The organism is Flavobacterium sp. ACN6 (assembly GCF_002304005.1).
In the GTDB taxonomy this organism is placed as follows: domain Bacteria; phylum Bacteroidota; class Bacteroidia; order Flavobacteriales; family Flavobacteriaceae; genus Flavobacterium.
Genome location: NZ_MRCQ01000005.1, coordinates 1 through 115,343 on the forward strand (window position 1 = coordinate 1; position 115,343 = coordinate 115,343).

Here is a 115,343-nt window from a genome sequence, read left to right on the forward strand (position 1 = left end):
AAAACAAAACATACATTCCCAAGCTTTTAATCAACGGAGATTCCGTAAAACAGTTATTAGCCAGAAGCAGATATTTACTTTATAAATCTCGCGAAAAATGGACTCAAAGCCAAAATGAAAGAGCTCAACTTTTATTTGAGTTATATCCCGATCTAAAGAAAGCTTACAATTTAAGTCAACAACTCCGAGGAATTTATAACAATAACAACGATAAACATATTGCCATGACAAAACTGGCCCATTGGTATAGAAATGTAGAGGAATCAGGTTTTAAAAACTTCAATATCCTACTTAATACCATTTCTTTTAACTACCAGTCAATCTTAAATTATTTTGATAACAGAAGTACTAATGCTTCAGCAGAATCTTTCAATGCAAAAGTAAAAGCTTTTAGATCGCAATTTAGAGGAGTCAGAAAAATAGATTTCTTCTTATTCAGATTATCTAATCTTTTTGCTTAATCCCCAACTTTTGCACCTGATCCATTACTTCCTGAGATAATAGTAGATTATTTTGAACTTACCACTTATAAAAATAATTTGTTATATAAAAAAAACAAAATATTGTATATAAAAAACTAGAAATATTGTATTCAAAAGCAGTCTAAAACAACAAATTTCAGTTATAGCCTCTTAAAAAGAATAGCAATTTTATTCTTATTATTATGATAATTATTTTCTTTATTATAGTTATTGATAAAATAATTAACAATTTTGCATCAACAGTACCCACATTGCATAACATTAGAACCGCAGGTGGGTCATTTTATTTATATTGAATTAATTTTGACATTATTCAAAAAAAAAAAACATAAGGATTTTAGAAATAAAAAAGCGAGCCTTTGCTCGCTTTTTAAAATTTTAACAAACCTATATTAATCACATTCATAATTAATTCATAACATAATAAATACTGCTAAGTAGTTATTTCTATATTTAAATATCTCCAGAAAAAAACCTAGAAAGACTATTATAAGTTATTTTAATATTTTCAGAATTTGTATTGTCATTATGAAACATAATGGACGTATGCACTTTAAATGTGTCATCATCATCTAAGTCAATTTCAACAACATTATTAATTTTAGTAATATAATCCTTCATTGTACTATTAGAATACCATCTTTCAAAAGCATCAAACCTTACTTGTCCTTTATCATCATCATCATCACAAATATAAATAAGAGCATTCTCAACATTTTCAAAAAATGCTGTAACAATGGCTCTTATAGTTTCAGATACACAGGCGTCTAAACCAGAGGGTTTATCTGTAATTTTCTCAACAGTTATTTGAAAAACATTACCAATTTCAACATCAGGAGTTGTGCAAGATTCAAGCATATAATCTTGAAAAAATGCCACTTTATACTCAATGTTGTTTTTAGTCTGAAAAGTATAATAATTGGAATTAGGGTCGAAAGTGTAATTATATGGCTCTAACAAGTTTAATACCTTTTGAAGTTAAGGCTTCAACTGAACTATTACCTTTCAAAAAAGCACGTACAGCAATCTTATCTTCTCTCATCTTGATAATTGCCTTTCTTACTGCTTCTTTATTTACTGTAGTTTTCATAAAGGCAAAGTAACACCGATACTTCCTCATTTACAAGAAAGGTTAATACTCTTTGTTTATAGCAATACGGAAGCTAATAAATAATATTTATCAATATAACCGCCTGAAAATAAGACAAAAAACATCCTTTTCTATTTTTTCAAAGCTAAAAAAGCAGTGCAAGTTTTCCTCTAAATTCCGTTACACTTACTGTTTTCATAATAATCAATTTTTACAAAAGTACGCTTTTCTGTACGTTTGTGAATTTATTTATATAATTTATTCACAACTCCCCTCATGCAAAACCGGAAAATTGCAAGAGTTCGCAATAAAACACAATTGATTTGCTTTTGTATGAAGTTCTAAAGCCAATTCAATTTGATCCGGATTTGATATTTTTACTTTTGGAAATAATTTTGCCTCAACAAAACGCCCGCTCCCATCTGGATTTACTTCGAGTGTGGCTTCCGCATGGTCTGAATATTCGAGGACTTCTATTTCGTTTTGAGAACAAACATATAAGTAAGACATCATATGGCAGGAAACTAAACTACTCAATAATAAATCTTCGGGATTATATAATGACGGATCACCTTTAAAAGCTTTTGCTGCAGAAACATTTAAAACTGGTTTTCCTTCAATTTTAATTTGATGGTTTTTAGTTGATCTTGAAGTTGTTTCTTCTTGACTTTTGTTGGAACTCCAATTTAACGCTGCTTGAAATAGATGTTTCATTTTAGTTTTTTTGCTATTGCTAAGTTATGATTTTTACACATACTGGTGAATTAATCTCGCCAAGTCGCAAAGGCGCAAAGCTTATACACAAACCTAAAAAATTTTGCGCCTTCGCGACTTTGCGTGCAATTTCTCTTCAGTTTTCCCATAAAAAAACCTCAAAAGCATAACTTTCGAGGTTTTCTAGAGAATTGAACTAATTAACAAATTCTAAAAATTATTTTTGCACTGAAAACTTAAAAGTAGTTTTAGTTTTATAATTTTCTCCCGGGTTTAAAACCGTTGTTGGGAAGTTTTTCTGGTTTGGAGAATCTGGATAATGTTCTGTTTCTAAACAAAGCCCGGTTCTGTGAGCGTATGTTTTTCCATCACGCGTTGGCAATGTTCCATCAAGGAAATTTCCAGAGTAAAACTGAATTCCAGGTTCATCAGTTGTCATTTCCAAAACTCTTCCGCTGGCTGCGTGGTACACTTTTGCAATAATTGTTTTTCCTTTTTCAGGATTGTTCAATACCCAGCAGTGATCGTACCCTTTTCCTCTTTCTAACTGCTCATTTTTAGCTTCGATGTCTTTTCCAATTAATTTTGGTTTTCTGAAATCGAAAGGCGTATTGGCAACATCTTCTAATTTTCCTGTCGGAATTAAAGTTGCATCAACTGGAACTAATTTATCTGCATTTAAAGTCAGTTCGTGATCTAAGATTGTTTTAGAAAAATCTCCTGATAAATTGAAATAAGAATGCTGCGTTAAATTCACAACCGTTTTCTTATCAGTCGTTGCTTCGTATAAAACTTCTAGCTGATTGTCATTAGTCAATGTATAGGTTACAAAAACCTGAAGATTTCCAGGATACCCTTCTTCCATATCTTTACTTAAATAAGATAATTTTAAAGAAGCTGTTTCACCAGATTTTACCTCATCGGCTTTCCAAACGACATTAAAATATCCTTGCGGTCCGCCATGCAAAGCATTTGGAGCGTTATTGACTGCCAATTGATATTCTTTCTCATCTAAAGTGAATTTACCTTTAGCAATTCGGTTTCCGTATCTTCCGATCAAAGCTCCAAAAAATGGATTTTCTTTTTCGTATTGTGCCAAAGAAGTAAAACCGATAACTACATTTTCAGAAACTCTTTCTTTATTAGGTACTTTTAAATCTGTAATTCTGCCGCCAAAAGTGATGATGTCAACTTCCATCCCATTTTGGTTTTTCAATTTATAACTGTCAACTTGTTCTCCTTTAGCTGTTTTTCCGTAAGATGATTTTTCGATTGTAACCGAATCTTTTTTATCTGAAGCAACTGTTTCTGTATCTGCTTTTTTATCGCTTTTACATTGAACAGAAATCGCAGCCAAACTCAAAAGGCTTAGACCGAAAACGCAACGTTTTAATACATTCATAAGTGGTTATTTTTTAGTTAGTAAAGTCTTAAAGTCAAAAGTCATAAAGTCTTTTCTTCAAAGTAACTAAAACTTTATGACTTTATGACTTTCGACTTTTGACTAATTTATAGTCCGTGTTGAAACAAATGATAATAAGCTTCATTTGCATTAATCTTATCTTTAAAGTCTCTTACAGTTGTTTTTTCATCAATTACCAATAATTCGATTCCTGCGATATCTGCAAAATCTTCCATATATTCTGTTGTTATTGACTGGCTGTAAACTGTATGATGTGCTCCACCAGCTAAAATCCAAGCCGTTGCAGCGATATCAAGATTTGGTTTACAATCCCATAAAACTCTTGCAACCGGTAATTTTGGTAATTCAGCCATTGGTTTGATAGCTTCAACTTCGTTTACAATTAAACGGAAACGAGTTCCCATATCAACCAAAGAAACATTAATGGCATCTCCGGCAGGCGAATTAAATACCAAACGAGCTGGATCCTCTTTTCCTCCAATTCCTAAAGGATGCACTTCGCAAGAAGGTTTTCCATCAGCAATAGACGGACAAATTTCTAACATATGTGATCCTAAAACGTATGATTTTTGAGGTGTAAAATGGTACGTATAATCTTCCATGAAAGAAGTTCCGCCTTCAAGACCAATATTCATTACTTTTAAAGCTCTTACCATTGCGGCTGTTTTCCAATCTCCTTCTCCACCAAAACCATAACCGTCGGCCATTAATCTTTGTGTAGCAATTCCTGGTAATTGTTTCCAAGCACCTAGGTTTTCAAACGTATCTGTAAAAGCACCAAAACCTCCTTCTTCAAGGAAAGCTCTTAATCCTAATTCGATTTTTGCCGCTTCAACTAAGGAACTTCTTTGTGCGCCGCCTTCTTTTAAAGAATCGGTTAAAGTGTATGATTGTTCGTAAACTGCCAATAAATCGTTTAATTCTTTTTCTGTTACTTTTTCAATATGCTTAGTAACATCTGAAGAATCGTATCCGTTTACCGAAACTCCAAAACGAATTTGAGCCTCCACTTTATCGCCTTCTGTAACGGCAACTTCACGCATATTGTCTCCAATACGAGCAACTTTTAGGTTTTGAAGTTCATCCCATCCTAAAACGACTCTTGACCAGATTTCTAATTTTTTCTGAACTCTTTCGTCTTTCCAATGTCCTACAACAACTTTGCGTTTTTTGCGCATTCTTGACATTATGAAACCAAATTCACGATCTCCGTGAGCCGATTGGTTTAGGTTCATGAAATCCATATCGATAGATCCCCACGGAATTTCAGCATTGTATTGTGTATGTAAATGACATAATGGTTTTTTCAGAATACTCAATCCGCCAATCCACATTTTTGCTGGCGAGAAAGTGTGCATCCAAGCGATAATTCCGATACAGTTTTTAGCCGAATTTGCTGCTAAACAAACATCTAAAATCTGCGAAGGAGATTTTACCACATCTTTGTAAACCACTTTTACGGGAATATTAGATGATGCATCTAATCCTTTTGCTATAATCTCAGAATGTTCTGCTACTTTTCTTAGTGTTTCTTCACCGTATAATTCCTGGCTTCCTACTACAAACCATACTTCTTTTTGAGATATATCTATCATTTTGTTTAATCGTTTATTTGTTTAATCGTCAAATCGTTTTTCTTTATCTAAAAATTCACGATTACCGAAAATCTTTTCTCTTTGTTCTTTATTCTATTTTCTATAATCTAAAATCTACATTCTAAAATCTAAAATCATTACTGTCCGTAATACGAATCTTTTCCGTGTTTGCGGTTGTAATGTTTCTTTATTAGTGAATCTTTTAATCTTGGTGCATTTGGATTTATTTGTAAAGTCAGATATGCCATTTCTGCCACTACTTCTAAAACTTTACTATTGTAAACCGCTTTTGCAGCATTTTTTCCCCACGCAAACGGACCGTGATTTCCAATCAAAATCATCTCTACTTCTTCGTAAGAAAGATTTTTTTCTTTGAAACAATCCAAAATCTGAATTCCGGTATTGTGTTCGTAATTCCCTTCAATCAGCGAATCTGCCATTGGAGGCGCGCATGGAATATCTGCTGTTAAATGATCTGCATGCGTAGTTCCAAAAATTGGAATATCCTGCTGAGACTGCGCCCAAGCCACAGAATAGGTTGCATGCGTATGCGCAACGCCTCCAATATTTGGCCAATTTTTATATAAATAGGCATGAGTCTTCGTGTCAGATGACGGACGCATAGTTCCTTCTATTATATTGTTATCAAAATCGACAATTACAATATCTTCTGGTTTTAAATCTTCGTAAGGAACGCCGCTTGGTTTAATGGCAAAAACGCCATTTTTTCGGTCCACAGCACTTACATTCCCAAAAGTATACACTACCAAATTCAATGCATTTAACTGCATATTTGCTTCGTAGCATTCTTGTTTTAAATCTTTATAAAGAGAGCTCATGTTGCGATATTTTAATGTTCGGATCTACAAAGGCACTTAATTGTTCGTATGCCAAAAGCAGTTTATGATAAGCTTCTACTTTGTCTGTTTGAGGGAAATATTCTCCATCAAAATCACTTCCTATTTTTTGACTTGCTTCGATCACGTTTGGATAAATTCCAGCTGCAACAGCTGCGTAGATTGCTGCACCTAAAGCTGGAGTTTGGTCTGAAGCTGCGATTTTAATTGGTTTGTTTAAAACATTTGCCAAAGTCTGCATGATAAAAGGTGATTTACGAGCAACGCCGCCAATTCCGATTACGCTGTCGATTTTTACACCTTCTTCTTCAAAACGGTCTACAATTTTCTTCGCTCCAAAACAGATTGCATTTACTAACGCTTTAAAAATATGAGGTGCTTTTGTTCCTAAAGAAAGGTTTGAAATCGCACTTTTTAATTCTTGGTTTGCATCTGGAGTTCTACGTCCGTTAATCCAGTCTAAAGCAATTGGAAGACTTTCAGAAACTGGAATTTTCTCTGCTTCTTTCGTTAATTCAACAATTAATTTATCACTGAATTCTTCTCTTAATTTTTCTTTTTGTTCTTCATTTAATAAAGAAGAGGAACCTAATAAATGTTCTGTCGGCCACATTAATAATTCTTTGTACCAAGCCAATAAATCTCCAAAAGCAGATTGTCCAGCCTCTAAACCAATAAATCCTGGAATTACAGATCCATCAACTTGTCCGCAGATACCGCGAACGGTTTTTGTTCCAACTTCATCATAAGAACCTACCAAAATATCGCAGGTTGAAGTTCCCATAACGCGAACCAAAGTATTTTCTCCAATTTTTGCTCCAACCGCTCCAGAATGCGCGTCGAAAGTTCCAACAGCCACAATTGTTTCTGTTGAAAGTCCTAAACGATCTGCCCATTCTTGGCTTAAATTTCCAGCAGCTAAATCTGATGTATACGTTTCATCATATAAATTTCCACGAAGTGTTGCTAAATACGGATGAAGTTTTTCTAAGAATTCAACTGGCGGAAGTCCATTCCAGTCTTCGTGCCACATGGCTTTGTGACCCGCAGCGCAGCGGCTTCTTTTAAATGTTTTTAAATCTTTGTCTTCAATCAATAAATAAGTCATTAAATCGCAGTGCTCCATCCAAGTATGCGCTGCATTTTGAACAGCTTCATCTTCTCTGGCAATGTGCAGGATTTTTGCCCAAAACCATTCAGAAGAATAAATTCCTCCTACGTATTTTGTAACGTCTTCTCCGCCCCAGCTTACTGCCAATTCGTTGATTTCGTTTGCTTCATTTATTGAAGTATGATCTTTCCACAAAACCATCATTGCATTTGGGTTTTCTTCAAAACCTTTTGTCAAAGCCAAAGGAATTCCATCTTTAGTAACTGGAACTGGAGAAGATCCAGTGGTATCAATACAGATACCGCGAACCAATTTTGGATCTACTTTACTTTCTTTTATAACGGTTTGAATCGTAATTTCTAATCCTTCGATATGATCCAAAGGATGCTGACGAAATTGATTTATGGAAGCATCACAATATTGTTTGTTTTTCCATCTTTTGTAATGAGAAACATTCGATGCCAGCTCCTGTCCATTTTCAGTGTCAATTAGCACCGCGCGAACAGAATCTGTTCCGTAGTCCAATCCTATTACATAATTTTTCATTCTAATTTTATTTTTAAAATATTGACAAATATAGATATAATTATTTTATAAGTGTATAAAAAACACTTAATTGAAATTGCATAATTAATTTTTGCTAAAAATGCATTGAAACAGCATTTTAGCTTTCAAACAAAAAATAAATGTTAACAATACATTTACAGCGCTGCGATTATTTCAACTTTAAAATAAAAACTATAACTTTTTGAAAATGCATTTATATTAATTTCCTCTTATTTCCCTTCCAAAACTAAAACTGAAAAAGGAGGAATTGTAATTTCCAACTTTCCTTTTTTATTTTCAAAACCTTTAAAAGCAACAGGAACAATTTTATTCGGGTTTTCGAAAGAATTATAATCCTGCAGTTTTGAAGCCGTAATTATAGTTCCAGTAAAATTTTTCACGCCAAGATCTTTAACATCAATTTCGATTTTGTTTTTATTTACCGCATCAACATTTACAAGTGAAATATGCACAGCACCGCTTTGATCTTTTGAAACAGATGCAGATACAGCCGGAATTGTTTGTCCGTTATAAGTATATAAAGGAGATTTAAAATCTACTGGCAATAATTTTGCGTCTTGATGTACATTGTACATTTTCATCACATGATACGTTGGAGTTGTAATCATTTTGGCCTTGTCGGTTAGGATCACGGCTTGAAGTACATTAACACATTGTGCCAAGTTTGCCATACGAACACGATCTGCATGATTATTAAAAATATTTAAAGTTGCTCCAGCCAAAACAGCATCTCGCATTGTATTTTGCTGATATAAAAATCCTGGATTTGTTCCTTTTTGAACCTCGTACCAACCTCCCCATTCATCAACAATCATAGCCACTTTTTTCTCTGGATCATATTTGTCCATAATTGCAGCATGTTTGGTCACCAATTCTTCCATTTTCAAAGCAGACTGCATAGTCAGAAAATATTCTTTTTCTGTAAAATCAACATCTCCGCCTTTTTTATCCCAATTAATTACGGCATAATGATGAACACCTAATCCGCCTAACATTTTTAACGGAATATTTTTCATCAATACTTCTGTCCAATTATAATCAGAACTATTCGATCCAGAAGCAATTCTTGTTATACCGCCTGTGTTACCCCAATCTGACATAAAAGTGGCAAATTTTCGGTATTCATTAGCGTAATAATCGGCTGTCATATTACCGCCGCAACCCCAAGCTTCGTTACCAATTCCCCAATATTTTACTTTCCACGGCTGTGTTCTTCCGTTTTTCTTACGAAGATCACTCATCGGACTTTCTCCTGCAAAATTGGTATATTGAACCCAGTCTGCTAATTCTTGAACTGTTCCGCTTCCCACATTTCCAGACAAATAAGGTTCTGCTCCTAATAATTCACACATATTTAAAAAATCATGTGTCCCGAAACTATTGTCTTCTGTTACTCCTCCCCACCATTGGTTTACAATTGTCGGACGCTGTTCTTTTGGACCAATTCCATCTTTCCAATGATAAGTATCTGCAAAACAACCGCCTGGCCATCTTAAATTAGGAATTTTTAAATCTTTTAATGCTTTAATAATGTCATTTCGAACTCCATTTGTGTTTGGAATTTTTGAAGTGTCGCCAACAAAAAATCCACCATAAATACAGTGGCCTAAGTGTTCTGCAAAATGACCATAAATATCTCTATTGATAATTGGTGCAGATGCATCGTTTTTAATCGAAATAACAACAGATTCTTTTTGGGCAGAAATGGCTTGGATAAAAAATATCGCAAACAATACGAAAAATGGTTTCTTCATAAATTGTGGTTTTTTGATAATTAGAAAATATTGTGGTTATATATTTTCTAATAATCTTGGTTATTCAGTTTAATAAGTGTTTGTTTAACATTTGTAAATTTAAACAAAAAAAGTTCGCATAAAAAAATAAAAATCGCAGAACAACTGGTTGTAAAAAACAGATTTGATAATTTAGTTCGGAAAATCGTTAGAAATAAAGGCGTAACACAAGATTTTGAAACTCAAACAAAAAGTTAATAATCTGAAAAATCGACAAAAAAACTCAAAAATTGCTTATTTTATAACAACATTCCAATTTTTTAAATTCTGATTATCAAATAATATTCTTCCTTTTAATTCCCTTTTAAAAATGTTTCTACCTTTGGATCATTATTTTGATTTAAAATTGAGAAGATTGAGATAAAAAGATCTTTATTTTCAATAATAAACATCAAGTAATCCAGCTTCTTAATTTACTATTGTTTTAACATAAGTGTAAAATCAACATTAATAAATTATGATACGTTTTAAGAAGTTTATATCTTTACAACCAAAATATTATATATGCTAAATAGTTATAGCTCTGCTGATAAAGTTTTACTGGCGGTTGACTGCATCATTTTCGGATTCGATAATGAGGGTCTGAAAATACTTTTAATTCAAAGAGATTTTGAACCCGAAAAAGGAAAATGGTCTTTGATTGGAGGATTTTTAAAGCGTGACGAAGTTTTAGATGCTGCGGCTATTCGAATACTAAATACTTATACAGGTCTTAACGATATTTATATGGAGCAGTTATATGCTTACAGCGAAATCGATCGTGATCCTGTCGAAAGAACAATCTCAGTTTCTTATTTTGCATTGATTAATATCGAAAACCACAATGCTGAATTGATTAAAAATTATCACGCAGAATGGTTTCCTATTAATGATGCGCCAAACTTAATTTTTGACCACAACGAAATGGTTCAAAATGCCATTAAGAGACTTCGCTACAAAACTTCTGTTAAACCAATTGGTTTTGAATTACTTCCAGAAAAGTTCACCATGCGTCAGCTTTTAGAGTTATATGAAGCAATTTTGAGCAAAGAATTAGACAAAAGAAACTTCATTAGTAAAATCAATTCTTTGGAAATCTTAAATAAATTGGACGAAAAAGATATGCAGTCTTCTCGAAAAGGTTCTTATTTATATACCTTTAATAAAGAGAAATACGAAGAAAAATTACTTAATGATTTTGTGCTTAATTTGTAATTTAAAGAATTGAGTGAAAATTATTTCAAACACATAAAAGCATCGTTTTAGAACTTCAAAAAGGCGTTTCACTTGCTTAAATGCAAATAGCAAAACATCTTACAAAGAATGCCGTAATATAAGAGCAGATTTGTTTTCAATCTGCTCTTTTGTTCCTTTCAAAACCATATCGGCCAAAATTTTTCCCATCAATTCAAAATTGGTTGAAATGGTCGTAATTCCGTTTGCCGCAATCTTCTTTAGTGCTGTTTCATTATAAGAAATAATTCCAAAATCTTCTCCTAATTTTAGGTTTCTTCCCATTGCATTTTCTATAACTAAAAGCAAATCGCGGTCATGAGGAATAACATATAAGTCTCCCAATGCGATGGATTGATTGCTGAAATCAGAAATAATTTCATAATCATAATTATATTGCTGGCAGAAAGATTCAAAACCCAATTTCATTCCCGGCGGCTCTCTAAAACCAGGGAAAATTAAAATCAGTTTTTTATATTTTTCCAATCTTTTTTTACCTTTTAGTAATCCTTCAAAAATATCTTTTTTGTGATTTTGATAAATGGCAGGAAACATTTTTAAATCAGGATTGGTCTGATCCAAAATAATTACGTCGTTTACTGGTAGGGTTTTTATAGAATTGACGATATCGTTTAAGTTCGTCGGCATGATTATATATTTTGTATAATTTCCGTTGCTGTCGTTTATCAGTTTTTTGAAAACCTGAACATTAAAATGATGGAAGAAAATATCAACCTGAACATTCTTTCCAATATTTTTAAGAAACGAATTATAAATATCTTCTTTAAAAATATTAAGCTCGTCAAAAAGCAGGAAAACCTTCTGAGTAATAGTGATTTCAACACTTTTAACATAATATCCTTTTCCAGGAATAGCATAAATAATTCCTCTTTTCTTTAATTCGTCATACGCTAAAAGCACCGTATCGCGAGATAATGAAAAGCTCAAACACACTTTATTTACTGATGGAAGACGATCGCCTTTTTTCAAATTACCTTCTTCAATAGCTTTTTCTATTGAAAGAATAATCTGCTTATATTTTGGAAGGCCAATATTATTTTGAATTGAAATAATGTTCACAATAAAGTCATTTTGACTATTAATATTAAAAACTGGTAGGTACTGGTATGCAAAGATAAAGAATGTTTCTATTTTTGGATTTCATTTTTGGTAAAAATAATATGGAAATAAAACACATATCGCATTTAAAGGAGGTCCATAATTGTAAATTATTCGGTTTAATGCCCAATAAAGAAGAAATTTATTCTTTTGAATTGTCAAACAAAAACGGAATGAAAGTCCAGATCATCAATTATGGTGCAACGGTAACTTCCATCCAAATTCCTTTAAATGGAAAATTGACAGATGTTGTTTTAGGTTTCGATAATTTAGAGTCTTATTTAGAATCTTATAATTTACCAAGCGCTCCTTATTTTGGAACTACAGTTGGGCGTTATGCTGGACGTATTCATAATGGTACTTTTAGTATAGATGATAAAAAATTTCAGCTTGATGGAAATAATAATGGCAACACACTTCACGGCGGAAATATGGGATTTGGACGAAAAGTCTGGAGCGTAACCAATGCTGCAGCTGGAGAAAATCCTTCGATTACTTTTGGCCTTCTAAGTGAAGATTTAGATGAAAATTTCCCTGGCGAAATGACCGTTTATTTGACTTATACCTTAACGGAAGAAAACGAATTAAAATTAGAATACAAAGCTTCATCAACAGAAGATACGGTGATCAATTTGACACATCACAGTTATTTTAACCTTGACGGACATTATGGAAATGTTTTAGAACAGCAAATGTTTATCAAATCGGATAAAATGCTTGAAACCAATTCAGACAATATCCCGACAGGAAATTATACCGATTTAACGAATCATGATTTTGATTTCAGAAACACTAAAAACTGTCCGTTTCCAATTGACAATTCTTTTGTAGTGAATTCAAAAACTGAAATCGTGGCGCAGTTAATCAGCTTAAAAAATAAACTTAGAATGGATGTGTATACGGATCAGCCAAGTGTACATATATATGTAGGAGGCAATTGTTTTGGAAAACTAAAAGGAAAAGAAAACATCGCTTACAATGCCCAAAGCGGTATTTGTTTTGAAACCCAAAATTTTCCAGATGCTCCAAATCATTCCCATTTTCCAAATTCAGTTTTGAAAAAAGGCGACAAATACACGCAGAAAACACTTTATAAATTTGAAAGTTTAGATTAATATAATAACCGTTGGAAGAGATAAAATAAAATAGTTTCATCCAACAAATAAAATTTAATTGAATCTGCTGAAATCTTTTAAAATCTGCGTGAAATACTTTTACCAAGATTTTTTCACGCAGATTTATACAGATTAAAGCAGATTTAAATTTAAGCGAAAGAGTAAAATTTAAAAAAATTCACTCACAATAATAAATCTTAAAAAACCACAATACAACTAACTATATAATGAATGATATTTTAATACAAAACACCGTCGCTTTTTTTGAGAAATCTTTCGGGTCTTCTCCTCAAAAAACGGTACTTTCTCCAGGAAGAATTAATATTATTGGAGAACATATTGACTACAATGACGGTTATGTTCTGCCTGCTGCAATTGACAAAGTTATCTGTTTTGCTTTTGAAAAAAACAATACTAAAACTTCTAAAATAATTGCCATCGATTTAAATGAAGAATTTGAAATCGATTTGACGCAGGAAGTAACTTTGAGCGATGTTGTTTGGACAAATTATATTAGAGGCGTAATCAAACAATTGCAGGATAACGGATTTTCTTTCGACGGTTTCAATTGTGTTTTCAGCAGTAATATTCCAGTTGGTTCAGGATTATCTTCTTCTGCAGCTTTAGAATGCGGTATGATTTTCGGTATCAAATCGCTTTTTGATTTAAGAATTGAGAAAGTTGACATTTCTTTATTAGGCCAAAAAGCAGAACACTGGGTGGGTATTAACTGCGGCATAATGGATCAGTTTTCAAGCGTTCATGGTGTTGAAAATAAGGTAATCAAATTAGACTGCAACACTTTAGATTTTGAATATCACAATGCCGATTTCAAAGATTATTCCTTGATTTTATTGGATTCTAATGTAAAGCATTCACTTTTTACATCAGAATATAATACGAGAAGAATTGAATGTGAAGAAGGATTATCAATTATAAAAGCTCATTTTCCAGAAGTAAAAAGTTTTAGAGACGCTTCAGAAGAACAGGTTTTGAGTCTTAAAGATAAAATGACTGAAAAAGTTTTCAGCAGAGTTCATTTTGTAGTAAAAGAAATTAACCGCGTCATCAAAGCCTGCGAAGCTTTAGATCAAGGAAATATTGAACTTTTAGGAGAATTGCTTTTTGAAACACATTATGGCCTATCAAAAGAATATGAAGTAAGCTGCGAAGAATTAGATTTCCTTGTAGATACTGCAAAAGAAGACAATTCTATTATCGGTTCAAGGCTTATGGGGGGCGGTTTTGGAGGTTGTACAATTAATTTAGTTAAAAAAGGTCAGGAAAATGAGGTAAAACGTAAGTTTTCAAATCTTTATTTAGATAAATTTGGAATTGAATTAAAATTCTATGATGTAAAAATCTCAAACGGAACACAACTAGTTTAATACCACAACACACTGCAATGAAAAATTTTGACATTAACGAAGATCCGCACAGACGCTTCAACCCGCTAATTAACGAATGGGTCTTGGTTTCACCTCATCGTTCAAAACGCCCTTGGCAGGGACAAAACGAAACTATTTCAACAGAAGAACTTCCAAAATACGATCCAACTTGTTATTTGTGTCCGGGAAATGTTCGTGCTAATGGAGTAAACAATCCTGCGTATGAAAGCAGTTTTGTTTTTGAAAATGATTTTGCTGCAATGAAACAGGATGAAATTATTTTTGAAGATGATATTAAACATACTTTCTTTAAAGCAAAACCAGAACAGGGAATTTCGAGAGTAGTTTGCTTTTCGCCAAGACACGATCTTACTTTACCAGAAATGGAAATTGCGGATATTGAAAATATCATCAAAACCTGGCAGAAAGAATATACCGATTTAGGAAACATAAAATATATTAACCACGTTCAGATTTTTGAAAACAAAGGAAGTGTAATGGGCTGCAGCAACCCGCATCCGCATGGACAAATCTGGGCGCAGTCTTCGTTACCAACTCAGGTTGAAAAAACGCATCACAGCTTAAAATCCTATTACGATAAAAATAAAAGAACATTGTTGGAAGATTATGTTCAAGCCGAATTGAAAGTTGGAGAGCGAATTGTAATTGAGAACGATCACTTTGTAGCACTAGTTCCGTTTTGGGCAATCTGGCCTTACGAAACTATGATTGTAAGCAAAAGAGCCGTAAACAAAATCACAGATTTTACCGCTGAAGAAAGCACGGCATTTGCTAAAATTTTAAAGCAGTTAACGACGAAGTACGACAATTTATTTAATACTTCTTTCCCTTATTCTTCAGGAATCCATCAATCGCCAACAGACGGTTTTGATCATCCGGAATGGCATTTTCATATGCATTTTTATCCGCCTTTGTTAAGATCGGCAACTGTAAAGAAATTTATGGTTGGATATGAAATGCTGGGCGAATCGCAGCGTGATATAACACCTGAAAAAAGTGCCGAAATTTTGAGACAGCTTTCAGATGTGCATTATAAGAGTTTAGTAAAAGTGTAATAATTCTAGGTAGAGTTAAGTGCAAAATGAGAAAATTTAACACAAAAACCCCATTATAAATGTAAAAAACACATTTGCTGATGGTTCATTTATAAATTTTTATTCTACATTTGACTTTGGCTTTTATTTTCATAAAAAAACTACGGAAATAAAACACATCTTGCAATTTTAACAAGATTACACAACACAAAAACTAATTTAAAACTAAATAAAATTTAACCCTGTATAATAATTATTTAAAATACTACTAACAATGAACCAAAACCTCGCTTTCGCAGATTATGCGGTTTTTATTATCTATTTTATCGTAGTCTCTGTCTACGGTTACACCGTTTATCGCAAACGTAAACAAGACGAACAAGATGCTAAAGCTTACTTTTTGGCTGAAGGAAATTTAACTTGGTGGGCAATTGGAGCTTCTTTAATTGCTTCTAATATTTCTGCAGAACAATTCATCGGAATGAGTGGTGAAGGTTTCTTTTTAGGAATCGCTGTTGCTGCTTACGAATGGCTTGCTGCCGTTGCACTTATTATTGTGGCTGTATGGTTTATTCCGGTATATCTTAAAAACAAGATTTACACAATGCCGCAATTCTTAAAAACACGTTACAACGAATCGACTGCTTTGATTATGGCGGTTTTCTGGTTGTTTTTGTATGTTTTTGTAAACTTAACTTCTATTTTATATTTAGGAGCAGTCGCTATTAATGGTCTTGCTGGAGGAGAATATCTTCATGTAATCATGGTAGGATTGGCTGTATTTGCCTTGTTTATTTCTCTTGGAGGAATGAAAGTTGTGGCTTACACAGACGTTATTCAGGTTGCTGTATTGATTATTGGAGGTTTAGTAACCTCTTATATTGCATTGACAACTGTTGGACAAGCTTTTGGCGTAGGCGAAAATGCAATCGCAGGTTTCAAAGTTTTAATGAAAGAAGCGCCGGAGCATTTCAAAATGATTATTCCAAAACCAACTGCGACTTCATCTCAATTGGAAATCGATAAATATTTAACTTTCCCAGGTTTGATGTCTTACCTTGCGGGTATCTGGATTATCAATTTAAATTATTGGGGTTGTAACCAATACATTACGCAAAGAGCACTTGGAGCAGATTTACAAACCGCTCGTACAGGAATCTTATTTGCTGGTATGTTAAAATTATTAATGCCGCTTATCGTAATGTTACCAGGTATTGCTGCTTACGTTTTATATACAAACGGACAATTACCTCAATTAGTTGGAGGAAAAGATGGAGCTTATTCTGCTATTTTAACATTCCTTCCAACTGGATTAAAAGGGCTTTCTGTTGCCGCTTTAACGGCTGCGATTGTAGCTTCTTTAGCTGGAAAAGTAAACAGTATTTCTACAATTTATACATTAGATATTCATAAAAAATACATTCAAAAAGAAGCTGGCGAAAAACAACAGGTAAACATTGGTAGAATTGCCGTTTTTGCTGCAATGCTTTTAGCAGTATTATTTACATGGAATGATGTTTTAGGAATCGGCGGTGTTGGAGGATTTACATATATCCAAAAATACACTGGATTCATCAGCCCTGGAGTTTTTGCTATGTTCTTCCTTGGTATGTTCTGGAAAAGAACTACTGGAACTGCAGCGATCGTGGGTGTACTTTTAGGATTCTTATTATCTGTTTTATTCAACGAATACGCTCCTGCTTTATTCGGAAACGAAACACTTTTATACACGGCTTACCCTAACGGAAAAGGAGCTTTCGAAATTCCATTCCACATTTGTATGGGATTATCATTCTTCTTTACAATGTTAGCAATGATCGGAATTAGTTTTGCAGGACCTAAAGTAAATCCTAAAGCATTTGAAATTGATTCTGAAATGTTTAAAGTTAAACCGCAGACAACAGTCTTAATCGTAATTACGTTATTGATTATTGTTGCGCTTTATGTTAAGTTCTGGTAATAAATTATCAGTTCTATTCTCTCTATTTTTACAGCTGTTGTTTGTCATGAACAACAGCTGTAAATTTTTTAAAAAAGTTCTAAAACATAGAAATAAAAGCCACGAATTACACTAATTTCCACGAATTAATTTTGTCAATAAAAAATTCGAGAAAATTAGTGTAATTCGTGGCAAAAAAAAATCACAATAAATTATAATAAAAATCATGCAGTTATCATTAACCAAAAAAATCATTATCGTTACTGGAGGCGCAAAAGGAATTGGTTTAGGAATCGTTAAAGTCCTAGCCGAAGAAAATGCCATTCCGTTTATCGTTGGACGTAACGAAAATGATAACATCAAAGCCGTAGAAGAATTAAAAGCCATTGGAAAGGAAGCCTATCAAGTTGCTGCCGATCTAACAAAACCTGAAGACTGTAAAAAAGCTGTTGAAGCAGTAATCGCAAAATTTGGCAGAATTGACGGACTTGTAAACAATGCCGGCGTTAATGACGGCGTTGGATTAGAGAACGGAAATTATGAAGATTTTGCAGCTTCTCTTCACAAAAATTTGGTTCATTATTATTTAATGGCACAGCACGCTCTTCCATATTTGAAAGAATCAAAAGGTGCAATTGTAAACATTGGTTCTAAAACTGCCGAAACAGGTCAAGGCGGCACCTCTGCTTACGCTGCTTCAAACGGAGGCCGAAATGCCTTAACCAGAGAATGGGCGGTTGAATTATTAAAATACAGCATCCGTGTAAACGCCGTAATTGTGGCTGAATGTTACACACCGCTGTACGAAACCTGGATTAACACTTTTGAAAACAAAGAAGAAAAATTGGCTGCCATTACAAAAAATATTCCTTTAGAAAATAGAATGACGACTGCCGAAGAAATTGCTAATATGGTTGTTTTTCTTCTTTCGGAAAAATCAAGCCATACCACCGGACAGATTATTTATGTTGATGGTGGTTATACGCATTTAGATCGATCTATTTAATTTTTTTTTGCCACGAATTACACGAATTTTCTCGAATTTTATTTACAAAATTAATTAGTGGAAATTAGTGTAATTCGTGGCAACTTTTAAATATTAATTCACCTTCGCATTATTCTTAAAATCTGAAGGCGTTATTCCTTTAAATTTTTTGAAGAGTTTATTAAAATTGGATGCTGTTTTATAACCGCATTCATAAGCAATTTCAGACATGCTTTTATCCGTTTCCAACAATAATTTACAGGCGTTTGAAATTCGGATTTCGTGAAGATAATCGACAAAATTTTTCTTGGTTTTTACTTTAAACATTCTGCAGAAAGAAGTCCGAGTCATATTCGCGACAGCAGCAATTTCTTCCAATGAAATATTCTTTTTGTAGTTCTTATTTACATATTGAAAAACCTCCGAAAGACGATCTTCTTTCGAATCTTTCTGCATCAAAGAATAAATTTCGTCGTTAATGTAAATCTTATCCTGACTTTCGGAAAGAATAGACAAAATCTCAAAAAGTCCGACAATGACCTCAAAATCTTTTTTAGAAACTAACTTCTCCAGTTTCTTGGCAATCTGCTTATTTGTTTTTCCGATAATGGAAATTCCTTTTCCTGCCTGAAAAAAGAGTTCGTTTATTTTTTGAGTTTCTTTTAATTCATAAAAAGTAGGTCCGAAAATATCTTTATGAAAATATACGACAATTGAATTGGCTTTTAAATCTTCAATTTCCTGATAATATTTTTCGTCGTTCAGCCAGACATGCGGAATATCAGAACCTAAAAAAACCATATCTCCGGGCTCAAAAGGCATTACCGAATTTCCGATAATTCTCTTTCCAAAACTCTCTTTAACATAGACCAATTCTAATTCTGGATGCGAATGAAACGGCGCCTGAAAAAAAGGTTCAATGCGATTGAGCACCGAGACTTTTGTGTTGAGATAAGAGGCTATTTTAGTTTGTTCCAATTTCATTCTACAAAGATAATTAAAGATTATACACGGATAATATCAGACTACTAACAAAAGGCTAAAAAAACTAATTTTATTTTTCGTTTACTGCCCAATTTTTAGTGAAAATAAAGTGCTTAACTCATTTCCTAACAACAGCAGACGACAACACAAAAAAGAAAAAAAACAACAAAACAATGCTGGACAATACAACTAAAAAATTAGTCGTAAAACTGCATCCGGACGATAATGTCCTGGTTGCTTTAACCGACTTACAAAAAGGAGAAACTATTCTTTTTGAAAACGAAACTTATGTTTTACAAGACCTCATCAAAGCAAAACATAAATTCTACATGCAGGACATGAAGCAGGGAGAAGAAGTAAATATGTATGGCGTTTTGGTTGGAAAAGTACAGAACGACTTGACAAAAGGAAGTTTGATGACTACCGAAAACTTAAAACATGCCGCAGATCCTTATGCGTACAGAAATGCTTCTTACGAATGGAAAGCGCCTGATGTTTCTAAATTTGAAAACAGAACTTTTAAAGGTTACAAAAGAAAAGACGGACGCGTTGGAACGGCAAATTACTGGCTTTTTGTTCCGACGGTTTTTTGTGAAAATAGAAATCTTGACGTGATCAAAGAGGCGTTGCACAAGCAATTGGGCTATGCTGTAACAGACAAATACAATCAATTTACGCACGAATTACTAGAGGGTTATTTGAACGGAAATGACATTAACGATATTAATATTGAATTAAATCCGACTCCAAAAAACAAGCGTGTTTTTGAAAATGTGGACGGAATTAAATTCTTAAATCACCAAGGCGGTTGCGGCGGAACTCGTCAGGATGCTTCGACTTTGAGTGCTTTATTGGCTTCTTACGCCAATCATCCAAACGTTGGAGGTATCACACTTTTGAGTTTAGGATGCCAGCATTTACAAGTTCAGGATTTTGTAAATGATGTTAAAAGACAAAACCCAGAATTTGATAAACCATTGTTTATTTTTGAGCAGCAGCAAACAGAAAGCGAAGAAGTTCTGATTACAAATGCCATCAAAAAAACTTTTGAAGGTTTAATTGAAATCAACAAATACGAAAGAACCGACGCACCTTTAAGCGATTTATGTATTGGTGTAAAATGTGGCGGAAGTGACGGTTTCAGCGGAGTTTCTGCAAATCCTGCTGTTGGTTATACTTCTGACTTAGTAGTAGCTTTAGGCGGAAAAATTCTTTTGGCAGAATTTCCAGAATTATGCGGTGCTGAGCAGAATTTAATCGACAGATGCGTTACAGAAGAGAAAGCTAAAAAATTCATTAATTTAATGGAGTCTTACGATGAACTTGCTCACAAAGTAGGTTCAGGTTTTCATATGAATCCGTCACCGGGAAATATAAAAGACGGTTTAATTACAGACGCGATAAAAAGTGCTGGAGCAGCCAAAAAAGGCGGTACTTCTCCTGTAATTGATGTTTTAGATTATACCGAATTGGTTACAAAACCAGGGTTAAGTTTGGTTTGTACTCCAGGAAACGATGTCGAAGCTACAACTGGAAAAGCGGCTTCTGGAGCAACTTTAATTTTATTTACAACTGGGTTGGGAACTCCGACCGGAAACCCAGTTTGTCCAGTAATTAAAGTAGCAACCAATTCTGTTCTGGCAACAAGAATGAAAGATATTATCGATATTGACTGCGGACCAATCATTAGCGGTGAAAAATCTATTGAAGAAATGGGCGAAGAAATTTTAGAATATTGTATCAAAGCAGCAAGCGGCGAAATTATTCCAAAAGCAGTACAATTAAACCAAGATGATTTTATTCCGTGGAAACGCGGCGTATCTTTGTAAAAGACTATTAAAAACAACTCATAAAAATTTATATCAAATGTTTTCATTACAAAATAAAAAAGCAATTATCACTGGCGGTGGAAGCGGAATTGGAAGAGCGATTTCGGTTTTATTTGCTAAACAAGGAGCTGAAGTTCATATTTTAGAACTGACTGAAGAAAGTGCAAAAGAAACTATTGAAGAAATAAAATCAAACGGAGGCAATGTTTTTGCTCATGCCTGCGACGTTTCAAACCACGAACAAGTTAATTCGACTTTTGAAAAAATTGGAAATATTCACATTCTAGTAAACAATGCTGGAATTGCACACGTTGGAAAAGTTGATACAACATCTGAATCTGATTTTGACCGTATCATGAATGTAAACGTAAAAGGGGTTTACAACTGTCTTCACGCTTCGATTCCGGCGCTTAGAAGTTCTGGTGGAGGTGTAATTTTGAATTTAGCTTCTATTGCATGCTGGGTTGGTATTCCGGACCGTTTTGCTTATTCTACTGCAAAAGGTGCGGTTATGGCGATGACTTTATCTGTTGCAAAAGATTATTTAAATGATAAAATCAGATGTAATTCTATTTCTCCTGCGAGAGTTCATACGCCTTTTGTAGACGGATTTATTGCTAAAAATTATCCTGGAAAAGAAGAAGAAATTTTCGAAAAATTATCGCAGTCACAGCCAATCGGCCGTATGGGAAAACCAGAAGAAATCGCAACACTTGCTTTGTTTTTATGCAGCGACGAATCGTCTTTCATCACTGGTTCTGATTACCCAATTGACGGTGGTTTTATCAAATTAAACAACTAAAATATTATTTAGCCACAGATTAAAAGAATTAAAAGGATTAAAAAAAAATCTGCTCGATCTGCAAAATCTGCGTGCAAAAAAATTAGCCACGAATTCACGAATTAAAAAGATTAAAAAATTTGTGAAATCTGCGCGAATTAAAATAACCGCGAATTTCACAAATTATGATTTGTAAAAATTCGTGAATTCGTGGCTTAAAAAAATACACATTACTAAAAAAATTAAAATATGAAACTTATTAGATTCGGAGAAGAAGGAAAGGAAAAACCAGGTGTTTTACTAAATGATAAAAGATATGATGTTTCGTCTATCGTAACAGATTACAACGAAGCTTTTTTTGAAAATGACGGTTTAGCAAAATTAGAAGAAGCTTTAAAAAATAACACTTCTTTACCAGAAGTAAGTGATCCAGTTCGTTTGGGTTCGCCTGTTGCACGCCCTTCAAAAATTATCTGCATCGGATTAAATTATGTAGATCACTGCGAAGAAACTGGCGCTGCAATTCCAGAAGAACCAATTATTTTCTTTAAATCTACTACTTCTTTGTGCGGGCCAAATGACAATTTGATCATTCCAAAAAACAGTGAAAAAACAGACTGGGAAGTAGAATTGGCTTTTGTTGTAGGTAAAAAAGCAAGCTATGTTTCTGAAGAAGATGCACCAAATTATATTGCAGGATACTGCCTTTTGAATGATTACAGCGAAAGAGCATTTCAAATCGAACGCGGCGGACAATGGGCAAAAGGAAAAGGTTCTGATACCTTTGCTCCTCTTGGACCAATTATGGCAACTCCAGACGAAGTTGGTGATGTAAATAACTTAAAAATGTGGCTTACTGTAAATGGAAAAACATTCCAAAACAGTAACACTTCAAACTTGATATTTAAAATTCCATTTTTAGTTCATTATTTAAGTCAGTTTATGACATTGCTTCCTGGTGATGTAATCAGTACAGGAACGCCTCCGGGAGTTGGATTAGGAATCAAACCAGATCCAATTTACATTAAAGCAGGAGACGTAATCGAATTAGGAATCGAAGGTTTAGGCACAAGTAAACAAACTGCTGTAGCTTACCAACAAAAATAAAATTATGGCAGATCAAAAATTTTGTCTGGCATTAGACTTAAAAGATGATGCCAATTTAATTGCAGAATATAAACAGCTGCACGAAAATATCTGGCCAGAAATTAAAAAAAGTATTCAAGATGCTGGAATATTGGTATTAGATATTTATTGCACAGGAAATAGATTATTCATGATTATCGAAGGAGATGAAAATTTCTCTTTTGAGAAAAAAGACAAAGCCGACGCTGCCAACGAAAAAGTACAGGAATGGGAAACTTTAATGTGGAAATTCCAACAAGCTTTACCGTGGGCAAAACCTGGACAAAAGTGGATTTTAATGGATAAGATATTTGAACTGTAAAATTCTATTCTTAAAAGACAAAAAGAGGATTCCAATATGGAATCCTCTTTTTGTTTGGAGCATAGTTATATTTTAAAATGAAATAAATTATTTATTTAATCCTTTTAATTACTTTTAGCTGCAAAAAATAATCTCAATTAACCAAAAAAATGAAAAAACTAATTATTGCATGCTTCCTTATTTCAGGAGCTTTGTCTGCACAGGACATGAATGTTGTTCATGGAAACTTCGATTTTCTAAAAGATCAAAAAGAAATTAACACTGAATTTGATTATAGTAATTTTACTATGATGAAAGAAAACAAACCTGAATCACAATATGTTGAAGAGCATAAAGCTGATTTAGATAAAAAAGCAAAAGGAAACGGAAATCTTTGGGAGAAGAGATGGATTGTTGCCAAAGAACAAATTTGGACTCCTAAATTTTTAGAAATTGGAAACATTGTAATGACAAAAGCCCATAAAGAAGTGAATTTTCAGGAAGGCTTAAATACACCTTATACTTTGATTGTACAAACCGTTTGGATTTACCCAGGCTGGGATGCCGGAATTATGAAACAGCCTGCAAAAGTAACAACCAATTTGAAATTTGTTGAAACGGCAAATAAATCAAATGTATTACTGGAAATCACTAGTGTTGATGCACCCGGAGATCAGTGGGGAAGCAACTTTAACAATGAAACCAGAATAGGCGAAGGGTTTGCAAAAACAGCAAAATCGTTATCTAAGCTTCTATTAAAAAAAGCATTTAAATAATAATATTGAATATTCCGTAGGAATATCTCATAGGTAGAAAAAATATTGTCATTTTGCATTAATGTCCTGTAGGGACATCTGATTTACGGAAATAATATACCTAAATCAATTAATCAAACGTTCCTACGGAACGTTCAACCGTAACTCAAATTTAATTTCTACCGACGACACATTCCTACGGAATGAATCTAGAAAATGTGAATTATCTTTCTATAAAAAAGCCCTAATTATTAGGGCTTTGTTCTTTTTGCATATTCAGTAAATACGCCATATTGGCTATAACATGATCGTGTTTTTTGACAAACGGATTCTCTTCATTCCAAACATAGCCTGCCAGTACAGAACAAATTTTTTCTTTTACATCTGGATTTTCAGGCTGATGGAAAAACAAAGTCTGCAGATTTCCAGTGTACCATTCTTTCACGTAAGTGGTAAAAACAGCGATACCGCTTTTCATATATTGCGTAAATTCAACTTCCCAATCAACAGGAATTCCCTGCGATTCTTTCAAATATAATTTGGCTGCCAGCATTCCAGATTCGGTTGCAAAGGCAACTCCAGAAGAAAATACTGGATCTAGAAATTCAGAGCTGTTTCCCGTAAGGGCAAAACCATCTCCGTACATTCTTTTTACGGCTCTTGAATAATTTTCTAGTTTTACCGGTTCGAATAAAAACTCCGTTCCTTTAAATCGTTTAATATAATAATCTGATTTTTGAATAGCATTTTTCAAAGCCTCAGCATTATCTTTATTTTCAGAAAGCGAATTGATAAAATCTGTCGGACCTACAACTCCCAAACTCGTATTTCCATTTGAAAACGGAATTACCCAAAGCCAGACTTCCGTTTCCAGAATATCAAATGAAATTTGAGTTCCTTCTTCGCCTTCTGGTCTGTTAATATCTTTTACGTGTGTAAATATCGAAGAATGCGGATCTAATTGTGACGGCGTATCCAAATCTAAAAGTCTTGGCAGCACACGGCCGTATCCACTCGAATCGATAATAAATTTAGCGTGAATTTCTTTTAGATTTCCGGCTGCATCTTTTACGATTGTTTTTGAATTTTTCCCTTCAAAAGAAACTTCCAAAACCTCAGTTTCAAATTCTAAGTCAATTCCTTTTCGCACAATTTCCTGTGCCATTGTATTATCAAAATCTGCTCGGGGAACCTGCCAAGTCCAATCCCAGCCCTCGCCAAATTTTTTACTAAAATCAAAAACACACATTTCTTCGCCTCTAATAAAACGAGCCCCTAATTTTTTTTCAAAGTTCATTGCATCAAGTGCCTCAAACAATTCTGCTTCAGCAAAATGATCCATAACCCGAGGAATAAGGCTTTCACCCACCACCAGTCTCGGAAACTTTGTTTTTTCTACAACTTTAACCTTAACATTGTTTTTATAAAGATAGGATGCCGAAACACAACCAGATGGCCCTGCACCAATCACTAAAACATCAACAAACTCCTTTGTCATATTAGAATTATTATCATTAATTAGCCTACATTTGCCTACATCAAAATAACTACATTTATTTTGATAAATAAAATTAAATTAGCACAACCAAAAACGATTTAATGAATACAATTAATGAATATTTAAGTTTAACAGAATTCGAATCCATAATCTTTGGAAATCAAAAAGTTAAAATTAGCGATGTAGTTCTAAACCGAGTTAATGAAAGTTTTAATTTCTTGAAAGAGTTCTCAGGAAATAAAGTTATATACGGCGTAAATACAGGCTTTGGTCCAATGGCTCAATATAGAATTAAAGAGTCTGATCAAATTCAACTGCAATATAATTTAATTAGAAGCCACTCTTCTGGAACAGGAAAACCTTTAAATTCAGAGTGTGCAAAAGCAGCCATTTTAGCAAGATTAAATACGCTTTCTTTAGGAAACTCAGGAGTTCATCCTTCTGTAATTCATTTAATGGCAGAATTAATCAATCGAGATATTACGCCTTTAATTTTTGAGCACGGTGGTGTTGGTGCCAGCGGTGACTTGGTACAATTATCACATTTAGCTCTAGTTTTAATTGGCGAAGGCGAAGTTTTTTATAAAGGCGAAAGACGTCCGACTCCGGAAGTTTTCGAAATCGAAGGTTTAAAACCAATTCAGGTAGAAATTAGAGAAGGTCTGGCATTAATCAACGGAACTTCTGTAATGACAGGAATTGGAGTTGTGAATGTGCATTATGCTACAAAATTATTAGATTGGTCGTTAAAAGCTTCTTGTGCAATTAACGAATTAGTACAGGCGTATGATGATCATTTTTCAGAAGAATTAAATCAAACCAAACGTCACAAAGGACAACAGGAAGTAGCTCAAAGAATGAGACAAAATCTTTCTGACAGTACTTTGATCCGCAAAAGAGAAGACCATTTATATTCTGGTGAAAACACCGAAGAAATCTTCAAAGAAAAAGTTCAGGAATATTATTCATTAAGATGTGTACCTCAAATTTTGGGACCTGTTTTAGAAACAATCAATAATGTTGCTACTATTCTGGAAGACGAATTTAACTCGGCAAACGACAACCCAATTATAGACGTAAAAAACAAACACGTTTACCACGGAGGAAATTTCCACGGAGATTATATTTCCCTTGAAATGGATAAACTGAAAATCGTTATTACCAAATTAACGATGCTGGCAGAACGTCAATTGAATTATTTATTGAATTCAAAAATCAACGAAATTCTTCCTCCATTTGTAAACTTAGGAACATTAGGATTTAATTTCGGAATGCAGGGCGTTCAGTTCGTTGCCACTTCAACAACTGCCGAAAGCCAAATGTTATCAAATCCAATGTACGTTCACAGTATTCCAAACAACAATGATAATCAAGACATTGTAAGTATGGGAACAAATGCTGCCGTGATTACATCAAAAGTGATTGAGAATTCTTTTGAAGTTTTAGCTATCGAATTAATCACAATTGTTCAGGCAATTGACTATTTAGGACAAAAAGATAAAATTTCGTCTGTTACTAGAAAATGGTATGACGATGTTCGCAATATAATTCCAGAATTTAAAGAAGATCAGGTAATGTATCCTTTTGTTCAAAAAGTAAAAGATTATTTGATAAACAGTTAAATCTGTATTTCACATTATTAATATTGAATTTTAAATCATGAAAAAATCACTTATTTTTTTATTGCTGTGCTGCATTCAATTTGTTAATAGTCAAGAATTGGCATTAGTTAAAAAGAATTCTAAAATTGGATATCTTTCTAAAGATGGATCTTTTAAAATCGAGCCTCAATACAAATCTGCCAGAAGTTTTTCTGAGGGATTGGCTGCTGTAGAAAATGGCGGCAAATGGGGTTTTATCGATACAAAAGGAACTTGGGTAATTCCAGCCGATTTTAAAGATGCTAAAGATTTTAACAACGGAATAGCAGTTGTACAAAAAGATAAGGATTGGGTTTATATTAATACAAAAGGTGAAATCCAGAAAGCGCCCGCTTCAGACAAAGTATTTGATTTTAATGACGGCGTTGCTTTTATCAGACAAAACAATAAAGTGGGTTTGATCAATAATAAAATGGCGGTTGTTTTAGAACCAAAATACGATCAAATCAAACCTTTTGAAAATGGTTTTGCAAGAGTGGAACTCAACAAAAGTTGGGGAATTATAAATGCTGACGGAAAAGAATTGGTAGAACCGGTCTATGCTGAAATTGGTAATTATTTTAAAAACACAACTTGGGCGAGAAAAGACAAAACTTTCGGATTGGTAAGCAGCGGGAAATTTATTCCTGTTGATGGAGCTGAAAAGATCTGGGATTTTGAAACGCAAGATTTAACTTTTGCTAAAAAGAACGGAAAAATTGGATACATCGATTTAAAAGGAAATTGGGCTATTCTTCCTATTTATGATAAAGGAAAAGCTTTCTCCAAAAATCTAGCACCAGTTTTAGTTGGAAAAAAATGGGGATTCATTAATCCAGAAGGAAAATTTGTTATTGAACCAACTTACAGCGATGCAGAAGTTTTCAGTACAAATGGTTTGGCTCCGGTAAAAGAAAGTAATTGGGGATTCATCAACGAATCTGGAAAACTGGTAATTCCAACACAATACGGCATTACAACAAATGCAATTATTGCAATGTTTACGCAGCAAGATAAAGGATTTATTGATGGTGTTGCCCGAGTAAAAAACGAAGGAAAATGGGGGTTTCTAAAACCTGACGGAACAGTATTAGCGAACCAGTGGTTTGAAAATGCTGAACTGTTTTCTAAAAGTGCAGAAAAACCACAGGCAGTTGCAGCTCCTTCTGAAAAACCAAAACAAGAAACTAAGCCAGCGGCAAAACCTGCAGCAAAGCCAGCAGCGAAAAAAAAGAAATAATAATTATCTCCAATAAATTATAAAATTTGCATAAATAAAATTGCTCTTAGAAAAGCGATTTCATATATGGCGAATCAAAATAAAAACCTACATAAATGAAGTGTGTATTAGTAACAGGCGGTTCTAGAGGAATTGGAAGTGCGATTTGTAAAAAATTAGCCGTAGAATCCGATTATCATATTCTGATTAATTATCATTCGAATAAAACAGCTGCCGAAGAGACATTACAAGAAATACAAAAATTAGGTGCAACAGGAGAAATTTTAGGTTTCGATGTTTCTAATTTTGAACAAGTGCAAACTGTTCTTACGCAATGGCAGGAAGCAAATCCTGAAAAATTGGTTGAAGCAATTGTAAACAATGCCGGAATTACAAAAGACGGTCTTTTTATGTGGATGACTCCAGAAGACTGGAATGGTGTTTTGAATACAAGCGTAAATGGTTTTTTTAATGTTACGCAATTTTTCATTCAAAAAATGTTACGCAATAAATATGGCCGAATTGTAAATATGGTTTCGGTTTCTGGAGTAAAAGGAACTGCCGGACAAACCAATTATTCGGCTGCAAAAGGCGCAATTGTTGCGGCTACAAAAGCTTTGGCACAAGAAGTTGCAAAACGAAATATTACCGTAAATGCCGTTGCACCAGGTTTTATCAGAACAGATATGACGAGTGAATTGGACGAAAAAGAATTACTAAAGCTTATTCCAGTAAATCGCTTTGGCGAAGCCGAAGAAGTTGCAGATTTGGTAAGCTTTTTGATTTCTAAAAAATCAAGTTATATTACCGGAGAAATTATCAATATTAACGGTGGAATATATTCTTAAAGAATACTATGTTTGCGAGATTATTTTAAGTTTTTTAAACATAGAAATTGCTCGCAATCCCGATAGCTATCGGGAGCAAAGTCGTAAAGTTTTATTTTAAAACTTAAATAAAGAAAACTCTTTTGTGACTTTGTGAGATTAAAAAACTTTATGACTCCTATATTTGCGAGGTTATTTTAAGTTTTTTATTTAATGCTGAAAAATTGCTCGCAAAGACGCAAAGTCACAAAGTTTTATTTTAAAACTTAAATAAAGAAAACACTTTGCGACTTCGCGACTTTGCGAGATTAAAAAATAAAGAATAGATTAAAAAAACTTTACGACTCCTATATTTGCGAGGTTATTTAAGTTTTTTTATTTAATGCTGAAAAATTGCACGCAAAGTCGCAAAGTTTTATTTTAAAAACTTAAATAAGAAAACCCTTTGCGACTTCGCGACTTTGCGAGATTAAAAAATAAAGAATAGATTAAAAAAACTTTGTGACTCTGATTAAAATTATACCTAACGGATTAAAAAATTACTTTGAAAGACCATGAATAGAAGAGTTGTAATTACTGGAATGGGAATTTATTCTTGTATCGGAACTTCTTTAGACGAAGTAAAAGATTCGTTATACGAAGGAAAATCTGGTATTCAGTTCGATTCTGAACGTAAAGAATTTGGTTTCCAATCTGCTTTAACCGGAATGGTTCCAAAAGCTGATTTAAAAAATTTATTGACACGCAGACAGCGTATGAGCATTGGTGAAGAAACCGAATATGCTTATATGGCCACTATAGAAGCTTTGAAAAATGCTAATATCGACGATGCTTTTTTTGATGAGCATGAAGTAGGTATTATGTACGGAAACGATAGTGTTTCAAAAGCAATCATTGACGCAACAGATATTGTACGCGAGAAAAAAGACACAGCCTTAATTGGTTCTGGAGCTATTTTCAAATCGATGAATTCTACAGTAACAATGAATCTTTCGACGATTTTTAAACTTCGCGGTATTAATTTAACTGTTAGTGCTGCTTGTGCGAGTGGTTCTCATTCTATAGGATTGGCTTATTTTTTAATCAAAAGCGGTTTTCAAGACATTGTAATTACTGGCGGTGCTCAAGAAATTAATAAATATGCCATGAGCAGCTTTGATGGATTAGGTGTTTTTTCTAACCGAGAAAGCGATCCTCAAAAAGCTTCAAGACCTTTTGACAAAGATCGCGACGGATTAATTCCGAGTGGCGGTGGTGCTACTTTAATTCTAGAAAGTTACGAATCTGCTATTGCACGCGGCGCCACAATTATTGCAGAAATTGGCGGTTATGGGTTTTCTTCAAACGGAGGACATATTTCTACTCCAAATGTCGATGGACCAGCAACAGCTATGAAACGCGCACTCGATGATGCAAAAATAAAAGCTTCGGATGTTGAATATATAAATGCCCACGCAACCTCAACTCCAGTTGGTGATGCAAACGAAGCAAAAGCTATCTTCGAAGTTTTTGGTGAACGAAATCCGTATATAAGTTCAACAAAATCAATGACAGGCCACGAATGCTGGATGGCGGGAGCCAGCGAAATAATCTATTCTATCCTAATGATGCAGTACGATTTTATCGCTCCAAACATCAATTTGGAAAATCCAGATGAAGATGCATCAAAATTAAATTTAGTTAAAACTACGTTAAACAAAAAATTTGACATATTTTTGTCCAATTCTTTCGGTTTCGGAGGAACCAACTCTGCGTTGGTGGTTAAAAAGTTTAAATTGAACGATGAATAAAGAAGAGATTATAGCAAGAATAAATGGTTTTTTAGTTGATGAATTTGAAGTAGACAATGACGATATTGAACCAAATGCTAATTTAAAAGATACACTTGGGTTAGATAGTCTGGATTATGTAGACTTGGTTGTTTCAATTGAAGCAAACTTTGGTGTAAAACTGGTTGAAGCAGATTTTGTTGGAATTTCTGATTTTCAAAGTTTCTACGACCTTATTGAAACCAAAATAAAAGCCAAATCAGCTTAAATGAGTCAATGGGATGGTAAGTCCAAAGGAACTGTTTTAGGTTATAGGATATTCGTTTTTTTGATTCAAAAAGCGGGTGTTAAATCTGCGTATGTTTTACTTTATTTTGTCGCTTCGTATTATTTCTTATTTCTAAGAAAAAGCAACAAATCCATTTTCTATTATTTTAAAGAAAGGCTTCAATACTCCTATTTCAAATCTAAAAAAATGGTTTTCAAAAGTTATTACACTTTTGGGCAGACCATTATTGATAAAATTTCTATTTCTGCTGGTCTTCGAAATAAATTCACTTATGAATTTGACGGAATCGAAACGCTTAAAAAATTACTAGCCGAGAAAAAAGGCGGTGTTTTAATAAGCGCGCACGTGGGAAATTTTGAAATCGCCGAACATTTTCTTGGCGATATCGATCTTAATTTCCAGATTAATTTAGTTACTACAGATTTAGAACATTCTGCAATAAAAAATTATTTAGAAAGCGTTACTCAAAAACCAACCGTAAAATTTATTATTATCAAAGAAGATTTGTCTCATATTTTTGAGATCAATGCGGCGCTGGCCAATAACGAATTGGTTTGTTTTACTGGCGATCGTTATTTTGAAGGCACTAAATCTCTATCAGAAAATATATTGGGAAAAGAAGCAAACTTTCCTGCCGGACCATTTTTAATCGCTTCAAGATTAAAAGTTCCTGTTGTTTTTGTATATGTAATGAAAGAACCCAATCTTCATTATCATTTATACGCAAGAGAAGCCGAAGTAAAACACAGAGACGAAAAAGCACTTTTAAAAGAATACGTTAAAAGTGTAGAAAGCATTCTTAAGAAATACCCGCTTCAATGGTTTAATTATTTCGATTTTTGGAATGCCTTTAAGGGTTCATAGATGCAAAGGCTCAAAGGTTAAAAGGTTTTTTCGAAAAAATAGTCTGCGTTAATCATTTAATCTGTGGCAAAAAAAATCTTGCAATTTGCTGCGAAACCTAATTCGTTAAACAAGGAAATTCGTTTAAATAAATTTGCCTATTTTTGCTAACCACCAAAGCCAAAAACCTAAATGAAAAATGTTTTAATAATTTATTATTCTCAGTCGGGACAACTGGAATCTATTGCAAGAAACATTGCAAAACCATTTCTAAACTCAGAGGAAATAAATCTCACTTTTCACGAAATACAATTAGAAAAACCATTCCCTTTTCCATGGAATAAAGATTCTTTTTTTGATGCTTTTCCAGAATCTTTTTTACAGATTCCGACTGCATTAAAACCTGTTTCAGCAGAAATTTTAAATACAAAATTTGACTTGGTTCTTTTTCATTATCAAGTTTGGTATTTGTCTCCTTCCATTCCGATTAATTCATTTTTGAAAAGTGACGATGCGAAGAAAATTTTGAATAATACGCCTGTTGTAACCATAAGCGGTTCTAGAAACATGTGGATTATGGCGCAGGAAAAAATTAAAGTGCTTTTGAAAGAAGCAAACGCAGATTTGGTTGGAAACGTCGCTTTGGTAGACCGTGTTGGAAATTTAATCAGCGTTATAACAATTGTAGAATGGATGTTTTCTGGTGTGAAGAAAAAATACTTAGGTATTTTTCCGCTTCCGGGAGTTTCAGAAAAAGATATACAAGAATCGAGTAAGTTTGGAGAAATCATACTGGATTCCTTTAACAAGAATAATTTAGCTGCTTTACAGCCAAAATTAGTCGACGCTGGAGCTGTAAAAATAAGTTCGTATTTAGTAACTGTTGACAAAACGGCCAATAAAATTTTCAATAAATGGTCAAATATCATTTATAAAAATCAAAAAAACCGAAAACAGCTTCTTAAAGTATTTAATGTTTATTTATTCCTTGCGATATGGTTAATTTCACCAATAGTGTATATATTGCACCTTATTACCTACCCGCTTAAGTTTAAAAATATAAAAAAGCAAACTCAATATTATCAAGGAGTTTAGAAGACGAAATTTAGATTATGTTTGAAGTATATATTACAAAAGCTGCAAAGTATTTGCCAAATGAAGCTGTTTCTAACGATGAAATGGAAGCCTATTTAGGACTTATCAACGATACTGCCTCAAAAGCAAGACGTATTATTTTGCGCAATAATAAAATTACAAGCCGATATTACGCTGTTGACCAAACTGGAAAAAGCACACACAGCAATGCCGAATTAACGCGAAATGCTATTTTGCCGTTATTCGACGAGAATTTTACGCCTCAGGATTTAGAAGTACTTTCATGCGGAACCTCAACTCCAGATATTTTCCTGCCTTCGCACGCTGCGATGGTTCATGGTTTGCTAAAAAACAAATCGGTAGAATTAAACTCTTCAACTGGAGTTTGCTGTGCGGGAATGAACTCTCTTAAATTTGGTTTTCTTTCCGTACGCTCTGGAAATTCAAAAAATGCAATCTGCACAGGATCAGAAAAAGTTTCGACCTGGCTGAATGCCAAAAAATACAATCACGAAGCAGACAATTTAAAGGTTCTTGAAGAACAGCCGATTATTGCTTTCAAAAAAGATTTTTTACGCTGGATGCTTTCTGACGGTGCTGGAGCTTTTTTATTAGAAAACCAGCCAAGAGGACCAATCTCTCTTAAAATAGAATGGATGGAAGCTTTTTCGTATGCTTACGAATTAGAAACCTGTATGTATGCCGGCGGTGACAAATTAGAAAACGGAGAAATAAAATCATGGAGCGATTACGCACCTGAACAATGGTTAAACGAATCTGTTTTTTCTATCAAACAAGACGTAAAATTGTTGGATGAATTTATTCTTTCAAAAGGTGCCGAAAGCATGAAAGATGCGATGGACAAAAACAATGTTACATCAGACGATATTACTTATTTTATTCCTCACGTTTCTTCTAACTTTTTTGTGGAAGGATTGAAGAAAGGATTAACAGAAAAAGGAATCGGAATGAGCGATGATAAATGGTTTATGAATCTTTCTAGAGTAGGAAATGTTGGCTCTGCCTCTATTTATCTAGCTTTAGAAGAATTAATGAATTCAGGGAATTTGAAAAAAGGAGACAAAATTCTTTTATCAGTTCCAGAAAGCGGAAGATTCTCTTTCGCGTATGCGTACTTAACGGTTTGCTAATGGAAACAATGGCGCTTTTAGAAAAAGAAACTGTAGAAAATTTATTGCCGCAAAAGTTCCCTTTTGTAATGGTTGATGCTATGCATTCTTATACCGAAACTTCTTTGGTTTCTGGTTTAAAAATTCAGCCCGATAATATTTTTGTACAAAACAATACTTTTCTGGAAGCAGGTTTAATTGAGCACATGGCACAGTCTGTTGCGCTTCATACGGGTTACCAGTTTTTTTTAAAAAACGAAATTGCGCCAACTGGATACATTGGTTCAATTAAGGAAGTTGAAATAAAAAAACTGCCGGAATTAAACGACACTATTCAATCTGAAGTAACTATTCTGCAGGAATTTGCAGGAATAACTTTGGTGAATATCGTGACTACATTGAATAACGAAGAAATTGCAAACGGGCAAATGAAAACCGTTTTAGCTAAATAATATGATTTTGAAAACCGGCGTTGACATACAAAATTATTTACCGCACCGAGCACCAATGCTTATGGTCGATTTAATTTTGGATATTGATGCCAACTTCGTAGAAACCATTTTTTTGATCAAAGAAGACAATATTTTTGTACAGAACAATGTTTTTATTGAAGCAGGTTTAATTGAAAATACAGCACAGACCTGTTCTTCGATTGTTGGAAAAAAATATTTTTTTGACGAAAACGGAACAGAAAATGAGAACGTAAATGTAATTGGATTTATCAGTGCCTTAAAAAATGTAAAAATTCATGCGCTGCCAAAAGTTGGCGATACCATAATTACCAAATCAGATTTAGTTTCAAAATTTGCCGGCGACGATTACACTTTATGCACGATGAGCTGTCAAAGTTCTGTCGAAGACCAGATACTGTTAGAATGCGAAATTAATTTGTTCATTCAAAAAACAATCTCGGTTGGATAATCCAAAAAAAATCATTTTACATCTTGTAATTCGAATCGGAATTTTGATTCTTTTACTTGCCGTGGTTTTCTTATTTTGGTATTTTACCTTTGATCCTCACAAATTTTGTGATGAAAACGGACATAAACATGTCGATGGCGGTTTAGGAATGTTTATTGTTTTATTTCTAATAACCCAAATGTTTTATTTAGCATTACTGGTAGAAATGATTTATTTATTTGTGAAGAAAAACAGAATTTTAGCTTTCGCAAATCTTGGATTTTTAATGATTAGTTTATGTTTAGTGTTAGGCTTTATGCTTATAACAAATTAAATTAGCAATATGGAAAAAGATAAAGTACCTCAAGATAAAAGCAACTTAACAAAAAACAATGTCAAGGAACTTTTATATGCTACTGACGAAAACGGCAATTACACCACAACCTTAAGTACAGGCTGGGAACCCAAAACAATTGCATTATCGAATTCTATCGATGAAATAAACGAACGTATTGCCGATGCCAGACAACAGGTTTTAAATGGCGAAGTTAGTCCGATTGTTTATTTTATGGAAGTAAACAAAATGGATTTGACGATTTTAGCAAGTTATGTCGGACTTTGGAAATGGCGCGTAAAAAGACATTTTAAACCAGAAGTTTTTGCCAAACTAAACGACAAAATCCTAAAAAAATATGCCGATACTTTTGAAGTATCAGTCGAAGAATTAAAAAACAGCATCACCAAATAATGGAATTATCTTTCACACATCATCAGTCTGCTCACTGTGAGAATGGAGTAGCGTCGAATCTGCTAAAAAACAGCGGACTAAACATCAGCGAACCGATGGTTTTTGGTATTGGCTCTGGTCTTTTCTTTGTCTATCTTCCTTTTATAAAAGTCAATTATGCGCCAGCAATCAGCTATAGAACTTTGCCGGGACAGATTTTTAACAAAGTGGCAACCCGTTTAAATCTAAAAATAAAAAGACAAAAATTTTCTTCTGCTGCAAATGCAAACAAAGCTTTAGACGAAAATTTAAAAAATAATATTCCAACCGGATTACAAGTTGGGGTTTATAACTTAAGTTATTTTCCAGACGAATATCGTTTTCATTTCAATGCACATAATTTAGTCGTTTACGGAAAAACCGAAACCGACTATCTAGTAAGTGATCCTGTTATGGAAACCGTTACGACTTTAACACACGAAGAATTAGACAAAGTACGTTTTGCAAAAGGAGCATTCGCGCCACGCGGCCAAATGTATTATCCAATTCAAATTCCAAGTGAAGTCGATTTAAAAAGCGCGATCATTAAAGGAATCAAAAACACCTGTCGCGATATGCTTGCGCCAATGCCAATTGTGGGTGTTCGCGGGATTAAATTTGTTTCGAAGCAAATTAAAAAATGGCCCAAAAAACACGGTACCAAAAAAGCCAATCATTATTTGGCACAAATGGTTCGCATGCAGGAAGAAATTGGAACTGGAGGCGGTGGTTTCCGTTTTATTTATGCCGCATTTTTACAGGAAGCTTCGGTTATTTTAAATAATGACGAATTGAAAACACTTTCTCAGGAAATGACAAAAATTGGAGATTCATGGCGTGATTTTGCTGTTGAAGCTTCCAGAATTTACAAAAACAGAAGTGCCAAAGAAGACGCTTATAACTCTATTGCCGATGAACTTTTGGACATTGCCAATAGAGAAGAAATCTTTTTCAAAAAATTAAAAAAAGCCATCAGTTAAGATATTTTGCAGCCTATAATTAAAATAGAATCACTTTCGAAAAAGTACAAAGATGCCGACCAGTTTTCTTTGAACGACGTTTCGCTAAATATAAATGAAGGAGAAATTTTTGGTTTACTCGGTCCAAACGGTGCTGGAAAAACAACCTTAATTTCAATGCTCTGCGGATTGGTAAAACCAACTTCGGGACATTTTTCAATTGATGGTTTAGACTATCAGCATCATTCTTCAAAAATTAAAAAAATAATTGGCGTGGTTCCTCAGGAATATGCCTTATATCCTACTCTTACGGCAAGAGAAAACCTGCAGTATTTTGGAAGTATGTACGGCCTGAAAGGTTCTGATCTAAAAGATAAAGTAATCGAAACTTTAGATCTTTTAGGCTTATTGAAATTTGCAGACAAACCTGTTCAGACTTTTTCTGGCGGAATGAAACGCCGTGTCAATTTAATTGCAGGAATTCTGCATAAACCAAAAGTTTTATTTTTAGATGAACCAACCGTTGGCGTTGATGTCCAGTCAAAAAATGCTATTATCGATTATCTGAAAGTGCTGAACAAAAACGGAACTTCAATTATATATACGTCTCATCATTTGGCTGAAGCCGAAGATTTCTGTACTAATATTGCCATTTTAGACCGAGGCCGAATTTACGCCAAAGGAACGCCTTCAACCTTAATTAATTCTGTTGAGGAAGCCCGAAATCTCGAAGATGTTTTTATTTCATTAACTGGTAAAGACTTGAGAGATGATATATAAAATTTGGATGTCTGTCGTAAAAGAATTTTTACTGCTTAAACGCGATTTAGGCGGTTTGATTATTCTATTTATAATGCCTTTGGTTTTGGTAATTACCGTTACTTTAATTCAGGACAGTACTTTTAAAACCGTAAGCGATTCTAAAATTCCGATTTTATTGGTTGACAATGATAAAGGTTCTGTTTCTAAAACCGTTTTTGAAAATTTAGAAAAAAGCAATTTGTTTAGCGTTGTGACGCAGGTTGAAAATAAAACGATTACAGAGGATATTGCCAGAGAAAATGTTTACAAAGGGAAATTTCAATTGGCAATCGTAATTCCAGAAAATTTAAGTTCTGATTTACAGGCCAAAGTCGATCAAAATGTGGAGAAAATCGTTAGCAGTTTAGGCATGACTGATAGTACCGCAGCCAGTGAACCTCAAAAAATAATAAAAGAGAAAGAAGTAAAACTTTATTTTGATCCAGCAGTTCAAATGAGTTTCAAAAATGCGGTCATGAGTTCTATCGACAAAATGATTTCGCAAATTGAAACTAAATCCATTTACACCACTTTCCAAAATCAATTAGGAGAAGGAACAACCGATTTTGAACAAAAAAGTTTCATTTCCTTTAAAGAAATAATTCCGAAGATTAACAACAAAGAAGTTCGCCCGAATTCGGTACAGCACAATGTTCCGGCGTGGACGCTTTTTGCGATATTTTTTATCGTAATTCCGTTATCTATTAATATTGTAAAAGAAAAATCGCAGGGAACTTTTGTTCGTTTAAGAACCAATCCAGTTTCAAATTTAGTAGTGATTATTGGAAAAACCATCACCTACTCAATCATTTGTATGATTCAGTTTTATATGATGGTTGCCGTTGCAGTATTTTTATTTCCATCCATCGGACTTCCGTCTTTAAACATCGAAGGACATTTAGCAATGATGAGTCTTGTGGCTTTATTTTCGGGTTTTGCTGCAATCGGATTCGGAATTTTATTAGGAACTGTTGCCAGCACACAGGAACAATCGGCTCCTTTTGGCGCAACAAGTGTGATCATTTTAGCAGCAATTGGCGGGATCTGGGTTCCGGTTTTTGCCATGCCGAAAATCATGCAGATCATTGCCAAATCGTCTCCTATGAACTGGGGATTAGATGCTTTTTACGATGTTTTACTTCGTAACGTTTCTTTCCTGGAAATCATCCCAAAAATAAGTTTGTTATTTTTGTTTTTCATTCTTACAACCGCCATTGCCTTATTTTATGACAAAAAGAAAAGATCAGTATAACGAAGCCACAGATTTAACAGTTTCTCACGAAATCAGAATTCGTTTTAACGAAACTGATCCGCTTGGAATTGTTTGGCACGGCAATTATATTACCTATTTCGAAGACGGACGAGAAGCTTTTGGCCGTAAACATGGACTAACTTATCTGGATATTGGAAATACCGGTTATACAACACCGATTGTAAAATCAAAATGCGAACATAAATTGTCTTTACGTTACGGCGATGTTGTAACAATTGAAACAACGGTTGTGGACACGCCCGCTGCAAAAATGATTTACCGTTTTAAAATTATTGATGATAAAGGCGAAGTCGCCTGTACAGGAGAAACCGTTCAGGTTTTTCTAGATGGCGACGGAAATTTAATGTTGACGAATCCGCCTTTTTATGAGGAATGGAAACGTAAAGTGGGGTTGTTGAAATAGAACGCGAATTTACTTCGTCTCTTCGCTGTGCTCGAGTCACGAATTAGCAAGAATTCATTTTCGTCATCCTGCAAAGTTTCCGAAACCTTGTAGGTATAAATTCTAGACAAACCAATATAACGAATAAAAACATACCTAAAAGGTTTTGGAAACCTTGCAGGAAATAAAAAACAACATAAAATCTGCTTAAATCTGCAAAATCTGCGTGAAACCTTTTTTTCAGATAAAGCTTAAAATTAAAATACCCAGAAGGTTTTTAAAACCTTGCAGGAGAAATCGAGATCATAAAATGTTAAGAGAAATATACATTACCGAAACAAATTGTATCACGCCATTAGGTTTTGATGTTGAATCTAATATCAGCGCCATTCTTCGCGGTGATTCCGGCATTCAGCTTCATAATGATATTTCTTTAATGCCGAATTCATTTTATGCTTCAATTATTTCTGATGAAAAAATAAACAGTGCTTTTTCAAAAATCAGCGCTGAAACCAAATATTCCCGTTTAGAGAAAATGATGATTTTGGCTTTAGAGCCGATTATCAAAAATTCTGGAATTGAATTAAATTCAAAAACGGCATTTATCCTTTCTACTACAAAAGGAAATGTTACGGCTTTACAAAATAATTCTGACGAAAGTTTTAATAACGCACATTTAGATGTTTTAGCAAAAAATATTTCAGATTTCTTCGGATTCAAAACACAACCAATTGTAGTTTCAAATGCTTGCGTTTCAGGAATTTTAGCGGTTTCAATTGCCAAAAGAATGATTCAGTCTGAATTGTACGACAATGTTTTTGTGGTTGCCGGCGATGAAGTTTCAGAATTTGTTTTATCTGGTTTTAATGCTTTTCAAGCCATGAGTGATCTGCCCTGCAAACCGTATTCTAAAAACAGAACCGGAGTAAGTTTAGGCGAAGCAACGGCAGCTGTTTTAATTTCGGCGGAAGCCAAAAACTCAAAAATAAAAATAATCGGCGACAGTTCTATAAACGATGCGAATCACATTTCGGGTCCGTCAAGAACGGGTGAAGGTTTGTTTAGAAGTATTCAGAATGCTTTGAAGGAAGCGAAAATTGAAGCGCATAAGTTAGATTATATTTCTGCACACGGAACCGCAACTCCGTTTAATGACGAAATGGAATCCATTGCATTAAGTCGTTTAGGTTTACAAAACGTTCCTATAAATAGTTTAAAAGGTTTTTACGGTCATACCTTAGGTGCTTCGGGATTATTAGAAACGGTAATTGCGATTGAATCTGCCAATCAAAATATGCTTTTTGAATCGAAAGGTTTTGATGAAATTGGTGTGAGTGAAACTGTAAATGTTATTGAGAAAAATGAAGAAGCGACTATTGAATATTTCTTGAAGACGGCTTCTGGATTTGGAGGTTGTAATACGGCAGTGGTTTTTGAGAAAGTGAAACACGAATTTCACTAATTTTCACGAAATTCAACTGTTCGGAAATTCCAAACAGTTCAAATATCCAACTTGTAAAGAAATTTTACAAGTTCAAAAAATGTCAACTTGCAAGGAAATCTTGACAGTTCAAATTTGATTTAATACAATGAAACTATCAAAATTCATATTTATAACTCTAATCATTCTTTCCTCTTTTGGATGTAAAAAGAAAGAAGTATCTGAATCTGATTTTGAAAAAGACGTCATGAATACTGTCTTTATCGAAATTGTAGATTCTATTTATATGGATCGAAGAACTATGTATCCGCCACCAATGCCAAGGAGAGATTTCAAAACAAATAAAGAAGATACTATTGGATATCACGATAAATTAAAAAGATATCAGATTGAACAAGACAGTATTAAAAATGATAACCATAGAATTTTAATTGGTGTTCATGATTTTATAGTAAGCAACGGAATTAATGACAGCAAATTTGATTTAACTCCTTTTAAAAACAACAAAAAATTTGATTTTCAATATGCCTCAAAATATCCCGAAGAAATTTATTGGGACATAAATGACAAAAAAAGTAAAATGCCTGTTGGCACTATTACCGTTCATAAAATTCATTTCAATAAAAGTAAAACATTAGGAACTTTAGACGCAAGTGCTTCATGTGGAGGAGGAAAATGTGGGCAAGGATTTCAAATTACAATTGAAAACAAATCTGGAAAATGGCATATTACAAAAATTTTTGATACCTGGGTTTCGTAATAGAATTTTATAATAACAATGACTCAAAAAACTCACATACAATCCTACATCACCATCCAAAACAACGAAATTGTTTTGAACGGAACTTCTGTATTCAAAACTGAACCAACAGATTTTGCTGATTTCTCGAAACAAGCTTATCGTAATTTTGAAATACAATATCCAAAGTTTTTCAAAATGGATACTTTGAGCAAACTGGCTTTTTTAGGATCAGAATTGCTTTTGAGTCCGATAACTTCAGAAGAAAAAGAACATAATATCGCTTTGGTTTTGGCCAATAAATCGTCAAGTTTAGATACCGATGTAAAATATCAGGAATCGATTTCAGACAAAGAAAACTATTTTCCGAGTCCGGCGGTTTTCGTTTATACGCTGCCAAATATTTGTCTGGGTGAAATAAGTATCCGCCATCAGCTGAAAAGTGAAAATTCTTTCTTTATATTTGATGCTTTCAATTCAGAATTTTTGTGGAACTATTCGGGGATTTTGTTAAACACAAATAAAGCTGATTCTGTTTTGTGTGGCTGGGTAGAATTTTTTAATGACAATTATAAAGCTTTTCTTTGCCTTATTAGCAAGGAAGAAAACGAGAAATATACAAACGAAACTATCAATACATTATATAATAAATAATCATGGAAGCATTAAAAGAAGAATTAAAAAATAAAATCATTACTACTTTAAACCTTGAAGATATCACAATCGCAGACATTGCTGATAACGATCCTTTGTTTGGAGACGGTTTAGGTTTAGACTCAATTGATGCACTTGAATTGATCGTGATTTTAGATAAAGATTACGGAATTAAATTAGTAGATCCGAAAGAAGGAAAAACAATTTTCCAGTCTATCGAAACTATGGCTGCATATATCAGCGCAAATAGAACTAAATAAATTTTAGATTTTAGACTTTAGATTTTAGATTTCTTAGACAGAAATATTTAGAATCCATAGTCTAAAATCATAAATCTAAAATCTAAAATGGCAAAAGGTGTTGCAATAACGGGAATGGGAATTATTTCTTCGATCGGAAATTCGGTTGAAGAGAATTACCATTCGTTAATCGAAAATAAAATCGGGATTTCCCGAATCACAAATATTTCTACAGTTCATGCGGATGTTATTAAAGTTGGTGAAATCAAAAAAACCAATGATGATCTTATCAATGAACTGCAATTAAACAGCGATAATAATTTTTCGAGAACCGCTATGATTGGCACTTTGGCAGCAAAACAAGCTGTTGAAAATGCCGGCATTACTTCTATAAATGAGTTTAGAACCGGACTTATTTCTGCTACAAGTGTGGGCGGAATGGATATGACGGAAAAACATTATTACGATTATTTCGAACAACCAGAACTGGTTAAATATATTGCCTGTCACGACGGAGGCGATGTTGCCGAAAAAATTGCCGAAGAACTGGGTTTAAAAGGAATGGTTTCTACAATTAGTACCGCTTGTTCATCTGCTGCAAATGCAATTATGCTAGGAGCGCGATTGATTAAAACTGGAAAATTAGACCGCGTTATTGTGGGCGGTGCTGATGCGATGTCAAAATTTACCATCAACGGATTTAAGACTTTGATGATTTTATCTGACGATTATAATCAGCCTTTTGATAATAACAGAAAAGGATTAAATCTTGGCGAAGCTGCGGCTTTTTTAGTTTTAGAATCGGATGAAATTGTTGAAAAGCAAAACAAAAAAGTGTTAGCACGAGTTTCTGGTTACGGAAATGCCAATGATGCTTTTCACCAAACTGCTTCTTCAGAAAATGGAGACGGCGCTTATTTAGCCATGAAAAAAGCTTTTGAAGTTTCGGGTTTACAACCTTCTGAAATTGATTACATTAATGTTCACGGCACAGCAACGCCAAATAACGATTTATCTGAAGGACGAGCTTTACTCCGAATTTATGAAAATGAAACGGTTCCTGATTTTAGTTCTACAAAACCATTTACAGGTCACACTCTAGCGGCTGCAGCTGCGATTGAAGCGGTTTACAGCGTTTTGGCCATTCAGAATAATGTGGTTTATCCGAATTTGAATTTTAAAACGCCAATGGAAGAGTTTGATTTGAAACCACAAACCTCTTTAAAAAATAAAAACATCGAACACGTTCTTTCTAACTCTTTTGGTTTTGGAGGAAATTGTTCAACCCTTATATTTTCAAAAAGCTAAAATGAAAAAAACATATATAAATGGAGTAGGCTGTATTTCGACTCAAAAAACATTTGATACTGTTTTTTTGGAAGAAGCCGTTGTAAATCACGATGAAAATGTACTGGCTATTATTCCGCCGGCGTACAAAGAGTATATTTCGCCTGCTGCAAGCCGACGCATGGCAAAAGGTGTAAAAAATGGAATCGTAGCTTCGGCTTTGGCGATGAAAGATGCGAATGTCGAAAAAGTCGATGCAATCATTACTGGGACTGGTTTAGGATGCATTGAAGATTCTGAAAAATTCCTAAAAAGTATTTTAGATAATAAAGAAAAATTTTTAACACCAACTTCTTTTATTCAGTCAACACACAATACGGTTGGTGCGCAGATTGCTCTTTTACAGCAATGTAAAGGCTATAATTTTACGTATGTAAATGGTGCGGTTTCTTTTGAATCGGCGCTTATTGATGCTAAAATGCAGATTGAAGAAGAGGAAGCCCAATCTATTTTAGTGGGCGGTGTTGACGAAAACGGAGATTACACTACCGCTCTTTTTAAACTTTCTGGCCGAATTAAAGAAGATAATAAAGCGCCTTACGAGGTTTTGACTTCGAATACAAGCGGTGCAGTTTACGGCGAAGGTGCTAATTTTTTTGTTTTAGAAAATGAAAGAAAAGACAATACGTATGCTGAACTTCTGGATATTTTGATTGTAAATACACTAAAAGAAAACGAAATTGAAGCTGAAATTACTTCCTTTTTGAAATCTAATAATTTAGAAATTTCTGATGTTGATGCTCTGATTTTAGGTTTTGACGGAAATGCAAGTTTCGAAACTTATTATAAAAATCTGGCCGCAAATGCTTTTGCTCAAACTCCAGTTTTATACTATAAACATTTGAGCGGCGAATATGATACAGCCTCTGCTTTTGCTTTTTGGATGGCTGCTAAAATTTTAAAAACTCAGGAAATTCCAGAGATTGTAAAAGTAAATTCGGTTACAAAACCATCTTATAAAACCATTTTATTGTACAATCAATTAAACGGAAAAAATCATAGTTTTACGTTACTGTCAAAATGATAACGCATAAAAACATCTCGATATTTTTTATCTTTTTATTGCTTTTACTGCTTCTTTTGAATCTCTATACCGCAATAAATACTTGGTGTTTTTTTGCTGTAATTTTTATTTGGATTGGCATAAATGCTTTTGGTTCTTCGAGAATTTCTTCTAATTATCATGTAAAAGCTTTTTGTAATAATCCACTAGAAAAAGATAAAAAAATTGCACTTACTTTTGATGACGGTCCGAGCCCTTATACTTTGGAAGTTTTAGAACTTCTTAAAAAATACAATGCAAAAGCCACTTTTTTCTGCATTGGAACAAATATTGAAAAGCATCCAGAAATCGTAAAACAAATTATTGCCGAAGGTCATTTGGTTGGAAATCATTCCTATTCCCATTCGAAATTTTTTGACTTTTATACTGCAAAAAAAATAACTGAGGAAATTCAAAAGACAGATGCACTTCTGGAAAAATTCACTTCAAAAAAAATAACCTTTTTTCGTCCGCCTTACGGAGTTACAACGCCGTCGATTCGGAGAGCTTTAAAAGTTACTGGACATAAAACAATTGGCTGGAATATCCGTTCGCTTGACGGCGGCACAAAAAATCAGGAATTAATTTTCAACCGAATTATAAAACGTGTTTCTCCCGGCGGAATCGTACTTTTGCACGATACGGCTTCGCACTCTGTTTTGGTATTGGAACAATTTTTGCAATTTTTACAGCAAAACAATTTCGAAGTGATTTCAATTGAAGAGCTTTTGAATCTTAAAGCTTATGAAATTGAACGCTGATAAAACAAGAACTCAATCGTTTAGACCTAACAGGTTTTAAAAACCTGTTAGGTCTTGCTAAACAACTTTTAACAATCTATGAAAACTAAAATAGCAATACTAATTCTTTTTATATCAGGCAGTTTGTTTGCACAAGAGCAAAAAATGACAACTGCAGAAATAGCTCAATTTAAAGAAGATGTAAATGTAGTTTCTAAAAAAATAAAAACGCTGACAACTGATTTTATTCAATATAAACATTTGGATTTTTTATCTAAAGACATTGAAACTTCGGGAAAAATGGTTTTTAAAGAACCTGCACTTTTGCAATGGCAATACAAAAAACCGTACAATTACAGCATTACTTTTAAAAACGGAAAAATCCTGATTAACGACGAAGGAAAGAAAAGCGCTGTGGATATTGGAAATAGCAAAATTTTTGCCCGAATCAATAAATTAATTATCGGAAGCGTGAGCGGGAATATGTTTGACGACAAAGAATTTGCGATTTCCTATTTTAAATTAAAAGGTCAGAATTTGGCAAAATTTGTTCCGAAAGATGCAACGTTGAAAAAATACATCAAACAAATTGAACTTACTTTTGATAAAGAAGAAGCAACCGTTGTTCAGGTAAAACTGTTGGAATCATCTGAAGATTATACCCGAATTGTACTTAAAAATAAAGTGATCAATGCAAAAATCGACGATTCAGTTTTTACTAATTAATTGCCTTTTGGCTTTGGTTCTAGTTTCTTGTGGCTCAGTCACCAAAAACTATACGCCAAAAAAATTAGATAAGACGTCTTATGAGGTACCCTATTTTTCAGATTCAAAAACTGATTATGTTTATAAAACTAATATCTCTGTTTACGGAAATGAATTATCGGGAATTTTCATCGCCAAAAAAATAAATGACACTACACATCGAATTGTTTTTACAACGGAATTCGGCAACAAATTAATGGATTTTGAAATTTCTGAAACCGATTTTAAAGTCAATTCGATTGTATCAGAATTAGACCGAAAAATTTTAATCAATACTTTAAAAGAAGATTTTCGACTGCTCTTAAAAAAGCAATATTTGATTCAGGAACAATTTGAAAACGAATCAGCATCAATTTATAAATCGGCAGATGGGAAAAGGGATAATTATATTTTTATTTCCAAAAAGAATCAAAAATTAGAAAAGATCGTTCATTCCTCCAAAACAAAAGAAAAATTTACGCTGTTTTTCAATTCAGAAAACAATATTTTTGCTGAGAAGATTCAGATCATTCACCAAAATATTAAGCTGAAAATTGAGCTGAATTATTTTAAATCAGAATAGAAAATTAAACTAATCATAAAACTAAACTAATCCAAAGATGAAAAAAATAGCCTTAATTGCCTTCGTTTTATTTATCGGAATATCAACGCAAGCACAAGTAAAAGTTAGTCCAGGACTTCGTGGCGGTTTAAATGTATCAACTCTAACTAATATAGATTATAACAATTCTAAAACAGATTTCTATGTTGGTGGATTAGTAAATATTAAATTCAACAAGTTTTTTTCGTTACAGCCAGAGATAACGTACTCAAGACAAGGTGATGAAGGAAGAGAAGATATTGGAAACGGCAATAACTATCGTTATGTAAATTATGAATTAAATTATATAACGCTTGGAGCGGTTGCTAAATTTAACTTTAATGGCGGTGGTTTTCACATTTTAGCAGGACCGTCTTTAGATATAAAAATTGATGATAATTATATCAATACAAATCCTGAAGATTATGATCTTGCCATTGTTGGCGGTGTTGGATACACGCTACCAAACGGTTTGACTCTTGAAGCGAGAATCAAACAAGGATTGGTTGATATTTATGGTTACAACGGATTTTATAATGATAATGATTATTATTACGATGATGTAATTTTAAATCAGGTTTTCCAGATTGGGATTAGTTATACGTTCAAAACAAAATAAAAAAGCATGAAAAGAATTGTCTTTTTTACTGCTGTTTTTTTTGCGGTATTACATACACAAGCCCAAGTATCTGTTAAACCAGGTTTAAGAGCTGGATTTAGTTTTTCGACAATTTCTGAAATGCACGCCAATTATAAAACAGATTTTTATGCTGGTGGTTTTGCAGCAATTAATATAACGAAGCATTATGCGCTGCAGCCGGAAATTAATTACACCAGACAAGGTTCTAATGATGTTGCCAGAAAATATTTTGACGAAAATACGCAGACTAATAAAACCGAATATCTGGATCTTGAAATAAATTATTTATCACTTTCTGTAATAAATAAATTTACTTTTAGACCAGGAATTCAATTACAAGCCGGCCCAACTTTAGACTTATTGTTAAATGATAATCTTGCGGTTAGAAAAGCGCAGAATGATCTTGGTTTGGTTTTGGGTGTTGCTTATGCACTGCCGTCTGGTTTGACATTTGAAGCACGATTTAAAAAAGGGCTCCTTGACGTTTTGAGCAGTGATTATTATCAAAATGACTCCAATAATTATTATTTATTTGGAGATTATAATACGAATATTAATCTTCAATTAGGAATTTCCTATTCATTTGGAAAATAAAAAATATGATTTTAAAAGATTTTTACAAAATACAATCAGAAGAGAAAATCTCTGATTCAAAATATAGTATTACAATTTTAATCAATGAAAAACATGAGGTTTTTAAAGGGCATTTCCCTGGAAATCCTATTATGCCTGGTGTTTGCATGATTCAGATTATCAAGGAACTTACAGAATCTATTACAAAAAGTTCTTTGATGATTCAATCTTTGGCAAATGTAAAATTCATGGCGCTGATTAATCCTGAGGTAACTCCAGAATTACGTTTAGAGCTTGATATTACAACTACCGAAGACAATTTGGTAAAAGTGAAAAACACGACTTACTTTAACGACACGACTGCTCTAAAGCTGAGCAATGTGTATAAAAAAATATAATTATGAAACTATTATTGACATTACTTTTATGGGTAAATTTTGCGGGCACGCCAGACTTGGCTTCGATCCGCAAAATGTATACAGATGTTGCAAAATCTGAAAATAATGCTAAAGATTTTGTAGAAAAACTTTCGGGCGTTTCAAACAACGATGATAAAATTTTGGTGGCTTACAAAGCGGCTTCAATTCTATTAGATTCTAAATTTGAAAGTATATTGGGAAATAAAATTTCTCGTTTTAAAGAAGGTGCGAAACTGCTTGAATCTGTTATTGCAGCTGAACCGAACAATATAGAAATCAGATTGATTCGTCTTAGTATTCAGGAAAATGTTCCTGGAATAACAGGTTATAAGAAAAACATTAAAGAGGATAAAAAATACATCACGGCACATTATGCAGAGCAAAATGCAGCTTTGAAAGAGTATGTAAAAGACTTTGTTTTGCAATCTAAAAGTTTCTCTGCCAAAGAGAAACAATTCGTGAAGTAAGCAGATGAAACTACAGCAGGAATTGCTTAATTCGACTAACTTTTGTGTTATTGTACCCACATACAATAACCAAAAAACATTGAAAAAAGTACTGGATTCTATTTTAGATTTCACCTCAAATGTTATCATTGTTAATGATGGCTCAACCGATTCGACCAGCGAAATTTTAAAGCAATATTTGGAGCTGACACAAATCCATCACCCTAAAAATTTAGGAAAAGGCCGTGCGCTTCGAAATGGATTTAGAAAAGCACTCGAATTGAATTTTGAATATGCCATTACGATAGATTCTGACGGACAACATTTTGCTGCAGATATTCCGATTTTTATTGAAGCAATTCAAAATGAACCCAATTCTCTTTTTATCGGAAGCCGCAATATGACACAGGAAAATGTTCCGAAGAAAAGCAGTTTTGGTAACAAATTTTCTAATTTCTGGTTTAAGTTTGAAACTGGAATTAAACTGGACGACACACAGTCAGGTTTTAGATTATATCCGCTTCGATTATTACCAAAGCGATTTTATACCAATAAGTTTGAATTTGAAATCGAAGTGATAGTACGCGCAGCTTGGAAAGGTATTGTTGTAAAAAACATTCCAATTCAGGTTTTGTACGATCCTGCTGAAAGGGTTTCTCATTTTCGTCCGTTTCAAGATTTTACCCGAATCAGTATTCTAAATACGGTTTTGGTGACCAACGTTTTGTTGTATATCAAACCAAGAGATTTCTTTAGAAGAGCAAAAAAAAAAGGATTTAAAAAGTTCTTTCTCGAAGATATTTTAGAAAGTTCCGATTCTGATTTTAAAAAATCGGCTGCCATTGCTTTGGGAATTTTTATTGGACTTTCTCCTTTTTGGGGATTTCAAACTATACTGCTATTTACTTTTGCGGCCATTTTTCGGCTGAATAAAGTGATTGCTTATTTGACTTCTAATGTGAGTTTTCCGCCTTTTATCCCCCTTATTATTTATGGTTCTTTGAAAATTGGCAGTTTTTTCGTTACAAGTGATGCGCCGCTTATTTTAGATACATCGATGACGTTTGAGGATATTCAAAAAAATGCTGCACAATATATCGTGGGAAGTCTTATTTTAGCAACCGTTTCAGCGCTATCAGTTGGTTTTATAAGTTATTTACTTTTAACGGCTTTTAGTAAAAAGAAAACGAATATTTAAATTAAGTTTGCCAAATATTGCCCAAGATTAAAACGATCTTCTTGCCACAAATTTCACGAATTAGCACGAATTAATTTATTTAAATTTCTGAAATTCGCAGCATTGCAAATCAGTGTAAATCACATTAATCTCTAGCAAAAAGAATTAGCGGAAATTCGTGAAATTCGTGGCAAAAAACTTTAAACCATAATCATGCATCAATACTTCTACGCCATTCATTTATTTGTAAATCGAAGAAAATCTCTTTCGGTTTTTTTGGCTGTTCTGATGCTTTTGGTTTTTGGTTTTTTTGCTTCCAGATTAAAGTTTGAAGAAGATATTACCAAACTTATTCCAACAAACGATAAAACCGATGTTACCGCAAAAGTTTTAAAACAATTAAACTTTGCTGATAAAACTACCGTAATTTTCAAACTCGAAAAAAACGGATCTGCTGATGATTTAAAGGAAATGGCTTCTCAATTTTCAGACAGCGTTTCTAAATCCTGCAAACCTTTTATAACTGGAATTCAAGGAAAAATAGACGAAGAAAACATTCAGGAAACTATCGATTTTGTTTACAACAATCTGCCGCTTTTTCTGGATGATAAAGATTATCAAAACATTCAACAGAAACTGCAAAAAGACAGCATTGCAGCGACCGTTCAGGGAAATTACAAATCAATTATTTCTCCTTCAGGATTTGTTACAAAAGATTTTATCCTTCGGGATCCGTTTGGGATTTCTTTTATCGCTTTAAAAAAATTACAGCAGTTAAATATTGGCGACGATTTTACGCTTGACAATGGTTTTGTTATGACGAAAGACAAAAAGAAATTACTTCTTTTTATCACTTCAAATATTCCTTCGAGCGAAACAGACCAGAATACTATTTTTGCCGAAAAGCTCAGATCGATTCAAGAAAATTTGAATCAGAAATATAAAGGAAAAACTTCTATCAATTATTTTGGTTCTGCTTTAATTGCGGTTGCAAATGCCAATCAAATTAAGAGCGACATTATTTTAACGACATCAATTGCGATGTTTACTTTAATGCTCATTCTGATTTTATTCTATCGTAAAATTTTAATTCCGCTGATAATCTTCCTTCCAACTGTATTTGGAGGTTTGTTTGCGGTTGCCTTTTTATATTTTGTAAGAGAACAGATTTCTGCAATTTCTTTAGGAATTGGTTCTATTTTATTGGGAATTACGATCGACTACTCCATTCATATCCTCACGCATTACAAACACAACAGCGATGTAAAAACGTTGTACAAAGACATTACAATGCCGGTAATTATGAGCAGTTCTACAACTGCGGTTGCTTTTTTATGTCTGCTTTTTGTAAAATCTGATGCGTTGAATGATCTCGGAATTTTCGCCGCAGTAATTGTTATGGCAACTGGAGTTTTCTCGCTTTTAATTGTCCCGCATTTATACAAACCAAAAGAAAATCCGGCAGAACACAAAAAAAATGTGATCGATAAAATGGCGCATTTTTCTTTTCACAATAATAAAATCCTAATCGGATTGTGTGTCATTATTACCATAATCTGCTGTTTTACTTATAACGATGTTGGTTTTAATAACGATTTATCTCAGCTCAATTTTATTCCGAAAGACATTAAAAATGCCGAGAAAGAATTGGAAGAAAGTACCAGTTTAACTTCCAAAACGATTTATGTGGCTTCATACGGAAAAAGTATGGAAGAAGCTTTGCAGCACAATACGCAGCTTTTTGGAGATTTAACTGCAGACAAACAACACGATAAAATTTTAAACTTTAGTTCAATTGGCGGTATTGTACTTTCTCAAAAAGCACAGCTTCAGAAAATTGAGAAATGGAATTCATTTTGGACTTCGCAGAAAAAACAATTCGTACAATCAGAATTAATCAATGAAGGTTCGAAACTTGGCTTTAAACCCACAACATACAATCTGTTTTTTGATCATTTGAATTTTAATTTCAAACCGATTACAGCAGATGATTATTTAAAAATAAAAGCTTTACAATTACAAGAATTTATAACGGAGAAAAACGGTTTTTATACGATTTCAAGTTTGGTAAAAGTTGCGCCAGAACAGCGTGATGCATTTGTAAAATCGGCTTCTGTAAAAGAAAATGTAATTGCAATCGATCGCCAGCAAATGAACGAAACGTTTTTCAGTACTTTAAAAACCGATTTTAATTCGCTTGTAAATTATTCTTTTGTTGCCGTAATCTTGATTCTATTTTTCTTTTTCCGAAGAATCGAATTGGTCATTATCAGCTGTATTCCAATTGCTTTAACTGGAATTGTAACGGCAGGAATTATGGGAATTTTTGGCATTCAAATGAATATTTTCAGCATAATTGTCTGCACTTTGATTTTTGGTCACGGAGTTGATTTCAGTATTTTTATGACCAGCGCATTACAAAAAGAATATTCTACTGGAGTCAATGAAATTGCGGTTTACAGAACATCTATTATACTGGCAGTTATTACTACTATTTTAGGAATTGGCGCCATGATATTTGCCAAACATCCCGCATTGACTTCTATTTCAGCGGTTTCTTTAATTGGGGTTTTTGCCGCCTTGATTATTACGTTTATATTTTATCCTATTCTGTTTAAATTATTTCTGTCGAATCGTCCTAAAAAAGGAAATCCTCCTTTTCAATTGCGAACATTTACTCACGGTGTAATTTCGTTTGCTTATTATGGTCTTGGCGGTATTGTAATGTCGATTTTAAGTTTTACAATCATGCCGATTTTACCAATTAACAAAAAAGCAAAAATGAAAGGCTTTCGATATGTGATTTCAAAATTCATGAAATCAGTATTGTATTCGAATCCGTTTATACGTAAAAATGTCATTAATAATTTTAATGAAACCTTCGAAAAACCAGCTGTAATTATTGCCAATCATTCTTCGTTTATAGACATTCTGACCATCGGAATGCTGAGTCCGAAAATTATTTTTCTGGTAAGCGACTGGGTTTATAATTCTCCGATTTTTGGCGGTGTAGTTAGAAAAGCTGGATTTTATCCTGTTTCTGAAGGTTTAGAAGGCGGCGTGGAACATTTGCGTAAAAAAATAGAAGAAGGCTATTCTTTAATGATTTTCCCAGAAGGAACTCGTTCAGAGAATAATGCAATCAAGCGATTCCATAAAGGCGCTTTTTTCCTTGCCGATGAATTCAATTTAGATATAATTCCGATTGTTATCCATGGCGCTTCAGAATTAATTCCGAAAGGTGATTTTGTCATTCATCATGGAAAATTGACGGTTTCTATTTTAAAAAGAATTACTCCAGATGATCATTCATTCGGAACAAATTATGCAGAAAGAAGCAAACAAATAAGTTCGTTCTTTAAAGCAGAATATCGAAAAATACGCGAGCAGTTTGAAGGTCCCGATTACTTCAAAAAAATGCTGATTGCCAGTTACGATTACAAAGAAATTGAAATTGGCAACAGTGTTAAAAAAGATTTACAACAAAATCTAGAAACGTATTACAACTTAAATAAACACATTGAGCCAAAAGCAAAAATCCTGCATTTAGGAAACGATTATGGTCAGCTGGATGTTTTAATGGCTTTGCAGGAACCGCAGCGAAAGATATTTTCTTTTATTAATGAGGAAGAAAAGTTGCTGGTTGCAAAAACAAATTACATTGTAACAAAAAGAAAAATAGTATATCTCGATCAATTCGAATCGAATCTTGACAATCAATTTGATGTTTTATTAATTTCTGATGAAAGTTATAAGAATGAGATTGAAAAAGTAATTCAAAATGTTTCTTTTGTAATTTTAGTAAATTGTTCTCTTTTAAAAAATCAGTTTCCAAATTTCGATTTTGAAATTGTTTCTGAAGAAAATAATTTAGTTGTTTTAAAGAAAAAATAATGAAAAAGCAGTACGATGTAGTCATAATTGGCAGCGGTTTAGGCGGATTGGTTTCTGCCGTTATTCTGGCAAAAGAAGGCTACAGCGTTTGTGTGCTCGAAAAAAACAATCAATACGGCGGCAATCTCCAAACTTTTGTTAGAGATAAAACTATTTTTGACACGGGAATTCATTATATCGGAGGTTTAGGCGAGGGCCAAAATCTAAATCAATATTTTAAATATATTGGAATAATGGATCATTTAAATCTGAAAAAATTAGATGAAAATGGTTTTGATATTATTTCTTTTGAAGATGATAAAATCGAATATCCGCATGCGCAGGGCGTCGAAAATTTTATTGAACAATTAGCGAATTACTTTCCCGAAGAAAGAGAAAACCTTTTCAACTACTGTCAGAAAATAAAAGAAGTCTGCAAAGCTTTTCCTCTCTACAATTTAGAATCTGACGGAAAATATGATGCCGAAATTCTAACGCTTAACGCAAAAGAAACAATCGATTCTTTTACGCAAAATGAAAAATTAAAAGCCGTTTTGGCGGGATCCAATTTTCTTTACGCTGGGATTACCGAAAAATCACCTTTTTATGTACACGCTCTGATTGTCAATTCGTATATTGAAAGTTCTTGGCGCTGTATAAATGGAGGCAGTCAGATAACGAAGCAACTTCTGAAACAACTTAAAAAATACGGAGGCGAATTTTTTAAACATAAAGAAGTAACCAAATTTGAAGTTGAAAACCAAAAAGTCAATTCGGTAAAAATAAAAGACGGTTCTGAAGTTTCGGGAACGTATTTTATTTCTAACATCGAACCTAAAACGACTTTGAAAATGGCGGGTCAGGAAAACTTCCGAAAACCATTTTTCAATAGAATTCAAAACCTCGAAAGTGTACTTTCTGCATTTAGTCTTTATATCGTTTTTAAACCCAAAACTTTCAAATATATCAATCATAATTATTATCATTTTAAAAGTGCCAATGATGTTTGGACCGCTTATGATTATGACGAAAATTCATGGCCCAAAACTTTTATGGCTTCAATGAATCCGTCGCAAAAAGACGAAGAATGGGCAGACGGAATGACTTTTTTAACGTACATGAAATATGATGAAGTTAAAACTTGGGCAAATACTTTTAATACCACTTTTGAAGAAAACGATCGAGGTGAAAGTTACGAGGAATTCAAAGCCAAAAAAGCAGCTGCATTTTTAGCTGAAATAGAGAAAAAATTTCCGGAAATCAAAGACTGCATAAAATCGGTACATACTTCTACCCCGCTTTCGTATCGCGATTATATTGGCGGTGACGGCGGTAATATGTACGGTTATGTTAAAGATTCTAATAATCCGATGAAAACCTTAATTCCGTCTAAAACTAAACTTGAAAATCTGTATCTTACAGGCCAAAGTATTAACATGCACGGTGTCTTGGGTGTTACGGTTGGGGCGGTTGTAACTTGCTCTGAAATTGTAGGAAAAGAATATCTGCTGGAAAAAATTAAAAAAGCATCTGAATAATTGAATCATGAAAAGCCGAGTTACTTATTTCTTCCTTATCGGTTTTTTCAGTCTGTTGATTTCCTGCGGTACATCAAAATCAAAACATCATAAACCCGATATTGCGGCTTATAATTCGACAAAACCTGTTGTCGAGAAATTATCTGACAGCGCTTTTATCTCTGGAAAAAATTCGTTTTTAAAAAATAAACAAGGCCTTTGGGAATTATACGTCGAAGGCGATCCGCTTGAAATTGGTTTGACAACTGGAGCCTTAACCGACTCCCTTTTGAAAAAACAACAGCGCATTTTTTTCTCCAAAATAACCGATTTTATTCCGTCCAAATTTCAGCAGAAAATGCTTCGTCAGTTTTTAAAATGGTACAATCGAAAATTATATTTGAATGTTCCAAATGAATATCAGACGGAAATTTACGGTGTTTCGCAATATACTTCGAACGAATTTGATAATATCGCACCGCAATATCAGCGCAGTTTATATTTGCACGCCGCACACGATATTGGCCACGCACTGCAGGATTTAGCTTTAGTTGGCTGTTCTTCGTTTGCGGCTTGGAACGAAAAATCGGAAGATGGAAATTTAATTCTCGCTCGAAATTTTGATTTTTATGTGAATGACGCTTTCGCGGAAAATAAAATAGCGGCCTTTATAAAACCAAAAGAAGGTTATCCTTTTATGATGGTTACCTGGCCGGGAATGATCGGAGCGGTTTCTGGAATGAATTACGAAGGATTGACTGTAACTATAAATGCTTCAAAATCTAAAATTCCGTTGAGCGCGAAAACTCCGATTTCGATTTTGACGCGTGAAATTTTACAGCATGCCAAGAATTTAAACGAAGCCATAGCCATTGCAAAAAAGAGAAAAGTATTTGTTTCTGAATCTATTATGGTAGGAAGTGCCATTGACAACAAAGCCATTTTAATTGAAGTTTCGCCCAATAAAATGGATGTTTATGATGTTCAGAACAGCGATCAATTAATCTGTTCGAATCATTTTCAAGGAGAAGCTTTTGCAGCCGATAAACGAAATCAAGAGCAAATTTTGAATAGCCATTCTGAATATCGATTGGAAAGAATGCAAGAATTACTGTCTGAAAATCCGAAAGTAAATCCTGAAATTGCTTCCCAAATTCTTCGAAATAAAGACGGCTTACAAAACATTTCTTTAGGATACGGAAATGAAAAAGCACTCAATCAACTGCTCGCACATCACGGAATTATTTTTAAACCTAAAGAAAAATTAGTCTGGGTTTCTGCAAATCCATATCAATTGGGTGAATTTGTATGTTATGATTTGAATTCCATTTTTGGTGAAAATAAAAATGGCGCTGTATCTTTTCAAAAAGAAAATCTTAATATTGCCAAGGATCCATTTTTGGAAACTACTGCTTTTCAGAATTTTAAAAAGTTTAAAATTGAAGATCATAAAATAGATTCGCTTCTGGAAAAGAAAGAAACTATTTCTCCAGAATTCATTCCAAATTATCAATCGTTAAACCCCGATTATTGGGTTGTATATTATAAGGCAGGATTGTACTTTTACCAAAAAAAGGAATATCTGCAGGCCAAGCTTAATTTTGAAAAAGCTTTAAGCCATGAAATTACTACAGTTCCTGAAAAAGAAAAGATTGAAAAATATTTAAAAAAAGTCAAAAGAAAATTACAATGATTCCAGCAATAGAAAAAGATTCTTTAGAAGAAATTAAAATTTTTCAAGAACAAAAATTAGTCTCACTTTTAGAATATATCAGTCAAAATTCTCCTTTTTACAAAAGACTTTTTGCGGGACAAAATATTGATATTTCAAAAGTGAAAACGCTGGAAGATTTACAATTTCTACCTGTTACCACAAAAGAAGATTTACAGCAGTATAATGATGATTTTTTGTGTGTTCCGCAGCATCAAATTATAGATTATGCTTCGACTTCTGGAACTTTGGGCGATCCTGTAACTTTTGGTTTAACTGATTCAGATCTAGATCGATTGGCTTATAACGAAGCGATTTCTTTTGCATGCGCTGGAATTGCAGAAGGCGATGTGGTACAATTAATGACCACAATTGACAGAAAATTTATGGCTGGTTTAGCTTATTTTCTCGGTCTCAGAAAACTGAAAGTTGGAGTAATTCGTGTTGGTGCGGGAATTCCAGAAATGCAGTGGGATTCTATTTTAAAATACAATCCGTCTTATTTAATTACGGTTCCTTCTTTTCTTCTAAAACTAATTGAATACGCTGAAGCTCACGGAATTGATTATAATAATTCAAGTATAAAAGGCGCTGTCTGCATTGGAGAATCTTTGAGAGAACAGGATTTTTCTATGAATATTTTATCGAAAAAAATTACCGATAAATGGAATATTAAGCTGTTTTCGACTTATGCTTCGACAGAAATGAGTACGGCTTTTACAGAATGTGAACACGGAAAAGGCGGGCATCATCATCCAGAATTGATTATTGTTGAAGTCTTGGATGAAGAAAATCAGCCTGTAAAAAATGGAGAAACCGGCGAACTGACTTTTACAACTTTAGGAATTGAAGCCATGCCTTTATTACGTTTTAAAACTGGCGATATTGTTCAGCTTCACAACGAACCTTGTGCGTGCGGCAGAAATACTTTGCGTGTTGGTCCAGTTGTCGGCCGTAAAAAACAAATGATCAAATATAAAGGAACAACGCTTTATCCGCCAGCGATGAACGATGTTTTGAGTAGTTTTGATACTATCGAAAATCATCTTATTGAAATCTCTACAAACGATTTAGGAACAGATGAAATCCTGATTAAAATTGCCACAAAAAATCAAACTCCAGAATTTCTGCAAGAAATTAAAGATCACTTTAGAGCCAAATTAAGAGTAACTCCCAAAATAGAATTTGCTTCAAAAGAAGTTTTAAATCCACTGGTTTTCAATCCAATGAGTCGTAAACCAATTCGGTTTTTTGATTATCGTTAAAGGTACAAAGTTGCAAAGGTTCAGAGGTTCATAGGTTTCTTAAACCTAAAAAAGCATTTCATTTGTGAAAAACCTTTGCAACTTTGTCCCTCTGAACCTTTGAACCTCAATTTGGTACAAATTGAACTAAATGTTGTAATTTTGCAAAAAATAATGAAGATGGTCAAAATTGGCAACATAGAATTACCCGAATTTCCTTTACTATTAGCACCGATGGAAGATGTTAGTGATCCGCCGTTTCGCAGATTATGCAAAACGCACGGAGCCGACATGATGTATTCTGAATTTATTTCGTCGGAAGGATTAATTCGTGATGCTATAAAAAGCCGTATGAAACTGGATATTTTTGATTATGAACGTCCAGTGGGAATCCAGATTTTTGGTGGTGATGAGGAAGCAATGGAAATGTCTTCTAAAATTGTTTCTACAGTAAAACCAGATTTAGTAGATATCAATTTTGGATGTCCAGTAAAAAAAGTAGTTTGTAAAGGTGCTGGTGCAGGAGTTTTAAAAGATGTTGATTTGATGGTACGTTTGACACAAGCGGTTATTAAAGGAACTGATCTGCCTGTCACAGTAAAGACGCGTTTAGGCTGGGATGAAAGTTCTATTAATATTGATGAAGTTGCAGAAAGACTTCAGGATATTGGAGTTCAAGCTTTGACCATTCACGCCAGAACACGTGCGCAGATGTACAAAGGCCATTCTGACTGGTCGCACATTGCACGAGTAAAAAACAATCCAAGAATTACTATGCCTATTTTTGGAAACGGCGATATCGACAGTCCAGAGAAAGCATTACAATATAAAAACGAATACGGAATTGACGGAATCATGATTGGCCGTGCTGCAATTGGGTATCCGTGGATTTTTAACGAAATCAAGCATTTCTTTAAAACAGGTGAACATTTACCTGCTCCAACGGTTATTGATCGCGTTGAAGCTGCGAGAAATCATTTAATGTGGTCAATGGAATGGAAAGGCGAACGTTTGGGAATTGTGGAAATGCGTCGTCATTATACCAATTATTTCAAAGGAATTCACTCTTTTAAAGAATTCAAACAAAAATTAGTTACAACTGATGCGCCTCAAGATTTATTCAATATTATGAAAGAAATTGAGCAGGTTTATGCGGGTTATGAGTTTGTTTAGAAATAGAATATAATCTTTGTCAAAGTTTTGAACTTTGACAGAGAGCTGTAAACGAAAAGACCTTCAAAATTTGAAGGTCTTTTTATGATTTTATTTTATTGATTCTAAGATTTTGTCTGCAATTTCAGACTGCCCCTTTTCACTAGTTAGATAGTCTCTATCATTTTCATTAGACAAATATCCCATTTCTAAAAGCACAACTGGGCATTCTGCATTTTTTAAAATAAAAAAAGGAGCTTCAGTTACTTTTCCTTTTTCAAGATTTCCATTAATTGCAATTTTATCAATTACCGTTTCAGCAATTTGTTTTGATTGATCATGAAATGTTTCCTTTGAAGTAATATAAGCTCGTACTCCATTCGCTTTTACATTTCTATTAGTACTAATATGCAGAGAAATTACTAAATCTGGTTTTAGGTTGTTTATTTTGGAAACTCTTTCTGCTAAATCCATATTAACATCTCCGTCACGAAGTAAAACAATTTCGACATTTGCATTCTTATTTAATTCCTTTATTTTCTTTGCGACTGCTTCAGTAATTGTTTTTTCCTCAAAACCTCGCACGTCGACGCCAGCATCTTGACCACCGTGACCTGCATCAATAACAATAGTTTTTTTGTCTAATGTTGTGAAGGCAAGAAATCCAAACACTACTGCACTTAAAACTGATAAAAATTGAATCTTTTTTTTCATAGGAATTTCGTTTTTGGTTAATTCAAATATAACGAAAAAAAATTACGAAATATTGTACAAAACGACAACTGAATACGTTTATTCTTTTGTTTGTAACAGAAAAACACAAACGATATTGTACTGGTTATGAGTTGATTAGAATCTATTAATCTTTGTCAAAGTTTTGAACTTTGACAAAGAGCTGTAAAACAAGAAGACCTTCAAAATTTTGAAGGTCTTTTTTTTACTTATCTTATAATTACACTTGAACTCGTTTCCACTTCCCTCTTTTATAGAAGAAAATCCCCGCCAGAGTAATTGCAGTTTCTGCAACTGGAATTGCAATGAAAACCCCAGTGGGTCCCATATTAAAATGCTTAGCTAATACGTAAGCCAGTGGAATTTGAAACAGCCAAAACCCAAAGAAATTAATTCCTGTTGGTGTCCAGGTATCTCCGGCTCCATTAAAAGTATTGATTAAAACCATTCCGATTCCGTAAAAAATAAAACCGACACTCATAATTTGAAGGGCTTCAACAGCAACTGTTTTTACCAATTCGTCGTTGGTGAAAAAGGAAATAATATATTTTCCAAAAGCCAATGTAATAATCATGATTGTCGCCATAAAAATCACGTTATATTTTGCTGTTGTATAAACTGATTTTTCGGCACGTTCGATTTGTTTTGCACCTAAATTTTGTCCAACCAAAGTTGCCGCCGCATTACTTAATCCCCAAGCTGGAAGAATAAAGAACATCATAATTCTAAGTGCGGTTTGATAACCTGCAGAACCATGATCTCCGCCAGTTGTTGCTACTAATTGTGCTAAGAAAATCCAGCTGCAAGAAGCAATTACAAATTGTAAAATTCCTGGCGCAGCGATTTTTACTAAAGCTTTGATTTGTTTAAAATCTGGAGCGAAGTATGAAACCTTAATTTTTAAAATTCCGTTGCCAAAGAACAAATGATAAACTTGATATAGTACTCCAGTAGTTCTTCCGATTGTTGTTGCCAATGCAGCGCCAACTAATCCGAAAGCAGGAATTGGCCCTAAACCATTAATTAAAATTGGACATAAAATGATATTACAAATGTTGGCTATCCAAAGACTTTTCATTGCAATTGCTGCGTTTCCTGCTCCGCGAAAAATTCCGTTAATCAAGAACAAAAGCATAATACATAAACTGGAGCCAATCATGATCTGTGTAAATACAAAACCGTGTTCGGCAGCATCAGCAGATGCGCCCATAAGCAGCAGAATATCTTTAGCATAAATAATTCCCAAAACACTCATTACGCTGTTTACGGCAATTGCTACAATGATTGCCTGCATTCCTGCTTTTGCGGCTGCGATTGGATCTTTTTCTCCTATTCGTCTTGCAACGACTGCAGTTGCCGCCATACTCATTCCAATAGCTAGAGAATATATAACGGTTAATACGGATTCGGTTAAACCAACTGTTTGAATGGCAAAACTGCTGTGTTCTAAATGTCCAACGAAATATAGATCGACTAAAGCAAAAACCGATTCCATCATCATTTCTAAAACCATCGGAATGGCCAATAGAATTACGGCTTTCTTTATGCTTCCAGAAGTATAATCAAATGATTCGTCGCCTTTTAAGGCTGTTTTTAAAGTGGTAAAAATTTTAGAAAATAGACTTTTCTTTATAGTTGTTTCTGTCATGATATATTAGGATAAATGATAATATTGGCTCAGATGTACTTTGATCTGAACTAAAAAAACAAACTGTAGGTATCCTAATTATTGTAAAAATAAAATAGGATTAGGCAGAAACAATCATATGCTGTAGATTTTTAAGGTGGTAAATATAAGTAATATTTTTAAAGAAGAAATTAATCCAGCAGTTTTTTGCTAACGCGGCTGCTTGCAATTAATGATGCAATAAATCCCAGTGATAAAATCGTCGTCATGACAATTAGAACATTTTCTACTGAAAAAACAACAGGATAAGCTAAAGTTGGCGTAATCATTATCAGTTCATATTGCTGCTGCAAAATCACCAAGATTACTCCTAAAGCAAGTCCTATTAAACCACCAAAAAAGCTTAGTAAAGTACCTTGAAGTAAAAATATCTTTCTAAGACTATTGATTTCTGTTCCGAGATTAAAAAGTGTTTTAAGATTTCCTTTTTTCTCTAAAATCATCATAATCAATGCTCCAACTAAATTAAAAAGTGCCACAATGATTACTAAAGTAAAAATCAGATATACAACAATGTTTTCAGTGTTAAGCATTTTGTATAACGACTCGTTTAATTGGGCTCTGTTTTTTAATGTAATTTTATTTTTGAAAATAAAGTTGAGTTGCTTTTTTACTGCATTTTCATCTGCATTTTCTTTTAGTTTAAATTCAATTCCAGAGATTTGATTGGTTTTATACATTAATAATTCCTGCACTAAACCTAAATCTGCAAAGACATATTTTGAATCTAAATCTTCACTTATGGAGTAAATTCCAACAGGTAATACATCTGTTTTGTTAAAAGCTTCTTCAGGATTTTCGATTGCTCCTTTTCCGGGTTTTGGGGCGAAAACCTGCAGCGGATTCTCAAAATCGAGAATTCCCATAGAAAAATTTTGAGATAAACCGTAGCCAATTACAACCTGATAGCTGTCTGGTTTAAGCCATTGGCCGCTGTAAAGTTTTTTCTTAATATCGTTGACAACTGCATAAGAACTGTCAACTCCTTTTAGGTAAGTAACTTGTTGTTTGTCTTTAAATAAAAACAAAACACGTTCTTCAATTATTTTGGTGTAAGAAGCAACGCCGCTGATTTTCTTGATCTGACTTTCCTGATCGGGCGCAATGAGAAATGATTTTCCGTAAGTACTTCCCATTTTTAAATCGGGATCGATTTCATTTGTAAACGAAAGACTAAAAACTTTTAAGCCGCTGAAAACAGATAAAACAACAAACAAAGCCATCGTGCCAACAATGATTCCCATGCTGGCAATGCGGTTAATAATATTAATAGCATTATTTTTACTACTGCTAAAAATATAGCGTTTGGCTATGTAAAGGGGGAAATTCAATTTATGATTTTCTTCTTTTTTCTAAAAGATCACGATTTTCGATTGGGTTCTCTCTGTTTGATAAAGCGTTATCAATTTTTTCGATATAATCTAAAGAGTCATCGATAAAGAATACCAGATTTGGTACACGACGTAATTGCAAACGCACACGTTGTGACAAATCATGTTTTATTAAAGTTGTATTTGATTTAATTCCTTCTAAAGTTTCTTTTGCTTTTTCTTGAGGAAAAATGCTTAAATATACTGTTGCTACAGATAAGTCTGAAGTAACACTAACTTTGGATACCGAAATTACCAGATTAGTAACTCCGTTTTTTCGCACTTCACCTTGCAGAATATCAACCAGATCTTTCTGAATGACACCGCCTATTTTTTTCTGTCTATTTGTTTCCATAGTGCAAAAATACTATTTTTAAATTTTAATCGATACAATTTCAAATGAACAATAGGATGATTTTTGTGTTCTGATTCATTTTTCTCTCTATTCTAATTATTCTTCCCAAAAATTTTCTCAATTTTTACCATTCTCTGTTTGCAAACTTTTTTTCTTTGTTTTGAATTTTTCAAAACAAACCAGATGTTATATGTTTAAAATATTAGTAAATAAAAAACACATATTTACGAATATTATGCTAAAAATTAAATATTAGATAAATTTATTATCACTAACATAATGTGCTTTTTTATAAAAATTTATCACTTTTTTTAGGTTAAAACTAAATTAACAATAATTAACTTAAAAACCAGTAAATCAACTAGTCACGAAAAAATATATGTAAAATATTTACAAAAAAACACCTAGAGACTTCATATTTAACAGGATAGAACAGGATACAAAGAGGTGAGGATATAAATAAGTTTATCTCAACTTATCTAACCAAAATTATCCTTATGAAAAACAAAATTAATCATTTGATTGTTTTGATCTTTTCCATTTTGTTTCATTTTACTGGCCTTGCACAGAACAAAATGGTATCTGGATCAATTACCGATTCAAACGGAATTCCTATTCCTGGAGCTAACATCATAATTAAGGGATCTCAAATTAGTGCGATCTCCGATTTAGATGGAAAATATTCCATAAACGCAAATACAGGCAGCGTTTTAATTTTTAGTTCTACCGGCTCAGAAACAGTCGAAAAAACTGTTGCTCAATCTTCTACAATGAATATCACGCTTTCCGACGAAGTTTCAGAACTTAAAGAAGTTGTGGTTGTTGGTTACGGAACGATGAAGAAGAGTGATTTAACTGGATCTATAACTCAAATTAAAGGCGATGTACTAACCACAGTAACAAGCTCAAATCCGCTAGAGGCAGTTCAAGGTAGAGCTGCAGGTGTTGCAGTTTTAAACAACGATTCTTCTCCTGGTTCTTCGCCAAAAATAAGAATACGTGGAAACGGTTCTATTAGTGCCGGCAATGACCCATTAATAGTTGTTGATGGTTTTGCTTTGGTTAACAGCAACTTGAATGACATTAGCTCAAACGATATTGAGTCTATGGAAATTCTTAAAGACGCATCATCTGCTGCTATATATGGTTCAAGAGGCGCAAATGGTGTTATTCTCATTACAACAAAAAAGGGAAAAAAGGGGCAAAATAATTTGGAGATAGTGGGCACCAGCGGTATCTCTACTCCTGCGCGACTGCCTAAATTGTTAAGCAGGGATAATTTTGTTAATTTCATTAATGACGCTTATACATATTCAACTGGGAAACCAGTTTACTCTGCCACTAATCCTGCTCCAAATACAAATGTTGACTGGCAGAATGAAGTCATTCAAAACATGGCTTTGATGAAAAATTATTCTTTATCTTTTAGTGGAGGAAAAGAGAATACAACATATCTGCTATCGGGAAATATTTTTTCGCAAGACGGAATTGTAGAAGCTTCTGGTTTTAAAAAGATGACACTTAGAACAAATTTGAATCATGAATACAAACCATGGCTTACAGTGGGAACACATTTACAAGTTGGGCGTTCGCAAAGAGACATTCGCAATAATCCTACTGGGGATATTTTTCGATACGGCTGGCCAACTATTCCAGTAAAAAATGCTGATGGAAGCTGGTACTATGCAACGGAAGACCCAGCGATCAGTTCTTATTTTGAAGGAACTTGGAATCCTGTTTCAGAGGCTTCAGAAATGACAAATGAAATTTCCTCAGATCGTATTTTAGGAGATGTTTATGCTCATTTTAAGCTCGCTAAAAATTTAACTTTTAAAACCAATTTTGGTGTAGATATTTCTAATGAAAAGCAATATGAATATTATACTTCAAAATCAACAGCAGGAATTGGATCTGGAAGTACTGGTACAGGAAGCCAATACTACAGAAGACAAACTTCTCAGCTGACGGATAATATTTTAAGCTACTCTAATACTTGGAATGATAAACATAGTTTTACTGCAACGGGAGTTTATTCTTGGCAGGAATATGTATATGAAGATTTAGGTGTAAGAGGATCTGGTTTTCTAAATGATGCTACGGGAGCAAATGATATTACGTATGCAGATAGAGGAAGTATTACCAATTCATCTACTAAATATTCAAGTAAATTAATTTCATGGACCGCACGTGCTTCTTATGCTTACGATGAAAAATATCTACTTACATTGACTGGCCGTTACGATGGATCTTCTCGTTTTGGAAATAATAACAAATGGGGATTTTTTCCTTCTTTGGGATTAGGCTGGCGAATTGATAAGGAAAATTTCTTAAAAGAAAATAAAACAATTACGGCATTAAAACTTAGAGCAAGTTATGGTGTTACTGGTAATCAGGAAATTGGTAATTACCAATCTTTATCGAAACTTGTAAAAGCCAATTATGTTTATGAAAATAACCCAATTTTTGGATTTGTAGAAACTATTGGAAATCCTGATCTAAAATGGGAACGCAATATTCAATATAATGTGGGACTGGATCTAAGCTTATGGAACAGATTGGATCTAAACTTAGATTTTTACCAAAGACAAACTTCGGATTTGTTGTATAATGTTCCTATTCCTACAACTTCGGGTTATAACAGTATGTTACAAAATATTGGAGAAGTTAAAAACATTGGTTTTGAAGTTACTGCAAAAGTACAGATAATCGACTCCGCTTTTAAATGGGATTTAAGTACCAATTTCTCTAAAAACAAAAATGAAATCGTCAGCTTATATGGCGATGTAGATCGTATTAATGTTGGCAGTTCATCTTCAGGAATAGCTAAATATTTAATGGTCGGCCAGCCGGTAAATAGTGTTTGGGCGCGCGAATCTGCAGGTATCATTCAGACACAGGAACAACTAACGGCGTATCAGCAAATTCGCCCGACGGCTAAGCTGGGAGAAGAAATGTATGTCGATAAAAACAATGATAAAATCATCAATAATGATGATTATGTAAATATTGGAACCACTTCACCTGATTTCTTTTATGGAATTTCAACTAACGTGAGTTATAAAAACCTGGCTTTAGATATTTATGGGCAGGGAGCAACAGGTCTGGCTTCTGATGAAGATAATAATTATATGGTTTTTGGAGAAAATCAAATTCAAAACAGAAATTATATTCCAACTCAATATGCATATGACAGAATGTGGAGTCCGACCAATACGTCTGGAACTTTTCCTAGAGCTGGCGCACAAGAAGTTTATTTGTCAAATCGCACGAATGGAGACTGGAATTATTTTGTGATTAAGAACATAAAATTAGCTTATAATTTATCGAATGTTATTAAAAATGTTGATTGGGTAAAACAATTAAATGTTTATGTGAACGCGCAAAACTACATCAACATTGCTAATCACAGAGGCTATAATCCGGAGAGTGGAAGCGTAAATTCACCGTATGTAAAAACTATGCTTGTTGGTTTTACTGCGAAATTTTAATTTTAAAAATCTATAAAATGAAAATCCTAAAATATATCTTTTCAGGTTGTGCATTACTGCTCTTTTCTCAATGTACAGATCTAACCGAAGAACCTTACACTTTTTTATCGCCAGCAAATTATTATAAAAATGCGAGCGAACTAAACACGGCTTTAGTTGGTGTTTATGATGGCTATCAAAATGGTTTTAATGGTAATTATAAATACATTATGTATTTGGAAGTTCTAACTGAGTTTGGTTCTCCTGCATATGCAAAAGACGATGTACAGCTTTGGAATGTATGGGCAGACATGAATAATTCTGATAAAATGGTAATTACCAATTGGGATGATGCTTATAATATTATCAATAGAGCAAATTTGGTAATTGGCAGAGGAGAAAATGTTGAAATGGATGAAAATCTTAAAAAAAGATATTTTGCTGAAGCCCGATTCCTAAGAGCGGCCACTTATTACAATTTAGTACGTATGTATGGAGGAGTTCCTATTCCTGAAACTTTTACAGAAGGACTTAAAAACTTAGCAATTCCACGAAAGTCAACCGATGAAACTTATGCCTATATCATTGCAGACCTTGAATATGCCGAAGAAAATCTTCCTCAAAAATCAGGGTATGAAAATGGTAATAACTGGAGAGCATCAAAAGGAGCGGCTCAAGCTTTACTTGGTGATTTGTACTTAACACGAGGAAGTATGACGGGAGATAGAACATATTTCCAAAAATCAAAAGATTACTGTACCAAAGTGATTCAATCTGGGCAGTATAATTTACAGCCGAATTTTAAAGATTTATGGTTTTGGTGGAATACGAACAATAAAAACGGAACGGAATCTGTATTTGAAATGCAGTACGGAGCTGTTGAAAATGAGTACAATAATAACCATGTTATGTTTGGTGTAAATATAACCGAAACTACTCTTGGCTGTTATATGTACCATAGATTTGGACCTTCTATACAGCATTATCTTTCTTACAGCAATGATGATACCCGAAAAGAAGGCAGTTTTTTAACAACTGTAAACGTCACAGAAAAAGGTAATCCAAGCCACATAATACAAACCATAGAATTTGTTCCAGGTGATAAAGGGTTTTTCCCAGGATCAAAAGGATGGAAAACTGCATCTCCGGGAAATCTTAAATTTTATGACAGAACAGAAAATTCAGCTTCATTAAAAAAACCTCAGGCTAATTCTTATGTAATTCGATATGCCGATGTACTCTTAGATTATGCTGAAGCAGAGAACGAAATGAATGGCCCTGCAGCTGCCTATACTTATATAAACAGAGTAAGAAATAGAGCAAATTTACCAGATCTGACACCTGGTTTAGGCAAAGAAGAGTTTGCAGATGCTATTTATAAAGAGCGAGGATTTGAATTTGTTGGTGAAGGTGTATTATTTTTCGATGAATTACGAACTAATCGTATCGGCAAAAATGTAGCAAATCATGTAAAATGGGGAAATGATAATGGCATTAATATGTATGTTAACAATCCGCTTCAATTTACCCCTTCTAAGAATTTCTTATTTAAAATTCCTAGATATGATCTAGATTCTAATCCTGCACTAATACAAAATCCTGATAACGCAAGTAATTAAAATAACAAATCCTTTTCACCAGCTTAATCTGGTGAAAAGGATTTATATTAAATTAAAATATTTTTAAATTATCTGCTTTGCAGCCATCCTTCTGGATTATTGTTTGAAGTATTTTGAAGGATCAAGAATTTTATAATTGTTTTTCCTGTATCTCCACTTGTTCTAACTCTTCCAATGTTTTGTTTAATTGTTACTTTGTCGCCTTGGCTAACCGAAACAGAACTTAAGTTTTGGTAAACTGTAAAAAAGTCACCATGCTGAATTACGACGGCTTTATTCACTGGAGATAAAACAATAACTTTTGAAACTTCTCCTGCAAACACTGATCTTGCGCTGGCTCCATCTTCGGTTGTAATCTCAACTCCTGAGTTATGCACCGTAAGTGACGGATGAAGTGGATGCGGCTGATCTCCATATCCTAAAGAAATAAATCCTTTTTCTACCGGCCAAGGTAATCTTCCTCTGTTGGCTTTAAAGTCTGCCGCTAAGATTTTATCTTCTGGTGTCAATGCAATTTTAGAAGAAGAAACAGGTGCTTTTGCTTCACTCGAACCTGGGTTTGCTTTTGCTCTTTCTGCAGCTGCTTTTCTATTTGCTTCTGCAATCGCTTCACGAATTAAACGATCAATTTGTCTGTCAATTCGTTTTGATTCACTTTGTTTTGATCGAATATCTGCAGCAATTTTATTTTTATCTTTTTTAAGCAAATTAACCAATTTTTGCTGCTCTTTTTTCTCTTCTTCAAGAGTAACTTTTTCCTTTTGATTTTCGACAATGATCTTCTTTTTAACCTGTCTTTGTCCGTCAAGTTTCGCATTAAAATCAACTAACTGCGCAGTTTTTGACTGAATTTCAAGTCCTTGATTTTTTCTAAAAGCGGTATATTGTTTTAGATACTGAGCTCTTTTATAAGCTTGTAAGAAACTTTCAGAAGATAATATAAACATTGCCCGGCTTTGTTCAGATCGGCTTTTGTACGATTTTAAAATCATTTCGGCATAATCTTCTTTTAAAACCTTTAGCTCTTTTTTAAGTTTATTAACCTGAACCTGATTAATATACATATCGTTACTAAGCAGTTTTTCCTGCTTTGCTGTAGTATTAATTAATTTCTCTTTTAGTTTGATTTTGTTTGCCTGAATTAAATATTCATTCACAGCAGATTTCTCTTTTTTTCGAACAGACTGCAACATCTTTTCATTATCTCTAATTTCCTGTTGAATTTGAGCTTTACGCTGCTCCAGTTTTTCTTGCTGCGAATCCTGCGCCCATACAAATGTAGTGGCACAAATTAAAACTAGACTTAGGAGAAATTTTGGCATGTTTCTATTTTTATTTTGCAAATTTACTTAATTGTAACTTTTTTATAACCGCTTGGAACGCTATATGGAAAAGAAAGTTCTTCGTTAAATGAAATATTATTATAATTCAAATTAATACTTGTTTTCCCTTTTGGCTGTACTGCATTTATTTCGATACTTGTTGGAAGTGTTCCCTGATTAAAAACTTTACTGTCTGCATAAGCAATCTGTAATGTTCTGTTTTCAGAAGGCTGCGAAATCTCTTCTTTTTGAATTAAATATTTTTCACCGTCTAAGAAAAAGGTTTTCTTCAAGTTAGCATCTTTTTCTTCATCCAGTCTAAAAAGGTTTTCTACGATTGTCTGCGTATATTTTCCTTTTCTTAAATCGTCAAAAGCTTCTCCAACTAATAAATTCTGAACTTTACTGTAATCTAAATCTGTTCCCAGCCATTTACTTAAACTTGTAAAATCTCCTTCGTAGTAAGTACTGTTTATTTTTTCGTAATAACTTACTGCTGACGGTGTAATCAAAGCTTTAGCCATTGTTATTCCTAAAAAACGCACACTTATCAAAATCTGTTTGTCTTTTTCGATTCTAATTTCGGCAGTAACATTTTGACTTTGTTTTTCATCAACATATTTCGCACTTGCTTTTATGTATAAAGTCGAAAAATCTAGTTTATTATCGTAATGTTTTTCTATTACTTTTTTATCTTCTTTTGGTGCAATTGTCTGGCTTGTATTACTTTGTACTGCGACCGCTTTCGTTTTACACGAAATTACAGCAGTAGAAAGTATTAGTACTATTATATATTTTTTCATCTGAGTTCTATTTTACTTTTTTTTCTTTAATAATTCATTTGCCTTCAAAAAGTATTCCTCTTTTTTCTTGGCATCTCCCAATCCATTGTATGCCTCTCCTAATTGAATATTAAAATTTGCTTCTAACTTTGTATCATCAACTACATAATCTAGACCCATTTCAAGAACGGTTTTTGCATTTTTAAATTGTTTTTGCTGATTACTTCCTAAACCTGCAAAATAATAAAACTGCGCCTGACTTGGATAAACTTCAATCAGCATCATTGCTCTTTTTGTCATTGGCTCAAATTGTTTGGTCTGCGAATAGGCCTCCAGAAGCAACATATTGGTTTCAAGATCAGTATCTGAATGCGCACTTAAATCTTTTTCATAATATTTAACTGCATTTTCAAATTGACCTTTACTGTGATAGAACTTCCCTATTTCTTTTGCGACATCAACATCTTTATCATTGTCAAAATAAGCAATTGCCTTTTCTAAATCTGGAGCATACTGCGGATTTTTGTTTACATAAATCAAAAACTCATTTAAAGTTCTGTGTTTAATCTTCGAATCAATTTTTGAACTTGCCAAAATCACATTCATTGATTTTATAGCTTTATCAGCTTGATTGGCATCCAAATAGTTTTTAAACAAACTAACCTGCGCCCATTCTGAAGTTGGGATTTCTTTTGCTAATTGTTTTGCAACTTCAAGAGATTTCTCATTTTCATTATTCTTAGAATATAAAAAAATAAGATTCACATAATTTGATTCTTCTTTTGGGTCTTTTTTAATCTGCTGCACTAAATTATCAATTTCTGCATTTTGATATTTGCCTTGAGATAAAATCTGCGATTTATAAATTTCACGATCGGCAGATTTTCCAAACTTCTCGTTCATTTCATTTATTGCAGTCAATGCTAAGTCAGACTGATTAGTAATCATGTATAGCGAAATCAAATCATCTTTATACTCTTCGTCAAAAACAATTATTTTCTTTATGGTTTCGATTGCCAGCGCATAGTTTTTCGTCTCGTAACTTACGTCATAAATTCCAAGCCAAAACCATTTGTTTTTAGGATCTAACTGCGTTGCTTTTTCAAAAGCATCTTGTGCATTTCGATATTCTTTAAGCGCCAGATAATTTTTTCCTAATTCAAAATAAGCCACTGCATCATTGGGTTTTAGTTTGATACATTTCTCCAATGACACAATAGCTTTATCGTAATTTTCAATTCCTTTTTGTTTCAACGATTCATAAAACGAGTCTTGATATTCGTCTGCTGCCATAGCAATATCTTCGGGTTCTGTCTGTGCAAAAACCGAAAATGATGTGCTGAAAAAAGCAAAACACAATATTGTAAAAACTCTTTTTTTAATCATTTTAAAAATTACATTTTTAAACCAAAACGAAAATTTAGTATTTTATCTATTCTAAAACCGAGTAATCTCCAATGCTCACATTAGTAAATTTACCATCATAGCTAACATGATTTCCTATCATTGCGTTATCTAAGTTAGCATTTTTAATTTGAGAATAGGTTTGAATTAAACTGTTTTTAATTATACTGTCAGTTACATGACATCCTTTTCCAACAGAAACATTTGGTCCAATTGTAGTATTTTTCAAGACTACATTTTCGCCAATATAACATGGTGGAATAATTGTAGAATTCTCCAGTTTCACATCATAATCAACTAAATGCTCACCATCATTGTGAAGAAATCCTAACATTCTAGTATTGGTTTCAACAGTAACGTCTTTGTTTCCGCAATCCATCCATTCATCAACGCTTCCGGTTTTAAAAACTTTACCGTTTGCCATCATGGCTTTGATACCATCATTAATCTGATATTCTCCACCGTTTTGAATATTATTGTCAAGAACACTTTGAAGTTCATTTCTTAAAACTCCAACTTCTTTAAAATAATAAATTCCGATAACCGCTAAGTCACTTACGAATTCTTTTGGTTTTTCAACCAATTCTACAATTTCATTATTTTGATTAAGTTTTACAACACCAAAAGCCTCTGGCTGTTCAACTTGTTTTACCCAAATAACAGCGTCAGCTTCAGGATCTAATTCAAAATCAGCTCTAATTAAAGTATCTGCATAGGCAATTACTGCTGGCCCAGACAAAGATTCTTTGGCACACATAATGGCGTGGCCAGTTCCTAAAGGCTGGTCCTGACGATAGATAGAAGCTTTAGCTCCTAATACTTGTGCTAAATCCTCTAAACTTTTTACAACATCATCTCCAAAAAAAGCTTCATCACCTAAAATAAATGCAACTTCTTCGATAGGTTCTTTTAATATTTTAGCGATGTCTTCAACTAAACGATGAACTATAGATTTTCCAGCAACAGGAATTAATGGTTTTGGTACTGTTAATGTATGAGGCCTCAATCTTGATCCACGGCCTGCCATTGGCACAATTATTTTCATTCTTTATTTGATTTTATGGAAGATCAAAAAAATCTTCATTGGGTTTGGTCTTTCTTTTTTAAAGTGTTTTTTATTCAAAAACTATTTTACTCCAGTGCTTCCAAAGCCTCCTTCACCTCTAGATGTTTCAGAAAGTGTTTCAACTTCAATCCATTCTGCTCTTTCATGTTTTGCAATAATCAGCTGCGCAATTCGCTCTCCGTTTTCTATTACAAAATCATCGTTTGATAAATTTACTAAAATTACTCCTATTTCTCCTCTGTAATCTGCATCAACTGTTCCTGGCGAATTTAAAACTGTTACGCCTTTTTTTGCCGCTAAACCACTTCTTGGTCTTACCTGCGCTTCATAACCAATTGGCAATTCAATAAAAAGTCCTGTTTTTACGATCGTTCTTTCTAAAGGTTTTAACGTAATTGGTTCTATAATATTGGCACGCAAATCCATTCCTGCAGAAGCAATAGTTTCGTAATTTGGTAATTCGTGCTGCGATTTATTGATAATTTGTATTTTCATTTTTAAATATAAAATTTATAAGTATGGCTTATTTTCTCTTTAATATTCCTTTTATGGTCGCTTTTTCAAAATGGTAAACCATATACATAAAAACTAAAAGAAGCGGAATTCCAACATAATATTTTTCTCTGAATCCGTAAAATGAAATTATCGAAAATAATATTGAAACACCTAAATAAGCACCGATTTTGTTCATGTCGTACGGAATTGGATAATATTTATTTCCTAAAACATAAGAAATAAGCATCATGCTTCCATAAGCCGAAATGGTTGCAATTGCCGAACCATAATAGCTGTATTTTGGAATTAAAATATAATTTAAAACCAAAGTTACAATAGCACCAACAATAGAAATGTAAGCACCAATTTTTGTTTTGTCTGTTAGTTTATACCAAACCGATAAGTTGTTGTAAATGCCCAGAAAGAAATTTGCCAAAATAATTAGAGGCACAACTTTCATCGCTTCCCAATAGGATTTATTATCTAACAATAAGTATTTTAAAACGTCTGCAAAAACGATAACTCCTAATAGAATCAACGAACCCAAGATCACAAAATATTTGGTAATTACGGCATAAGTCTGCGGTGCATTTTCATTTTTGGCATGGCTGAAAAAGAAAGGTTCGATTCCTAATCTAAAAGCTGTTGCAAAAAGCACCATAAATAATCCTAATTTATAACAAGCAGAATAAGCTCCAACTTCAGATTTTGCTAAATTTTCAGGAAGTAAATAACCTAAAAGGATTTTATCAAAATGTTCGTTTACAGCAAAAGCCAGTCCGGCAACCAAAATTGGTAATCCGTATTTCATCATTCTTCTCCAAAGTTCTGGATCAAATTTTCGCCCAAGCGAAAGATAATTTGGCGAAAGCACTACAAATGTTGCTAAACTTGCCAAAAGATTAGCGATGAAGATATAAGCGATTTGGAAATTTTCTACATATAAGTTATCCCACACAGAACCTGGATTTACTTCAGCAAGCTTTGGCAGGTACATTAAGAAAAATATATTTAGCAATAAGTTTATTACGACATTTCCAATCTTAATAGCAGCATAAACCATTGGTCTTTGGTTGGCCCTTAATTTAGAAAATGGAATTAAAACCAAGGCATCTAATACTAAAATCCAAACTGTATAAGTAATATACTGAACATCTACTTCGGCTAAACTTGCCAGTGTATTTCTGAAAATTAGAGCAACAAACAGAAAGATAATCGATGTCCAAAAAATTGAAATTGTAGAAGTAGCAATTACATTTTTCTTGTCTTCTTCGGCACTGTAAAATCTAAAAAAAGCAGTTTCCATTCCGTATGAAAGAACTACATTAAAGAAAACCATCCAAGACAATACTATCGAAACCTCGCCATATTCGGCGGTAGGTAAAATTCCTGTATATACTCTCACTAATAAAAAACTCAGCATTCGCGGTAAAACTGTTGCCAGTCCGTAAATTGCTGTTTGCTTGAATAGATTTTTATATAATCCCAAAATATAATTGTAATAATGTTTGTAAGACAAAAATAACCATTTCTTTTGTTTAATGGCGCTTTTGTTTGATGCAATAAAGAAAAGTTCTAACTCTTTTAAACCGTCATTTTCTTTTCATCCAAAATTTTCACAAAATGAAATCCTTTTGGAGCGTAACCTTGATTGTAGTAAAAACGATGCGCGCCAAAATTTCCAGTAAACGCATCTAAAACGATACTGCTGCAATTTAATTCTATCGCTTTTTTCTCAATATAGTCTGTAAGCTTTTTTCCAATTCCTTTAGATCTATATTCTGGATGAACTACAAAATTATCAATTTCGAGATATTTTCCCGTCCACAATTTTGTTGCCGACCAGCAGCCGGAAATTCCTACACAAAGGTTATTTTCAAAAACTCCAATCTGAGTATAATTGTGTGGAATCATTTCAGAAAGAAATGATTTATATTTTTCTAAAGTAATATTTGGATACAAAAATCTGATGGTTTCAATTTCAGCCAGCATCTCATCAATCGTAGTAATTTCGCGTATTTGTAGAGTCATTTTAATAGAATAGAAATCAAAATTAATTATTTTTTTTGAGCCAGTTACATAATTACCAGAACACTAACATGTGAAATATATAAATTTAAGTTAAAAATTATGTAACTTTTTTTATACAGTGTTTTCTTAAATTTGCTTCACAGGGATTGAGAAAGCTAAATACAACCCTTATAAAAAAGGAAGCACTGGGACTAATAAAGCTTGTTTGTTCCCATAAAAGACAAAGCATAAGGGATTGATTCTGCTGTATTGTAACCCTAAAAAAACAGAGCATTGGGACTAATAAAGCTAGTTTGTTCCCATAAAAGACAAAGCACAAGGGATTGATTCTGCTGAAATGTAACCCTTAAAAAACAGAGCATTGGGACTAATAAAGCTAGTTTGTTCCCATAAAAGACAAAGCACTGCAGAATTATCTGTCAATTTTTTATAAAATGGTAGTGATTCTCAATTTATCAATAATTTGAGAATCACCATTTTATAAAGTTATTTTTAAATAAGAAAAAACTTCCATAATAGAAAAAGCCAGCATTTGCTGGCTTTTTCTTTATATAATATCGAGTAAACTATCCATTTAAAGCTTCTGCTCCACCCACGATCTCTAAAATCTCGTTTGTAATAGCAGCCTGACGTGCTTTATTGTAAGTTAATTTCAATTGGTTTCTTAACTCAGTTGCATTATCTGTTGCTTTGTGCATAGCAGTCATACGAGCTCCATGCTCAGAAGCAAATGAATCACGGATACCTTTATACAATTGTGTTTTTAAAGACTTAGGAATTAAAGTCAAAACAATTTCTTCTTTAGAAGGTTCAAAAATATAATCTCCTGAAGAAACTGCCACATCAGATTTAATAGGCGCTAATGGTAAAAACTGTTCTGTTTGAACAATTTGAGTTGCAGCATTTTTAAATTGATTGTAAATTAACTCAATTCTGTCGTATTCTCCAGATAAAAATTTCTCAGTCAAATTATCTGCAATTCCAGCAACATTTTCAAACGTTAAATGATCAAAAATTGCATTATGATGACCGTGAACTATATGAGTTTTGCTTAAAGCATCATTTCCTTTTTTACCGATAGCAAAAACATCAACTTGCTTTCCAGCATAAAAATCAGTACGATTTTTAATCTCTTTAATAATATTTGAATTGAATGCACCACATAAACCTCTGTTTGAAGTTATAGCTACAAGCAATACTTTTTTTACTTCACGCTGAGTCGTGTAATCTCCTCCTACTTCACCTTCAAGTGTAGCAGAAAGATCTTGCAGTAACTCCGTTAATTTCTCGGCATAAGGACGCATTGCAGTGATTGCATCTTGTGCTTTCTTCAGCTTTGCAGCAGAAACCATTTTCATAGCCGATGTAATCTGCATCGTCGATGAAACGGAAGTAATTCTATTACGGATTTCCTTTAAATTTGCCATCTATTAATTAGAAAATTTGACAATTTGAAAATTAGATAATTAGAAAAGGTTAAAGCCATTTTCTAATTATCTAATTGACTTATTATCTTATTAGTTATATTTTGCTGAGATTTCTTTTGCTGCTTTTTCGATAACATCAGTAATGCTGTCATCTAATTTACCAGCTTTCAACGCGTTAAGCGTATCTTTATGTTTACTATTTAAGTAAGCTAAGAAATCAGCTTCAAATTCTTTTACTTTTTCTACAGGAACGTTTCTTAGTAAGTTTTTAGAACCAGCGTAGATAATAGCTACTTGGTTTTCAACAGTATAAGGATCATTTAAACCTTGTTTCAAGATCTCAACGTTTCTTTTTCCTTTTTCAATTACGTTTAAAGTAACAGAATCTAAGTCAGAACCAAATTTAGCGAAAGCTTCTAATTCACGGAATTGAGCTTGGTCTAATTTTAAAGTTCCAGAAACTTTCTTCATAGATTTAATTTGAGCATTACCTCCAACACGAGATACAGAGATACCTACGTTAATTGCAGGACGAACCCCGGAGTTGAACAAATCTCCATCTAGGAAAATCTGACCATCTGTAATCGAAATTACGTTTGTTGGGATATATGCAGAAACGTCACCAGCTTGAGTTTCGATAATTGGTAAAGCAGTTAATGAACCACCACCTTTTACGATAGATTTGATAGAATCTGGTAAATCGTTCATGTTTTTAGCGATACCATCATCAGCGATTACTTTACAAGCACGCTCTAATAAACGAGAGTGTAAGTAGAAAACGTCTCCAGGATAAGCCTCACGTCCCGGTGGTCTTCTTAATAAAAGAGAAACCTCACGGTAAGCAACAGCTTGTTTAGATAAATCATCATAAACGATAAGAGCTGGACGACCAGAATCTCTAAAGTATTCTCCAATTGCAGCACCAGCGAAAGGAGCATAAACTTGCATTGGAGCTGGATCAGAAGCATTAGCAGCAACGATAACTGTATAAGCCATTGCTCCTTTTTCTTCTAACATTTTAGCGATTCCTGCTACAGTTGAAGCTTTTTGCCCAATTGCAACATATATACAGAATACAGGTTTTCCTGCATCGTAAAATTCTTTTTGATTTAAGATTGTATCGATACAAACAGTTGATTTACCTGTTTGACGGTCACCAATAACAAGCTCACGTTGTCCACGACCAACTGGGATCATAGCGTCAACCGCTTTAACTCCTGTTTGTAATGGTTCAGTTACTGGCTGACGGAAGATAACACCAGGTGCTTTTCTTTCCAATGGCATTTCGTATAAATCTCCACCAATTGGTCCTTTTCCATCAATTGGAAAACCAAGAGTGTTAACAACACGTCCTACCATTTGCTCACCTACTTTAAGAGAAGCAATACGTTGAGTTCTTTTTGCAGTAGATCCTTCTTTAAGTCCAGTTGATGCTCCTAAAAGTACAACCCCAACATTATCCTCTTCAAGATTCAATACGATACCTTCCATACCGTTATCAAATTCTACTAACTCTCCATATTGTACATTAGACAGCCCGTAAACACGAGCAATACCGTCTCCAACTTGAAGTACTGTTCCTACTTCCTCTAGCGTAGCACCAGATTCAAAACCTTCTACTTGCTTTCTTAATATTGCTGAAATTTCAGCAGGTTTGATTTCCGCCATCTTAATTTATAATTTAGACACTTTTTTGTGTTATAAAAACTAATTACTTAACTCTCTTTTTAATACTTGTAATCTATTTGCAACAGAAGCGTTGTATTGATTATCTCCTATTCTCAAAATAAATCCACCAATAATTGAAGGATCTACTATATTTTCTATTGTAATTTTTTTATCTGATAAAGTTGCAACTTTTGCTAAAACTTTAGCTTCTAAAGCAGCATCCATCGGAATAGCTGTTGTAACCTTCGCTACTTCAACACCATTACTTTCATCAAATAATTTATTGTATCCTAATGCAATTGCATGAAGAATTTCAAATCTTTTGTTTTCAAATAATAAATGAAATAATCCTTTTGTTACTCCATTTACATCTGCAAAAACTTCTAAAAGAGCACTTTCTTTAACTTCAACTTTTGTAGTTGGGTTTTGAATAAAGGTACTCAATTCTTGGTTAGTCTCAATTGCTGTCGCAATTGATTTCATATCGTTATTGACAGCTTCGGCAACACCTTTAGAGTTTGCTAAGTCTAGAATTGCTTTTGCATAACGAATTGCTGCTCTTGTACTTGCCATAATCTTAGTTTAACTTTACGTCACCTAACATTTTCTCTACTAATTTAGTTTGAGATTCTTTGTTAGATAATTCTTCTTTCAATAATTTCTCAGCAATACTTAATGATAGAGTTGAAACTTGAGATTTCAATTCTGCCATTGCAGCATTCTTTTCACTTTCGATAGCAGCTTTAGCCTGTTCGATCATTTTTTGACCAGCTTCTTGTGCTTCGTTTTTAGAATCAGCAATCATTTTCTCTTTCATTTCACGAGCTTCTTTTAGCATCGCGTCACGTTCTGCACGAGCTTCATTCAAAATTCTTTGATTGTCAGCTTGTAAATTTTCCATTTCTCTCTTTGCGTTTTCAGCAGAAAGCAATGCATTTTTAATACCTTCTTCTCTTGCAGTGATAGACTCCATAATTGGTTTCCATGCAAATTTCACCAAAAGTAAAATTAATACTAACAAGATTAAAGCTTGCCAAAAGAATAAACCGAATGAAAAATCGTTAATTAACTTATCCATTTTATAACTATATTAAATATTTAATTTCTTTTTTAAAAGTAACAACATCTTTAACCAACCGTTAAAGATGCTGTTATTTCTTTCTTTATTATTTTCCTAAGATTAAAGCAGCAAATGCTAAACCTTCTAATAAAGCCGCGATAATAATCATCGCAGTTTGAATTTTACCAGCAGCTTCTGGTTGACGAGCAATAGCGTCCATAGCAGATCCACCGATTTTACCTAAACCTAAACCTGCACCGATTACTACTAAACCTGCACCTACTAAAGTTGGAATTGTTCCCATAAGTATTTATATATATAAAATTAAACTTCTAAATTAAATAATTGCTGTTTCGTCTTCGTGGTGGTGAGCATGATCATGATCTTGAACAGCCATACCAATAAATAATGATGATAACATCGTGAAGATAAACGCTTGTAAAAATGCAACTAAAACTTCAATAACAGAGATAAACAATGTTAAACCTAATGAGATTGGCAAATCTGCTGCTAAATTTTTACCTACGAAAATCATAGCAATCAAACTCATAATTACTACGTGACCTGCAGTAATATTTGCATACAAACGAATTAATAATGCGAATGGTTTTGTTAGTGTTCCTAAAACTTCAATTGGAGCTAAAATAATTTTCATTGGAACTGGTACTCCTGGCATCCAGAAGATGTGTCCCCAATAATCTTTGTTTGCACTAAATTGTGTAATTATAAAAGTAAATGCTGCTAAACAAACTGTAATAGCGATATTACCTGTAACGTTAATTCCTAGCGGTGTCATACCTAATAAGTTTAACAACCAAACAAAGAAAAATACAGTTAATAGGTAACCCATATATTTACGGTATTTTTTCTCTCCAATATTAGGAACAGCAATTTCGTCTCTAATAAAGATAATAAGCGGTTCTAAAACTCTACCAAATCCAGTTGGGATTGGTCCTTTTTTATATGATCTTGCTAAACCAGTAAACATTATAAATAATAATACTGAAACGAAAAGCATTGACACTACATTTTTTGTAATAGAAAAATCTAATGGTTTTTCATTTTCTGGATGTCCGTGCTCATTAAAGTTAATTGTGCCGGCAGCATCTGTTTTGTAAATTTTACCGTGAACTAATTTGTAGAAGTTTCCGTCAACCTCTGCAACTGTTTCACCGTGGTGTAATTTTGAAGAAGAGAAAATTTTCAATCCACCATCAATAAGGATAACCGGTAATGAAAAACCGTATTGTTTGTTTTCTTTCTCATCTGAGAAGAATACGAAGTCGTGAGAGTCTTGTAAGTGGTGATCAATAAAAGCATCCACTTTTGCCTTTGGATCAAGAGCAGCGTGCTCTCCTTCCTCAGGAGCATTATGCGAAACTACTTTCTCTTCATGAGCTGTTTCAGTTTGAACATGCGTTGAGTCATTCTCTGGATTTGCAAAACCCATAATTGGTAGAGAAGCTACAAAAGCGGCAAGAATAAAGCTGAGCGGTTTGTTTGAAATCACCATATCGTGGAAAATCTTATTTTTTTACGTTTCTAAAATTTGGTGCAAAGGTACATTTTTTATTAATATTCAAAAGGATATGAAAAATTATTTTTAAACCTTGTTTTAAAGAATTGTTATTTTAACGCTTTTCATTTAATAATCGGACAGTTAAAAGCGTCTGAAATAACAAAAACAGCACAAATGTTATAAAAAAACTAATCTTTTCAACATCGCTTTCTCCAGTTTTAATTTTTAAGATTGGCTGCAGAATTAAATATCCTAATAACATTTGTGTAAAAGTTCCAAATAAAAAGGCCATTCCGACGATTTCAAAATTCTTCTTTTTTACTATTAATAATATAAGGTATAATAAAGCCGATATTCCGAAGAAAAATAAATACAGTAATTCTAAACTATAATGAAAGTTTTGAATATTAATTTCACAAAAAAAGAAAATTGCTTTGTGAAAAACATAAGTAGTCAAAGTAAGACAAAATAAATAAAATACAAGTTTGTAATTTTTTAAAAGCATTTGAAATAATTTTTGCGCAAAGATGCAACTTTTATCTCAAAGCTATTTTTACTCACAACTACTTTGTCTTATTAATATCATTTACCTGGCGAATTACATTGTATAATGCAAGTCCAACACCAAGCATTACAAAAATGGTATTGTAATATACCTTGGGACTTGGATGATTTTCGTCAAGCCAAGTTCCAAAGTAAGAGAACAGAAAAATAATAACTCCCATTTGAAAAGGAATATTAATAAATGCAAGCCATTTATTTCTCCTATTATTATTCGGCTCCTTTTCCATCTTCTAACATTATTACTTGATTGGAGTGAGCCAGCATGGTACAGGTTGCAGTGAAGTCAGCCCCAGGCTCTATAGAAAGTTTTCCTACTGCTACTTCTCCATGTATTTGGGCAGTCGATTTAATATTAAGAATTTCAAGTACTTTTATTTTTCCATGAAATTCTCCTTCAATGTCTGCATTATTACAAATAATTTCTCCTTTGACTGATCCTTTGGCTCCTATTACAATTTTTCCTTGTGAAGTGAAATTTCCAATTAGTTCGCCGTCTAATCTAAAATCGGCTTTTGAGACTATGTCTCCTACTATTGATGTTCCTTCTACAATTCGATTCGTTTTTCCTAATTGCTCTGTGCCGCTTTTTTTTACTTTTTCAAACATTATTATGGGGTTTTTGGGGTCAAATAGGCATCTAGGTTCTTTTTAATTTGAACCACTTTGTAATTATCACTGGAAATAATAACTGCCGGATGTGCAATTTTATATTTTTTGTCATCTCTCAAAACTCCCGCAACGTCTTTTGCGTAAGCTTCAGATTTTAAACCATGGATAATTACAAAACTTTCAGATCGATTGTATTTATCAAAAGAAGTTGTCAATCGTTCAAAATTTTCAACTAATAAAAATACTCTAATCGCTTCTTCAATTTGTTTAAGCGTTTTAGTGTCATTATTAGGAACTGCATATAAAATTTTCCAGCTTTTGTTATCTTCTGTTGTAAAGTTTAATCTTTCTAAAGCAGGGACTTGTTTCTCCAGAATTTCTCTGGCATTTTTACCCTCTTCACTATTCGGATAATTATCTGCTGCATTTTCGAGACCTTTTTTATACGCTTCCAAACCATTTACTTTACCTAAAGTATTGGCTTTTAATAATTCATACTTCGAAACAATATCATCACCAGAATATTGATTTATCAAATTATCAATATTGGCTAATACCTCTTCAAATTTTTCTTCCTCAAACAGTTTATACCATTTTTGGTATTCTTTGTCTGGACTAGAATTTGGATCGTCTTCCTTATTATTTAAAATCTGAGCATATCTCGACCCTGGATATTTAGACGAAATCTCTGCTTTTATTGCTTCGGCTTTTTGCGGATTTGTAATTTGATAAATTTTATACAAATTGTACATGGATGGCAGCACCAGTTTTTCTTCTGGATTGTTGCGTAACAATTGTTCTAATTTATCGCTGGCCAAATTATATTCTTTAAACTTCTCCTTATATATAAGTCCTAATTGATAATATGCAAAATTACGTTCCTTACCAATACTGTCCATAGCTGGCTGTGAAGTAGGAAGTTGTTGTACATAAAATGCAACAGTATATTTTTCTGCCACAACTGTATCTTTTAATACGTTTGCAGCGTCTTGAGTACTAATTGTATCATTCATTGCGGCACTATTCGCATCTTTTATTCCTGCCAATCTCCAGTTACTTCCTAATGTTCTGGTTCCCCACATTTTTTTGAATTGCAGTTTCCCGTAAGCAACAGTTGTTGGGTTATAAAAATAAAATGTGCTTGCATTATCATTAGTCCCCATTGGCATGCCGATACCGTCTGAATCTAATTGTTTCCCTACAGACTGCGGATTAACAGCGCCACTTCCTGAAACCTCTGCTTGCGAATTCAAATTAATATTGGCTAAACGCTCTTTTTCTTTTTCTTCTAAAAGTCGTTTGGCTTCGTCTTTCTTTTTAAGCTCCGCAATATAATTTTCGAAATACACCTTTTTTTCTGTCGGAGGCATATTGAATACCATGATAATACTATCGTTACGTTTTGCAACGGCCTCGTATTTAATTACATTATCAAGATTTTTTCTGTTTTTTTCTATGAAAGCATATTCTCTTGTTTTTGAATCGAGTTTTACCAAGGTGCTGTCATAATACTTCGCTGCCATTGTATAGTTTGTATTTTTAAAATACATATTTCCAATGTTTCTATAGGCAGAAGCCATTAAATAAGGGTCTTTTGATTTTCTTCCTAAAGATTTATTATAAAATTTTAAAGCATTTTCCTGATCTTTTTTCTTATCATAAAACACACCCATTTCATAAAAAAGAACATCATAATAAGGACGGTTCTCACGATCAGTAACTAGCTTATTAAATGTTTTTAAAAAGATGGTATCGTTGTCTTTTTCATAATCGAACATCTGTGCCTTTCTAGCATAGGCGTGCATCATATATTTACGATCTGCTTTTCGATTTAAGTCGATTACGGCATTATAAAAATAAATTGCACTATCTCGTTTTTCTTGTTCCTGATACATTTGACCAAGGATAAAACGGTATCTAGCACGTTCTTCATTCTTTTTGGTAAACTGCTCTGCAATTCTCAGTTTGGCAACTGCGCTGTCTTTTTGTTCTAGATTTAAAAAAGCTTCCGCCAAAAGAGCATTCGCATCAGCAAAAGTTTGTTTGTCTAAATCTGTATTTTTAAGTAAAAGTTTAATGTTTTTTAAAGCAATAGCGTCGTTTCCTAGACGCATATTGGTTTTTTCACGCCAGATTTTAGCGGTGTAAATATTACTACTGTTTGGATATTTGTATAAAATATAATTGAATGCCTCAACCGCCGGAATAAAACGCTGATCGTAATATCTCGCTTTACCAAGCATTAAATAAGCTTCGTCAATTTGTGAGTTTCTTTCTCTCCCGCCAATATTCATGGAGTGCTTCTGAATGGCTTTGGTCGCCTTGGTTTCAGCGCGTTCAAAATCAGGATTTTTAGCTTTTTCCCCTTCAGAAAAATTTTCGTCAAACTGCATTTTTTCAATAGGCAGTAATTTCCAAAAATTATCCTGATTATTGGCCTGAATAGACTGTAATCCTTTATCCAGACCAATTCCTCCATTGTATAAAATATTATATTTTGTACCAACAGAGTGCGATGTTCTAGACAAAAAAGTATTTTTTTTGGTAGAACAAGCTATCAAAAAGAATAAAAAAACGAAAGTAAAACTATATTTAAGAGTATTCTTTTTCAATAGAAAAGAGTTTAAAACAGATAACTACTAAAAATTGATTTTAGTATATTGACTTGTAAAAATACGCTTCTTTTTGTAATATGGAATACTTATACTGCAAAAAACGATTCTAGTTCCTGAAGGGTCTCTTTTGAAGTCTGAATATCTTTTACAATTTCGCCTTTATTAAGTGCAACAATTCGGTCGCAAACTTCAACCGTATGCTGTAAATCATGACTTGAAACCAAAACAGTTACATTTGGATTATCGGCCAGTTCTTTTATAATTTTTTTCAACCTGCTAACAGTTGTCGGGTCCAAATTAGCAAAAGGTTCGTCTAAAATGATTACTTCAGGATTTCCTATAAGCGTTGCAATTATGCCCACTTTTTTCTGGTTCCCTTTAGATAAATCTCTCAAATATTTTTTATTGTTTAAAATTTCTCCATTGAAAAATTCTTCATGCTGTGCCAATAAAGCATCAACATCTGCTTTATTCTGATGGCGAAGATCTCCAATAAAATAAAAATATTCTTCTGGTGTTAAATATCCTATCAAAAAGCTTTCGTCAAGAAACGATCCTGTAAAAGATTTCCAGTTTTCGCTGGTATTTACCTGAATATTGTTGTTTATAACATATCCTTTTGAAGGCTGAATCAAATCTAAAAGCAGACTGAAAAAAGTCGTTTTTCCTGCACCATTATTTCCCACTAATCCGAAACTTTGCCCTTTTGGAATTTCAAGATTTTCAATATTTAAAACTGTTGTTCCGTTATAATTTTTGATAAGTTGATTTACTTGTATCATATTAATTTTAGATTTTAGATTGTTGATTTTAAATTAAAAATCTATTGCTTATTTATAGATTTTAGTTTTCCATTTGATAAATTATCTCATTATCAAATTGGCACATTTTCTAATTTAATTCTTTTGTTTATAAGCACTTATTGTACTGTACTTCTCTATTTTATATCTTTTTTCAATTAATGAAAAAACTTTTTCTTTAAAGATAAATCCTAAAACGCCGGCTCCGGCAACAAGACTTAAAGCAACTGTTTTATCTGCAAAATGAAGTCCGAGCCAATAAAGCAAAAGCGGTAAAAATATTTTTGGCAGTGATAGAAGCATGGCACTCACATTAAAAGCTTTTTTATCTCCAAAAGCTCCTCCAGCGTTACTTAGATCAATTGGCGTTTTGGTAAATGCACCGCCTAAAAGAACTAAATGTGAATTGACTCCAATGTTATAAATCGCTCCAACAACTATAGTTAAATAAGTCTCCCAACCATATAAAAGATAAAAAGAAGCCAAAATTGTAGAGATAAAAGTAGCAATAACTATAAGCCACCATTTTGAAGTAATGTAACCGCGATACGGAACATTTTGAGTCATTAGTAATTGATAATAAGAACTATCCCAGCTTGGAACAAACTGACCAAAGACAAATAAAAATCCTCCTGAAACAAATATTCCTGCAAAAATCTGCATAGCCGCCGGCTGATGAGAGTTTCCAAAAAAGATAAATCCATAAAATAAAAAGAGAACACTCATGAAAATAGTTGTTTTGGATCTTTTATTTCTTTTGATCAATTTAATGTCATTTTTAAGAAATGTTCCTAAAGTTCCAAACTGATTCAGCCAAGAAAAGTTTTCTGTAGCTGCAATATCTTGTTTTACAGAAAGTCCCGCATCCAAATATAAATTTGCTTTAAAATACTTAAAGGTAAAAGCGTATAATCCGGCTAGAACTAAAATTGGAATTAAAAACAAACCATCAATATCATAAAAACCCTGAAAAAATGGAGTCGTAAATACTGTTACATCAAATAATTTATAATATTGAGCTCCCGCTAAAGCTATAATTAGCGCTGCGAATAAGGCAAATAATTTATCGATGTTACTTAAAATAATATTCAGAAAATTATTGATGTAAATTATTGCCATAATTCCTAAATTCCAAAACACTATTTCGACAACATCGTAGCCATTTAAAATCAATACAACCGAGAACGGGATAAAAAATAGAGCGTGTACCCAATTAAAAAAAGACAATACTGTTTTGCCTAAAGAAAAATGAACAATTGTTGGTTTCTTAAATGGAAGAACCAATAAAGGTTTAATATTTAAAACAGGAATGGACTGCAAGAGCAATCTAACTATTAAATCAAAAAGAAAATAATATATTAGAAATCTGTTAACTGTTCTTAATGGTTCCAATTTCATATCCTTAAGGATATAAAATGCTCCTACTCCCATTCCAATAAAAATTAAGGAAAAATAAATCATCAAAAATCCTATTATAATTTTCATTGTCAGGTTTTTACCAAACGATGCCGATCTAATGAAAGCTTTCCATTCGAGGTAAATAAACTTTTTAATCATGGTTTATAGTTTTAGTTTCTTTGTAGTGAGAGATCAAATGTAGGAAAACGTTACAAAAAAAGTTAAAAAAAATAATTTAGTGTCAATCATTTAATAGTGGTTTGCTACTTTTGCATAAAAATTCTAACATGCCTTCATTCTTAAAACTTATAATTAAAGAAGTAAAACGCGAAACTGCAGATGCGGTTTCTATACTTTTTAATGTTCCCGAAGAACTAAAACCAGATTATAAATTTATAGCTGGTCAATATATAAATTTAAAACTAACTCTTGACAATCAAGAAATTAGACGTGCTTATTCTATTTGCTCTGCACCTGAAAGCGGCGAATTAAGAATTGCTGTTAAAGCGGTAAAAAGTGGCCTTTTTTCTCAGTTTGCCAATACAATATTAAAACAAGGAGATGTTCTTGAAGTGGGACAGCCGGAAGGAAAATTTACTTTTGAGCCAGATGCCGAAAGACAAAAAAACTACGCAGCTTTTGTTGCTGGAAGTGGAATTACTCCTGTTCTTTCTATAATCAAATCGGTTTTAAAAAATGAGCCAAAAAGTTCATTTGTATTGGTTTATGGAAATAAAACTCCTGAAAATACTATGTTTTATCAGGAACTTCATGATTTACAATTGCAATATGTAGGCAGATTTTTTGTGCATTATGTATTTAGTCAGGCAAAAGCTGAAAATGCTTTGTTTGGAAGAATTGAAAAATCTGCTGTGAATTTTGTTTTAAGTAACAAACACAAAGAACTTCAGTTTGATAAATTTTTCTTGTGTGGACCAGAAGAAATGATCAATACGGTTTCTGATATTTTAAAAGAAAAAAATGTAAAAGAATCGGCTATTAAGTTTGAGCTCTTTACATCTTCTTCTGAAGAACACGTAATTCAAGGTTCTCAAGAAGGACATACTAAAATTACGGTTTTAGTTGATGACGAAGAGACTACTTTCGAAATGTCTAAAAAACAAACCATTCTTGATGCTGCTCTAAAACAAGGAGTTGATGCTCCGTATTCTTGCCAAGGCGGTATTTGCAGCAGCTGCTTAGGACGTGTTACAACTGGAACCGCAGAAATGACGAAAAACTCTATTTTGACTGACAGCGAAATTGCAGAAGGTTTGATTTTAACATGCCAGGCGCATCCAACATCAGATACTATTTATGTGGATTACGACGACGTTTAATCTTTAAATTAGAATATTAAAAATTCCAACTTTTCAATTGGAATTTGGAATTTTTTTTTTGTTTAATTACCTTATTCCTTGATCTTTGTCAAGTTTGAAAATTGACAAAGATGTAAATTGAAATTTAATTGAATATGAGATCCGTAAGAGAAATTTTTAAAAGTAAGGACTATCTTTTAGAAGAACCCGAAGTTATAAAACTTGTAGAATATTGTGAGGAATTGCAGGATGAAATTGTTGAGCTTAAATTTGAGAAAACTTACAATAAAGAACTTGCAATGCTTGATATGCTGAAAGAAGTTATAAAAGGGTGCAATGACATTGAGAAGGAAAAAATGGAACACGAGCGTTTTGGTTATGAAGCACCCAATTATGAAGCTACAATTTCAAATCTTAAAAATTATATTTATAACCGATGTAAAGATGAAAAGATTTGGTTAGGATAAGAATAAACTCCAATAAAAAAATTCCAAATTCCAAATTATGATTGAATTAGGAATATGTTTTCATCTTTGTCAAAGTTTGAAACTTTGACAAAGATTATCTCAAATAAAAAATTCCAAATTCCAGTTATAAGTTTGGAATTTGGAATTTTTTAGCTTCAAATATTTACACTTTTTTGTCACCCTGAGCGAAGTCGAAGGGCATATGATATTGGACTTCGACTTCGCTCAGTCTGACAATAATATTATAAGTTGTTCTCAACTTTAAAAACCACTTCATCTGCAAAAATACTTCTCATAGCATCTTCATATCCTTCTACAATTTTATTTCCGTAAACAGAAGTTGGCAGTTGAGGATATTGATTTCTATCTGAAGTCAGAGCATTTTCTAAATTTTGATTGAATGGCAGAAACCCTGCATAAGGATGTGTTGCACCCCAAAGTGTAACAACTTTAACTCCGAGCATTGCAGCAATGTGTGCATTTCCAGAATCCATAGAAAGCATTACATCGAGATTGCTTATAAGTTGTAATTCCTGCTGAAATTTGATTTTTCCAGCCATATTAATTACGTTTTCATAAGGCTGCGAAATAGAATCCAGAATTTCGATTTCTTTTTTTCCTCCGCCAAAAAGCAAAATTTTATAGGCCGAATTCTCTGCCAATTTCGCAATCACTTCTTTCATTAAATCTAACGGATAAACCTTAGAATCATATTGTGCAAAAGGAGCAATTCCAATTAACTTTGCATTTTCTTCTCCGATAATTTCTAAAATTTCACCGCTTAAAACTGCTTTTTCGGGAAACGTAGGATTAGATAAATTTAAAGGAAAACCAAGTTCTTCAAACACTTTTGCATGTCTTTCGAACATGGTTGGCAGTTGTTTAAAAATCTTATTTTCGGCTCTCGTTAATTCTTTTTTGCCTTCTCTTCCTTTGTCAACAGTCGCTCTTTTTTTGCCGCTTAAAGCGAAAAGTAAACTCACCACTTTAGAACGTAATACATTATGAAGATCTGCAAAAGCATCAATTTTGAGTTTTTTTACGTCATTATATAAACGTAAAAGTCCTGAAAATCCTTTGTGTCTTTCTTTTTCATCAAAAGCAAAAAATTCCAAATTCGGAATTCCGTCAAAAAAAGGTTTAAAAAAAGGACGAGAAATAACCGTCAATTGTACTGTTGGATACTGTTTTACAAAAGCGCGTAAAACAGGAACCGTCATGGCGACATCTCCCATTGCGGATAGTCTCATGACGGCTATATGCTTAATCTTATTAGACAATTCTGTCAAATTATTTTTTGTTTTGATATAAAACTGGGTTCAATTCATCGTCGTTGTACATTTTCATTTGTTTGTACACTTTCATGAATTTATCTCCATTTTCAATATCTGTCAATAATTCTTCAATTGCTGTAGATAAATCTGTTCTTTGTTCTAAAAGGATGTTTAATTTTTCCTGACATTTATCTCTATGTTCTTGCGAAGCTTCTGCACGAGTAGCCTCTTCATTCATGTGATAAATTTTTAAAGCTAAAATTGACAATCTGTCAAATGCCCAAGCTGGACTTTCTGAATTGATTTTTGCTCCATCTTTTACTTTTACATCACTGTATTTTTGTAAAAAATAACCATCGATATATTCTACCATATCAGTACGTTCCTGATTTGATGCGTCAATTCTTCTTTTAAGCGTTAAAGCCGCAACAGGATCTATCTGCGGGTCACGAATAATATCTTCAAAATGCCATTGAACTGTATCAATCCAATTTTTTAAATATAATAAATGTTCAAACTTATCTTTTGGATAAGGATTATTAATCGGCTGGTCAACATTATCAAATTGATGATAATCTTTAATGCTTTGCTCGAAAACAGAATATGCTAATTTTGAAAACATGTTTTTATTTTTTTATAAAACAAAGATACTTTTTATACTTTTATAGTTTGAAAAAAACCACTAATTTTTCAATTCTTCATAAAAAACAATTGATCTGCTAAAAAAATATTATGAAAATTCATTATATCTCTGAGAATAACAGCGTATTAAATCATTTTCTAGGACAAATTAGAAATGTAAATGTACAGAATGACAGTATGCGCTTTCGTAGAAATATTGAGCGTATTGGAGAAATCATGGCGTACGAATTGAGCAAAATTTTACCCTATAAAAATGTTGAAATTCAAACGCCGCTAGGCATTAAAAAAACGACTGAAATCGAAAGTGATTTGGTTTTGTGCCCTATTTTAAGAGCTGGATTACCGCTTCATAATGGTTTTTTAAATTATTTTGACCACGCAGAAAACAGCTTTGTTTCGGCTTGCAGACATCATCCAAATAACGATGATGAATTTGAAATTTTAGTTGAATATCAAGCGATTTCAGATTTAAATAATAAGACGGTTTTACTTCTTGATCCGATGCTGGCAACGGGACAATCTATTGTAGCTGTTCATAAAAAATTGATTGAGAATGCTGCCCCAACAGAATTTCACATTGTAGTCGTTATCGCTGCACCAGAAGGAATTGCGCATTTAGAAAAAAATCTTCCCGAAAACTGCCATTTATGGGTTGCTTCTTTAGATGAAAAACTAAATGAGAAAAACTACATTGTTCCTGGTCTTGGTGATGCCGGCGATCTTGCTTACGGAAGTAAATTATAATTGTGAAAAGAAAGTAAATAAACTACAGACAATCAATACATAAAATACAATTTCGTTGTTTAGTTTTTGCTGCATATATTCTACATGACTTGTTGCCATAACGGCCAATGGTGCAATACTGAACAATAATAGATCATTACTTTTATCTGGTGAAACGATATAAACCAAAGCCGCAATAAAAAAGCAGGCTACAATTTTCTTGTACGAAGAATGTAAAATTTGCGGTCTGTTTGATAGTGTCATTAACATCGAAGTAACAAAAAATAGAGATACTGCAGTATATATTGAAAGTGCTCCGTTTTCGTAATTGTTTTTAAAATAATCAATTCTAAAATCGATTACAGCTCTTTCTTGAAAAAATGCGACAACATCGATATTAAAAATTAAAGAGGTCATGTAAAATAATATTGCTACTGCTAAAAGTGCAATAAATGGCAAAACCCAGTTTCTATAATCTCTTGAAACGTGAAAAACGATTGATATAAAAACCAATAGTAGGAAAAGCACACTCCAAAATTGAAATAAAGAAGCTACAAAAATCCAGAATGAGGCATCGAATATTTTTTCTTTTGATGCTTTTAAAGATTGCAGCGAAATTAATCTTCGAAGCGCTAATAATATAAAGAAGCTAGCATAAATAACATTTGTGTTGTTAAATATGGTAGGGAAAAATAAAAGAAATAATAAATAGAAAAGTATCGCGTATCCATTGTCTTTACTGAGTCCGTTCTTTTTTACGATAAAATTTACCATAAAAAAAGAAGCCAGAATAAAGCATAACAAACTCACTTTTTGGAAAGCCAAAAAATAAGAAGTCACCCAAGTTGGGTCTTTAATTTGAAACGTAAAAAAGAAAACCAGTATCAAAATTACAACCAAAGAATAATTTAATGGCGTAGATTTTTTAAAAACACTTGTTATCATAAGGATATTTTATACTTTTGTGATTGTAAAGATAATACTTGTTTAAAATGAAAAACCGAACAAGTTGAAAAAAGATTCGATTAACCGAATTTTATCTTCAAAGCATTACACAACAATAAATAACATATAATTTTAAAAAATTATGACAGCTTTTTTTGAAGGAATACAATACTTATTCGTTAACATTTTGTTTGCTCCTCTTGACTTTTTACGTCGTTTGGAATTAATTACATGGTTTGGTGCAAACACAATTAACTGGATTTTCATGATCATCTGTGCATGTGCAATCGTTTATTGGATTAAACAATTACGCATTTTTGATGATGCCGGAACAGAAAACCAAGATACAACGGCTCACTCATTTTTAAAATAAAAACTAAACCCTTAATTAAAAGGGTTAGTTCTCAATTATTTTAAATTAAATCGAAACCGATATCTTTTCTAAAATACATCTTATCAAAGCTTAGTTTATCTATGTTTTGGTAAGATTTTTTTATGGCCTCTTGAAAGTTATCTCCATAAGAGGTTACAGCAATTACACGTCCTCCATTAGTAACGACATTTTCATTATCTAATTTTGTTCCTGCATGAAAAACAATTGAATCTGTTACATTCTCCAAACCAGAAATTACTTTTCCTTTTTCAAAATCTTCCGGATATCCGCCAGAAACAACCATAACTGTTGTCGCACTTCTTGGATCAATTTCTAAATTAAAATCTCCCAATTTTTGATCTGCAACAGATAAGAATAATTCTACCAAATCTGATTTTAATCTTGGCACAACTACTTCAGTCTCTGGATCTCCCATTCTTACGTTGTATTCAATAACAATTGGTTCGTTTTTTACATTGATCAAACCAATAAATACAAATCCTTTATATTCGATTCCGTCTTTTTGAAAACCTTCAATTGTTGGTTTTACGATACGTGTTTCAATTTTTTCCATCAAAACAGCATCAACATAAGGAACTGGAGAAACTGCTCCCATTCCGCCTGTATTCAATCCCGAATCTCCTTCTCCAATTCTTTTATAATCTTTTGCTGTTGGAAGAATTTTGTAATTTTTTCCGTCTGTTAAAACAAAACAACTTAATTCGATTCCGTCCAAAAATTCTTCAATTACCACTTTTGAACTTGCGGTACCAAATTTTGCATGAACCAGCATGTTACGTAATTCTGTTTTTGCTTCTTCAAGATCTTGAATAATCAAAACTCCTTTTCCTGCTGCTAATCCATCTGCTTTTAAAACATAAGGAGGCTGTAATGTTTCTAGAAACTCACATCCTTTTTCCACTGTTTCTGCAGTAAAACTATCGTAAGCAGCAGTTGGAATATTATGTTTCATCAAGAATTCTTTTGCAAATTCTTTACTTCCTTCTAATTGAGCCCCTAATTTAGATGGTCCAATAACTGGAATATGTTTTAAACTTTCGTCATTTTTAAAATAATCGTAAATACCTTTTACCAATGGATCTTCAGGTCCTACGACTACTAAACTTATATTTTCTTTAAGTACTAAAGCTTTCACAGCTTCAAAATCTGTTGCAGCTATTGCCACATTTTCAGCAATTGCAGCTGTTCCTGCATTTCCAGGTACTACAAAAAGTTTTTCGCAAAGCGGACTTTGAGTCATTTTCCATGCAAATGCATGCTCTCTTCCGCCTGATCCCAATAATAAAATTGTCATGGTGTAGTTGTATTTAGTTGTGGTGCAAAAATAGTTGCTTTTAACCTTAAATAATAATTTTTTTTACTTACTTTTGACGTTAGTAATGCGAAAGGTATGATAATTTCATTTGGCTCGAAAGAAACTGAAAAAATTTGGAATGGTATTGTAGTCAAAAAACCTTCAATTGAAATACAGCAAATTGGCAGAAGAAAACTCAGAATGCTTCATAATTCTCAAAATTTAAGTGATTTACGAATTCCGCCATCTAATCGTTTAGAAAAACTAAGCGGTAACTTAAAGGATTTTTACAGCATTAGAATTAACAATCAATGGAGAATTATTTTTATTTGGGAAAATGGAAATGCTTCTGGTGTAGAAATTGTTGATTTTCATTAAAAAATTAAAATGGAAAAATTAAAAAATATACATCCTGGAGAAATTTTGTTGGAAGAATTTTTGATTCCTCTGAGCATTACGCCATATCGTTTGTCTAAAGATTTGAAAATTCCGCAAACTAGAATTTCTGAAATCATTAAAGGAAATCGAAGAATTACAGCTGATACAGCTTTACGTCTAAGCCAGTACTTTGGAAATTCGGCCAAATTTTGGCTGGGCCTTCAAGATGATTTTGATATTGAACAAGAAGAATCTAATAAAGGCCAAGAATTGAAATCGATTAAACGTTACGATTTAAAAGAAGTAGTTTAATGATCCGTCTTTTTGATCTTTCCCTTCATTTGAATGGTTTTCCTATAAAGAAAGCCAAGGCCGAATTGGATAAAATTGTTCTGTTTTCTGAATCTGAATATGCTTCGTTTCTTGAAAATAAGAAGAAAGAAATTGTTGATTTTCATTTAGAAAATAACTCTTTCTATGCAGCATTAGTTGGAAATACTTCTGTTCAAAATTGGGAAGATCTGCCGATATTGAATAAACAGAATCTTCAGAAGCCATTGGAAGAAAGACTTTCCAAAGGTTTTTCAAAAAAAAACATCTACCTCAACAAAACTTCCGGATCGAGTGGAACTCCGTTTGTTTTTGCAAAAGATAAGTATTCCCATTCTTTAACCTGGGCATCTAACATTATGCGTTTTGGTTGGTTTGATATTGATTTTAATCATTCTTATCAAGCTCGTTTTTACGGTATTCCGATGGATTTTATTGGTTATCAAAAGGAACGATTTAAAGATTTTCTCACCCATCGTTTTCGATTTCCGGTTTTCGATTTATCTGATGAAATTCTGGGAAAATTTCTAAAAAAATTCAAATCGAAAAAATTCGATTATATCAATGGTTATACGAGTTCGATTGTTTTATTTGCTAAATATCTTGAAAATAAAAATATCATTTTAAATGAAGTTTGTCCGACGTTAAAAGCTTGTTTTGTTACTTCAGAAATGCTTTTTGAGTCTGATAAAAAGTTACTGGAAAAACAATTCGGTATTCCTGTAATTAATGAATACGGAGCATCTGAACTTGATTTGATTGCTTTTGAAAATCCTCAGGGCGAATGGCAGATAAATTCTGAAACTCTTTTTGTAGAAATTTTAGATGAAAATAATAATGTTCTCCCTTACGGGGAAGAAGGCCGCATTGTAATTACTTCTCTGTTCAATAAAGCAAATCCTTTTATTAGATATGAAATTGGCGATATCGGAATTTTGGATGAAAAAAGTACGCCACAAAAACCCATTCTAAAAAAATTAGTTGGAAGAACAAACGACATTGCCATTTTACCTAGCGGAAAAAAATCTCCTGGCTTGACATTTTATTACGTAACAAAAAGCATCATTGAAGATGATGGAAATGTCAAAGAATTTATCATCAAACAAACCAAAATAGATACTTTCGAAATTGATTATGTTGCTGAAAAAGAATTAGATTCAACACAAATTCAGAAAATAAAAGAAGCCATCGATTTGTATTTAGAGCCCAATCTAGATTTCACTTTTACTAGAAAAACTGTTCTAGAAAGAACCAATCGCGGTAAACTAAAACAGTTTAAATCATATTTATAATATAAATAAAATCTTACATTTTATTTTTAATTAAAACTTATGTACGATCAATCTTTACTTTCTGAAGAAACTATTTCAAACAAAATATATTTTATCCGCAATCAAAAAGTGATGCTTGCATTTGATTTAGCAATCCTTTACAATGTTGAAACAAAAAGGTTAAATGAACAAGTAAAAAGAAATTCATCTCGATTTCCAGAAGATTTCATGTTTCAACTTACGGAAAGTGAATTTAAAAACTTGAAGTCGCAAATTGCGACTTCAAGTTGGGGTGGAAGTAGAACATTACCTTTTGCTTTTACAGAACATGGTATTTTAATGCTTTCAAGTATATTGAAAAGCGACAAAGCAATTCAAACCAATATTCAAATTATGCGCATTTTCACAAAAGTGAGACAAATGCTTCAGGACACAACAGAAATTAAAGTCGACATTTTACAGATTCAAAAGAAATTGGAGAATCATGATAAAAATATAGAGTTAGTTTTTTCTTATTTGGATGAATTAACAGACAAAAAAGTAGATGAAAGTGAAAGAGTGAAAATTGGATATAAAAAATAATTGGAGGTCACAGTTTGTGATCTCCAATTCTGAAAGTGATCCTTTAAGATCACAAATTGTGATCTTAAAATTAAACTCAAATCTTTATGTCACAATTTGTGACATAAAGATTGAAATAAAAAACGATATTCTTCAAGGTCACAATTTGTGACCTTGAAGAATATTAAATCTTCTTTATATAACGTGATTTAATAATCAACTGAGTAAATAAAAATCGCGTCATCAATAAAACAGAAAACACAATATTAAATCCGTGAAAATTTCTGTAAACGCCAAAATTGTGTTTAATCAATTTGAATTTTGATGAAGAAATAGAATCTTTTCTAATTCTATAAAATGCTAATGGTTCTGAAACAGGTTGTACCCTTTTTATTTGTTTTAAAATAGTAAGCCAAATTCTCCAATCTTGTCTTTTTTCGGAAGATTCTAATTTGATTTTTCCAAAATATTCGGAATCGTAAATCGCAGTGAGATTGCCTACATAATTGCAGAAAAATAATTGTTTGTAAGTTAAAGGCTGCGGTGATTCAACTCTTCTGTTTAAATTATTTCCTTCTTCATCAATACAATCGTAAAAGCTAAAAGTAAACGGCAGATTATTCGTTTTTAGAAACTGAATCTGTTTCTCTAATTTTTGAGGAAACCATATATCATCGGCATCTAAATAGGCGATATATTTTCCTGAAGCCTTTTCTAAAGCTTGATTTCTAGCAAATCCGTTTCCTGAATTTTTCGATAATCTGAATAATTTTATTCTGGAATCGTTTTGAGCAAACACTTCTATAATAGAAACTGTTTTATCTGTAGAAGCATCATCGACCAAAATCATTTCCCAGTTTTGGTACGTCTGCTTTTGAACTGATTTTATCGTTGCTCTAATGAACTTTTCAGTATTATATGTTGGCGTTAAAATAGATACTAAATCGTTCATTAGATTTTAATCTTTGCAGAATTTTGTGGCTATTTTATATAACTCGAAAAATCTTTGTGTTCTTCTTTTGAAAGTTCTTCTGGAGACAATGATCTAAAATAATCGTAGGTAATTTTCATTCCCTCAGAACGGCTCACTTTTGCTTCCCAGCCTAACAATTCTTTTGCCTTTGTCGTGTCTGGCTGACGCTGCAACGGATCGTTTATTGGTAAAGGATGATAAACCACTTTCTGATTTGTTCCTGTCAGTTTTATGATTTCCTCAGCAAAATCTTTGATCGTGATTTCGTCAGGATTTCCAATGTTTACCGGATAAACATAGTCAGAATGCAATAATCTAAAAATACCTTCGACTTGATCGTCTACATAACAAAAAGAACGGGTCTGCATTCCGTCTCCAAAAATGGTTAGATCTTCTCCGCGTAACGCTTGTCCGATAAATGCTGGAATTACACGTCCGTCATTTAATCTCATTCTTGGTCCGTAAGTATTAAAAATACGAACGATTCTGGTTTCTACACCATGAAAAGTATGATACGCCATTGTTATCGATTCCTGAAAACGCTTTGCTTCATCATAAACACCGCGCGGCCCAATTGTATTTACGTTTCCATAATATTCTTCTGTCTGCGGATGCACTAACGGATCTCCGTAAACTTCTGAAGTCGATGCAATCAAAATTCTTGCTTTTTTAACTCTCGCTAAGCCTAATAAATTATGCGTTCCTAAAGACCCTACTTTAAGAGTCTGAATTGGAATTTTTAAATAATCTATCGGGCTTGCCGGCGAAGCAAAATGAAGGATATAATCTAAATCACCTGGAATATGAACAAATTTGGTAATATCATGATGATAAAACTCAAAGTTCTCTAGTTTGAACAAATGCTCAATGTTTTTAAGGTCTCCAGTAATCAAATTATCCATCCCGATTACAAAGTAACCTTCCTTGATAAATCTGTCACATAAATGCGATCCTAAAAAACCTGCTGCTCCAGTGATAAGTATTCTTTTCATATTAATTATTTACATCACAAATGTAACTGATTTGAGATTTTTTTAAGCTGCCTTTTTGAATTTATCTTATTATTGAAGCTCTTTATGTTCTTTAAATTTCGTTACTACGAATTTTTTCATTTCCCTTTCAAATCGTTCTTTTGAAAATGAAACGGCATGTTCGCGTATTATTTTGGGATCGAATTTTTTTGTTCCAAAATTAATTATTGCTTCTTTAATTTTTTCTGAAGATTGCTCATCAAAGAAAATCCCAGTTTGATCTTTAATAACGGTTTCCAAAGTACCTCCTTTTGATAAAGCGATAACCGGCGTTCCGCAAGCTTGTGCTTCAACGGGAATTATGCCAAAATCTTCTTCGGCTGCAAAAACAAAAGCCTTGGCTTTCTGCATTAAACCTTTTAATTTTTTATTTTCAACATAACCCACAAATTCTATGTTAGCTTTTGCAATTTTTTGAAGTTTTTCTAATTCGGGTCCTTCTCCTGCCACTACCAGTTTTAAATGTGGCAATTGATTAAATGCTTCTACAATTAACTGCGTTTTTTTGTACGCAACCATTCGAGAAGCGGTAAAATAATACTCTTCTTTTGTTTCTTCTAAAGTAAAAAAATCAACATCAACAGGCGGATAAATAACCGTTGAGTCTTTATTATAGGTCTTCTTGATTCGCTGGGCAATATGTTTTGAATTGGCAATAAAAAAATCAACATTTTCTGAATTCGAAAGATCCCATTTTTGAATTTTATCTAACACTGATTTCGCATACAAACCCTTCAAACCTTTTGTTAATCCGGCGTCTTTTAAATATTGTTCCCTTAAATCCCAGGCGTAACGCATTGGCGAATGGCAGTAACAAATATGCAGTTGGTTTTTATCGACTTTAATTCCTTTTGCAACAGCTGAGGAAGAACTGATTATTAGATCGTAATCACTCAAGTCAAATTGCTCTATTGCAATAGGAAATAGCTGCAAAAATTTGCGGTGATTTTTTTTTACTGTAGGTAGTTTTTGAATAAAGCTGGTTTTTGCTTTTTTCCCATTTAAAATAAATTTGCGATCTTCATCATTCAAAAAATCAATAAGCGCGAAATGATCAAAATCATTCCAAATTGAGTTTATTGAATGAATTACTTTTTCTGCACCGCCATTTACATAATACCAATCGCTAATTAGGGCTTTTTTCAAAATAATCTCTTCGGTTAATAAAAAAAAGTGTGTTAAAAAAGGTGAAAAACACAACTCCAACTTGTCTGTCAAATATATTTTCAGTTAACATCGCTGTCATAATTATGAATAGAAAAATTCCATAATGTATGTTTATATTTTTTATACCCCAAAGTAAAAAAACAAAAAATAAAGCTAAGCCAAATATACCATATTTAAGCCATATATCTAAATATTGATTGTGCGAATTATATTCTATTTTAGAATAATCATCATAATTTTTGTAGGTATAACCTAAGTAACAATTATCTAGTTTTTTTTGAACATTGCCAGGGCCGACTCCTATTATCCAGTTTTCTTTTAAAACAAGATTAACACAATGATAAATACCGTATCTAAAATTAACTTCTTCTGATTTTTGAGTTTTATTTGGCAGTATAAGTTTTGAATTCCAAATTTCGTCTACTCTTTTCTTTGAAGATGGAATTGTAAAAACTAAAAAAAACAATGTTGAAATAAAAAGCACAAAACTGATTTTTATCCAAACAGCTGATACTCTTTTAAAAAGTAAAAAAACAGAGAGAACAATAAATAATACTAGTGCCAATCTTGCTGCAAAACTAATTACAGAGAAAATTAACAGACCAATTGACAAGCATCTGAAAAAATTAATATAACTTATTTTTTTAGTAGCACTAAAAATGGCATTCAAAATCACAAGACTTGAAAAAACAAATAAAATCCCCAAATATGGTAGATGAATTTCTGATATATCACTAAAAAAGTTTCTTATAATTGGGTTATAGTAAGTGTCTGATTCCATTACCTTTAAATACCCGTTGGATAAAATTACGATCCAAATATAAGAGGCTAAAATGATATTGGAGATGATAAAAACGGTTATAGATTTTCGTAATGTGCTTTCATAAAAAAATCGCTTGTTTATAATCATGAATAAGGGAAAAATAAGAAATGCGACATTTTTTTCTAAAAAACGCATCGCCAGTTTTTTATCTTCAATAAAGAAAAAACTAATTACGAAAGCCAAATAATAGCTTGTTAATACTATTAAATTAAGTTTATCCTTTTTCTCAATCAATCTATAACTTTTTTCAGAAATCACCATTATGACTGAAAAAACTGCCCATAAAATGATCGCTAAAACGCTTTTCTTTAATCCAAGAATTGGAAAAGATCCTAAAAGGATAGTGGTATAATTATATAGATCTATTTTATTTTTTTTCATCTTGAATTTCTTTTTTCAAAATAGATAAATAATTATTTTGGATTAAAAAATCCTGAGCATTCTGAACCATTTTTTGTTTTTCATCAACATTCATATTGAAAGCTTTCAATATAGATTTTAAAAAGTCTTCTGGTTTATTTGCTTCAAAATACATATCGTTTTTTATCAATCCTATTCCTTCTGCTCCAATCTCAGAAGAAATTAAAATCAAACCATTTTGAATTGCATTTATAGATTTTAATTTTACCCCGGCGCCGTGAAGCATTGGGTTAATAAAAATTGTTGATTCTGAATAACAGTTTTTTAAATCATTTTGATTTAATCTAACCTCAACATTCGGATATATTTCAAATATCTCCTGAAATTTTTTAGGATCTTTATCTCCAGTGCTTCCAGCAATTATAAGCTTATAGTCTTTTTCTGCAGTTAAAAAGGAGTGAACGTTTTTTAAATACCAAATTATTGCTTCAAAATTATTTGGCATGAATAAAGCACCTACAAAAAGCACATTTTTATTCGATAATTCTTGTTGAACCAAAACGTCATTAATTGATGCAGGCATGTAAATAGATTTTTCCATAAATGATCTATTACTCCTCTTGCTTATTTCTTTATTAGAAATAAACAAAAGTCTGTCTGCTTTTTTAAAAATTTTTTTCGAATACGATTTAAACCGTAATGCCTCAAAACTATAATATATTTTTTCAGCATAATTTTTTGCACTTTTAGCCAGCTGATAAAAATAATCCGACTCGTTATTATGAACTCTTACAATTGTTTTATCTGACTTAAAACTTTTATTTTCAAATATAATTCCAACACTTTCCGATTCTAAAATTGCGTAATTATAGTTCTTTTTTAATGATACTTTTTTTAGTGCTTTCCTTGAAACCACCTGAAGCGGCCTAAGTGAAAACAAGTCAATAAGACTGTTTTTTCTAGGAACAATTATAACTTCATTGACATATTGTTTTATAAAACTTATATTTTTTTCTTCTGGAAATTCTTTACAAGTGCAGACTAAATCAATTTCATGTCCTAATGATTTTAGTCCTTTTATACGCTCTAAAACATCAAAAGCACCGCCAAAATGAGGTGGATAAGGAAAAAAGCTAGCTGCTATAAGTATTTTCATTTTCTTTTGAAATTCTATTATTTATTTGACTTTGCAGCACATCTAAGAAAGCCATTAAAAACCATACTTCATATTTTATATAAAAAGTAACATAAATCAGTCCTGCCAAGATGCAAAATAATAAAGGAACTTTTATAAAAAATAAATTTGTATCACGAAATTTAGAGAAAAAGAAATATCTTTTTACAAAAAAATTATAGAAGAAAACAATAAAACCAAGTCCTCCGTACATCAAATTATCAAAAAAATCAGTCTTTGTGGATAATGCTTTTGTTGTTGTTAAATATCCCTTTATTTCATGCAAATTTAGTGTACTTACCCAAGATGTATTGATTACATCTCTAATTGCTTCTGGATAATAATAAATAAAACCACTCCAGCCCACACCAAAAGGATGTGTTATAAAAACTTTTAGCGAAGCTAGATATGATGTCAATCTGGTTCCAAATGTTATACTGGTATGAAGTTGCTCATCGATATTCTTTTGCAAAATTATAACAACAAAAATTGCTATAGGGATAAATAGTGGAGAACCAATAAATAAAACATTTCTGAGTTTGTTGTGACTATACATGTATTGAATAGTCATTGGTAAAACAGAAACAACTATTAATAAAAGATATCCTTTTGATTCGCTAAAAAAAGTATAATAAAGGAATATAAAAGTGGACAAAACATATATTTTCTGCTTTATTTTTTTTGGTTTTTCCAAATAATTGGCTAAAAAAACGGGTATAAAAATAAAGATCGTTAGCACTGTACCGATCCAGCTTTCTTCCAAAGTTAATAATCTGACTCTATAATATTTAATATTGTCTGAATGCAAAAAAGAAGCAAAAATTGTTTCTTTCTTTAAAAATATTACTTCAAAAAACAAGTAAACTGCCAATAGTACCTGAAGGCTGAAAAGAGCATTAAAAAAGTAATCAAAACTATTTCTCCCTGAACTAAATAGTATATAAACAAACTGATAAAAAATCAATATTGAAAATGGGTAAACAAATAGTTTTACTGCTTTTAATACGATATTTTCTTTTATTACTAAAAACGAACCGTTGAGATAATAAACTATTGGAATAAAAATTATTGTTACTATAAATACATACAATATATAATATATAAAGTATCGCATATACTTAGAAAGTATTAATTTTTGGTGCATCAATATATAAATTAACATGGGGATTGTTAAAAATATAATGGGTGAACGAGCAATTTCTCCAAATACATTTACCAAAGGAAAATCCTGATAGAGAGCTAATAAAAGCACAATAAAAAATACTATTGTTTTTATCTTAATTTTCATTTGCAAAAAGTAATTTTTAACAATTCTAATCCAAGTTTAAATTTTCCCCTTCTTACTCTATTCAAAATCAATAATAAGCTTGAGAAATAAAATTTGAATCCGAGTTTATAATGTTTTTTCACAAAAACCTTTCTGCTTGTAAATACATTTATTTCAGAGAAAAAAGACTTTTGTTTTGGGTCATATGAAGATCCTATCGTTGCACCCTCTTTATGAAAAACCAAAGATTCGAAACACCAATCTAAAGTCCAGCCACTTTTTCTGGCACGAAATGCCCAGTCTAATTCTTCATAGTAAAGAAAAAAATCTTCTGACAAAGTTCCTACTTCTTTCAAAAACTGAAATGTAAGGAACATGGAAGCTCCAATTACATAATCGATCTTTTCGAATTCTGATTTTGATTTATCTATAGATTCTCCTTCGCCAATATGACTTGAAATGTAGAATTTTTTATTAAATTTTCCTCCAACAGCTTGTAAAGTGTCTTGTTTATAATAGTATATCAATTTACTTCCTAAAATTCCAATTTTCGAATTTTGATGCTGTAAGGAATACAAAACCTGTGCTTTTAGAGAATTTTGGTCTACGACAGTATCATTATTTAACAACCAAATATAAGAATCAAAATCTTTAGTGTTTAAGATCGCATGCAGAGCAATATTATTTCCTGCTGAAAATCCTTTGTTTTTTTCTGCTTTTATAAAAACAAACTGAGTTTGAATAAGCACAAGATCTAGTTTCCTTTCAGTAGTACTGTCAAATTTAATCTTTTTTAATGATGCCCAATTTAATAATGTTTGAAATGGCGCTTCTGTCTCACTATTGTCTACAACTAAAACTTGATAATTGAAATAATTCAGATGTATAATGCTTTCAAGGCATTCTATAGTGTCTAAAGATCCTTTATGATTTAGAATAACGATATAAACCTTACGATTCAAATTATGGGTCGTATCTAAATTATCGGTTAAATTTGTTTTCTTAATCATTCTTTTTAAAAAGTGATAAACTTGATAGAATAATAGATGTAGTGATAAATATTTCAACAATATATATTGAAATTATACTTCCCTGCAGATTGAAATTTTTTGATAGAAAATAACAGCTTACAAACATTAATAAAGATCCAAAAAATGATATTCGAGCAATTTTATTTTGTTGGTTTTTTAATATCAACATTTGATAGAAGGGTATGTTTAATGCAACTATCAAAGAAACAAATAAAAAGTTTGTACAAAATAAAAGTGAAGTAAGCACCTTTTTATCTAAATCAAACTTATTAATAAAGAAAAACGATACTATATACAAAATTACTACCACCAATGCCAAAAACAGAATATTAGCTATATTCACCTTCTTTAAATGTGAGATCGCTTCTCTTTTGTTTTCGAAATAAATACTGCAAAATTTTGGAAAACTGACACTAAAAAATACAGTAAGATAGCTTCTTAAAATACTTAAAAACATATCTCCAATTTTGTAAATTCCAGCATAAAAATCTCCCAAAATATATTTTATAATTAGAATTGGGAAATTGGTGTAAACTGCAATTGATAAATTAGACACTACTATTGGGTATTCTTTTTTCACACTATCAATCAATTTATTTTTAGAAATAGATAGCAGAGACATTTTATATTCCTTAAATATTTTAAAGTAATAATAGGAATAAACCAATATGTTAGCTATTCCTAATAAAAAAATCACATAGATATAATCTGATTTTTGATTTACAACCAAATAAACCGAAAGTATATAAATTGCTTTAGAAATGATTATTATTTTATTAATTCTTTTAAAATTTTCAATTCCGATATAAAACCAAATCGGATTAAAAAACTGTGATACTAGCAAACATGATCCTAAAATATATAGTTTAAAATCTAAATTAGGCACCAAAACGAAAACGAAAATGATGCAGAAAATAATAAATAATAATGCTATAAAACGAAACGCATAAGTAACACTAAGATATTCTGAGACACGATTCTTGTTTTCTTTATTAGAGCTTATTTCCTTTACTCCTAAAAGTTTAGAGCCGAAATCTATAAATATTTCCAGTATTATAAAAACAGATGTTGCAGCGCCGATTTTTCCCCATTGTTCAATTCCACAAACTGAGATTACATAAGGAGCTACAAGTAATGGAGCTAATAAATTAACAAACTGACCTGATCCGAAAATTATATAGTTTCGGATTTCTTTATATTCAATCTTCTTTAAATTCATTAGCTTAAAATATGTGACATAAAACAAAAAACTACTTCAAAATTTGAAGTAGTTTTTTGCTATTCTGTGATTTTCACCAACTGAATTGCAAGTTCATCATTACCCATTAAAAATGGATCATATTTATCATTGATAACATTCAATTTGTACCCAAAATAATTGGGATCCCATGTCACAAATTCATTTGGATAAAAGTATTTTGTATATTTCTCAAAATCGCCGTTTATTTCTTTTGACTTATATTTTATTGAAATATTTTTTATTGTAACATTAGTCTGAGTTGGATTAAAACCTAAATCGACTCTAATATTTTCTGGAACAACTTTTTCTGGAAAATTTATTACAATTTTCTGCATTTCCTTAGATGCATAGATTGGCTGTGAAACTGAATTTGCATCTTTCCAAACATCTCCTGCTATTAAATAAAAAACTTGCAGTTTATCATTTTTTTCAAATATACCTTCAATAGTAACCGTAAAGTTTTGTTTTTCTTTTACTACCTTTTCTTCCTTACAGGAACTAAAAAGAAGTCCGAAAATTAAAACTGAAATTATAAATTTTATCTTCATTTGGATTTTTTTGGGCAAAAATATATTTTTTTACTATGGTATTTAAAAATAAATAAATTCTAAAATTTTAGGAAACATTTAAATCTTTTTGCCTTCTGTAAAATGCAATAAAGATTCGACAAAATATAAATAGTACTACAAATAAAACGGGCAATAAAAATTTTAAATATTTTCCAATAAACTTTACAGATTCTATATTAGCAGTAATACTACTTTCTTTAACAATTTTATCAAACGTAATTAATTCAATGTGATGGATTGCCTGCTCGTTAATTAAAGCATCTTTTGTTTTAATGATATCGTTTAACTGTGTATTTTCATTATAGTAAACCAGTTTATCACTTTTAGCACTACTATTTGTAGATTTAGAAAAGTTATTTAAGACACCATCTATTTGCTTTATAATTGTATCGTTTTTTTGTATTTTTAGCTGAACATTTCGATACATTTCTTTTTGTATTTTAGTATAATGATCAGAGTTATTAAAGTATTCTAAAAGCGGTTTAATAATTTTTTCTTCAGATATTTTATTTTTTGTTCCAAAAATTATAGTTTGAAAAGTATAGTTTTTACTCGTAATATTTTCTTGAAGAACCTTGTTTATATCACCATCTTCAGCCATCAATTTTATTAATTCAAAATTTTCAGGTTTATTATTGATAAAGTTATATACATCGGCTATAGGCTTTATTTCTATCGATTTCAGATTTTTAGGCTGCTCAATTCCTACAACATTTTTCAAAAACAAAGTATCATTTTCCTTAATTTTTGAATCTATTAGATCGATTTTTGAATATAAATAGTCTGTACTTCCAAAATTTGGAGTTACAATAATTTGATGCTCGTAACTTTTTTGGGTTTTATCTAAAAAAATTCCCATTCCAAAACCAACCACAAGCAGCAATACAACTATAATCCAATTTCGAACAAAAAACTGAAGACTTCTAAAAATAGAAGCGTTAACCCGATCAAAGAAACTGCTGATTTTTCTTGAAATCTGCGCCAAATCAATTTCCTGATCTTCTTGGTTTTGCGGTACTTTTGTACTCATTTACACTGGTTCTTTTATGTTGAAAATCTGTTCCAAAATTTTAATTGTAATCAAATAAGTTGGTTTTACGCCAGTTGTTCCTAATCCTCCAGAAGCTAATGTACTTCCTGTTTCTAACGGATTATCTGAAGCATAATAGGCATAACGAACTTTAATATCGTGAGGCACACTTTTTCTAATTTTAGATGCCGACTGAATCGCTTTTTGGTAATATGATCCTTCCATTTCAAGACCAATTACGCCCCAGGTTGATTCGTGGAAAAATTTCAATAAATCTCTGTTTTGCAATGAAGTTCCAAGAACCGTAACCATTGCGCCTTCATAAATATCAATGTCATTTCCTTCAAACATAGCGCCTGTAAGTTCATTTTCGAAGAAATAATTATCTGCCGTTCCTTCGTTTATATGTGCCGTCGGGATCATAATATCTCCTTTACCTCCTTCTAGAATTCCGGCTTTACCCATAATCGAAACCGATTTTACATTTAGTAAAGTTTCTTTTTTAAATGGTTTTAAAAGCTCATCGATTGTTTCATAAGCCTGCTCGCCAAACGCATAATCCATTACGATTATAACGGGTTTATCTTCATCTATATTAGCGTACGAAAATGCCGTTTTTGACCAATCAATTTTTGCAGTATCAAAAATCTGAACGTCGATATTTGTTCCAGAATAATCTGGCAATGAAATCATTCCGTTTTTAAGAGCCAATTCTTCTACCTGACCTCTAATTTCTTTTGAGCCTGAACTGCTTAATTCTTCATAAATAAAGAAATCTGTTTTACCTTTAAATTTATTTTTTAACAACGGTGTTGCAAAAATCGAATTCATTACACTGTGCATGTTTGCACTAATGACGTGAATTGGTCTTTTTAATAAATCGTTTGCTTTTAGAACTTCTTTTATATTAGTTGCCCAGATTTCTCCGTGAATATGATGTCCTAAACGCTCACGTAACACCGGACTAAAAGTAATTGTGCGTTTATTGTTTTCAACAATTTCTTCAATTGCCAGTTTTCCTAACCAATAAATTACATGCAGAAAACGGTCTGGTGCATTTTCTGAACCAAAAGCGTCGTAAATATCCAAAACTTCTTCGAAAGTTCTTGCTAAAATATTAGCAACATGCGAAATAGCTTTTTCTTTTTCAACCAAAGAAAGCTTTTTAGTCTGCATAACAGCTTGTTCCAATTTCTGCCAGTCGCGAGAAACTTCTCCCCCGTCGTCAATTAAAACTCTATTTTTAATTTTATGAGATTCAATAAAAATGAAAGTCAAATGTGTCAAGATATCATAAATATCAGAACGGCCGCGAGTGATTTCGACATTCATTTGTTCTTCGTCAATTCTGTAGCAGTTTCTTCTTCTTTTTGGAGGAACAATTGCCTGAAAATGCGATTTAGAATAACCCTCGTCTGAAGTTAAATTGATAAAACGACATTGCTCAATCCCGATAGGAAGACGTTCTATAACGTACAAAAGTCCGTTTAATTCTACTTTTTCTTCGGCAATATTTCCATAAATTTCAGGACGTAATGCCAGTAATGATTCGCGTAAGCTATCGCCAGAAACTCCCATTGGTTTATAAAACCCACGGTTGAATAAATGGCGCATGGTAATGTACATTTTTTCTATAGCTGCAGATGATTCCTGCGCTCTTGATCTTGATATATGTTTGGTTTCTTTCATGTATTTTTATTTTAAAAATCTTCTTTTTGGAAGAAGATGAAAAGTATTTCGATAAACGAAAGTAGGAAATATTAATATTATTTCAATCGAAAACTAAAAATGTGATTTAATTATAATGTTTATTTCAAATTAGGATTTACCATCTGTTTTAAATTTATCCTTTGCCCAATTTTCTGGATTTGAAACAATGTAATCAGAAATTCTTTGATATTGATTATTGTCTCTAATGATATTATCATAAAATAATTTTTGCCATTGATGTGGATATCCCAATCTATTGGCGTGTTTTGTTACCGCAGATTTATAGGATCCAACAATTGACGAAATGGTGTTTTTTCCAATGTTTTGAAAACGTTTTGAACCTGGCGATGATGATGGTAGATACAGGGCATGCCCTGAATCTACTGTATCAACGTTATCCAATTGTTTATCGATAATCAAAATTCCGTGAATATGATTTGGCATGACCACAAAATCACCCAATTCAACGTTATCATGATGTATGGGAATTTGATGCCATAATAAATCGGCAATAATTCCGACATGTGATAAAACCATTTCATTGTTTCGAATTTCTCCAAAATAATGCCTTCTGTCTTGTGTACAAATAGTTATAAAATAGGCTCCGTTCCAGCCATAATCCCACCATTGCGCTCTTATCGAAGAAATACGATATTTATTTTGAAATTTTCCTTGACTCATTAAATTTTGATTTACTTATCCATCCCAATTTATGTGAATCAATAACTATTTAATAAGTAAAATAGTATATAAGATTATCTCAAATTATCCGCAATCTTTCTGTCATTCGACAATCTTGGAATTTTATTTTGTCCGCCTAATTTTCCCTGCGATTTCATGTAATCCTGAAAACCGTTTTTAGAAACTTTGGTAATCACCACTTTTCTTAAAACATTTCCAGTAATTAAATCATCATAGTAAATATTCTGTTTACGCATTGAATTATCGATTGCATCGGCGAAAGTTTCCATATTTTCCGGCTCGTTTTCAAATTCAACAAACCATTCGTGATATGGTAATCCGTTTGAAGGATTAATTTGCGGCGCAACAGTAAATTCGTTAATAACAATATTGGTTGATGCCACAGCATCTTTCATTGCATTCTCTACTTCATTTGCAATTACGTGTTCTCCAAAAGCAGAAATGTAATGCTTGATACGTCCAGAAACTATAACACGATGCGGTAATAAAGAAGTAAACTGAACCGTGTCCCCAATATTATATCTCCAAAGTCCGGCATTTGTAGAAACAATTAAAACGTAATTTACACCTATTTCTACTTCACCAATTGTTAGTACTTTTGGGTTTTCTTCAAAAAATTCATCTGCTTTTATAAACTCATAAAAAATGCCAGAATTCAATAACAAAAGCATTCCCTTTTCTTTTTGAGAATCCTGATAGGCAAAAAATCCTTCAGAAGCAGGAAACAATTCTATACTGTCTACTTTTCTGCCAATCATATTTTCGAACTTCGCGCGATACGGTTCGTAATTAACACCTCCGTAAATGAACAAATTAAAATTTTTAAATATATCGCCTATTTTCTTTCCATCTCTTTTTTGCTGTAAACGCTCAAAATACATTTGAACCCATGACGGAATTCCAGAAATAACGGTCATATTTTCTCTAATTGTCTCCTCTGCAATAGCATCAACTTTGGTTTCCCAATCTTCAATACAATTGGTTTCCCAAGATGGCATTCTGTTTCTCTGTAAATATCTCGGAACAAAATGTGCCGCAATTCCAGATAATCTTCCAAATTTAATTCCGTATTTTTCAGTCAGAATCGGACTTCCTTGCAGGAAAATCATTTTTCCGTCTATAAAATCTGTATTTCCCGTTTCATGTACATAATGTAAAATCGCGTTGCGCGACGCTTCAATATGAGACGGCATCGATTCTTTGGTTAACGGAATAAATTTTGCACCAGAAGTTGTTCCAGAAGTTTTAGCAAAATAAAGTGGTTTTCCTTTCCATAAAATATCTTCCTCCCCTTTTATTACTTTTTCTATATAAGGTTTTAAATCTTCATAATCTCTTACTGGAACATTTTGTTGAAAATCTTGAAAAGTTTTAATCTGACCAAAATGATGATCTTTACCAAAACTTGTTTCTCTGGCTTCTTTTACAAGCTTTTTAAAGATTTTTTCTTGTGTTTCTACAGGTTTTTGGGCCCATGCCTGCGTTTGGTTATATATTCTACTAGCAAATAATTTTGCTGCAATTCCTTTAATTGACATTTGATATGGTATTATTTTTTGTCACTTTTCTTTTTGTCTTGAGATTTAGTTTTGATTTCCTTTTCAGTTTCTGCTACTTCTTCTCTTAATTTAATCTCAGCATCAGATGCTTTCATATTTAAATCTGAAGCATCCTCAACTGTTTCTGCTAAAATAGAATCTTTATTGAATTTCGAATATTCCATTTCGCCTTTTAAAACCTTTTGAACTCCTTTTATATAAGCTTCATTTTGTCGTAAAGCAGTTTCCAGCGAATCTGACTTGATCGCCAATTTGGTTGCATTTCTTTTTAACTCTGTCGAAGAATATCCTGGAATAAATTCTCGAAGCGGGGTGAAGGCAATTATAAAAGTTGTAATTAAAATTAAAAAAATTCCTCCTAAGGTAAACGTTACAAACACGTTCATTAAAGTAAGCCTGAAGGAAAAAATTTCCTCAAAAGTATCTTCATTCAAAATTACCAATCGGTTTTTGATGAATAATTTTTTCCTTAAATTCTTCTTCTTTTTCTTAGCCATTTCACTTTTTTAATCAAGCAAATATAGTAATTAATCATATTGATAATGCTTGCAAAAGTTGTATGAATCTGCTTAATTTACTATTTTATAAAATATTTAACGTGGTATTATACAAATATTTTAAACCAAAAACACAACTAGTTCGTATATTTCTATATACCTTTGCGGTGAAAACTTAATAATCAATTTGCTTCGGCATTAAATATACAGTCATGGGAAGATTAGGTCTTACAGAAATCCTTGTTATAGTAGGTATTGTGATATTACTTTTTGGAGGTAAAAAAATTCCAGAATTAATGAAAGGTTTAGGAAGTGGAATTAAGGAATTTAAAAACGCTGCTAAAGACGATCAACCTGCTGCTAAGAAACAAGAAGAAGAAACGAAATAGTAACCTTCAACTTATTAACAAGTCCCAGACTGCAATTTTTACAAATTGCAGTCTGGGATTTTTTTTATATCTAAAAAATCTTACTTTTAGAGTCCCTAAATCCATTAAACAATAATTATGAAAAACCTACTTCTAATTACTGTTGCATTTTTGTGTCTCAAAGGTAATGCACAAAAGCAACCGTTTCCTGCCAATATTGTATTCAACAATGGCTTAATGGCATCGTCTAAAAACAGTCTAGATGCTCAAAACAATTATGATACTTGGCAAATTAATTTTGTAGAATCTTGTTCTAACGGGAGATACAGAGTAAAATTTGACGATCCTTCTCAAACTGTTTCCGAAGGAATTGCTTACGGCATGCTTCTTTCTGCGTATAAAGCAGATAGAATTCTTTTTGACGGACTTTGGCTGTATTATAAAGACAATGTAAACGGTAATAAAGTTATGAACTGGAAAATTAGCGGCTGTTCTGGAACTATCGGTCAAAACGGTGCTACAGATGCTGAACTTGATGCGGCTTTTGCCCTCATAGTTGCTGACTTCCAATGGGGAAGCACTGGAAATATCAATTATAAAAGTGATGCAACAGCTTTAATTACTGCGATTAAAAATTACGAAGTTGAAGCTAATACATATGTTTTAAAACCTGGAGATCAATTCGGCGGGAGCCAGATTACAAATCCTTCTTACTTCTCTCCTGCTTATTACCGTGCTTTTGGTGTTTTTACAAATGATACTGCTTTTTGGAATCAAGTTGCGGCGAAATCTTATACAGTTATCAACAATAATTTAACTCAAAACAATGCCGTAGGAGGTTTAGTTTCTGACTGGTGTGAAGCTTCTGGAGCCTATTCGTCGCAAGCTGGAGGATATAACAATGGCGGGAAAAGTTATACGTATGATGCTGCCAGAACGCCTTGGCGTATTGCGGTAGATTATGTATGGTACGGAAATGCTGATGCCAAAGCATACGCTAAAAAATCATCCGATTTTGTTCGTCTAAATTTGGGCGGCACATCAAACATTAAAGATGGTTATAACCAAGACGGTTCATTGCGCGGACAATGGCATAATGCTACTTTCGTTGGCTCATTTGCCTGTGCTGCGATGGCGGGCGAAAATCAACAGCATTTAAATGATTCTTACACCGATTTAAAAAACCTCAATGAGCCAAACAGCTACTTTAATCATACTTTAAAAACATTATACTCCTTTTTACTAACGGGTAATTTTTATTTGCCTCTAAACGCCACATTGTCCAATGAAAATTTTGATATTGAAAAATCTACTGTTACGCTTTTCCCAAACCCGAGTGCAGATCGAATCACGGTTAGTGCACCTCAGCAATCGACTATTTCAGTAATTTCTCCTTCCGGAAGTGTGATTCACCAGCAGAAAACAATATCAGAATCAACCGAGATCAATTTAGGCCATTATGCCTCAGGAGTTTATTTCGTCAAAATATCAAATGATGATTTTAAAAGTGTCACTAAAAAAGTGATTTTGAAATAATCTTAAAATAGAAACTCCCAATTTACAGTTTGTAACTTGGGAGTTTTTTTATTTAATAATTCCAGTTATGGAATTTGGAATTTAAAAAATTGGAATTTCTTACAGTACCATCGTCAACTGAATTCTTTTTCTATCCTCATCAACTTCAGTTACTTTCACATCAACATGCTGATGCAATTTCACCACTTCGTTTACATCGCTCACAAATCCAGCTTTTAACTGAGAAATGTGAACCAAGCCGCTTTCTTTAATTCCGATGTCAACAAAACAGCCAAAGTTGGTAATGTTATTAACAATTCCCGGAAGAATCATTCCAGTTTTCACATCTTTGATCGATTTTACGTTTGCGTCAAATTCAAAAACCTTAGCCGACTTTCTTGGGTCTAATCCGGGCTTTTCAAGCTCTTTGATGATATCTTTTAGCGTAAGCAAACCAATTTCAGGTGTAATATAGTTTTCGGCTTTAATAAGCGCTGTTTTCTCTTTATTGGCAATTAAATCGTTTACCGAAAGTTTCAAATCTTTTGCCATCTTTTCCACAACCGAATAAGCTTCTGGATGGACAGCCGAATTATCCAGCGGATTTTTAGCATTTGTAATTCTAATAAATGCCGCACCTTGCTGATACGCTTTATCACCCAAACGAGGTACTTTTTTCAACTGTTTTCTATCTTCAAACGGACCATTTTCTGAGCGATACTGTACGATGTTTTCTGCCAGCTTCTCTCCTATTCCACTCACATAACTTAGCAAATGTTTACTTGCTGTGTTGATATTGATTCCAACCGAGTTTACGCAGCGAATTACC

112 protein-coding genes (1 of these 112 running past the window's edge) are annotated in these 115,343 nt (G+C 32.8%); 59 read left to right on the top strand and 53 right to left on the bottom strand.

The genetic code is table 11. The features are described from left to right. Nucleotides 1–461 (top strand): transposase (locus BSF42_RS08910; RefSeq protein ID WP_253251005.1); only part of this gene is annotated, 461 nt, incomplete at its 5' end. Between the two features lie 474 nt (nt 462–935). Here the strand turns inward: BSF42_RS08910 and BSF42_RS08915 are convergent. The 8 genes from BSF42_RS08915 to BSF42_RS08945 all read right to left on the bottom strand — a co-directional run bounded on the left by BSF42_RS08915 (nt 936) and on the right by BSF42_RS08945 (nt 9,593). Then, on the bottom strand, nt 936–1,442 hold the full coding sequence (locus tag BSF42_RS08915) for a DUF6169 family protein (RefSeq protein ID WP_141248442.1): 507 nt from the start codon (nt 1,440–1,442) through the stop codon (nt 936–938). Further along, nucleotides 1,426–1,572, bottom strand: a complete 147-nt coding sequence (locus BSF42_RS22415) for a hypothetical protein (protein WP_172426662.1) — start codon at nt 1,570–1,572, stop codon at nt 1,426–1,428. Before BSF42_RS22415 ends, BSF42_RS08915 begins: the two co-directional genes overlap by 17 nt. Nucleotides 1,573–1,830: 258 nt before the next feature. Next, on the bottom strand, nt 1,831–2,286 hold the full coding sequence (locus tag BSF42_RS08920) for an OsmC family protein (protein WP_095952746.1): 456 nt from the start codon (nt 2,284–2,286) through the stop codon (nt 1,831–1,833). Nucleotides 2,287–2,503: 217 nt separating this feature from the next. Then, nucleotides 2,504–3,688 carry an aldose epimerase family protein gene (locus BSF42_RS08925; RefSeq protein ID WP_095952747.1) on the bottom strand — a complete coding sequence of 395 codons (1,185 nt, stop codon included), beginning with the start codon at nt 3,686–3,688 and terminating at the stop codon, nt 2,504–2,506. 107 nt (nt 3,689–3,795) lie between these two features. Continuing rightward, nucleotides 3,796–5,304: an L-arabinose isomerase gene (gene araA / locus BSF42_RS08930; RefSeq protein WP_095952748.1), complete on the bottom strand. Its 1,509-nt coding sequence runs from the start codon at nt 5,302–5,304 to the stop codon at nt 3,796–3,798. A gap of 137 nt (nt 5,305–5,441) precedes the next feature. After that, the gene (locus tag BSF42_RS08935; protein ID WP_065451685.1) at nt 5,442–6,143 is read right to left on the bottom strand and encodes an L-ribulose-5-phosphate 4-epimerase; all 702 of its coding nucleotides are present in this window, start codon (nt 6,141–6,143) and stop codon (nt 5,442–5,444) included. Further along, complete coding sequence (locus BSF42_RS08940; protein WP_095952749.1) at nt 6,127–7,818, bottom strand: ribulokinase; 1,692 nt, start codon at nt 7,816–7,818, stop codon at nt 6,127–6,129. The genes BSF42_RS08935 and BSF42_RS08940 overlap by 17 nt, the downstream gene beginning before the upstream one ends. Nucleotides 7,819–8,048: 230 nt before the next feature. Beyond that, nucleotides 8,049–9,593 carry an alpha-N-arabinofuranosidase gene (locus BSF42_RS08945; protein ID WP_095952750.1) on the bottom strand — a complete coding sequence of 515 codons (1,545 nt, stop codon included), beginning with the start codon at nt 9,591–9,593 and terminating at the stop codon, nt 8,049–8,051. Between the two features lie 543 nt (nt 9,594–10,136). Between BSF42_RS08945 and BSF42_RS08950 the strand changes: the two genes are divergently transcribed. Next, nucleotides 10,137–10,826 (top strand): NUDIX domain-containing protein, encoded by a 690-nt coding sequence (locus BSF42_RS08950; RefSeq protein ID WP_095952751.1) that lies wholly within the window; start codon nt 10,137–10,139, stop codon nt 10,824–10,826. Nucleotides 10,827–10,925: 99 nt separating this feature from the next. Here the strand turns inward: BSF42_RS08950 and BSF42_RS08955 are convergent, their stop codons facing one another. Continuing rightward, complete coding sequence (locus BSF42_RS08955; protein ID WP_095952752.1) at nt 10,926–11,924, bottom strand: GntR family transcriptional regulator; 999 nt, start codon at nt 11,922–11,924, stop codon at nt 10,926–10,928. 161 nt (nt 11,925–12,085) lie between these two features. Here BSF42_RS08955 and BSF42_RS08960 point away from each other — a divergent pair, with 161 nt between their 5' ends. The 5 genes from BSF42_RS08960 to BSF42_RS08980 all read left to right on the top strand — a co-directional run bounded on the left by BSF42_RS08960 (nt 12,086) and on the right by BSF42_RS08980 (nt 18,466). Continuing rightward, nucleotides 12,086–13,078: an aldose epimerase family protein gene (locus BSF42_RS08960; protein WP_371615453.1), complete on the top strand. Its 993-nt coding sequence runs from the start codon at nt 12,086–12,088 to the stop codon at nt 13,076–13,078. A gap of 227 nt (nt 13,079–13,305) precedes the next feature. Continuing rightward, the gene (gene galK, locus BSF42_RS08965; protein WP_095952754.1) at nt 13,306–14,466 is read left to right on the top strand and encodes a galactokinase; all 1,161 of its coding nucleotides are present in this window, start codon (nt 13,306–13,308) and stop codon (nt 14,464–14,466) included. A gap of 17 nt (nt 14,467–14,483) precedes the next feature. After that, nucleotides 14,484–15,542, top strand: a complete 1,059-nt coding sequence (locus tag BSF42_RS08970; RefSeq protein ID WP_095952755.1) for a UDP-glucose--hexose-1-phosphate uridylyltransferase — start codon at nt 14,484–14,486, stop codon at nt 15,540–15,542. A gap of 253 nt (nt 15,543–15,795) precedes the next feature. Then, nucleotides 15,796–17,481 carry a sodium/sugar symporter gene (locus tag BSF42_RS08975; RefSeq protein ID WP_095952756.1) on the top strand — a complete coding sequence of 562 codons (1,686 nt, stop codon included), beginning with the start codon at nt 15,796–15,798 and terminating at the stop codon, nt 17,479–17,481. A 205-nt stretch (nt 17,482–17,686) separates the two neighbouring features. Further along, nucleotides 17,687–18,466, top strand: coding sequence for an SDR family oxidoreductase (locus tag BSF42_RS08980; protein ID WP_095952757.1), 780 nt, complete (start codon nt 17,687–17,689; stop codon nt 18,464–18,466). Nucleotides 18,467–18,559: 93 nt separating this feature from the next. Here the strand turns inward: BSF42_RS08980 and BSF42_RS08985 are convergent, their stop codons facing one another. Continuing rightward, a complete protein-coding gene (locus BSF42_RS08985; protein ID WP_095952758.1) occupies nt 18,560–19,429 on the bottom strand; it encodes an AraC family transcriptional regulator in 870 nt (289 codons plus the stop codon). A gap of 173 nt (nt 19,430–19,602) precedes the next feature. Between BSF42_RS08985 and BSF42_RS08990 the strand changes: the two genes are divergently transcribed. The 5 genes from BSF42_RS08990 to BSF42_RS09010 all read left to right on the top strand — a co-directional run bounded on the left by BSF42_RS08990 (nt 19,603) and on the right by BSF42_RS09010 (nt 24,241). Beyond that, nucleotides 19,603–21,258 (top strand): UxaA family hydrolase, encoded by a 1,656-nt coding sequence (locus BSF42_RS08990; RefSeq protein ID WP_095953020.1) that lies wholly within the window; start codon nt 19,603–19,605, stop codon nt 21,256–21,258. Between the two features lie 37 nt (nt 21,259–21,295). Further along, complete coding sequence (locus tag BSF42_RS08995) at nt 21,296–22,060, top strand: SDR family NAD(P)-dependent oxidoreductase (RefSeq protein WP_095952759.1); 765 nt, start codon at nt 21,296–21,298, stop codon at nt 22,058–22,060. Between the two features lie 228 nt (nt 22,061–22,288). Further along, nucleotides 22,289–23,146: a fumarylacetoacetate hydrolase family protein gene (locus tag BSF42_RS09000; RefSeq protein WP_095952760.1), complete on the top strand. Its 858-nt coding sequence runs from the start codon at nt 22,289–22,291 to the stop codon at nt 23,144–23,146. Nucleotides 23,147–23,150: 4 nt separating this feature from the next. Continuing rightward, nucleotides 23,151–23,486 carry an L-rhamnose mutarotase gene (locus BSF42_RS09005; protein ID WP_095952761.1) on the top strand — a complete coding sequence of 112 codons (336 nt, stop codon included), beginning with the start codon at nt 23,151–23,153 and terminating at the stop codon, nt 23,484–23,486. 149 nt (nt 23,487–23,635) lie between these two features. Next, a complete protein-coding gene (locus tag BSF42_RS09010; RefSeq protein ID WP_095952762.1) occupies nt 23,636–24,241 on the top strand; it encodes a hypothetical protein in 606 nt (201 codons plus the stop codon). 223 nt (nt 24,242–24,464) lie between these two features. On the opposite strand, the gene BSF42_RS09015 is transcribed toward BSF42_RS09010, so the two are convergent. Beyond that, entirely contained in the window at nt 24,465–25,718 is a 1,254-nt protein-coding gene (locus BSF42_RS09015) for an NAD(P)/FAD-dependent oxidoreductase (protein WP_095952763.1), read from the bottom strand. Between the two features lie 101 nt (nt 25,719–25,819). Here BSF42_RS09015 and hutH point away from each other — a divergent pair, with 101 nt between their 5' ends. The 35 genes from hutH to dusB all read left to right on the top strand — a co-directional run bounded on the left by hutH (nt 25,820) and on the right by dusB (nt 59,931). Further along, nucleotides 25,820–27,340 (top strand): histidine ammonia-lyase, encoded by a 1,521-nt coding sequence (gene hutH, locus BSF42_RS09020; RefSeq protein WP_095952764.1) that lies wholly within the window; start codon nt 25,820–25,822, stop codon nt 27,338–27,340. A 37-nt stretch (nt 27,341–27,377) separates the two neighbouring features. Continuing rightward, nucleotides 27,378–28,598, top strand: a complete 1,221-nt coding sequence (locus BSF42_RS09025) for a WG repeat-containing protein (RefSeq protein ID WP_095952765.1) — start codon at nt 27,378–27,380, stop codon at nt 28,596–28,598. A 95-nt stretch (nt 28,599–28,693) separates the two neighbouring features. Beyond that, on the top strand, nt 28,694–29,425 hold the full coding sequence (gene fabG / locus BSF42_RS09030; RefSeq protein WP_095952766.1) for a 3-oxoacyl-ACP reductase FabG: 732 nt from the start codon (nt 28,694–28,696) through the stop codon (nt 29,423–29,425). Nucleotides 29,426–29,958: 533 nt separating this feature from the next. Beyond that, nucleotides 29,959–31,194 carry a beta-ketoacyl synthase gene (locus BSF42_RS09035; RefSeq protein ID WP_095952767.1) on the top strand — a complete coding sequence of 412 codons (1,236 nt, stop codon included), beginning with the start codon at nt 29,959–29,961 and terminating at the stop codon, nt 31,192–31,194. After that, a complete protein-coding gene (locus BSF42_RS09040) occupies nt 31,187–31,441 on the top strand; it encodes an acyl carrier protein (protein WP_095952768.1) in 255 nt (84 codons plus the stop codon). The genes BSF42_RS09035 and BSF42_RS09040 overlap by 8 nt, the downstream gene beginning before the upstream one ends. Beyond that, on the top strand, nt 31,442–32,326 hold the full coding sequence (locus tag BSF42_RS09045) for a lipid A biosynthesis acyltransferase (protein WP_095952769.1): 885 nt from the start codon (nt 31,442–31,444) through the stop codon (nt 32,324–32,326). A 171-nt stretch (nt 32,327–32,497) separates the two neighbouring features. Then, nucleotides 32,498–33,400 carry a hypothetical protein gene (locus BSF42_RS09050; protein WP_095952770.1) on the top strand — a complete coding sequence of 301 codons (903 nt, stop codon included), beginning with the start codon at nt 32,498–32,500 and terminating at the stop codon, nt 33,398–33,400. Nucleotides 33,401–33,417: 17 nt separating this feature from the next. Continuing rightward, a complete protein-coding gene (locus BSF42_RS09055) occupies nt 33,418–34,551 on the top strand; it encodes a beta-ketoacyl-ACP synthase III (RefSeq protein ID WP_095952771.1) in 1,134 nt (377 codons plus the stop codon). Further along, on the top strand, nt 34,551–34,982 hold the full coding sequence (locus BSF42_RS09060; protein WP_095952772.1) for a hypothetical protein: 432 nt from the start codon (nt 34,551–34,553) through the stop codon (nt 34,980–34,982). Before BSF42_RS09055 ends, BSF42_RS09060 begins: the two co-directional genes overlap by 1 nt. A gap of 1 nt (nt 34,983) precedes the next feature. Further along, complete coding sequence (locus BSF42_RS09065) at nt 34,984–35,451, top strand: ABC transporter permease (RefSeq protein WP_172426663.1); 468 nt, start codon at nt 34,984–34,986, stop codon at nt 35,449–35,451. Continuing rightward, entirely contained in the window at nt 35,444–35,764 is a 321-nt protein-coding gene (locus BSF42_RS09070) for a hypothetical protein (protein WP_095952773.1), read from the top strand. Before BSF42_RS09065 ends, BSF42_RS09070 begins: the two co-directional genes overlap by 8 nt. A gap of 9 nt (nt 35,765–35,773) precedes the next feature. Then, nucleotides 35,774–36,178, top strand: a complete 405-nt coding sequence (locus BSF42_RS09075) for a hypothetical protein (protein ID WP_095952774.1) — start codon at nt 35,774–35,776, stop codon at nt 36,176–36,178. Beyond that, on the top strand, nt 36,178–37,176 hold the full coding sequence (locus BSF42_RS09080) for a BtrH N-terminal domain-containing protein (RefSeq protein WP_095952775.1): 999 nt from the start codon (nt 36,178–36,180) through the stop codon (nt 37,174–37,176). The genes BSF42_RS09075 and BSF42_RS09080 overlap by 1 nt, the downstream gene beginning before the upstream one ends. Nucleotides 37,177–37,182: 6 nt before the next feature. Next, on the top strand, nt 37,183–37,935 hold the full coding sequence (locus tag BSF42_RS09085) for an ABC transporter ATP-binding protein (RefSeq protein WP_095952776.1): 753 nt from the start codon (nt 37,183–37,185) through the stop codon (nt 37,933–37,935). Further along, the gene (locus BSF42_RS09090; RefSeq protein WP_172426664.1) at nt 37,925–39,208 is read left to right on the top strand and encodes an ABC transporter permease; all 1,284 of its coding nucleotides are present in this window, start codon (nt 37,925–37,927) and stop codon (nt 39,206–39,208) included. Before BSF42_RS09085 ends, BSF42_RS09090 begins: the two co-directional genes overlap by 11 nt. Then, nucleotides 39,183–39,632: a thioesterase family protein gene (locus BSF42_RS09095; protein WP_095952777.1), complete on the top strand. Its 450-nt coding sequence runs from the start codon at nt 39,183–39,185 to the stop codon at nt 39,630–39,632. The genes BSF42_RS09090 and BSF42_RS09095 overlap by 26 nt, the downstream gene beginning before the upstream one ends. Before the next feature lie 289 nt (nt 39,633–39,921). Continuing rightward, nucleotides 39,922–41,073, top strand: a complete 1,152-nt coding sequence (locus BSF42_RS09100; protein ID WP_095952778.1) for a beta-ketoacyl synthase N-terminal-like domain-containing protein — start codon at nt 39,922–39,924, stop codon at nt 41,071–41,073. A gap of 127 nt (nt 41,074–41,200) precedes the next feature. Beyond that, entirely contained in the window at nt 41,201–41,812 is a 612-nt protein-coding gene (locus tag BSF42_RS09105) for a hypothetical protein (RefSeq protein WP_141248443.1), read from the top strand. A gap of 18 nt (nt 41,813–41,830) precedes the next feature. Then, entirely contained in the window at nt 41,831–42,445 is a 615-nt protein-coding gene (locus tag BSF42_RS09110; RefSeq protein WP_095952780.1) for a 3-oxoacyl-ACP synthase, read from the top strand. Between the two features lie 2 nt (nt 42,446–42,447). Then, nucleotides 42,448–42,705 carry a phosphopantetheine-binding protein gene (locus tag BSF42_RS09115; protein ID WP_078006566.1) on the top strand — a complete coding sequence of 86 codons (258 nt, stop codon included), beginning with the start codon at nt 42,448–42,450 and terminating at the stop codon, nt 42,703–42,705. An 87-nt stretch (nt 42,706–42,792) separates the two neighbouring features. Continuing rightward, a complete protein-coding gene (locus tag BSF42_RS09120) occupies nt 42,793–43,992 on the top strand; it encodes a beta-ketoacyl-[acyl-carrier-protein] synthase family protein (protein ID WP_095952781.1) in 1,200 nt (399 codons plus the stop codon). A 1-nt stretch (nt 43,993) separates the two neighbouring features. Then, nucleotides 43,994–45,055: a beta-ketoacyl synthase N-terminal-like domain-containing protein gene (locus BSF42_RS09125; protein ID WP_095952782.1), complete on the top strand. Its 1,062-nt coding sequence runs from the start codon at nt 43,994–43,996 to the stop codon at nt 45,053–45,055. Continuing rightward, a complete protein-coding gene (locus tag BSF42_RS09130) occupies nt 45,052–45,834 on the top strand; it encodes a polysaccharide deacetylase family protein (RefSeq protein ID WP_095952783.1) in 783 nt (260 codons plus the stop codon). The genes BSF42_RS09125 and BSF42_RS09130 overlap by 4 nt, the downstream gene beginning before the upstream one ends. Nucleotides 45,835–45,912: 78 nt before the next feature. Then, nucleotides 45,913–46,539 carry an outer membrane lipoprotein carrier protein LolA gene (locus BSF42_RS09135; protein ID WP_095952784.1) on the top strand — a complete coding sequence of 209 codons (627 nt, stop codon included), beginning with the start codon at nt 45,913–45,915 and terminating at the stop codon, nt 46,537–46,539. Further along, nucleotides 46,505–47,140: a hypothetical protein gene (locus BSF42_RS09140; protein ID WP_095952785.1), complete on the top strand. Its 636-nt coding sequence runs from the start codon at nt 46,505–46,507 to the stop codon at nt 47,138–47,140. Before BSF42_RS09135 ends, BSF42_RS09140 begins: the two co-directional genes overlap by 35 nt. 37 nt (nt 47,141–47,177) lie before the next feature. Next, on the top strand, nt 47,178–47,777 hold the full coding sequence (locus tag BSF42_RS09145) for a porin family protein (RefSeq protein ID WP_095952786.1): 600 nt from the start codon (nt 47,178–47,180) through the stop codon (nt 47,775–47,777). 6 nt (nt 47,778–47,783) lie between these two features. Beyond that, on the top strand, nt 47,784–48,392 hold the full coding sequence (locus tag BSF42_RS09150; RefSeq protein WP_095952787.1) for an outer membrane beta-barrel protein: 609 nt from the start codon (nt 47,784–47,786) through the stop codon (nt 48,390–48,392). 5 nt (nt 48,393–48,397) lie between these two features. Then, nucleotides 48,398–48,769, top strand: coding sequence for a 3-hydroxyacyl-ACP dehydratase (locus BSF42_RS09155; protein ID WP_095952788.1), 372 nt, complete (start codon nt 48,398–48,400; stop codon nt 48,767–48,769). Between the two features lie 2 nt (nt 48,770–48,771). Further along, a complete protein-coding gene (locus tag BSF42_RS09160; RefSeq protein WP_095952789.1) occupies nt 48,772–49,257 on the top strand; it encodes a hypothetical protein in 486 nt (161 codons plus the stop codon). Nucleotides 49,258–49,261: 4 nt separating this feature from the next. Further along, a complete protein-coding gene (locus BSF42_RS09165; protein WP_095952790.1) occupies nt 49,262–50,434 on the top strand; it encodes a DUF2062 domain-containing protein in 1,173 nt (390 codons plus the stop codon). Nucleotides 50,435–50,626: 192 nt separating this feature from the next. Further along, nucleotides 50,627–54,307: a 1-acyl-sn-glycerol-3-phosphate acyltransferase gene (locus BSF42_RS09170; RefSeq protein ID WP_095952791.1), complete on the top strand. Its 3,681-nt coding sequence runs from the start codon at nt 50,627–50,629 to the stop codon at nt 54,305–54,307. Continuing rightward, complete coding sequence (locus tag BSF42_RS09175) at nt 54,307–55,824, top strand: NAD(P)/FAD-dependent oxidoreductase (RefSeq protein ID WP_095952792.1); 1,518 nt, start codon at nt 54,307–54,309, stop codon at nt 55,822–55,824. Before BSF42_RS09170 ends, BSF42_RS09175 begins: the two co-directional genes overlap by 1 nt. Before the next feature lie 7 nt (nt 55,825–55,831). Continuing rightward, the gene (locus tag BSF42_RS09180) at nt 55,832–57,496 is read left to right on the top strand and encodes a C45 family peptidase (RefSeq protein WP_095952793.1); all 1,665 of its coding nucleotides are present in this window, start codon (nt 55,832–55,834) and stop codon (nt 57,494–57,496) included. After that, complete coding sequence (locus BSF42_RS09185) at nt 57,493–58,779, top strand: phenylacetate--CoA ligase family protein (RefSeq protein ID WP_095952794.1); 1,287 nt, start codon at nt 57,493–57,495, stop codon at nt 58,777–58,779. The genes BSF42_RS09180 and BSF42_RS09185 overlap by 4 nt, the downstream gene beginning before the upstream one ends. Nucleotides 58,780–58,938: 159 nt before the next feature. Beyond that, the gene (gene dusB, locus BSF42_RS09190) at nt 58,939–59,931 is read left to right on the top strand and encodes a tRNA dihydrouridine synthase DusB (RefSeq protein ID WP_095953023.1); all 993 of its coding nucleotides are present in this window, start codon (nt 58,939–58,941) and stop codon (nt 59,929–59,931) included. A 90-nt stretch (nt 59,932–60,021) separates the two neighbouring features. On the opposite strand, the gene BSF42_RS09195 is transcribed toward dusB, so the two are convergent. The 4 genes from BSF42_RS09195 to rbfA all read right to left on the bottom strand — a co-directional run bounded on the left by BSF42_RS09195 (nt 60,022) and on the right by rbfA (nt 64,054). Beyond that, entirely contained in the window at nt 60,022–60,624 is a 603-nt protein-coding gene (locus tag BSF42_RS09195; RefSeq protein WP_095952795.1) for an N-acetylmuramoyl-L-alanine amidase, read from the bottom strand. Nucleotides 60,625–60,862: 238 nt separating this feature from the next. Continuing rightward, nucleotides 60,863–62,290 (bottom strand): MATE family efflux transporter, encoded by a 1,428-nt coding sequence (locus BSF42_RS09200; RefSeq protein WP_095952796.1) that lies wholly within the window; start codon nt 62,288–62,290, stop codon nt 60,863–60,865. Between the two features lie 170 nt (nt 62,291–62,460). Beyond that, nucleotides 62,461–63,660 (bottom strand): FtsX-like permease family protein, encoded by a 1,200-nt coding sequence (locus tag BSF42_RS09205; RefSeq protein ID WP_095952797.1) that lies wholly within the window; start codon nt 63,658–63,660, stop codon nt 62,461–62,463. 1 nt (nt 63,661) lies between these two features. Beyond that, on the bottom strand, nt 63,662–64,054 hold the full coding sequence (gene rbfA, locus BSF42_RS09210; protein ID WP_095952798.1) for a 30S ribosome-binding factor RbfA: 393 nt from the start codon (nt 64,052–64,054) through the stop codon (nt 63,662–63,664). 497 nt (nt 64,055–64,551) lie between these two features. Between rbfA and BSF42_RS09215 the strand changes: the two genes are divergently transcribed. Then, nucleotides 64,552–67,542 (top strand): TonB-dependent receptor, encoded by a 2,991-nt coding sequence (locus tag BSF42_RS09215; protein WP_095952799.1) that lies wholly within the window; start codon nt 64,552–64,554, stop codon nt 67,540–67,542. 17 nt (nt 67,543–67,559) lie between these two features. Continuing rightward, nucleotides 67,560–69,140 (top strand): RagB/SusD family nutrient uptake outer membrane protein, encoded by a 1,581-nt coding sequence (locus BSF42_RS09220; protein WP_095952800.1) that lies wholly within the window; start codon nt 67,560–67,562, stop codon nt 69,138–69,140. 68 nt (nt 69,141–69,208) lie between these two features. On the opposite strand, the gene BSF42_RS09225 is transcribed toward BSF42_RS09220, so the two are convergent. From BSF42_RS09225 to BSF42_RS09315, 19 genes are all read right to left on the bottom strand, one after another. Then, nucleotides 69,209–70,462, bottom strand: a complete 1,254-nt coding sequence (locus tag BSF42_RS09225) for a murein hydrolase activator EnvC (protein ID WP_095952801.1) — start codon at nt 70,460–70,462, stop codon at nt 69,209–69,211. A 23-nt stretch (nt 70,463–70,485) separates the two neighbouring features. Continuing rightward, the gene (locus BSF42_RS09230) at nt 70,486–71,265 is read right to left on the bottom strand and encodes a DUF4292 domain-containing protein (protein WP_095952802.1); all 780 of its coding nucleotides are present in this window, start codon (nt 71,263–71,265) and stop codon (nt 70,486–70,488) included. Between the two features lie 12 nt (nt 71,266–71,277). Next, nucleotides 71,278–72,630 carry a lipopolysaccharide assembly protein LapB gene (locus tag BSF42_RS09235; RefSeq protein WP_095952803.1) on the bottom strand — a complete coding sequence of 451 codons (1,353 nt, stop codon included), beginning with the start codon at nt 72,628–72,630 and terminating at the stop codon, nt 71,278–71,280. 46 nt (nt 72,631–72,676) lie between these two features. Next, nucleotides 72,677–73,693 (bottom strand): sugar phosphate nucleotidyltransferase, encoded by a 1,017-nt coding sequence (locus BSF42_RS09240; RefSeq protein WP_095952804.1) that lies wholly within the window; start codon nt 73,691–73,693, stop codon nt 72,677–72,679. A gap of 81 nt (nt 73,694–73,774) precedes the next feature. Next, nucleotides 73,775–74,209, bottom strand: coding sequence for a dUTP diphosphatase (gene dut / locus BSF42_RS09245; RefSeq protein ID WP_095952805.1), 435 nt, complete (start codon nt 74,207–74,209; stop codon nt 73,775–73,777). 28 nt (nt 74,210–74,237) lie between these two features. Next, nucleotides 74,238–75,698: a lipopolysaccharide biosynthesis protein gene (locus BSF42_RS09250; RefSeq protein WP_095952806.1), complete on the bottom strand. Its 1,461-nt coding sequence runs from the start codon at nt 75,696–75,698 to the stop codon at nt 74,238–74,240. A 95-nt stretch (nt 75,699–75,793) separates the two neighbouring features. Beyond that, a complete protein-coding gene (locus BSF42_RS09255) occupies nt 75,794–76,240 on the bottom strand; it encodes a GNAT family N-acetyltransferase (RefSeq protein ID WP_095952807.1) in 447 nt (148 codons plus the stop codon). A gap of 566 nt (nt 76,241–76,806) precedes the next feature. Continuing rightward, a complete protein-coding gene (gene atpG, locus BSF42_RS09260) occupies nt 76,807–77,667 on the bottom strand; it encodes an ATP synthase F1 subunit gamma (protein ID WP_095952808.1) in 861 nt (286 codons plus the stop codon). Nucleotides 77,668–77,757: 90 nt separating this feature from the next. Continuing rightward, nucleotides 77,758–79,335 carry a F0F1 ATP synthase subunit alpha gene (atpA, locus tag BSF42_RS09265; protein ID WP_095952809.1) on the bottom strand — a complete coding sequence of 526 codons (1,578 nt, stop codon included), beginning with the start codon at nt 79,333–79,335 and terminating at the stop codon, nt 77,758–77,760. 39 nt (nt 79,336–79,374) lie between these two features. Further along, nucleotides 79,375–79,908, bottom strand: a complete 534-nt coding sequence (gene atpH, locus BSF42_RS09270) for an ATP synthase F1 subunit delta (RefSeq protein ID WP_095952810.1) — start codon at nt 79,906–79,908, stop codon at nt 79,375–79,377. A gap of 4 nt (nt 79,909–79,912) precedes the next feature. After that, the gene (locus BSF42_RS09275; RefSeq protein WP_026727280.1) at nt 79,913–80,413 is read right to left on the bottom strand and encodes a F0F1 ATP synthase subunit B; all 501 of its coding nucleotides are present in this window, start codon (nt 80,411–80,413) and stop codon (nt 79,913–79,915) included. An 88-nt stretch (nt 80,414–80,501) separates the two neighbouring features. Then, the gene (gene atpE, locus BSF42_RS09280) at nt 80,502–80,699 is read right to left on the bottom strand and encodes an ATP synthase F0 subunit C (protein WP_008465835.1); all 198 of its coding nucleotides are present in this window, start codon (nt 80,697–80,699) and stop codon (nt 80,502–80,504) included. 33 nt (nt 80,700–80,732) lie between these two features. Next, on the bottom strand, nt 80,733–81,908 hold the full coding sequence (gene atpB / locus BSF42_RS09285; protein WP_095952811.1) for a F0F1 ATP synthase subunit A: 1,176 nt from the start codon (nt 81,906–81,908) through the stop codon (nt 80,733–80,735). A gap of 118 nt (nt 81,909–82,026) precedes the next feature. After that, the gene (locus BSF42_RS09290) at nt 82,027–82,419 is read right to left on the bottom strand and encodes a hypothetical protein (protein WP_095952812.1); all 393 of its coding nucleotides are present in this window, start codon (nt 82,417–82,419) and stop codon (nt 82,027–82,029) included. Nucleotides 82,420–82,477: 58 nt separating this feature from the next. Continuing rightward, entirely contained in the window at nt 82,478–82,705 is a 228-nt protein-coding gene (locus BSF42_RS09295; protein ID WP_095952813.1) for an AtpZ/AtpI family protein, read from the bottom strand. After that, nucleotides 82,686–83,084: a polymer-forming cytoskeletal protein gene (locus BSF42_RS09300; protein WP_095952814.1), complete on the bottom strand. Its 399-nt coding sequence runs from the start codon at nt 83,082–83,084 to the stop codon at nt 82,686–82,688. Before BSF42_RS09300 ends, BSF42_RS09295 begins: the two co-directional genes overlap by 20 nt. A 2-nt stretch (nt 83,085–83,086) precedes the next feature. Further along, the gene (locus BSF42_RS09305) at nt 83,087–85,699 is read right to left on the bottom strand and encodes a tetratricopeptide repeat protein (protein ID WP_095952815.1); all 2,613 of its coding nucleotides are present in this window, start codon (nt 85,697–85,699) and stop codon (nt 83,087–83,089) included. An 89-nt stretch (nt 85,700–85,788) separates the two neighbouring features. Beyond that, on the bottom strand, nt 85,789–86,484 hold the full coding sequence (locus BSF42_RS09310; protein WP_095952816.1) for an ABC transporter ATP-binding protein: 696 nt from the start codon (nt 86,482–86,484) through the stop codon (nt 85,789–85,791). 114 nt (nt 86,485–86,598) lie between these two features. Next, a complete protein-coding gene (locus tag BSF42_RS09315; protein WP_095952817.1) occupies nt 86,599–88,059 on the bottom strand; it encodes a DUF5687 family protein in 1,461 nt (486 codons plus the stop codon). 128 nt (nt 88,060–88,187) lie between these two features. Between BSF42_RS09315 and BSF42_RS09320 the strand changes: the two genes are divergently transcribed. Next, nucleotides 88,188–89,240 (top strand): 2Fe-2S iron-sulfur cluster-binding protein, encoded by a 1,053-nt coding sequence (locus BSF42_RS09320; RefSeq protein ID WP_095952818.1) that lies wholly within the window; start codon nt 88,188–88,190, stop codon nt 89,238–89,240. A 134-nt stretch (nt 89,241–89,374) separates the two neighbouring features. After that, the gene (locus tag BSF42_RS09325) at nt 89,375–89,686 is read left to right on the top strand and encodes a hypothetical protein (RefSeq protein WP_095952819.1); all 312 of its coding nucleotides are present in this window, start codon (nt 89,375–89,377) and stop codon (nt 89,684–89,686) included. Nucleotides 89,687–89,928: 242 nt separating this feature from the next. On the opposite strand, the gene BSF42_RS09330 is transcribed toward BSF42_RS09325, so the two are convergent. Together BSF42_RS09330 and BSF42_RS09335 are read right to left on the bottom strand one after the other, a co-directional pair. Beyond that, the gene (locus BSF42_RS09330) at nt 89,929–90,936 is read right to left on the bottom strand and encodes a glycosyltransferase family 9 protein (RefSeq protein WP_095952820.1); all 1,008 of its coding nucleotides are present in this window, start codon (nt 90,934–90,936) and stop codon (nt 89,929–89,931) included. A 40-nt stretch (nt 90,937–90,976) separates the two neighbouring features. Continuing rightward, complete coding sequence (locus tag BSF42_RS09335; RefSeq protein WP_095952821.1) at nt 90,977–91,582, bottom strand: DUF4254 domain-containing protein; 606 nt, start codon at nt 91,580–91,582, stop codon at nt 90,977–90,979. Between the two features lie 110 nt (nt 91,583–91,692). Between BSF42_RS09335 and upp the strand changes: the two genes are divergently transcribed. Then, on the top strand, nt 91,693–92,346 hold the full coding sequence (upp, locus tag BSF42_RS09340) for a uracil phosphoribosyltransferase (protein WP_095952822.1): 654 nt from the start codon (nt 91,693–91,695) through the stop codon (nt 92,344–92,346). On the opposite strand, the gene BSF42_RS09345 is transcribed toward upp, so the two are convergent. Next, entirely contained in the window at nt 92,341–93,270 is a 930-nt protein-coding gene (locus tag BSF42_RS09345; RefSeq protein WP_095952823.1) for a DUF6427 family protein, read from the bottom strand. The two genes, upp and BSF42_RS09345, sit on opposite strands and share 6 nt — an antisense overlap. Before the next feature lie 142 nt (nt 93,271–93,412). On the opposite strand from BSF42_RS09345, the gene BSF42_RS09350 reads away from it, so the two are divergent. After that, nucleotides 93,413–93,643, top strand: coding sequence for a hypothetical protein (locus tag BSF42_RS09350; RefSeq protein WP_029271378.1), 231 nt, complete (start codon nt 93,413–93,415; stop codon nt 93,641–93,643). A gap of 40 nt (nt 93,644–93,683) precedes the next feature. On the opposite strand, the gene purD is transcribed toward BSF42_RS09350, so the two are convergent. Next, complete coding sequence (gene purD, locus BSF42_RS09355; RefSeq protein WP_095952824.1) at nt 93,684–94,958, bottom strand: phosphoribosylamine--glycine ligase; 1,275 nt, start codon at nt 94,956–94,958, stop codon at nt 93,684–93,686. Nucleotides 94,959–95,054: 96 nt separating this feature from the next. Between purD and BSF42_RS09360 the strand changes: the two genes are divergently transcribed. Genes BSF42_RS09360 through BSF42_RS09375 form a run of 4 tightly spaced genes read left to right on the top strand, consistent with a single transcriptional unit; the run spans nt 95,055 to nt 97,519 of the window. Further along, on the top strand, nt 95,055–95,336 hold the full coding sequence (locus BSF42_RS09360) for a type II toxin-antitoxin system RelE/ParE family toxin (RefSeq protein ID WP_095952825.1): 282 nt from the start codon (nt 95,055–95,057) through the stop codon (nt 95,334–95,336). A gap of 9 nt (nt 95,337–95,345) precedes the next feature. Next, nucleotides 95,346–95,648: a HigA family addiction module antitoxin gene (locus tag BSF42_RS09365; protein WP_095952826.1), complete on the top strand. Its 303-nt coding sequence runs from the start codon at nt 95,346–95,348 to the stop codon at nt 95,646–95,648. Further along, nucleotides 95,648–96,958: a phenylacetate--CoA ligase family protein gene (locus BSF42_RS09370; protein WP_095952827.1), complete on the top strand. Its 1,311-nt coding sequence runs from the start codon at nt 95,648–95,650 to the stop codon at nt 96,956–96,958. Before BSF42_RS09365 ends, BSF42_RS09370 begins: the two co-directional genes overlap by 1 nt. A 39-nt stretch (nt 96,959–96,997) precedes the next feature. Beyond that, complete coding sequence (locus BSF42_RS09375) at nt 96,998–97,519, top strand: ORF6N domain-containing protein (RefSeq protein WP_095952828.1); 522 nt, start codon at nt 96,998–97,000, stop codon at nt 97,517–97,519. A gap of 163 nt (nt 97,520–97,682) precedes the next feature. Here BSF42_RS09375 and BSF42_RS09380 read toward each other — a convergent pair whose 3' ends face one another. The 14 genes from BSF42_RS09380 to BSF42_RS09445 form a co-directional block, all read right to left on the bottom strand. Next, entirely contained in the window at nt 97,683–98,450 is a 768-nt protein-coding gene (locus tag BSF42_RS09380; RefSeq protein ID WP_095952829.1) for a glycosyltransferase family 2 protein, read from the bottom strand. 29 nt (nt 98,451–98,479) lie between these two features. Beyond that, a complete protein-coding gene (locus tag BSF42_RS09385; RefSeq protein ID WP_095952830.1) occupies nt 98,480–99,463 on the bottom strand; it encodes a UDP-glucuronic acid decarboxylase family protein in 984 nt (327 codons plus the stop codon). Between the two features lie 69 nt (nt 99,464–99,532). Beyond that, complete coding sequence (locus BSF42_RS09390) at nt 99,533–100,648, bottom strand: glycosyltransferase (protein ID WP_095953024.1); 1,116 nt, start codon at nt 100,646–100,648, stop codon at nt 99,533–99,535. Continuing rightward, nucleotides 100,629–101,873, bottom strand: a complete 1,245-nt coding sequence (locus tag BSF42_RS09395) for an O-antigen ligase (RefSeq protein ID WP_095952831.1) — start codon at nt 101,871–101,873, stop codon at nt 100,629–100,631. The genes BSF42_RS09390 and BSF42_RS09395 overlap by 20 nt, the downstream gene beginning before the upstream one ends. Continuing rightward, on the bottom strand, nt 101,860–103,008 hold the full coding sequence (locus BSF42_RS09400) for a glycosyltransferase (protein ID WP_095952832.1): 1,149 nt from the start codon (nt 103,006–103,008) through the stop codon (nt 101,860–101,862). The genes BSF42_RS09395 and BSF42_RS09400 overlap by 14 nt, the downstream gene beginning before the upstream one ends. Beyond that, nucleotides 102,986–104,314, bottom strand: coding sequence for a hypothetical protein (locus BSF42_RS09405; protein ID WP_095952833.1), 1,329 nt, complete (start codon nt 104,312–104,314; stop codon nt 102,986–102,988). The genes BSF42_RS09400 and BSF42_RS09405 overlap by 23 nt, the downstream gene beginning before the upstream one ends. Further along, nucleotides 104,311–105,303 (bottom strand): glycosyltransferase family 2 protein, encoded by a 993-nt coding sequence (locus tag BSF42_RS09410; protein ID WP_095952834.1) that lies wholly within the window; start codon nt 105,301–105,303, stop codon nt 104,311–104,313. The genes BSF42_RS09405 and BSF42_RS09410 overlap by 4 nt, the downstream gene beginning before the upstream one ends. Then, complete coding sequence (locus tag BSF42_RS09415; protein ID WP_095952835.1) at nt 105,296–106,543, bottom strand: oligosaccharide flippase family protein; 1,248 nt, start codon at nt 106,541–106,543, stop codon at nt 105,296–105,298. Before BSF42_RS09415 ends, BSF42_RS09410 begins: the two co-directional genes overlap by 8 nt. Nucleotides 106,544–106,602: 59 nt before the next feature. After that, on the bottom strand, nt 106,603–107,112 hold the full coding sequence (locus BSF42_RS09420; RefSeq protein WP_095952836.1) for a hypothetical protein: 510 nt from the start codon (nt 107,110–107,112) through the stop codon (nt 106,603–106,605). A 67-nt stretch (nt 107,113–107,179) separates the two neighbouring features. Continuing rightward, a complete protein-coding gene (locus BSF42_RS09425) occupies nt 107,180–108,163 on the bottom strand; it encodes a hypothetical protein (protein WP_095952837.1) in 984 nt (327 codons plus the stop codon). Then, on the bottom strand, nt 108,164–109,852 hold the full coding sequence (locus BSF42_RS09430) for a hypothetical protein (protein WP_095952838.1): 1,689 nt from the start codon (nt 109,850–109,852) through the stop codon (nt 108,164–108,166). It lies immediately after the preceding gene. A 129-nt stretch (nt 109,853–109,981) separates the two neighbouring features. Then, nucleotides 109,982–110,554: a transposase gene (locus BSF42_RS09435; protein WP_095952839.1), complete on the bottom strand. Its 573-nt coding sequence runs from the start codon at nt 110,552–110,554 to the stop codon at nt 109,982–109,984. Between the two features lie 74 nt (nt 110,555–110,628). After that, nucleotides 110,629–112,113: a GH3 auxin-responsive promoter family protein gene (locus tag BSF42_RS09440; RefSeq protein WP_095952840.1), complete on the bottom strand. Its 1,485-nt coding sequence runs from the start codon at nt 112,111–112,113 to the stop codon at nt 110,629–110,631. Between the two features lie 11 nt (nt 112,114–112,124). After that, entirely contained in the window at nt 112,125–112,631 is a 507-nt protein-coding gene (locus BSF42_RS09445) for a peptidase (RefSeq protein ID WP_095952841.1), read from the bottom strand. A 212-nt stretch (nt 112,632–112,843) separates the two neighbouring features. Between BSF42_RS09445 and BSF42_RS09450 the strand changes: the two genes are divergently transcribed. Then, entirely contained in the window at nt 112,844–113,020 is a 177-nt protein-coding gene (locus BSF42_RS09450; RefSeq protein ID WP_057115473.1) for a twin-arginine translocase TatA/TatE family subunit, read from the top strand. Nucleotides 113,021–113,137: 117 nt separating this feature from the next. Beyond that, nucleotides 113,138–114,535: a glycosyl hydrolase family 8 gene (locus tag BSF42_RS09455; protein WP_095952842.1), complete on the top strand. Its 1,398-nt coding sequence runs from the start codon at nt 113,138–113,140 to the stop codon at nt 114,533–114,535. Between the two features lie 99 nt (nt 114,536–114,634). Here BSF42_RS09455 and BSF42_RS09460 read toward each other — a convergent pair whose 3' ends face one another. After that, nucleotides 114,635–115,343: the 3' end of a Tex family protein gene (locus tag BSF42_RS09460; RefSeq protein WP_095952843.1), read on the bottom strand. It continues 1,415 nt past the right edge of the window; only the last 709 of its 2,124 coding nucleotides appear in the window; its start codon lies off the right edge, out of view — the gene reads right to left on this strand; it ends in the stop codon at nt 114,635–114,637.

Excerpts from the sequence above, each read along its gene's own strand:
- BSF42_RS08985 (WP_095952758.1), bottom strand. The coding sequence starts at position 19,429 with ATGAAATTGGAACAAACTAAAATAGCCTCTTATCTCAACACAAAAGTC.
- BSF42_RS09255 (WP_095952807.1), bottom strand. The coding sequence starts at position 76,240 with ATGACTCTACAAATACGCGAAATTACTACGATTGATGAGATGCTGGCT.
- BSF42_RS09090 (WP_172426664.1), top strand. The coding sequence starts at position 37,925 with ATGATATATAAAATTTGGATGTCTGTCGTAAAAGAATTTTTACTGCTT.
- BSF42_RS09110 (WP_095952780.1), top strand. The coding sequence starts at position 41,831 with ATGACTCAAAAAACTCACATACAATCCTACATCACCATCCAAAACAAC.
- BSF42_RS09325 (WP_095952819.1), top strand. The coding sequence starts at position 89,375 with ATGAGATCCGTAAGAGAAATTTTTAAAAGTAAGGACTATCTTTTAGAA.
- BSF42_RS09370 (WP_095952827.1), top strand. The coding sequence starts at position 95,648 with ATGATCCGTCTTTTTGATCTTTCCCTTCATTTGAATGGTTTTCCTATA.
- BSF42_RS09045 (WP_095952769.1), top strand. The coding sequence starts at position 31,442 with ATGAGTCAATGGGATGGTAAGTCCAAAGGAACTGTTTTAGGTTATAGG.
- BSF42_RS08990 (WP_095953020.1), top strand. The coding sequence starts at position 19,603 with ATGCTGGACAATACAACTAAAAAATTAGTCGTAAAACTGCATCCGGAC.
- rbfA (WP_095952798.1), bottom strand. The coding sequence starts at position 64,054 with ATGGAAACAAATAGACAGAAAAAAATAGGCGGTGTCATTCAGAAAGAT.
- BSF42_RS09225 (WP_095952801.1), bottom strand. The coding sequence starts at position 70,462 with ATGCCAAAATTTCTCCTAAGTCTAGTTTTAATTTGTGCCACTACATTT.
- BSF42_RS09060 (WP_095952772.1), top strand. The coding sequence starts at position 34,551 with ATGGAAACAATGGCGCTTTTAGAAAAAGAAACTGTAGAAAATTTATTG.
- BSF42_RS08980 (WP_095952757.1), top strand. The coding sequence starts at position 17,687 with ATGCAGTTATCATTAACCAAAAAAATCATTATCGTTACTGGAGGCGCA.
- BSF42_RS09350 (WP_029271378.1), top strand. The coding sequence starts at position 93,413 with ATGACAGCTTTTTTTGAAGGAATACAATACTTATTCGTTAACATTTTG.
- atpB (WP_095952811.1), bottom strand. The coding sequence starts at position 81,908 with ATGGTGATTTCAAACAAACCGCTCAGCTTTATTCTTGCCGCTTTTGTA.
- BSF42_RS09430 (WP_095952838.1), bottom strand. The coding sequence starts at position 109,852 with ATGAAAGAAACCAAACATATATCAAGATCAAGAGCGCAGGAATCATCT.
- BSF42_RS08920 (WP_095952746.1), bottom strand. The coding sequence starts at position 2,286 with ATGAAACATCTATTTCAAGCAGCGTTAAATTGGAGTTCCAACAAAAGT.
- galK (WP_095952754.1), top strand. The coding sequence starts at position 13,306 with ATGAATGATATTTTAATACAAAACACCGTCGCTTTTTTTGAGAAATCT.
- BSF42_RS09455 (WP_095952842.1), top strand. The coding sequence starts at position 113,138 with ATGAAAAACCTACTTCTAATTACTGTTGCATTTTTGTGTCTCAAAGGT.
- BSF42_RS09335 (WP_095952821.1), bottom strand. The coding sequence starts at position 91,582 with ATGTTTTCAAAATTAGCATATTCTGTTTTCGAGCAAAGCATTAAAGAT.
- BSF42_RS08975 (WP_095952756.1), top strand. The coding sequence starts at position 15,796 with ATGAACCAAAACCTCGCTTTCGCAGATTATGCGGTTTTTATTATCTAT.
- purD (WP_095952824.1), bottom strand. The coding sequence starts at position 94,958 with ATGACAATTTTATTATTGGGATCAGGCGGAAGAGAGCATGCATTTGCA.
- BSF42_RS09230 (WP_095952802.1), bottom strand. The coding sequence starts at position 71,265 with ATGAAAAAATATATAATAGTACTAATACTTTCTACTGCTGTAATTTCG.
- BSF42_RS09075 (WP_095952774.1), top strand. The coding sequence starts at position 35,774 with ATGGAAAAAGATAAAGTACCTCAAGATAAAAGCAACTTAACAAAAAAC.
- BSF42_RS09155 (WP_095952788.1), top strand. The coding sequence starts at position 48,398 with ATGATTTTAAAAGATTTTTACAAAATACAATCAGAAGAGAAAATCTCT.
- BSF42_RS09175 (WP_095952792.1), top strand. The coding sequence starts at position 54,307 with ATGAAAAAGCAGTACGATGTAGTCATAATTGGCAGCGGTTTAGGCGGA.
- BSF42_RS09100 (WP_095952778.1), top strand. The coding sequence starts at position 39,922 with ATGTTAAGAGAAATATACATTACCGAAACAAATTGTATCACGCCATTA.
- atpG (WP_095952808.1), bottom strand. The coding sequence starts at position 77,667 with ATGGCAAATTTAAAGGAAATCCGTAATAGAATTACTTCCGTTTCATCG.
- BSF42_RS09345 (WP_095952823.1), bottom strand. The coding sequence starts at position 93,270 with ATGATAACAAGTGTTTTTAAAAAATCTACGCCATTAAATTATTCTTTG.
- BSF42_RS09000 (WP_095952760.1), top strand. The coding sequence starts at position 22,289 with ATGAAACTTATTAGATTCGGAGAAGAAGGAAAGGAAAAACCAGGTGTT.
- atpA (WP_095952809.1), bottom strand. The coding sequence starts at position 79,335 with ATGGCGGAAATCAAACCTGCTGAAATTTCAGCAATATTAAGAAAGCAA.
- BSF42_RS08940 (WP_095952749.1), bottom strand. The coding sequence starts at position 7,818 with ATGAAAAATTATGTAATAGGATTGGACTACGGAACAGATTCTGTTCGC.
- hutH (WP_095952764.1), top strand. The coding sequence starts at position 25,820 with ATGAATACAATTAATGAATATTTAAGTTTAACAGAATTCGAATCCATA.
- fabG (WP_095952766.1), top strand. The coding sequence starts at position 28,694 with ATGAAGTGTGTATTAGTAACAGGCGGTTCTAGAGGAATTGGAAGTGCG.
- BSF42_RS08960 (WP_371615453.1), top strand. The coding sequence starts at position 12,086 with ATGCCCAATAAAGAAGAAATTTATTCTTTTGAATTGTCAAACAAAAAC.
- BSF42_RS09410 (WP_095952834.1), bottom strand. The coding sequence starts at position 105,303 with ATGATTAAGAAAACAAATTTAACCGATAATTTAGATACGACCCATAAT.
- BSF42_RS09140 (WP_095952785.1), top strand. The coding sequence starts at position 46,505 with ATGCAAAAATCGACGATTCAGTTTTTACTAATTAATTGCCTTTTGGCT.
- BSF42_RS09150 (WP_095952787.1), top strand. The coding sequence starts at position 47,784 with ATGAAAAGAATTGTCTTTTTTACTGCTGTTTTTTTTGCGGTATTACAT.
- BSF42_RS09375 (WP_095952828.1), top strand. The coding sequence starts at position 96,998 with ATGTACGATCAATCTTTACTTTCTGAAGAAACTATTTCAAACAAAATA.
- BSF42_RS09440 (WP_095952840.1), bottom strand. The coding sequence starts at position 112,113 with ATGTCAATTAAAGGAATTGCAGCAAAATTATTTGCTAGTAGAATATAT.
- upp (WP_095952822.1), top strand. The coding sequence starts at position 91,693 with ATGAAAATTCATTATATCTCTGAGAATAACAGCGTATTAAATCATTTT.
- BSF42_RS09145 (WP_095952786.1), top strand. The coding sequence starts at position 47,178 with ATGAAAAAAATAGCCTTAATTGCCTTCGTTTTATTTATCGGAATATCA.
- BSF42_RS09105 (WP_141248443.1), top strand. The coding sequence starts at position 41,201 with ATGAAACTATCAAAATTCATATTTATAACTCTAATCATTCTTTCCTCT.
- BSF42_RS09435 (WP_095952839.1), bottom strand. The coding sequence starts at position 110,554 with ATGAGTCAAGGAAAATTTCAAAATAAATATCGTATTTCTTCGATAAGA.
- BSF42_RS09185 (WP_095952794.1), top strand. The coding sequence starts at position 57,493 with ATGATTCCAGCAATAGAAAAAGATTCTTTAGAAGAAATTAAAATTTTT.
- BSF42_RS09360 (WP_095952825.1), top strand. The coding sequence starts at position 95,055 with ATGATAATTTCATTTGGCTCGAAAGAAACTGAAAAAATTTGGAATGGT.
- BSF42_RS09240 (WP_095952804.1), bottom strand. The coding sequence starts at position 73,693 with ATGAAAATAATTGTGCCAATGGCAGGCCGTGGATCAAGATTGAGGCCT.
- BSF42_RS09415 (WP_095952835.1), bottom strand. The coding sequence starts at position 106,543 with ATGAATTTAAAGAAGATTGAATATAAAGAAATCCGAAACTATATAATT.
- BSF42_RS09380 (WP_095952829.1), bottom strand. The coding sequence starts at position 98,450 with ATGAACGATTTAGTATCTATTTTAACGCCAACATATAATACTGAAAAG.
- dut (WP_095952805.1), bottom strand. The coding sequence starts at position 74,209 with ATGAAAATACAAATTATCAATAAATCGCAGCACGAATTACCAAATTAC.
- BSF42_RS09055 (WP_095952771.1), top strand. The coding sequence starts at position 33,418 with ATGTTTGAAGTATATATTACAAAAGCTGCAAAGTATTTGCCAAATGAA.
- BSF42_RS09120 (WP_095952781.1), top strand. The coding sequence starts at position 42,793 with ATGGCAAAAGGTGTTGCAATAACGGGAATGGGAATTATTTCTTCGATC.
- BSF42_RS09275 (WP_026727280.1), bottom strand. The coding sequence starts at position 80,413 with ATGGATAAGTTAATTAACGATTTTTCATTCGGTTTATTCTTTTGGCAA.
- BSF42_RS08970 (WP_095952755.1), top strand. The coding sequence starts at position 14,484 with ATGAAAAATTTTGACATTAACGAAGATCCGCACAGACGCTTCAACCCG.
- BSF42_RS09035 (WP_095952767.1), top strand. The coding sequence starts at position 29,959 with ATGAATAGAAGAGTTGTAATTACTGGAATGGGAATTTATTCTTGTATC.
- BSF42_RS09395 (WP_095952831.1), bottom strand. The coding sequence starts at position 101,873 with ATGAAAAAAAATAAAATAGATCTATATAATTATACCACTATCCTTTTA.
- BSF42_RS09310 (WP_095952816.1), bottom strand. The coding sequence starts at position 86,484 with ATGATACAAGTAAATCAACTTATCAAAAATTATAACGGAACAACAGTT.
- BSF42_RS09165 (WP_095952790.1), top strand. The coding sequence starts at position 49,262 with ATGAAACTACAGCAGGAATTGCTTAATTCGACTAACTTTTGTGTTATT.
- BSF42_RS09010 (WP_095952762.1), top strand. The coding sequence starts at position 23,636 with ATGAAAAAACTAATTATTGCATGCTTCCTTATTTCAGGAGCTTTGTCT.
- BSF42_RS08925 (WP_095952747.1), bottom strand. The coding sequence starts at position 3,688 with ATGAATGTATTAAAACGTTGCGTTTTCGGTCTAAGCCTTTTGAGTTTG.
- araA (WP_095952748.1), bottom strand. The coding sequence starts at position 5,304 with ATGATAGATATATCTCAAAAAGAAGTATGGTTTGTAGTAGGAAGCCAG.
- BSF42_RS09200 (WP_095952796.1), bottom strand. The coding sequence starts at position 62,290 with ATGACAGAAACAACTATAAAGAAAAGTCTATTTTCTAAAATTTTTACC.
- BSF42_RS09405 (WP_095952833.1), bottom strand. The coding sequence starts at position 104,314 with ATGAAAATTAAGATAAAAACAATAGTATTTTTTATTGTGCTTTTATTA.
- BSF42_RS09420 (WP_095952836.1), bottom strand. The coding sequence starts at position 107,112 with ATGAAGATAAAATTTATAATTTCAGTTTTAATTTTCGGACTTCTTTTT.
- BSF42_RS09040 (WP_095952768.1), top strand. The coding sequence starts at position 31,187 with ATGAATAAAGAAGAGATTATAGCAAGAATAAATGGTTTTTTAGTTGAT.
- BSF42_RS09130 (WP_095952783.1), top strand. The coding sequence starts at position 45,052 with ATGATAACGCATAAAAACATCTCGATATTTTTTATCTTTTTATTGCTT.
- BSF42_RS09095 (WP_095952777.1), top strand. The coding sequence starts at position 39,183 with ATGACAAAAAGAAAAGATCAGTATAACGAAGCCACAGATTTAACAGTT.
- BSF42_RS09235 (WP_095952803.1), bottom strand. The coding sequence starts at position 72,630 with ATGATTAAAAAAAGAGTTTTTACAATATTGTGTTTTGCTTTTTTCAGC.
- BSF42_RS09450 (WP_057115473.1), top strand. The coding sequence starts at position 112,844 with ATGGGAAGATTAGGTCTTACAGAAATCCTTGTTATAGTAGGTATTGTG.
- BSF42_RS09295 (WP_095952813.1), bottom strand. The coding sequence starts at position 82,705 with ATGGAAAAGGAGCCGAATAATAATAGGAGAAATAAATGGCTTGCATTT.
- BSF42_RS09300 (WP_095952814.1), bottom strand. The coding sequence starts at position 83,084 with ATGTTTGAAAAAGTAAAAAAAAGCGGCACAGAGCAATTAGGAAAAACG.
- BSF42_RS09005 (WP_095952761.1), top strand. The coding sequence starts at position 23,151 with ATGGCAGATCAAAAATTTTGTCTGGCATTAGACTTAAAAGATGATGCC.
- BSF42_RS09320 (WP_095952818.1), top strand. The coding sequence starts at position 88,188 with ATGCCTTCATTCTTAAAACTTATAATTAAAGAAGTAAAACGCGAAACT.
- BSF42_RS09135 (WP_095952784.1), top strand. The coding sequence starts at position 45,913 with ATGAAAACTAAAATAGCAATACTAATTCTTTTTATATCAGGCAGTTTG.
- BSF42_RS09025 (WP_095952765.1), top strand. The coding sequence starts at position 27,378 with ATGAAAAAATCACTTATTTTTTTATTGCTGTGCTGCATTCAATTTGTT.
- BSF42_RS09400 (WP_095952832.1), bottom strand. The coding sequence starts at position 103,008 with ATGAAAATACTTATAGCAGCTAGCTTTTTTCCTTATCCACCTCATTTT.
- BSF42_RS09015 (WP_095952763.1), bottom strand. The coding sequence starts at position 25,718 with ATGACAAAGGAGTTTGTTGATGTTTTAGTGATTGGTGCAGGGCCATCT.
- BSF42_RS09445 (WP_095952841.1), bottom strand. The coding sequence starts at position 112,631 with ATGGCTAAGAAAAAGAAGAAGAATTTAAGGAAAAAATTATTCATCAAA.
- BSF42_RS09115 (WP_078006566.1), top strand. The coding sequence starts at position 42,448 with ATGGAAGCATTAAAAGAAGAATTAAAAAATAAAATCATTACTACTTTA.
- BSF42_RS09315 (WP_095952817.1), bottom strand. The coding sequence starts at position 88,059 with ATGATTAAAAAGTTTATTTACCTCGAATGGAAAGCTTTCATTAGATCG.
- BSF42_RS09125 (WP_095952782.1), top strand. The coding sequence starts at position 43,994 with ATGAAAAAAACATATATAAATGGAGTAGGCTGTATTTCGACTCAAAAA.
- BSF42_RS09080 (WP_095952775.1), top strand. The coding sequence starts at position 36,178 with ATGGAATTATCTTTCACACATCATCAGTCTGCTCACTGTGAGAATGGA.
- BSF42_RS22415 (WP_172426662.1), bottom strand. The coding sequence starts at position 1,572 with ATGAAAACTACAGTAAATAAAGAAGCAGTAAGAAAGGCAATTATCAAG.
- BSF42_RS08950 (WP_095952751.1), top strand. The coding sequence starts at position 10,137 with ATGCTAAATAGTTATAGCTCTGCTGATAAAGTTTTACTGGCGGTTGAC.
- BSF42_RS09425 (WP_095952837.1), bottom strand. The coding sequence starts at position 108,163 with ATGAGTACAAAAGTACCGCAAAACCAAGAAGATCAGGAAATTGATTTG.
- BSF42_RS09195 (WP_095952795.1), bottom strand. The coding sequence starts at position 60,624 with ATGAAAAAAAAGATTCAATTTTTATCAGTTTTAAGTGCAGTAGTGTTT.
- BSF42_RS09215 (WP_095952799.1), top strand. The coding sequence starts at position 64,552 with ATGAAAAACAAAATTAATCATTTGATTGTTTTGATCTTTTCCATTTTG.
- atpH (WP_095952810.1), bottom strand. The coding sequence starts at position 79,908 with ATGGCAAGTACAAGAGCAGCAATTCGTTATGCAAAAGCAATTCTAGAC.
- BSF42_RS09170 (WP_095952791.1), top strand. The coding sequence starts at position 50,627 with ATGCATCAATACTTCTACGCCATTCATTTATTTGTAAATCGAAGAAAA.
- BSF42_RS09290 (WP_095952812.1), bottom strand. The coding sequence starts at position 82,419 with ATGCTTTTAAAAAATTACAAACTTGTATTTTATTTATTTTGTCTTACT.
- BSF42_RS09220 (WP_095952800.1), top strand. The coding sequence starts at position 67,560 with ATGAAAATCCTAAAATATATCTTTTCAGGTTGTGCATTACTGCTCTTT.
- BSF42_RS08935 (WP_065451685.1), bottom strand. The coding sequence starts at position 6,143 with ATGAGCTCTCTTTATAAAGATTTAAAACAAGAATGCTACGAAGCAAAT.
- BSF42_RS09180 (WP_095952793.1), top strand. The coding sequence starts at position 55,832 with ATGAAAAGCCGAGTTACTTATTTCTTCCTTATCGGTTTTTTCAGTCTG.
- BSF42_RS09160 (WP_095952789.1), top strand. The coding sequence starts at position 48,772 with ATGAAACTATTATTGACATTACTTTTATGGGTAAATTTTGCGGGCACG.
- BSF42_RS09065 (WP_172426663.1), top strand. The coding sequence starts at position 34,984 with ATGATTTTGAAAACCGGCGTTGACATACAAAATTATTTACCGCACCGA.
- BSF42_RS09385 (WP_095952830.1), bottom strand. The coding sequence starts at position 99,463 with ATGAAAAGAATACTTATCACTGGAGCAGCAGGTTTTTTAGGATCGCAT.
- BSF42_RS09330 (WP_095952820.1), bottom strand. The coding sequence starts at position 90,936 with ATGAGACTATCCGCAATGGGAGATGTCGCCATGACGGTTCCTGTTTTA.
- BSF42_RS08995 (WP_095952759.1), top strand. The coding sequence starts at position 21,296 with ATGTTTTCATTACAAAATAAAAAAGCAATTATCACTGGCGGTGGAAGC.
- BSF42_RS09050 (WP_095952770.1), top strand. The coding sequence starts at position 32,498 with ATGAAAAATGTTTTAATAATTTATTATTCTCAGTCGGGACAACTGGAA.
- dusB (WP_095953023.1), top strand. The coding sequence starts at position 58,939 with ATGGTCAAAATTGGCAACATAGAATTACCCGAATTTCCTTTACTATTA.
- atpE (WP_008465835.1), bottom strand. The coding sequence starts at position 80,699 with ATGGGAACAATTCCAACTTTAGTAGGTGCAGGTTTAGTAGTAATCGGT.
- BSF42_RS09365 (WP_095952826.1), top strand. The coding sequence starts at position 95,346 with ATGGAAAAATTAAAAAATATACATCCTGGAGAAATTTTGTTGGAAGAA.
- BSF42_RS08945 (WP_095952750.1), bottom strand. The coding sequence starts at position 9,593 with ATGAAGAAACCATTTTTCGTATTGTTTGCGATATTTTTTATCCAAGCC.